This is a genomic window from Paenibacillus sp. 01T47, from assembly GCF_056398245.1.
The window spans coordinates 1-115,343 of sequence record NZ_JBFTPA010000003.1 but is presented as its reverse complement, the minus strand read 5'-3'; the positions used below and the strand labels follow the sequence as shown (position 1 = coordinate 115,343).

Annotated in this window: 112 protein-coding genes, 1 pseudogene and 1 other annotated feature (1 of these 114 running past the window's edge); of the genes and pseudogenes, 26 read left to right on the top strand and 87 right to left on the bottom strand. The window is 45.3% G+C overall.

The window, feature by feature from the left end; translation table 11 throughout:
• The 8 genes from sigI to ilvB all read right to left on the bottom strand — a co-directional run.
• Window positions 1–69: the start of an RNA polymerase sigma factor SigI gene (gene sigI / locus AC1DOV_RS07955; protein ID WP_477549642.1), read on the bottom strand. 747 nt of this gene lie to the left of the window's left edge; only the first 69 of its 816 coding nucleotides appear in the window; the start codon lies at window positions 67–69; the stop codon falls past the left edge of the window.
• A gap of 232 nt (window positions 70–301) precedes the next feature.
• Window positions 302–718: a hypothetical protein gene (locus AC1DOV_RS07950; protein WP_076268004.1), complete on the bottom strand. Its 417-nt coding sequence runs from the start codon at window positions 716–718 to the stop codon at window positions 302–304.
• A gap of 272 nt (window positions 719–990) precedes the next feature.
• Entirely contained in the window at window positions 991–1,539 is a 549-nt protein-coding gene (locus AC1DOV_RS07945; protein ID WP_076268005.1) for a peroxiredoxin, read from the bottom strand.
• Between the two features lie 144 nt (window positions 1,540–1,683).
• A complete protein-coding gene (gene leuB, locus AC1DOV_RS07940) occupies window positions 1,684–2,763 on the bottom strand; it encodes a 3-isopropylmalate dehydrogenase (protein WP_339207563.1) in 1,080 nt (359 codons plus the stop codon).
• A 364-nt stretch (window positions 2,764–3,127) separates the two neighbouring features.
• On the bottom strand, window positions 3,128–4,672 hold the full coding sequence (locus AC1DOV_RS07935; RefSeq protein ID WP_477549641.1) for a 2-isopropylmalate synthase: 1,545 nt from the start codon (window positions 4,670–4,672) through the stop codon (window positions 3,128–3,130).
• Window positions 4,673–4,792: 120 nt separating this feature from the next.
• Window positions 4,793–5,785, bottom strand: coding sequence for a ketol-acid reductoisomerase (ilvC, locus tag AC1DOV_RS07930; protein ID WP_076268008.1), 993 nt, complete (start codon window positions 5,783–5,785; stop codon window positions 4,793–4,795).
• Between the two features lie 123 nt (window positions 5,786–5,908).
• Entirely contained in the window at window positions 5,909–6,394 is a 486-nt protein-coding gene (gene ilvN / locus AC1DOV_RS07925; protein WP_076268009.1) for an acetolactate synthase small subunit, read from the bottom strand.
• Window positions 6,391–8,136, bottom strand: coding sequence for a biosynthetic-type acetolactate synthase large subunit (gene ilvB, locus AC1DOV_RS07920; protein WP_339207561.1), 1,746 nt, complete (start codon window positions 8,134–8,136; stop codon window positions 6,391–6,393). Before ilvB ends, ilvN begins: the two co-directional genes overlap by 4 nt.
• Before the next feature lie 514 nt (window positions 8,137–8,650).
• On the opposite strand from ilvB, the gene AC1DOV_RS07915 reads away from it, so the two are divergent.
• Window positions 8,651–9,151, top strand: a complete 501-nt coding sequence (locus AC1DOV_RS07915; protein ID WP_083681944.1) for a GNAT family N-acetyltransferase — start codon at window positions 8,651–8,653, stop codon at window positions 9,149–9,151.
• Between the two features lie 14 nt (window positions 9,152–9,165).
• On the opposite strand, the gene AC1DOV_RS07910 is transcribed toward AC1DOV_RS07915, so the two are convergent.
• From AC1DOV_RS07910 to AC1DOV_RS07890, 5 genes are all read right to left on the bottom strand, one after another.
• The gene (locus AC1DOV_RS07910; protein ID WP_441879209.1) at window positions 9,166–9,561 is read right to left on the bottom strand and encodes a hypothetical protein; all 396 of its coding nucleotides are present in this window, start codon (window positions 9,559–9,561) and stop codon (window positions 9,166–9,168) included.
• A gap of 185 nt (window positions 9,562–9,746) precedes the next feature.
• Window positions 9,747–10,106 carry a 50S ribosomal protein L20 gene (gene rplT, locus AC1DOV_RS07905; RefSeq protein ID WP_054028358.1) on the bottom strand — a complete coding sequence of 120 codons (360 nt, stop codon included), beginning with the start codon at window positions 10,104–10,106 and terminating at the stop codon, window positions 9,747–9,749.
• Window positions 10,107–10,156: 50 nt separating this feature from the next.
• Window positions 10,157–10,354 carry a 50S ribosomal protein L35 gene (gene rpmI / locus AC1DOV_RS07900; protein ID WP_076268012.1) on the bottom strand — a complete coding sequence of 66 codons (198 nt, stop codon included), beginning with the start codon at window positions 10,352–10,354 and terminating at the stop codon, window positions 10,157–10,159.
• Between the two features lie 34 nt (window positions 10,355–10,388).
• Window positions 10,389–10,886, bottom strand: coding sequence for a translation initiation factor IF-3 (gene infC / locus AC1DOV_RS07895; RefSeq protein ID WP_144376751.1), 498 nt, complete (start codon window positions 10,884–10,886; stop codon window positions 10,389–10,391).
• 56 nt (window positions 10,887–10,942) lie between these two features.
• Window positions 10,943–11,100 (bottom strand) — a sequence feature (ribosomal protein L20 leader region).
• Window positions 11,101–11,166: 66 nt separating this feature from the next.
• Window positions 11,167–12,405 carry a glycosyltransferase family 2 protein gene (locus AC1DOV_RS07890; protein ID WP_076268014.1) on the bottom strand — a complete coding sequence of 413 codons (1,239 nt, stop codon included), beginning with the start codon at window positions 12,403–12,405 and terminating at the stop codon, window positions 11,167–11,169.
• 706 nt (window positions 12,406–13,111) lie between these two features.
• Between AC1DOV_RS07890 and AC1DOV_RS07885 the strand changes: the two genes are divergently transcribed.
• The gene (locus AC1DOV_RS07885) at window positions 13,112–13,684 is read left to right on the top strand and encodes a phosphatase PAP2 family protein (RefSeq protein ID WP_076268015.1); all 573 of its coding nucleotides are present in this window, start codon (window positions 13,112–13,114) and stop codon (window positions 13,682–13,684) included.
• On the opposite strand, the gene trmB is transcribed toward AC1DOV_RS07885, so the two are convergent.
• Window positions 13,681–14,448 carry a tRNA (guanosine(46)-N7)-methyltransferase TrmB gene (trmB, locus tag AC1DOV_RS07880; protein ID WP_076268016.1) on the bottom strand — a complete coding sequence of 256 codons (768 nt, stop codon included), beginning with the start codon at window positions 14,446–14,448 and terminating at the stop codon, window positions 13,681–13,683. The genes AC1DOV_RS07885 and trmB overlap by 4 nt on opposite strands.
• A gap of 153 nt (window positions 14,449–14,601) precedes the next feature.
• On the bottom strand, window positions 14,602–14,811 hold the full coding sequence (locus tag AC1DOV_RS07875) for a hypothetical protein (protein WP_076268017.1): 210 nt from the start codon (window positions 14,809–14,811) through the stop codon (window positions 14,602–14,604).
• 282 nt (window positions 14,812–15,093) lie between these two features.
• Here AC1DOV_RS07875 and mnmL point away from each other — a divergent pair, with 282 nt between their 5' ends.
• The 3 genes from mnmL to AC1DOV_RS07860 all read left to right on the top strand — a co-directional run bounded on the left by mnmL (window position 15,094) and on the right by AC1DOV_RS07860 (window position 17,745).
• A complete protein-coding gene (mnmL, locus tag AC1DOV_RS07870; protein WP_339207558.1) occupies window positions 15,094–16,059 on the top strand; it encodes a tRNA modification radical SAM protein MnmL/YtqA in 966 nt (321 codons plus the stop codon).
• Between the two features lie 6 nt (window positions 16,060–16,065).
• Window positions 16,066–16,659, top strand: a complete 594-nt coding sequence (mnmM, locus tag AC1DOV_RS07865; protein WP_477549640.1) for a tRNA 5-(aminomethyl)-2-thiouridylate-methyltransferase MnmM — start codon at window positions 16,066–16,068, stop codon at window positions 16,657–16,659.
• 105 nt (window positions 16,660–16,764) lie between these two features.
• Complete coding sequence (locus AC1DOV_RS07860; RefSeq protein ID WP_477549639.1) at window positions 16,765–17,745, top strand: type I phosphomannose isomerase catalytic subunit; 981 nt, start codon at window positions 16,765–16,767, stop codon at window positions 17,743–17,745.
• An 83-nt stretch (window positions 17,746–17,828) separates the two neighbouring features.
• Here the strand turns inward: AC1DOV_RS07860 and AC1DOV_RS07855 are convergent, their stop codons facing one another.
• Together AC1DOV_RS07855 and AC1DOV_RS07850 are read right to left on the bottom strand one after the other, a co-directional pair.
• On the bottom strand, window positions 17,829–19,721 hold the full coding sequence (locus tag AC1DOV_RS07855; protein WP_477549638.1) for a B12-binding domain-containing radical SAM protein: 1,893 nt from the start codon (window positions 19,719–19,721) through the stop codon (window positions 17,829–17,831).
• Between the two features lie 157 nt (window positions 19,722–19,878).
• Entirely contained in the window at window positions 19,879–21,429 is a 1,551-nt protein-coding gene (locus tag AC1DOV_RS07850) for a stalk domain-containing protein (protein ID WP_477549637.1), read from the bottom strand.
• Window positions 21,430–21,619: 190 nt separating this feature from the next.
• On the opposite strand from AC1DOV_RS07850, the gene AC1DOV_RS07845 reads away from it, so the two are divergent.
• Window positions 21,620–22,546, top strand: a complete 927-nt coding sequence (locus AC1DOV_RS07845; protein WP_083681946.1) for an RluA family pseudouridine synthase — start codon at window positions 21,620–21,622, stop codon at window positions 22,544–22,546.
• 148 nt (window positions 22,547–22,694) lie between these two features.
• Window positions 22,695–23,030, top strand: a complete 336-nt coding sequence (locus AC1DOV_RS07840; protein WP_477549636.1) for a DUF1904 family protein — start codon at window positions 22,695–22,697, stop codon at window positions 23,028–23,030.
• Window positions 23,031–23,032: 2 nt separating this feature from the next.
• On the opposite strand, the gene AC1DOV_RS07835 is transcribed toward AC1DOV_RS07840, so the two are convergent.
• The 4 genes from AC1DOV_RS07835 to AC1DOV_RS07820 form a co-directional block, all read right to left on the bottom strand.
• Window positions 23,033–23,488, bottom strand: a complete 456-nt coding sequence (locus AC1DOV_RS07835) for a hypothetical protein (RefSeq protein ID WP_477549635.1) — start codon at window positions 23,486–23,488, stop codon at window positions 23,033–23,035.
• Entirely contained in the window at window positions 23,457–25,421 is a 1,965-nt protein-coding gene (locus AC1DOV_RS07830) for a glycosyltransferase family 39 protein (RefSeq protein WP_477549634.1), read from the bottom strand. The genes AC1DOV_RS07835 and AC1DOV_RS07830 overlap by 32 nt, the downstream gene beginning before the upstream one ends.
• Window positions 25,414–26,718 (bottom strand): MFS transporter, encoded by a 1,305-nt coding sequence (locus AC1DOV_RS07825; RefSeq protein ID WP_477549633.1) that lies wholly within the window; start codon window positions 26,716–26,718, stop codon window positions 25,414–25,416. Before AC1DOV_RS07825 ends, AC1DOV_RS07830 begins: the two co-directional genes overlap by 8 nt.
• Before the next feature lie 105 nt (window positions 26,719–26,823).
• Complete coding sequence (locus AC1DOV_RS07820; protein WP_477549632.1) at window positions 26,824–27,384, bottom strand: GNAT family N-acetyltransferase; 561 nt, start codon at window positions 27,382–27,384, stop codon at window positions 26,824–26,826.
• A gap of 69 nt (window positions 27,385–27,453) precedes the next feature.
• Here AC1DOV_RS07820 and AC1DOV_RS07815 point away from each other — a divergent pair, with 69 nt between their 5' ends.
• Both AC1DOV_RS07815 and AC1DOV_RS07810 read left to right on the top strand, forming a co-directional pair.
• A complete protein-coding gene (locus AC1DOV_RS07815; RefSeq protein ID WP_477549631.1) occupies window positions 27,454–29,688 on the top strand; it encodes a UvrD-helicase domain-containing protein in 2,235 nt (744 codons plus the stop codon).
• Window positions 29,689–29,706: 18 nt separating this feature from the next.
• Window positions 29,707–30,693 (top strand): HD-GYP domain-containing protein, encoded by a 987-nt coding sequence (locus AC1DOV_RS07810; protein ID WP_477509448.1) that lies wholly within the window; start codon window positions 29,707–29,709, stop codon window positions 30,691–30,693.
• Between the two features lie 69 nt (window positions 30,694–30,762).
• Here AC1DOV_RS07810 and AC1DOV_RS07805 read toward each other — a convergent pair whose 3' ends face one another.
• The 5 genes from AC1DOV_RS07805 to AC1DOV_RS07785 are packed head-to-tail and all read right to left on the bottom strand — an operon-like array spanning window position 30,763 to window position 34,881.
• Window positions 30,763–31,323, bottom strand: coding sequence for a GNAT family N-acetyltransferase (locus AC1DOV_RS07805; protein WP_477549806.1), 561 nt, complete (start codon window positions 31,321–31,323; stop codon window positions 30,763–30,765).
• 32 nt (window positions 31,324–31,355) lie between these two features.
• The gene (locus tag AC1DOV_RS07800; RefSeq protein ID WP_477549630.1) at window positions 31,356–31,715 is read right to left on the bottom strand and encodes a cupin domain-containing protein; all 360 of its coding nucleotides are present in this window, start codon (window positions 31,713–31,715) and stop codon (window positions 31,356–31,358) included.
• 15 nt (window positions 31,716–31,730) lie between these two features.
• A complete protein-coding gene (sigJ, locus tag AC1DOV_RS07795; protein ID WP_441879239.1) occupies window positions 31,731–32,612 on the bottom strand; it encodes an RNA polymerase sigma factor SigJ in 882 nt (293 codons plus the stop codon).
• Window positions 32,613–32,649: 37 nt separating this feature from the next.
• Window positions 32,650–33,843, bottom strand: a complete 1,194-nt coding sequence (locus tag AC1DOV_RS07790; RefSeq protein WP_441879241.1) for an NAD(P)/FAD-dependent oxidoreductase — start codon at window positions 33,841–33,843, stop codon at window positions 32,650–32,652.
• A gap of 60 nt (window positions 33,844–33,903) precedes the next feature.
• Entirely contained in the window at window positions 33,904–34,881 is a 978-nt protein-coding gene (locus AC1DOV_RS07785) for a phosphotransferase enzyme family protein (RefSeq protein WP_477509451.1), read from the bottom strand.
• Between the two features lie 243 nt (window positions 34,882–35,124).
• On the opposite strand from AC1DOV_RS07785, the gene AC1DOV_RS07780 reads away from it, so the two are divergent.
• Window positions 35,125–36,153 carry a Leu/Phe/Val dehydrogenase gene (locus AC1DOV_RS07780; protein ID WP_477509452.1) on the top strand — a complete coding sequence of 343 codons (1,029 nt, stop codon included), beginning with the start codon at window positions 35,125–35,127 and terminating at the stop codon, window positions 36,151–36,153.
• A 92-nt stretch (window positions 36,154–36,245) separates the two neighbouring features.
• On the opposite strand, the gene AC1DOV_RS07775 is transcribed toward AC1DOV_RS07780, so the two are convergent.
• The 3 genes from AC1DOV_RS07775 to AC1DOV_RS07765 all read right to left on the bottom strand — a co-directional run bounded on the left by AC1DOV_RS07775 (window position 36,246) and on the right by AC1DOV_RS07765 (window position 38,557).
• Window positions 36,246–36,749 carry a ferritin gene (locus AC1DOV_RS07775; protein ID WP_076268034.1) on the bottom strand — a complete coding sequence of 168 codons (504 nt, stop codon included), beginning with the start codon at window positions 36,747–36,749 and terminating at the stop codon, window positions 36,246–36,248.
• A 93-nt stretch (window positions 36,750–36,842) separates the two neighbouring features.
• On the bottom strand, window positions 36,843–37,064 hold the full coding sequence (locus AC1DOV_RS07770) for a DUF1450 domain-containing protein (RefSeq protein WP_076268035.1): 222 nt from the start codon (window positions 37,062–37,064) through the stop codon (window positions 36,843–36,845).
• Between the two features lie 68 nt (window positions 37,065–37,132).
• Entirely contained in the window at window positions 37,133–38,557 is a 1,425-nt protein-coding gene (locus AC1DOV_RS07765) for a S41 family peptidase (protein WP_441879248.1), read from the bottom strand.
• 238 nt (window positions 38,558–38,795) lie between these two features.
• On the opposite strand from AC1DOV_RS07765, the gene AC1DOV_RS07760 reads away from it, so the two are divergent.
• A complete protein-coding gene (locus AC1DOV_RS07760; RefSeq protein WP_076268037.1) occupies window positions 38,796–39,599 on the top strand; it encodes a Cof-type HAD-IIB family hydrolase in 804 nt (267 codons plus the stop codon).
• Between the two features lie 23 nt (window positions 39,600–39,622).
• Window positions 39,623–39,808 (top strand): cysteine-rich CWC family protein, encoded by a 186-nt coding sequence (locus tag AC1DOV_RS07755; RefSeq protein WP_441879250.1) that lies wholly within the window; start codon window positions 39,623–39,625, stop codon window positions 39,806–39,808.
• Between the two features lie 58 nt (window positions 39,809–39,866).
• Here the strand turns inward: AC1DOV_RS07755 and AC1DOV_RS07750 are convergent, their stop codons facing one another.
• Together AC1DOV_RS07750 and fur are read right to left on the bottom strand one after the other, a co-directional pair.
• Window positions 39,867–42,293 carry a bifunctional diguanylate cyclase/phosphodiesterase gene (locus AC1DOV_RS07750; protein ID WP_477527330.1) on the bottom strand — a complete coding sequence of 809 codons (2,427 nt, stop codon included), beginning with the start codon at window positions 42,291–42,293 and terminating at the stop codon, window positions 39,867–39,869.
• A gap of 179 nt (window positions 42,294–42,472) precedes the next feature.
• On the bottom strand, window positions 42,473–42,952 hold the full coding sequence (gene fur, locus AC1DOV_RS07745; RefSeq protein WP_339207536.1) for a ferric iron uptake transcriptional regulator: 480 nt from the start codon (window positions 42,950–42,952) through the stop codon (window positions 42,473–42,475).
• Between the two features lie 227 nt (window positions 42,953–43,179).
• Between fur and AC1DOV_RS07740 the strand changes: the two genes are divergently transcribed.
• A complete protein-coding gene (locus tag AC1DOV_RS07740; protein ID WP_076268041.1) occupies window positions 43,180–43,428 on the top strand; it encodes a type B 50S ribosomal protein L31 in 249 nt (82 codons plus the stop codon).
• Window positions 43,429–43,517: 89 nt separating this feature from the next.
• On the opposite strand, the gene AC1DOV_RS07735 is transcribed toward AC1DOV_RS07740, so the two are convergent.
• The 19 genes from AC1DOV_RS07735 to AC1DOV_RS07645 form a co-directional block, all read right to left on the bottom strand.
• A complete protein-coding gene (locus tag AC1DOV_RS07735; RefSeq protein WP_441879255.1) occupies window positions 43,518–44,300 on the bottom strand; it encodes an SDR family NAD(P)-dependent oxidoreductase in 783 nt (260 codons plus the stop codon).
• Between the two features lie 39 nt (window positions 44,301–44,339).
• Window positions 44,340–44,750, bottom strand: coding sequence for a DUF4265 domain-containing protein (locus AC1DOV_RS07730; protein ID WP_076268043.1), 411 nt, complete (start codon window positions 44,748–44,750; stop codon window positions 44,340–44,342).
• Window positions 44,751–44,789: 39 nt separating this feature from the next.
• Window positions 44,790–45,086, bottom strand: coding sequence for an antibiotic biosynthesis monooxygenase family protein (locus AC1DOV_RS07725; RefSeq protein ID WP_441879258.1), 297 nt, complete (start codon window positions 45,084–45,086; stop codon window positions 44,790–44,792).
• Window positions 45,087–45,429: 343 nt separating this feature from the next.
• Entirely contained in the window at window positions 45,430–45,960 is a 531-nt protein-coding gene (locus AC1DOV_RS07720; protein ID WP_441879260.1) for a DinB family protein, read from the bottom strand.
• Entirely contained in the window at window positions 45,920–46,429 is a 510-nt protein-coding gene (locus AC1DOV_RS07715) for a HugZ family pyridoxamine 5'-phosphate oxidase (protein WP_477509456.1), read from the bottom strand. The genes AC1DOV_RS07720 and AC1DOV_RS07715 overlap by 41 nt, the downstream gene beginning before the upstream one ends.
• Window positions 46,430–46,448: 19 nt before the next feature.
• Complete coding sequence (locus AC1DOV_RS07710; RefSeq protein ID WP_441879262.1) at window positions 46,449–47,228, bottom strand: ABC transporter ATP-binding protein; 780 nt, start codon at window positions 47,226–47,228, stop codon at window positions 46,449–46,451.
• 1 nt (window position 47,229) lies between these two features.
• Window positions 47,230–48,207 (bottom strand): FecCD family ABC transporter permease, encoded by a 978-nt coding sequence (locus AC1DOV_RS07705; RefSeq protein WP_076268081.1) that lies wholly within the window; start codon window positions 48,205–48,207, stop codon window positions 47,230–47,232.
• Window positions 48,208–48,242: 35 nt separating this feature from the next.
• Window positions 48,243–49,238 carry an ABC transporter substrate-binding protein gene (locus tag AC1DOV_RS07700; RefSeq protein WP_477549629.1) on the bottom strand — a complete coding sequence of 332 codons (996 nt, stop codon included), beginning with the start codon at window positions 49,236–49,238 and terminating at the stop codon, window positions 48,243–48,245.
• 382 nt (window positions 49,239–49,620) lie between these two features.
• Entirely contained in the window at window positions 49,621–49,854 is a 234-nt protein-coding gene (locus tag AC1DOV_RS07695; RefSeq protein WP_076268049.1) for a hypothetical protein, read from the bottom strand.
• Between the two features lie 592 nt (window positions 49,855–50,446).
• Complete coding sequence (locus tag AC1DOV_RS07690; protein ID WP_477509458.1) at window positions 50,447–51,148, bottom strand: PIG-L family deacetylase; 702 nt, start codon at window positions 51,146–51,148, stop codon at window positions 50,447–50,449.
• On the bottom strand, window positions 51,145–51,456 hold the full coding sequence (locus AC1DOV_RS07685) for a DUF1806 family protein (protein ID WP_477509459.1): 312 nt from the start codon (window positions 51,454–51,456) through the stop codon (window positions 51,145–51,147). The genes AC1DOV_RS07690 and AC1DOV_RS07685 overlap by 4 nt, the downstream gene beginning before the upstream one ends.
• A gap of 129 nt (window positions 51,457–51,585) precedes the next feature.
• Window positions 51,586–52,041: a DinB family protein gene (locus AC1DOV_RS07680; protein ID WP_477509460.1), complete on the bottom strand. Its 456-nt coding sequence runs from the start codon at window positions 52,039–52,041 to the stop codon at window positions 51,586–51,588.
• Between the two features lie 191 nt (window positions 52,042–52,232).
• Entirely contained in the window at window positions 52,233–54,317 is a 2,085-nt protein-coding gene (locus AC1DOV_RS07675) for a transglycosylase domain-containing protein (protein ID WP_477549628.1), read from the bottom strand.
• 291 nt (window positions 54,318–54,608) lie between these two features.
• A complete protein-coding gene (locus AC1DOV_RS07670) occupies window positions 54,609–55,679 on the bottom strand; it encodes a sulfate ABC transporter substrate-binding protein (protein ID WP_477509462.1) in 1,071 nt (356 codons plus the stop codon).
• 34 nt (window positions 55,680–55,713) lie between these two features.
• Complete coding sequence (locus tag AC1DOV_RS07665; RefSeq protein ID WP_076271051.1) at window positions 55,714–56,778, bottom strand: sulfate/molybdate ABC transporter ATP-binding protein; 1,065 nt, start codon at window positions 56,776–56,778, stop codon at window positions 55,714–55,716.
• 3 nt (window positions 56,779–56,781) lie between these two features.
• A complete protein-coding gene (locus tag AC1DOV_RS07660) occupies window positions 56,782–57,579 on the bottom strand; it encodes a sulfate ABC transporter permease (RefSeq protein WP_441879435.1) in 798 nt (265 codons plus the stop codon).
• Complete coding sequence (cysT, locus tag AC1DOV_RS07655; RefSeq protein WP_430057824.1) at window positions 57,579–58,340, bottom strand: sulfate ABC transporter permease subunit CysT; 762 nt, start codon at window positions 58,338–58,340, stop codon at window positions 57,579–57,581. Before cysT ends, AC1DOV_RS07660 begins: the two co-directional genes overlap by 1 nt.
• A 288-nt stretch (window positions 58,341–58,628) precedes the next feature.
• Entirely contained in the window at window positions 58,629–59,261 is a 633-nt protein-coding gene (locus tag AC1DOV_RS07650; protein WP_477509463.1) for a YigZ family protein, read from the bottom strand.
• Between the two features lie 36 nt (window positions 59,262–59,297).
• The gene (locus AC1DOV_RS07645) at window positions 59,298–60,647 is read right to left on the bottom strand and encodes a glucose-6-phosphate isomerase (RefSeq protein ID WP_076271049.1); all 1,350 of its coding nucleotides are present in this window, start codon (window positions 60,645–60,647) and stop codon (window positions 59,298–59,300) included.
• Between the two features lie 172 nt (window positions 60,648–60,819).
• Here AC1DOV_RS07645 and AC1DOV_RS07640 point away from each other — a divergent pair, with 172 nt between their 5' ends.
• Complete coding sequence (locus AC1DOV_RS07640) at window positions 60,820–61,719, top strand: NAD(P)-dependent oxidoreductase (protein ID WP_477549627.1); 900 nt, start codon at window positions 60,820–60,822, stop codon at window positions 61,717–61,719.
• A gap of 65 nt (window positions 61,720–61,784) precedes the next feature.
• Here AC1DOV_RS07640 and AC1DOV_RS07635 read toward each other — a convergent pair whose 3' ends face one another.
• The 5 genes from AC1DOV_RS07635 to AC1DOV_RS07615 form a co-directional block, all read right to left on the bottom strand.
• Window positions 61,785–62,306: a DUF420 domain-containing protein gene (locus AC1DOV_RS07635; RefSeq protein WP_477509464.1), complete on the bottom strand. Its 522-nt coding sequence runs from the start codon at window positions 62,304–62,306 to the stop codon at window positions 61,785–61,787.
• A 188-nt stretch (window positions 62,307–62,494) separates the two neighbouring features.
• The gene (gene ppnP, locus AC1DOV_RS07630; RefSeq protein WP_477549626.1) at window positions 62,495–62,812 is read right to left on the bottom strand and encodes a pyrimidine/purine nucleoside phosphorylase; all 318 of its coding nucleotides are present in this window, start codon (window positions 62,810–62,812) and stop codon (window positions 62,495–62,497) included.
• Window positions 62,813–62,874: 62 nt separating this feature from the next.
• On the bottom strand, window positions 62,875–64,893 hold the full coding sequence (tkt, locus tag AC1DOV_RS07625) for a transketolase (RefSeq protein ID WP_441879287.1): 2,019 nt from the start codon (window positions 64,891–64,893) through the stop codon (window positions 62,875–62,877).
• Between the two features lie 164 nt (window positions 64,894–65,057).
• Window positions 65,058–65,960: a formyltetrahydrofolate deformylase gene (gene purU / locus AC1DOV_RS07620; protein ID WP_339207517.1), complete on the bottom strand. Its 903-nt coding sequence runs from the start codon at window positions 65,958–65,960 to the stop codon at window positions 65,058–65,060.
• Window positions 65,961–66,012: 52 nt separating this feature from the next.
• A complete protein-coding gene (locus AC1DOV_RS07615) occupies window positions 66,013–67,143 on the bottom strand; it encodes a deoxyribonuclease IV (RefSeq protein WP_339207516.1) in 1,131 nt (376 codons plus the stop codon).
• Between the two features lie 101 nt (window positions 67,144–67,244).
• Here AC1DOV_RS07615 and AC1DOV_RS07610 point away from each other — a divergent pair, with 101 nt between their 5' ends.
• The 3 genes from AC1DOV_RS07610 (at window position 67,245) to AC1DOV_RS07600 (ending at window position 69,270) form a co-directional block, all read left to right on the top strand.
• Window positions 67,245–67,682, top strand: a complete 438-nt coding sequence (locus AC1DOV_RS07610) for a DUF2621 domain-containing protein (protein ID WP_477549625.1) — start codon at window positions 67,245–67,247, stop codon at window positions 67,680–67,682.
• A gap of 156 nt (window positions 67,683–67,838) precedes the next feature.
• Window positions 67,839–68,324, top strand: a complete 486-nt coding sequence (locus AC1DOV_RS07605) for a hypothetical protein (protein ID WP_339207515.1) — start codon at window positions 67,839–67,841, stop codon at window positions 68,322–68,324.
• A gap of 43 nt (window positions 68,325–68,367) precedes the next feature.
• The gene (locus AC1DOV_RS07600) at window positions 68,368–69,270 is read left to right on the top strand and encodes a TIGR01777 family oxidoreductase (protein WP_477511551.1); all 903 of its coding nucleotides are present in this window, start codon (window positions 68,368–68,370) and stop codon (window positions 69,268–69,270) included.
• A 9-nt stretch (window positions 69,271–69,279) separates the two neighbouring features.
• On the opposite strand, the gene AC1DOV_RS07595 is transcribed toward AC1DOV_RS07600, so the two are convergent.
• The 15 genes from AC1DOV_RS07595 to AC1DOV_RS07525 all read right to left on the bottom strand — a co-directional run bounded on the left by AC1DOV_RS07595 (window position 69,280) and on the right by AC1DOV_RS07525 (window position 84,868).
• Window positions 69,280–70,848, bottom strand: a complete 1,569-nt coding sequence (locus AC1DOV_RS07595) for a DUF6382 domain-containing protein (protein ID WP_477511552.1) — start codon at window positions 70,846–70,848, stop codon at window positions 69,280–69,282.
• A gap of 31 nt (window positions 70,849–70,879) precedes the next feature.
• Window positions 70,880–71,392 (bottom strand): A24 family peptidase, encoded by a 513-nt coding sequence (locus tag AC1DOV_RS07590; protein WP_477511553.1) that lies wholly within the window; start codon window positions 71,390–71,392, stop codon window positions 70,880–70,882.
• A 33-nt stretch (window positions 71,393–71,425) separates the two neighbouring features.
• On the bottom strand, window positions 71,426–72,397 hold the full coding sequence (locus AC1DOV_RS07585) for a TadE/TadG family type IV pilus assembly protein (RefSeq protein WP_477511554.1): 972 nt from the start codon (window positions 72,395–72,397) through the stop codon (window positions 71,426–71,428).
• Window positions 72,363–74,627, bottom strand: a complete 2,265-nt coding sequence (locus AC1DOV_RS07580; protein WP_477549624.1) for a hypothetical protein — start codon at window positions 74,625–74,627, stop codon at window positions 72,363–72,365. Before AC1DOV_RS07580 ends, AC1DOV_RS07585 begins: the two co-directional genes overlap by 35 nt.
• A 51-nt stretch (window positions 74,628–74,678) precedes the next feature.
• Window positions 74,679–75,404, bottom strand: a complete 726-nt coding sequence (locus tag AC1DOV_RS07575; RefSeq protein WP_477549623.1) for a TadE/TadG family type IV pilus assembly protein — start codon at window positions 75,402–75,404, stop codon at window positions 74,679–74,681.
• A 12-nt stretch (window positions 75,405–75,416) separates the two neighbouring features.
• Window positions 75,417–75,602: a Flp1 family type IVb pilin gene (locus AC1DOV_RS07570; RefSeq protein WP_441879304.1), complete on the bottom strand. Its 186-nt coding sequence runs from the start codon at window positions 75,600–75,602 to the stop codon at window positions 75,417–75,419.
• A 25-nt stretch (window positions 75,603–75,627) separates the two neighbouring features.
• Window positions 75,628–76,512, bottom strand: coding sequence for a type II secretion system F family protein (locus AC1DOV_RS07565; RefSeq protein ID WP_477549622.1), 885 nt, complete (start codon window positions 76,510–76,512; stop codon window positions 75,628–75,630).
• An 18-nt stretch (window positions 76,513–76,530) separates the two neighbouring features.
• Window positions 76,531–77,403 carry a type II secretion system F family protein gene (locus AC1DOV_RS07560; RefSeq protein WP_477511558.1) on the bottom strand — a complete coding sequence of 291 codons (873 nt, stop codon included), beginning with the start codon at window positions 77,401–77,403 and terminating at the stop codon, window positions 76,531–76,533.
• Window positions 77,400–78,635: a TadA family conjugal transfer-associated ATPase gene (locus AC1DOV_RS07555; RefSeq protein WP_441879437.1), complete on the bottom strand. Its 1,236-nt coding sequence runs from the start codon at window positions 78,633–78,635 to the stop codon at window positions 77,400–77,402. The genes AC1DOV_RS07560 and AC1DOV_RS07555 overlap by 4 nt, the downstream gene beginning before the upstream one ends.
• A complete protein-coding gene (locus tag AC1DOV_RS07550) occupies window positions 78,625–79,800 on the bottom strand; it encodes a P-loop NTPase family protein (RefSeq protein WP_477549621.1) in 1,176 nt (391 codons plus the stop codon). Before AC1DOV_RS07550 ends, AC1DOV_RS07555 begins: the two co-directional genes overlap by 11 nt.
• 181 nt (window positions 79,801–79,981) lie before the next feature.
• Entirely contained in the window at window positions 79,982–80,380 is a 399-nt protein-coding gene (ndk, locus tag AC1DOV_RS07545) for a nucleoside-diphosphate kinase (RefSeq protein WP_076271032.1), read from the bottom strand.
• Window positions 80,381–80,415: 35 nt separating this feature from the next.
• Window positions 80,416–81,216 (bottom strand): pyruvate, water dikinase regulatory protein, encoded by an 801-nt coding sequence (locus AC1DOV_RS07540; RefSeq protein WP_076271031.1) that lies wholly within the window; start codon window positions 81,214–81,216, stop codon window positions 80,416–80,418.
• Window positions 81,213–81,848 carry a CBS domain-containing protein gene (locus tag AC1DOV_RS07535; RefSeq protein ID WP_076271030.1) on the bottom strand — a complete coding sequence of 212 codons (636 nt, stop codon included), beginning with the start codon at window positions 81,846–81,848 and terminating at the stop codon, window positions 81,213–81,215. The genes AC1DOV_RS07540 and AC1DOV_RS07535 overlap by 4 nt, the downstream gene beginning before the upstream one ends.
• Window positions 81,849–81,973: 125 nt before the next feature.
• On the bottom strand, window positions 81,974–82,864 hold the full coding sequence (locus AC1DOV_RS07530) for an NAD(P)-dependent oxidoreductase (RefSeq protein WP_477549620.1): 891 nt from the start codon (window positions 82,862–82,864) through the stop codon (window positions 81,974–81,976).
• 219 nt (window positions 82,865–83,083) lie between these two features.
• Complete coding sequence (locus tag AC1DOV_RS07525) at window positions 83,084–84,868, bottom strand: M3 family oligoendopeptidase (RefSeq protein WP_477511561.1); 1,785 nt, start codon at window positions 84,866–84,868, stop codon at window positions 83,084–83,086.
• Window positions 84,869–84,980: 112 nt separating this feature from the next.
• On the opposite strand from AC1DOV_RS07525, the gene AC1DOV_RS07520 reads away from it, so the two are divergent.
• Together AC1DOV_RS07520 and AC1DOV_RS07515 are read left to right on the top strand one after the other, a co-directional pair.
• Window positions 84,981–85,145, top strand: coding sequence for a YycC family protein (locus AC1DOV_RS07520; protein WP_076271027.1), 165 nt, complete (start codon window positions 84,981–84,983; stop codon window positions 85,143–85,145).
• Complete coding sequence (locus AC1DOV_RS07515) at window positions 85,142–85,384, top strand: hypothetical protein (RefSeq protein ID WP_441879317.1); 243 nt, start codon at window positions 85,142–85,144, stop codon at window positions 85,382–85,384. The genes AC1DOV_RS07520 and AC1DOV_RS07515 overlap by 4 nt, the downstream gene beginning before the upstream one ends.
• Here AC1DOV_RS07515 and AC1DOV_RS07510 read toward each other — a convergent pair.
• Window positions 85,381–86,121 carry a DUF2225 domain-containing protein gene (locus AC1DOV_RS07510; protein WP_477549619.1) on the bottom strand — a complete coding sequence of 247 codons (741 nt, stop codon included), beginning with the start codon at window positions 86,119–86,121 and terminating at the stop codon, window positions 85,381–85,383. The genes AC1DOV_RS07515 and AC1DOV_RS07510 overlap by 4 nt on opposite strands.
• A 4-nt stretch (window positions 86,122–86,125) precedes the next feature.
• Window positions 86,126–86,515, bottom strand: a complete 390-nt coding sequence (locus AC1DOV_RS07505; protein ID WP_076271024.1) for a globin domain-containing protein — start codon at window positions 86,513–86,515, stop codon at window positions 86,126–86,128.
• A gap of 489 nt (window positions 86,516–87,004) precedes the next feature.
• On the opposite strand from AC1DOV_RS07505, the gene ylbJ reads away from it, so the two are divergent.
• Both ylbJ and AC1DOV_RS07495 read left to right on the top strand, forming a co-directional pair.
• Window positions 87,005–88,024, top strand: coding sequence for a sporulation integral membrane protein YlbJ (gene ylbJ, locus AC1DOV_RS07500; RefSeq protein WP_477549618.1), 1,020 nt, complete (start codon window positions 87,005–87,007; stop codon window positions 88,022–88,024).
• A gap of 77 nt (window positions 88,025–88,101) precedes the next feature.
• Entirely contained in the window at window positions 88,102–88,899 is a 798-nt protein-coding gene (locus AC1DOV_RS07495) for an NAD kinase (RefSeq protein ID WP_076271022.1), read from the top strand.
• Between the two features lie 44 nt (window positions 88,900–88,943).
• Here the strand turns inward: AC1DOV_RS07495 and AC1DOV_RS07490 are convergent, their stop codons facing one another.
• Together AC1DOV_RS07490 and lipA are read right to left on the bottom strand one after the other, a co-directional pair.
• Window positions 88,944–89,678, bottom strand: a complete 735-nt coding sequence (locus AC1DOV_RS07490; RefSeq protein WP_477527523.1) for a YutD family protein — start codon at window positions 89,676–89,678, stop codon at window positions 88,944–88,946.
• Between the two features lie 26 nt (window positions 89,679–89,704).
• Window positions 89,705–90,640 carry a lipoyl synthase gene (gene lipA / locus AC1DOV_RS07485; RefSeq protein ID WP_076271021.1) on the bottom strand — a complete coding sequence of 312 codons (936 nt, stop codon included), beginning with the start codon at window positions 90,638–90,640 and terminating at the stop codon, window positions 89,705–89,707.
• A gap of 132 nt (window positions 90,641–90,772) precedes the next feature.
• On the opposite strand from lipA, the gene AC1DOV_RS07480 reads away from it, so the two are divergent.
• A complete protein-coding gene (locus tag AC1DOV_RS07480) occupies window positions 90,773–91,828 on the top strand; it encodes a M23 family metallopeptidase (protein WP_477549617.1) in 1,056 nt (351 codons plus the stop codon).
• A gap of 68 nt (window positions 91,829–91,896) precedes the next feature.
• On the opposite strand, the gene yunB is transcribed toward AC1DOV_RS07480, so the two are convergent.
• Window positions 91,897–93,027: a sporulation protein YunB gene (gene yunB, locus AC1DOV_RS07475; RefSeq protein WP_477549616.1), complete on the bottom strand. Its 1,131-nt coding sequence runs from the start codon at window positions 93,025–93,027 to the stop codon at window positions 91,897–91,899.
• 150 nt (window positions 93,028–93,177) lie between these two features.
• Between yunB and AC1DOV_RS07470 the strand changes: the two genes are divergently transcribed.
• On the top strand, window positions 93,178–93,561 hold the full coding sequence (locus tag AC1DOV_RS07470; RefSeq protein ID WP_477549615.1) for a SpoIIAA family protein: 384 nt from the start codon (window positions 93,178–93,180) through the stop codon (window positions 93,559–93,561).
• A 14-nt stretch (window positions 93,562–93,575) separates the two neighbouring features.
• Here the strand turns inward: AC1DOV_RS07470 and AC1DOV_RS07465 are convergent, their stop codons facing one another.
• Window positions 93,576–94,268 carry a response regulator transcription factor gene (locus AC1DOV_RS07465; protein ID WP_477549614.1) on the bottom strand — a complete coding sequence of 231 codons (693 nt, stop codon included), beginning with the start codon at window positions 94,266–94,268 and terminating at the stop codon, window positions 93,576–93,578.
• A 69-nt stretch (window positions 94,269–94,337) separates the two neighbouring features.
• Window positions 94,338–95,720 (bottom strand): sensor histidine kinase, encoded by a 1,383-nt coding sequence (locus tag AC1DOV_RS07460; RefSeq protein ID WP_477549613.1) that lies wholly within the window; start codon window positions 95,718–95,720, stop codon window positions 94,338–94,340.
• Window positions 95,721–95,876: 156 nt separating this feature from the next.
• Here AC1DOV_RS07460 and AC1DOV_RS07455 point away from each other — a divergent pair, with 156 nt between their 5' ends.
• Window positions 95,877–96,092, top strand: coding sequence for a hypothetical protein (locus tag AC1DOV_RS07455; RefSeq protein ID WP_339207486.1), 216 nt, complete (start codon window positions 95,877–95,879; stop codon window positions 96,090–96,092).
• A 70-nt stretch (window positions 96,093–96,162) separates the two neighbouring features.
• On the opposite strand, the gene AC1DOV_RS07450 is transcribed toward AC1DOV_RS07455, so the two are convergent.
• The 3 genes from AC1DOV_RS07450 to AC1DOV_RS07440 form a co-directional block, all read right to left on the bottom strand.
• Complete coding sequence (locus tag AC1DOV_RS07450; protein ID WP_477549612.1) at window positions 96,163–102,840, bottom strand: S-layer homology domain-containing protein; 6,678 nt, start codon at window positions 102,838–102,840, stop codon at window positions 96,163–96,165.
• Between the two features lie 252 nt (window positions 102,841–103,092).
• Window positions 103,093–104,133 (bottom strand): NAD(P)/FAD-dependent oxidoreductase, encoded by a 1,041-nt coding sequence (locus AC1DOV_RS07445; RefSeq protein WP_076271014.1) that lies wholly within the window; start codon window positions 104,131–104,133, stop codon window positions 103,093–103,095.
• A gap of 167 nt (window positions 104,134–104,300) precedes the next feature.
• Complete coding sequence (locus AC1DOV_RS07440; RefSeq protein ID WP_477549611.1) at window positions 104,301–106,250, bottom strand: AraC family transcriptional regulator; 1,950 nt, start codon at window positions 106,248–106,250, stop codon at window positions 104,301–104,303.
• Window positions 106,251–106,695: 445 nt separating this feature from the next.
• On the opposite strand from AC1DOV_RS07440, the pseudogene AC1DOV_RS07435 reads away from it, so the two are divergent.
• Together AC1DOV_RS07435 and AC1DOV_RS07430 are read left to right on the top strand one after the other, a co-directional pair.
• Window positions 106,696–106,917, top strand: a pseudogene (locus AC1DOV_RS07435) (YiaA/YiaB family inner membrane protein); the annotation flags it as partial.
• Between the two features lie 60 nt (window positions 106,918–106,977).
• Window positions 106,978–107,175, top strand: coding sequence for a YiaA/YiaB family inner membrane protein (locus AC1DOV_RS07430; protein ID WP_256711064.1), 198 nt, complete (start codon window positions 106,978–106,980; stop codon window positions 107,173–107,175).
• Between the two features lie 66 nt (window positions 107,176–107,241).
• Here the strand turns inward: AC1DOV_RS07430 and AC1DOV_RS07425 are convergent, their stop codons facing one another.
• The 7 genes from AC1DOV_RS07425 to AC1DOV_RS07395 form a co-directional block, all read right to left on the bottom strand.
• A complete protein-coding gene (locus AC1DOV_RS07425; protein WP_477549610.1) occupies window positions 107,242–108,699 on the bottom strand; it encodes an ABC transporter substrate-binding protein in 1,458 nt (485 codons plus the stop codon).
• Window positions 108,700–108,810: 111 nt separating this feature from the next.
• On the bottom strand, window positions 108,811–109,683 hold the full coding sequence (locus AC1DOV_RS07420) for a carbohydrate ABC transporter permease (protein ID WP_076271011.1): 873 nt from the start codon (window positions 109,681–109,683) through the stop codon (window positions 108,811–108,813).
• On the bottom strand, window positions 109,683–110,603 hold the full coding sequence (locus AC1DOV_RS07415) for a carbohydrate ABC transporter permease (RefSeq protein ID WP_477511574.1): 921 nt from the start codon (window positions 110,601–110,603) through the stop codon (window positions 109,683–109,685). The genes AC1DOV_RS07420 and AC1DOV_RS07415 overlap by 1 nt, the downstream gene beginning before the upstream one ends.
• A gap of 106 nt (window positions 110,604–110,709) precedes the next feature.
• Window positions 110,710–112,047, bottom strand: coding sequence for a response regulator transcription factor (locus AC1DOV_RS07410; RefSeq protein WP_477549609.1), 1,338 nt, complete (start codon window positions 112,045–112,047; stop codon window positions 110,710–110,712).
• 30 nt (window positions 112,048–112,077) lie between these two features.
• The gene (locus AC1DOV_RS07405) at window positions 112,078–113,880 is read right to left on the bottom strand and encodes a sensor histidine kinase (RefSeq protein WP_339207479.1); all 1,803 of its coding nucleotides are present in this window, start codon (window positions 113,878–113,880) and stop codon (window positions 112,078–112,080) included.
• 175 nt (window positions 113,881–114,055) lie between these two features.
• Entirely contained in the window at window positions 114,056–115,072 is a 1,017-nt protein-coding gene (locus AC1DOV_RS07400) for an HD-GYP domain-containing protein (protein WP_441879355.1), read from the bottom strand.
• 158 nt (window positions 115,073–115,230) lie between these two features.
• A partial coding sequence (locus tag AC1DOV_RS07395) for an IS3 family transposase (RefSeq protein WP_477549805.1) occupies window positions 115,231–115,343 on the bottom strand: 113 nt, incomplete at its 5' end.

The following is a 115,343-nucleotide window of genomic DNA, read 5'->3' as shown; positions in this document are numbered from 1 at the left end:
CTGCTCATCCTCTGCTGCTTTGGCAGAAACAGACTTCCGCAGAAAGCGTTTGAACAAAACAAGTAACAACCGCTCCACCTCACTATTAGTATGATTCGTTTCTGTCTGCCCGGTTTCGGGGGGTACATTCTGAGAAAATCTTAATTTACATTTAAAAGCATCTTTAGTGCCATTTATATCGCCAAAAAACCGTTGATTGAGAAACAAACGAACCTAATAAAATTACAAAATGATACATTTTTATATGATCAAAATAAAGAAAAGCCCCCGTGAAGGAGGCTCACCATTCATGTTTAAAAAACTAAACGGAAGTACGGCGTTGACGGAGCTTATTCCTTCTATTGTTGAGCATCCCTAGACGCTTCTTAAGAACAAGCTGCCATTCCGTATCCTCAATTTGCTTAGCAAAGCTTAGCAAATCAAGCGCCATATCGATTTGACTGTGGACAACATCCATTGGATCCTCATTCTCATGGTTAACACAATTCTCAAGCAGCGCCTTGCCTTCTTGCTCTACGTACTCCTGAAAATCAACTTCAGCAGCACCGTCGCCATGTGCATATTCGGCCAGTATCTCATATTCATTTTCAATTAAATAATGAATATCTACACGGTGACAGACAGGACAAAACATAATGGGCACATTGTGAATATGCGTCCGAATATGCTTAAGTGTACCTTTTGTTCCAATCATACTAGCTCCACAGCAAAAACTCATTGACGACTCCTCCTCAAAGGTTTACGCAGTAAACCTATCTTCGTAAGCATCATCTTAGGTTTGCGTAGCAAACCTATCTTCAAAACCATCATCTAAAGTTTGCGTTAACAAACCTATCATTTTTTATTATCTGTTGCTAAGTATACCATATTCGCTCTGCATGGACGAAATTCCTGCTTTCTCCTCACATTATCCGTATCGCTATGTAGACAAAAACAAAACCCGTACCATTAAATGGCACGGGTTTTGTTAATACTGCTATTCGAAATATATTATTTCGATACCAAAGTTTGTTGACCTGGTTTCCAGTTGATTGGGCAAAGACCACCGGATTGCAAAGCTTGCAATACGCGAAGAGTTTCGTCTACGCTGCGGCCAACGTTGTTGTGGTTAACAACTTGATATTGTACTTCGCCTTCTGGATTGATGATGAATAGACCGCGAAGAGCGATACCTTCTTCTTCAATCAATACACCGTAGTCACGAGCTACGCTTTTCGTAATATCAGCAGCAAGAGGGAATTCTAGTTGACCTAGACCATTATCGTTAACCGGCGTGTTGATCCATGCGCGGTGACTATGTTTGCTATCAATGCTGACACCAAGAATTTCAGTGTTCAAGCTTTTGAATTCAGCTGCAGCCATGCTAAGTGCAGTAATTTCAGTTGGACATACGAATGTGAAATCTAGTGGGTAGAAGAACAATACCAACCATTTTCCTTTATAATCTGCAAGTGATGCTGTACCGAAATCTTTACCGTCACCTGTTGCTGTTTCCATTGAAAAATCAGGGGCCTGACGGCCTACCAAACGCTCTGCCATAATAGAAAACCTCCTTGACCTATCCATAAATTTTATTGTTTATGTCACTTCGTCTGTGTGACTTACCTAGTAAATAGTATCACTAGTTTATAAACAAGTCAATATTATAATTAATATTTATTTATAATAATTACAATCTAGATGCTATTTTCTTAGAGCAGCTACGATCAAATCGCCCATTTCTGTTGTGCCAATTGCTGTGCTCTTATCAACAGCAATATCACCTGTACGGTGGCCTGCATCAAGAACTTCTTTCACCGCTGCTTCAATTGCTGCAGCAGCTTCGTGGTAACCAAATGTAAGGCGGAACATAAGCGCTACGGAAAGGATTGTTGCAATTGGGTTGGAGATGCCTTGACCCGCGATGTCAGGTGCTGAGCCGTGTACCGGCTCATACAAGCCGAAGCTGCCTTCGCCAAGCGATGCAGATGAGAGCATTCCGATTGATCCAGTCAGCATTGCAGCTTCATCACTAAGAATGTCGCCGAACATATTTTCTGTTACGATGACATCAAAGCTCGAAGGACGGCGAAGCAATTGCATTGCACAGTTGTCAACAAGCACGTGCTCTAGCTCTACCTCTGGATATTCAGGAGCGATCCGGTTTACCACTTCGCGCCATAGGCGGGATGTTTCTAGTACGTTTGCTTTATCAACAGAAGCAAGACGTTTGCCGCGAGTCATAGCGATATCGAATGCTTGACGAACGATGCGCTCGATTTCTTGCACGTTGTATACGCATGTATCAACCGCTTCTTCGCCGCCAGCTCCTTCACGACGGAATTTCTCGCCAAAGTAAATACCGCCAGTCAATTCACGAACAACGATGAGATCCGTGCCTTCAAGCACTTCTGGCTTCAAAGTTGAAGCTTCTTTCAAGCAATCGAATACGGTAGCTGGACGAATGTTTGAGAAAAGGCCAAGTGCTTTGCGAATGCCTAGCAAGCCTGTTTCTGGACGAAGCTCCTTGGAGTTGTTGTCCCATTTTGGTCCGCCTACTGCGCCAAGCAATACCGCGTCTGCACCTTTGCAAAGGTCAAGTGTTTCTTGCGGCAATGGTGTGCCTTTCTCGTCGATTGCAATACCGCCGAACAAGCCGTGTTCTGTTTCGAATTTGTAGCCGTAAAGCTCCTCGGTTTTTTTGAGCACTTTAAGAGCTTCGCCAACTACCTCAGGGCCGATACCGTCGCCGGCAATAACTGCAATTTTTTTAACTTCTGACATAATAATGTAACACTCCTCGTTTTGAGTTAAACTTGTCCATTCAACGTTTTCAAAAATATAAGAATTTATAAGTTTGTTAGCTTATAAAGGGCTTATATTTCACCGTCAAAGCTACTTCAGCGTCCAAAGGACGCTAAAGCGTTTTTGCTTGGCGAATCCTGTTGAAAAGTTCAAGTCTACACATTCATTCTCATTCTATTATCATTTGTACCATAAAAACGAGTTGATTACCAAGATATAAAATCTATTTACTCTATAGGCTGTAACTATAGGGTCATTCATTATCCCTTTTTTGAAGCTATATCTATCAAAGAACAAAAAAACAGTCCGCCCAAAGGTTATACTCTGGCGAACTGCTTTTCATTTAGATTAGACTCATCTTATCGCGGCGACCTGGCGTCTTGCGCTTCTCGATCAGTCGATTAAGTGCATCGATGTATGCTCGCGCGCTAGCTTCAAGAATGTCCGTGCTAAGTCCACGTCCTTGAGCAGAAACATCATCCTGCTTTAGTACAACATGAACCTCACCTTGCGCATCCTTGCCTTGCGATACGGATTTGATCGAATAATCTTCAAGCTCCACAACTTCCTGTGTCACCTTATCGATCGCGTTATAGACGGCGTCTACGGAACCGTTGCCGATTGCCGCTTCATCTATGACCTCACCCTCCGCTTTACGAATCCGAACGGATGCGCTTGGCGTAGATTGATTGCCATAACTGACTTGGATCATTTCTAATTTGAATACTTCCGGCGTATCGATGAGCTTCTCTTCAAGCAGAGCAAGAATATCCTCATCACTTACGGTTTTCTTGCGATCTGCCAAATCTTTAAATTTAGCAAAAGCAGCATTAACCGCTTCGTCCTCAAGCTCATAACCTAGGTCGATCAGCTTCTCACGGAACGCATGGCGTCCTGAATGCTTGCCAAGCACCAGCTTGGATTCCTTCAGTCCGATCGTATCCGGTGAAATGATTTCATACGTTGTTTTTTCTTTCAGCATGCCATCCTGATGAATACCAGATTCATGCGCGAATGCATTGGCACCAACAATTGCTTTGTTGCCTGGAACGACCATGCCCGTCAGCTTGCTGACAAGGCGGCTCGTCTTGGCAATTTCTTTCAGGTTCAGCGTCGTTTGAGCTCCGAAGTAGTCCGGACGCGTAGCAAGAGCCATTGCAATCTCTTCGATCGCTGTGTTACCTGCGCGCTCCCCGATACCATTGATCGTACCCTCAACTTGATCTGCACCATTCAAGATCGCTGCTAGCGAATTTGCAGTCGCCATGCCGAGATCATTGTGACAATGTGCGCTCAGCTGAATTTTTTCGATATTCGGCACATTTTCCTTCAACACCTTGAAGATGTTCCCAAATTCTTGCGGATTCATATAACCGACCGTGTCCGGAATGTTTACGACCGTTGCTCCCGCTTTAATGGCCATCTCAACGACCTGACACAGAAAGTCCAGCTCTGTACGTCCTGCATCCTCTGCTGAGAATTCAACTTTGTCAAAATATTGCTTTGCATACCGAATGGCACGCTCTGCCGTTTCAAGCACCTGCTCCTTCTCCATCCGCAGCTTGTGCTTGCGGTGAATCGGACTTGTAGCAAGAAATACGTGAATGCACGGATCCTGTGCGCCGATAAGCGCTTCACGAACAGCATCGATATCCTGCTCACGCGAGCGTGAGAGTCCGATAACTGTAGCATTTTTAACTGCTCGTGCTACCGCATTAACTGCAGCAAGGTCTCCCGGAGAGGCAGCAGGGAAGCCAGCTTCCATGCGGTCCACTCCCAGCCTTTCAAGCTGAAGGGCAATCTCTACCTTTTCCTTCGTGTTCAGGTTAACCCCAGGAGATTGCTCTCCATCACGAAGCGTTGTATCGAAAACATATATTTTCCGCATTTGTGCAATGCACCTCCGTGAACAAAATGATCCCGGTGCGCTCGGACCACATGGCGATACTACGTGCTCATCGTCAAACGATCCGGCGAACCGGGATATTTTCCTACATTCTATCTTTTATTACTTCTTGATCCAGTGCATCAATTCACGAAGCTGTGCGCCTGTTTTTTCAATCGGGTGAGCAGCTTCATTACGGCGAGTAGCTGTAAGCATTGCACGGTTCGATTGGTTTTCCAAGATGAAGTCACGAGCAAAACGACCGGATTGGATATCTTCCAATACACGTTTCATTTCTTTTTTCGTTTCTTCAGTAACAATGCGAGGACCAGTTACATAATCGCCGTATTCAGCTGTGTTGGAGATAGAATCGCGCATGGACGCCATTCCGCCTTCATACATCATATCAACGATCAATTTAAGCTCGTGCAAGCACTCGAAGTAAGCCATTTCTGGAGCGTAGCCAGCTTCAACAAGCGTTTCAAAACCAGCTTTAACTAGTGCAGTAGCACCACCGCAAAGAACGGCTTGCTCACCGAACAAATCTGTTTCTGTTTCTTCTTTGAAAGAAGTTTCGATAACGCCTGCACGAGTACAGCCGATACCTTTAGCATATGCAAGACCGATAGCTTTAGCATTGCCAGTAGCATCTTGCTCAATAGCGATTAGTCCAGGAACGCCAAAGCCTTCTTGGTACGTACGGCGAACCATGTGACCAGGAGATTTTGGAGCTACCAAGAATACATCTGTATCTTTGTTCGGAACGATTTGTCCGTAGTGAATGTTGAAGCCGTGGGAGAACATAAGAGCCGCGCCTTTTTTCAAGTTAGGAGCGATTTCATCATTGTACACTTTCGCTTGTGTTTCATCAGGAAGCAAAATTTGAACAACGTCAGCCACTTTAGTTGCTTCAGCAACTGTAAGTACTTCGAAACCATCTTTTTTAGCAACGTCTGCGGATTTACCAGGACGAAGACCAATAACAACTTTCAAGCCGCTGTCGCGAAGATTTTGTGCTTGAGCGTGACCTTGGCTGCCGTAACCGATAACTGCAATTGTTTTACCTTGTAGTACGCCTTGATCAGCGTCTTTTTCATAGTACATTGTAACTGCCATATTAATAATTGCCTCCTTTAGTTTAACCCTTTTGAGCGGGTGTTTAAGCAGAGAATGACCCTTAAGCAGCGGTTCTCCCCTTAAACTCCCGCTCAAAGCGGGATGTTGAATGATGAACTCTTATTACTTGGAATTGCCTCTGTTTAATGCTGTTACTCCTGTGCGCGACAGTTCACGAATGCCATACGGTTTAAGCAGTTCAACCATAGCATCGATTTTTTCAGTGTCCCCTACTACTTGTACCATAAGCGAATGAGTGCCAATGTCAACAACCGCTGCGCGGAAAGTTTCAACAACACCTAAAATTTCCGGACGAGATGCTGGCTCTGCATTCACTTTAATGAGTGCAAGCTCGCGGCCAACCATCGGATTTGAGCTAAGATCAATGACCTTAATAACGTCAATCAGCTTATATAGCTGCTTCGTTACTTGCTCGAGCGTATGATCATCACCAGAAGTGACGATGACCATACGCGACAAGCCTGCTTCTTCGCTGGAACCAACCGTTATGCTTTCAATGTTGAAGCCGCGGCGTCCGAACAGACCAGATACGCGCTGTAGAACGCCGGGCTGATCGTTAACGATTACTGCGATCGTGTGTTTTTTCATTCCGCATCCCCCATGATCATTTCGTCGATGGTGCTTCCTTGCGCTACCATTGGGTATACGTTCTCTTCTTTGCGAACGACGAACTCAACAACAGCTGGACCAGGATGGCGTAATGCTTCTTCCCATGCGGCACGAGCTTCTTCTTTGTTCGTTGCGCGGAAGCCTTTAACTCCGTAAGCTTCTGACAGCTTCACAAAGTCTGGGCTGCCTGAGAGATCAATATGACTGTAGCGGTTGTCATAGATAAGCTCCTGCCACTGTCTTACCATACCGAGCACCTGATTATTGATAATTACTACCTTAACCGGAATGTTGTTAATTGCGCAAATTGCAAGCTCTTGCGCACACATTTGCATCCCGCCGTCACCATTAATGGAAACGACTACGCGATCCGGATTCGCCATTTGAGCGCCGATAGCAGAAGGGAATCCGAAGCCCATAGTGCCTAGCCCTCCGGAAGTAACCCATGAACGAGGCTTGTTGAACTTGTAATACTGAGCAGCCCACATTTGATGTTGACCAACGTCAGTTGTTACAATCGCATCGCCATTCGTTGTCTCATGGATCAGCTCTACAACCCACTGCGGCTTAAGCTCAACGTCAGAATCCGTATAGCTGAACGGATATTGCTCACATGAAGCTTTGAGCTTCGCACGCCAATCATCCGCTTTGTCTGCACGTTTCGCGAGCTTATTCACAATTTCAAGAACAGTCTTTACATCACCGACAATCGGGATGTCTGTTGGTACGTTTTTGCCGATTTCCGCTGGATCAATATCGATGTGTACGATTTTCGCCAGTGGAGCAAAGCCCGCAAGCTTGCCGGTTACGCGGTCATCGAAGCGAGCGCCAATATTAATTAGCAAGTCTGCGCTTTGAATCGATTTATTAGCCGTATATGTGCCATGCATGCCTGGCATGCCTAGGAATAAATCATTGCCGCTTGGGAAAGCTCCCAAACCAAGCAATGTTGTTGTAATTGGTATTTGCGTTTTAGTAACGAATTCGAACAGCTCTTCATGTCCGCCAGAGTAAACGACTCCGCCGCCTGCTAGTATAAGCGGGCGCTCCGCTTGCTCAATCGCCTTAATCAGTTTATCCACTTGATTCTTGTTAGGCGTGACCGTTGGATTGTAACCACGGATGCTTACTTCTGTTACTGGCTTGAACAATGTCTTAGCCGCTGAGATGTCCTTCGGAATATCGATCAATACTGGACCTTTGCGCCCTGTGTTGGCAATATGGAATGCTTCGTGAATAATACGAGGCAAATCCTCAACGTCGCGAACCAAGTAGCTGTGTTTAGTGATTGGCATTGTGATTCCCGTAATGTCTGCCTCTTGGAAAGCATCGCTGCCAATCAGGCTGGAGATGACATTACCGGTAATAACAACTAGTGGTACGGAATCCATATATGCAGTTGCAATTCCCGTCACGAGGTTTGTTGCACCAGGACCTGATGTAGCGATACATACGCCTACTTTGCCGCTTGCGCGGGCGTAACCGTCTGCCGCGTGAATCGCGCCTTGCTCATGCCGTGTTAGTAAATGATTGAAATCGGGGTTTCCGTGCATCGCGTCATAAATGTACAACACTGCTCCACCTGGATAGCCGAACACACAATCTACACCCTCAAGCAATAGACTTCTTAGCAAAATTTCCGAACCAGAAATAACCTCAGGTTTCGAAATTCTTTCCTTCATTTCCTCTTTTGACTTCAGTGTTGCACCTTGCGTTATCATCAGTCATCCTCCTCTCAGAAAAAACAAAAAAACCTCTCGTTCCTCATGCTCCAATACGAAGCAACGAGGGACGAAAGGTATATCTTCCGTGGTACCACCCAAATTCGTTACACATCTCCCGATGTATAACCTCTACAAGTAAGAACGTCATGCATATACGTTCTACCAATGGCACTGTAACGCTTGCCCTGCGATTCCCCCTAATAGGCAACACATGGTTGCTTTTCAAGGAAACAGCTCCGAGGTGAGCTCGTAGAAAAGGGATTTTGGCGATGGTTGCAGCTAATCCATCCGCTCTCTGTTCAAAAGGGCCCTAAGCACTTCGTCCTCATCAATGCTGATTTTGTATTTACCACATGGTACGAATACCAGTACGTGGTAGATAAGACTTTCCTTATTATATGCCGTGAATCTCCGTTCGTCAAGAACCATAAACAACTCTTGTTGTAAAATGTATTCGGCGCAATCCTTTAGCGCGCTACATATACTAGTTTAGCCCTAATGCGGCAAATTCATGCTGCGTCCCAGATCCATTTGGCGCGGTAGAAATGGAATGATGAGCATGATTCGTATTTATGAGCCTAGGTATGATCAAGCCGAAGTGGTTCGCCTCATTCGCAATGAGCTTATTCCCTTATCCCATACGGTACACCAACATGATGCGCAAACGATTCGAGAGCTCCCTAAGCGTTTCCGTCGCGGTGTTACTTTTGTAGCATCCTTATCTAAAAAAAGCCCTCCAGTCTCCTTCATCCATTTTGAAGTGATGGGTGAGGTGCTTTATTTAGATATGATGGTCACGCATCCTGATCATCGGAATAGACAATGGGGCAGAAAATTAATAGCTCATAGCGAAGCTTACGGCAAAACGCAGAATTGCAAAGTCGCCAGGCTGTTTGTCGATCAGGTTAATGGTAAAGCACATCAACTCTATAGTAAGCTTGGTTACTATACCGTCCAATACTATCCTGAGCTGCGCTGCTACGAATTACTTAAACCGCTCACCCCGCTATGATTACTTAATTGCCATTAAAAACCGTTGTAGCCCTGGTTTCCATAACCGCCGTAGCCAGCATTGCCGTTATAACCAGCATTGCCACCATAGCCACCATAGTTGCCATTGCCGTATTGGTTAAAATTGTTATTGCAGCAGTTGCCGCCGCCGCCGTAGCCACCGCCAAAACCACCACCAAAGCCGCCGCCCCATAAAGGAAGCGTGCCGATGGCAAGAAGGTCAAACAATACGAGAGGCAAAATTGCTTTCGTTTGCACGAGCTTGCCTTTGTCTTTTTCGAGTGGAGCGACGATCAGTTTATTTTGGTGTACCCGAACGAGCTTGCCAGTGACGACAGAGCCGTCAGGACGTACTGCATAAATGGATTTGCCGACCAGTTTCCGTACTTGCTGCTTGGAAACGTTACGCATGCGAAATCCCTCCCTTCCCGTTGTCCTACAGCATATTCGCGGAGGGTGGCATCCGTCTGTTTATTTGTCCTCTGCTCTAATAAATGTGCGCATGTCGGTTCATTTTCGCAAAAAAAAAACGCAAAAAAGGCTGTCCAAAAATCATCGATTAGATGACTTGGACAGCCCTTATATGCGGTCAACGCCTAAGCGTTAATTTTTTCTTTTGCAATGCCAGCAAGCGAGTTGAACGAAGTCATATCGTTAACTGCAAGGTCAGCAAGGATTTTGCGGTTTACTTCTACGCCCGCAAGTTTCAAGCCGTGCATGAATTTGTTGTACGAAAGTCCGTTAATACGAGCTGCCGCGTTAATACGAACGATCCACAGTCTGCGGATGTCACGTTTTTTGTTGCGACGGTCACGGTAAGCGTACATTAGGGACTTACCAACTTGCTCCTTCGCTGTTTTAAACAGACGATGTTTCGAACCGAAATAACCTTTAGCTAGCTTTAGAATTCTTTTGCGACGACGAGTGCGGACAAAACCGCCTTTAACTCTTGCCATGAGTGGAAACCTCCTGTAGGTTGAATTAGCTTATTTGGTGTAGCTTATTATTACAAGTTAGCAAGGCCTTGTTTCAAACGACGAACATCGCCAGCAGCCATAAGCGGTTGGCCAGCAAGTACGCGTTTTTGACGACCGGATTTGTGTGAAAGCAAGTGGTTACGGTAAGCTTTGTAACGTTTTACTTTACCAGTTCCAGTAATTTTAAAGCGGTCTTTCAGACTGCTGTGAGTTTTCATCTTAGGCATATCAGTTATCCTCCTTAAAGTTCTTCATCAGTTGTTAGCTGTTGGTTTTGGGTGCCAAAATCATAATCATGCTCCGGCCTTCCAGCTTAGGAGCGCGCTCAACGCTGCATAATTCGGCAACCTCTTTTGAAAGACGATCCAAAATCTTTTGGCCTAGAGATGCATGTGCAATCTCACGACCGCGGAATCTTACGGATGCTTTCACTTTATCGCCTTCATTGAGAAACTTAACAACGTTACGAAACTTCGTTTGGTAGTCATTTTCATCAATGTTAGCACGGAACCAAACTTCTTTAAGATCAACGATCTTTTGGTTTTTGCGTGCTTCTTTTTCTTTCTTCTGCTGCTCATAACGGAATTTTCCGTAGTCCATGATGCGGCATACCGGCGGTTTAGCCGTCGGTGCGACGTTCACCAGGTCCAAATTCAGCTCGATAGCAAGCTGCATAGCATCGCGAATGGATTTAATACCGATTTGCTCGCCTTCAGCGCCTACTAAACGCACTTCTCTGGCCCGGATTTCATCATTGATTTGATGTTCTCTGCTAATAACGTGCCACCTCCAAAAATGGTTTGTTCATGTCTCCACGCAATAAAAAAATGCGGGTTCGCTCGAACCCGCATCTCATAACCGTACATGTATGTCAGAGCATCACTTCAGTTGAAATGATGGAATGACTAATCGATTATCGCGAACCAGCCAGCCTGAGCCGAAAGGTGAGAAGCGGGTGCTTCTGCTTGTGCGTATTAAGTTAGTTGTAAATGTTACCGTGTTACTATACCATGGCCTACAAAGCCTTGTCAACAAGCGATTACACTTGTTTGCTTTGAACTTCTTCAAGACGGATGACACGTGTATGCTGGGTATGACTCCACTTTTTGTTGTTTTGCGTGAAGAATGCATGCACCGTTATCGGCCACCATGACAAGGTGAACAATAGAAAGGTCGGAATCCGCAAATATAGCTTCCACGAAACTTTAGCCATATACATGGATAAAGGTATTTGCACAAAAATATATGCCATGTACGGAATGCTTAGCCAAATTGGAAGCAGGTTGTACACGGAGGTGACGTTATCTCCGCCTGACAGCAGGATGTCTCCCCAAATGATCGCTGCAATAAAAAATCCAGCCAAATAATTATAAGCATTGAACACATAAAGGGCCGCATCAATCTTCGTCATGCTGCGATCCTTGATTCCCTGCCAAAGCAGAGGAAGCATATGTTTACGAGTAACATCAAAGTGTCCTTGCATCCAGCGAAGCCTTTGGCGAGCTGATGCTTGGAACGTAATCGGCTTCTCGTCGAACACCTTTGCCTCAAAGTTGAACTTCGGATAAATTCCGCGTTTAATGCAGCGGACTGTAAATTCTAAATCTTCAACCAAGCTTGTAGCTCCCCAGCCCATTTCCTGAAGCAGCTTTGAATCAAAGCACATGCCTGTTCCACCTAGAAAGTTGGCAAGGCCAAGATTTGTACGCGGAAGCTGCCAAAGCCGGTTGCAGAACCAGTAGTTAATTGCATTTGCTGAGCTGACCCAAGAATCATTTGGATTTTTTGTATCCAGGTAGCCTTGAATAACTCGGAATCCATTGCTCAAATCATTGTTCATGTACTGCAAGAAATCAGTCGCTACAAGGTTATCGGCATCAAAGATCGCTACGCCGTCGTAGCTCTTTGGCATAGCCCACAACTCTTTAAGCATCCACTCAACTGCAAAGCCCTTGCCGCGTTGATTTGGATTTTCACGAACACATGCATATACTCCATCATAACTATTTACAACATCGACTGTACCATCGGTGCAATTATCGCAAATTACAAAAATATCATAAAGCTCCCGTGGATATTTCATTTTTTGCAAGTTTTCAATCAGTGCGCCAACAACCTGCTCTTCGTTATGAGCTGCTATCAGCAGTGCGAATGTTTTTTTCGGTGCATGAGAAAGATCTTCTTTTTTACGCCGCCATCCGAAAAACGTTAAAAACAGCTGATACACACCTAGCAACGCAAATAGAATTTGAACCACAAACATAATCGTATTGAACATGCGGCATTACCCCTTTAGACCCCATTTTTTTTGCTTTTTTTCAGCATCCACCCGTGGCTGCCGTAAGCTTTTTATTATATATTTTCTCTTTGTATGAGTGTTTCTCTGCAAACACTCTCGGACCTTAATTGATTCTCCACAGAAACAACTTCTTTGTCAAAAGTTGAATTAGTCTTCATTGCGCTTAATCTCGGCAGAAAAACGCTTGCATTGCACACGGATGAATACATTACCTCCTTTTACGACGACTCAGCCTTATTTTCAACCAATTGCTAAGTTTTTAGCACTAACGTCCTTATTTACGTTAAAATGTGTGAAAATGTTTCTTAAATCGAAATAGGTCTATGTGACGAACAAGTGAACGAGAAAGTTCCGTTCCGACATCTTTTGCGGTTTCGACAGACCCTGTCACAACCGCGTGGAATTTGTCCATTACAGTTTTACCATCAAATGCACATTATTAAACAGTAATTTGAAATCAATATTTATTCCCTGTATTTGGAGCGAAAACAGGATACCGATAGACGCATGACAGCGCATTCTCATCAGGCAGCACCCATGGAAAGCAAGTTAGTGCTATAATACTTACTTATCCTTAATATAGGGACAAGAAATAGTTTACGCTCAGCGAACAAAAACATGCTAAAATTAAGTCTGGAATTGATAAATGTTATAGAAGTAAGCCACCGTTAGGAGGATGACAGCGATGGAACGAATGATAGGCTGGCTGAAAACGAGTGAGCAAAGATTATTGATTTGGGCAAACCGGAGACCTTCAGGGAGAAAAAGACATCGAATTCTGGGGAAATGGTTAAGCACGGTCACACATATGGGCGGCGCAACCTTTACGCTCGCAACCGCCCTTCTATATGCACTACTTGCACCTGCTCCTTGGAGCCTTACTGGGTGGCAATGCTTGACTGCGGTCGTCATAAGCCATTTGCCAGTAGCAATTGTAAAGCGTAAATTCAAACGGCTTCGACCTTATCAAGCGCTGCCTGATGTAAATACATGTCATAAGCCGCTTGTCGATTCTTCATTTCCATCCGGACACACAACAGCGATCTTCGCATGGCTAGTCCCTATATTGCTGACTAGCGGGATATGGATGACTCTGCTGGTGCCGCTTGCGTTAATAATTGGACTATCCGTTGGATGGTCAAGAATGTATCTAGGGCTGCATTACCCATCTGATGTTGCAGCTGGCGCACTGATCGGAACGATCACAGCTTTGGCAGTCAATTATTCCTGGGTATCGTCTGCAGTAGGACTAAATTAATTATCCTCATCATCCGAATCATTCGATACGGATTCTGATGCCTCAGCTTCCTCTTTAAGCGACTTCTCATGTTTCGCTTCACGATGCTTCCGAATAGCCTCGGAGCCGATAACGGCTTCAACACGATAAATATTTTGTCCTTTTTCCATAAACTTCATCTCATATTCCGTAAACACAAGGTCCTCTCGAGGGCCTTCTTTGTGTAAATGAAGCGAAATATTGCGCATGATAAGCTCCATTTCCGCGAAGCTGTTCAATGAAAACTCAAACAGAGATTGTGAATCCGTCTTAAAATGGATTTCGCCGCGCTCGTTAAGCAGTTCAATATACTTGGCAACAAGTCTTGGATGCGTTAGTCTTCTGCGCGCATGCTTAGCCTTTGGCCAAGGATCGCTAAAATTCAGATGGACACGTTCAAGCTCACCCGGAGCAAACATCGTCTCAATTCCTTCAATATTAGCGCGAAGCAGCGCAAGATTGGGCGGATGAGACTCCCCTTTTTGCTCCCATACGATGCGTGCCTTCTCGCTTGCGCGGCGAAGAAGCTCATCATACATGTCGACACCAATAAAATTGATGTGCGGGTAGCGAGCACTCATTTGACTAATAAAACGACCCTTGCCCATGCCAAGCTCTACATATATAGGCTGGTCGTTGCCAAAAAACTCACGCCACTTGCCTTTGTGCGGCGCAGCATCGAGCACGACTAGCTCCGGCTGACCCTCTAAACTTTCACGAATACCTTTTCTTCCTCTTAAACGCATATGCAGTGATTCCTCCATTTATCGTAGACGATGCAACGAATAGACTAGTCCTTATTGTGCCCAAGAAATTGAGCAATGTAAAGAGGATAGAAAAAAGCCGCAGCCAATTATCGGCGATGCGGCTTGCTTATCATGTCATTGGATGTATAGTCGTTACAGCAAAAGCTGATACGGAATCGGAGCGTTCTCTTTCTGCTCACGTTCGTATGTTCCCACTAATACTTCATTCAACTTCTTGCGAGCGGAAATTTCTACACCATGATTATTGTGAAAGCGGACGCCTGTAAGCGCCATCAATTCTTTTACAGTTAGCTCAACAGTTACAGTATCGTCGCCGTGCGGGATTTTGGTTACATTATTCATCTCTAATCACCTCATCGATTTATTAGTAAGAGTATTTCCATTTAATCGACGTTTCATGAATGCAGGTGCATATGGGCTATGTTAGGTTTATTTGTTGTTTTGTCGCACTTTTAATATAACACTTCATGTAAGGTTACGCAAGTCTAAAAACACCCATTTCAAAAAATATTTCCAATTAAAGCGTTTTCGGAACATTCAATATCTATTCGCATGACAAACGTGGCTTTTCCACTCGTTTTTCGCTAAAATATAGGGTGTAGGTCTTGAATGAAGGGGAAAACGATGATTAAATTATCAACATCGCAACAGCAGCAGCCACTGCTTTGGGGCGATAAACGATTTCATACATGGAATTATGAAATGCATGAGCAGTTGGGAGGCAAGGTATTCAAGGTTACGCTTGATGCCGGCTTCACTTGCCCAAACCGTGACGGGTCCATTGCAAAGGGCGGCTGTACATTTTGCAGTGCTCGCGGCTCCGGTGATTTCGCGGGCAGCAGGCGGGACGACCTCGTTACACAATTCAATAAAATACGGGACCGTCAGCATCAGAAATGGCAAAATGCGCAGTATATTGGATATTTTCAAGCTTATACAAATACGTATGCGCCCGTTGAAGAGTTGAGGGAATATTATGAAGTCATTTTGCAGCAGCCTGGCGTTGTTGGTTTGTCTATTGCAACACGTCCTGATTGCTTGCCCGATGATGTAGTCGATTATTTGGCTGAGCTGAATGAACGAACCTACCTTTGGGTGGAGATGGGACTTCAAACCGTGCACGAATCTACTTCAGAGCTCATCAACCGGGCACATGATACGGCCTGCTATCTCGATGCCGTAAAGCGTCTTCGGGAACGCGGCATACGCGTATGTGCGCATATCATTTACGGTCTTCCTCAGGAAACGCATGAAATGATGCTTGATACAGGTCGCGCCGTCGCCAAGATGGACGTGCAAGGCATTAAAATTCATTTGCTTCATCTCATGCGCAAGACGCCGATGGTACGTCAGTACGAGGCTGGTCTGCTACAATTTCTTGAGCAGGATGAATATGTGAAATTAATTGTTGATACACTTGAGTTTCTGCCGCCGGAAATGATCGTACATCGCCTTACGGGAGATGCGCCGCGTGACCTGTTGATTGGTCCGATGTGGAGCATGAATAAATGGTCAGTGCTGAATGCCTTCGACGACGAGTTGAAGCGCCGCAATACGTGGCAAGGCAAGTTATGGCAGCAGGAGGTTTAGCGAGATATGGGTTTTCTATCAGTCCTGAGCATGGCTCACAAATGGATCAACGAGCGTACCTCACCGGGTGACATCGTCATTGATGCTACTGCCGGCGGCGGTGTAGATACACTTGCGCTTGCCGAGCTTGTTGGACCTAACGGCATGGTATATGCCTTTGATATCCAGCAAGAGGCGCTTGATCGCACGCAAGAGCGCCTTTCTTCCCTTCAAAATAATAATAAGCATCCCGATATTAAACTTGTGCTGAGAAATCACGCAAGTATGGCTGAGACTGTTGATCCTTCTATTATCGGACAAGTCTCAGCCGTAATGTTCAATCTCGGTTATTTGCCGGGAAGCGATGATCTCACGATCATAACCGAGCCTGCAACAACACTGGCTGCGCTCGATGCAGCTATCATGCTGCTGCGTCCTGGAGGTATCGTGACCTGCGTATTGTATCCAGGGCATCCTGGCGGTGCTGAGGAAGCCGCCTCCGTGGAATCATGGGCAGAGCAGCTGCCTCAAAGCCTAGCGCAGACCGTTATTTACAGGCAGACCCAGCGCAAGGCAGCCCCTTACCTTATAGCGGCCGAGAAACGTCCAACTGCTCGTTAATCTTTGGCAACGCGTTGACCTTACAGCTCTTTAAAGCCAATTGCTCTGAATGTTATTTTTTAGCTGCAGTAGAACGACATACTACCAATATGGGAGAGATAAATAATGACAGTAAAACCTTATCCATTACAATTTAAAGCGGAAATGAAAGAACGTATTTGGGGAGGACGCGCACTAGAAGGTTTTGGCCTTGAAATGCCTGAAGGCTCAATTGGCGAAGGCTGGATGATCAGTGATCACCCTAACGGCATTACAAAAGTAATGAACGGCGAGCTTGCTGGCGTTGGACTTGACCAAATTCGTGAAACTTACGGACCTGTATGGTTTGGCTCACAAGGCTTTTCCGAGAAAAACGGACGTTTCCCGCTCCTTATCAAGCTGCTCGATTGCAATGATGACCTATCCATTCAAGTCCATCCAACGGATGCATATGAAGGGCTGCCTGAAGGCGAGCTTGGCAAAACAGAAATGTGGTACATCCTCGACGCTAAGCCAGGCGCAAAAATCATCTATGGCCTAAAAGACGGCATTGACCGTGCATCAATGGAAGCAGCAATCACTGAAGGCCGCATTATGGACGCGCTTCAAGAAGTAACTGTTGAAGCCGGTGATGCATTTTACATTCCCGCAGGAACCGTTCATGCTCTCTGCTCTGGCGTAGTTGTAGCTGAGATTCAACAAAACTCCGACACTACTTATCGCTTGCATGACTACAATCGCCTTGGGCTTGATGGTCAGCTGCGCGAGCTTCATATCGAAGATTCCCTTAATGTCATTGCCTATGAAGGCGCAGGCGCTGAGCGGATGAAAACAGACAGCGCAGTAGCTGGCCAGTGGCTGACCATCGCTTCTTCTCCTTACTTCATCGTTGAGAAGGGTATCGTAGCCGCGCCTTGGAAGCTGTCCACATCGCTTGATAGCTTCGTTATCCTTGTAGTTGCCGATGGTGAGGGACAAGTGAAATGGGCGGATGGCGAGCAATCCGTTAAAGCAGGCGAGTGCTTCCTCCTTCCCGCTAACCTTGGCGACTATGAGCTCTCCGGCAGCATGACTGTACTTCGCAGCATTGTACCTGCTTCTGTTTAATTTCATATTTTCAAACCAATAACAAAGAACCTCCAAACCCGTTTGCTTCATGGGTTTGGAGGTTCTTTTCATTTCAATCAGGACTACTTAATCATCGCTTCTTGACCAGCTTTAATCTTTAAAGTGAAAGGACGCGGCTTCGGTTTGCTGCTGCCTGCCTCAAGTGCATACAGAACAACGAGCAGCGTATGATGTTCGCGATCAACCTCTCCTGTAGCAAGGAATGCTGCAAGATCAAAGGGCAGCTTCTCAATAACCGCATGTTTGTGAAGCTCCTTCTCGCCAAATCGCAGTGCTGCGAATTCAGGAGATACATCCTCTGGGCGATCCGCTAAGTGGCGCATCCAGCCGCTCCACAGCGACTTGTCCATCGTAAACTCCCACCAAATTTTGCGAGGCTTATAATTATGATTAAGGAAATAATCGTATTTCATTAGCCCCAGCACGACGTCCTTATCTAAGCGTTCGCCTGCAATTGCTAGTATCTCTTCCGGTGAAGCAGAAACTCTCTTCGTATCCTCTTGCAGTGCTGGCACCTGTTCGAAGTTCTTCTCTGCTGAGATAGGCAGCGATCCAAGAAATGCCGAGAGCCGCGAGAACAGATCCTCCAGCTGATGGCCGATCTTTTGCCAGCCGCTTCGTTCCCAGAAATCGCCGAACGCCTGGAAGAAGTCGAATGGCGATGGAAACACACGATCAACCAAATAAAGCAGCGTATGATCCATTCGGTGCGCATTCCAATATTTCTCCAATACATCCTCTACCCGCTTAATGCGAACGATATCGCCAAATGGCATCAGATCATTGCCCAGCATTTCATAAGGCGATCTGTCCATATAAATATAGCCCCATTTATCTGCTTCACGGCGTAGCCCCGTACCGCGCAGCATTTTGAGAAAGCCTAACTGCAGCTCCTCGGGACGCAGCTCGAATACATCATTAAACGTTCCGCGGAACGTATCATAGTTCTCAAGCGGCAGACCGGCAATCAAATCAAGATGCTGATCGATTTTTTGAGAATTTTTCACTTTCATAACGGTACGCACCAGCTTCATCCAGTTCTGACGACGCTGAACCGCTTCATTTGTTGGATCATTCGTAGATTGTACGCCAATTTCAAAGCGGAATATGCCTGGAGGCGCATTTTCAGCCAAATAATCAAGCACCTCAGGTCTCATGATATCTGCTGTTATTTCAAATTGAAAAACACAGCCCTGGTGGTTTTTAATCAAAAACTCAAAAATTTCAAGCGCGTAATCCCGTTTAATATTAAATGTTCGATCGACGAATTTAATAAGCTTGGCGCCTTTTTCGATCAAATACAAAATATCTGCTTTCGTCCGCTCCATATCATAATAACGAACGCCAACCTCGATACTGGATAGGCAAAACTGGCAGCTGAACGGGCAGCCTCGGCTTGTCTCAAAATAAACGACACGGCTTCCCAAATGAGGAATATCCTCCTCAAAGCGATGCGGGGATGGCAGCTCATTCAGATTCAGCTTGGGACGCGGCGGATTAATCAGCACCTCGACGCGATCCTCGCGCTGCTTCCGATACGTAATTCCAAATACCATATGGTATTTGCCATCGCCTTCAATCTCAGTAAGCAAATGATGGAAGGTCTCTTCGCCTTCGCCCACCACGATAAAATCAACCTCTTGCACACGCTCCATCCAATAGTCCATATCATAGCTGACCTCAGGACCGCCTAAAATAATTTTGATTTCAGGCATGATTTTGCGCAGCATATTAATAACCGTAATCGTTTCTTCGATGTTCCAAATGTAGCAGGAGAATCCGACTACATCAGGTTTTCTCGAAAAAATATCGGACACGATGTTCATCACTGGATCTTTGATGGTGTACTCTGCAATTTCAATATCGAATCGATCGCCGCTAAACGCCTTCAAACAGCGCAGCGCCAGTGATGTGTGTATAAACTTGGCATTTAATGTGGACAGTACCACTTTCATAAGTAATAACCTCTCTAACTTAAGCATTTGCCTATAAAGCACGTTCGCTAAAGCCTTCAGCGCTTATAGCAAGATGCCTTCTATTGTACAGAAAAAAATCAAAAAAAAGAAGAGGCATCCCTTGCCGCAGATCGCAGCAGCAGATGCCTCCATTTTTTTACACTCTTACTTTAATATAAAGTTCATTTTTGAGCTGCATATCGATGATTGGATAGCGAACACGCCATTTGTCGCCGCCAAGTGCTGTAACCTCGCCCGATTCAAAGCCGCGCGGCTCGAAACCATAATCGCGCTCGAAGGAAATGAGCACTTGAATTTTCTCATCCGGCAGCATCTTATGGAATTCATTCCCTAGATTAATTGCCCAAAGCCTGAGCTCCTGAGACATCGACGCTCCGTATAACATATAAAACCTAGGATCAATATCTGCTGTCAGAACGAGCCAGCCAGCGGAATCACGTTTGGCTTCCCACTTCGTAAACTTAGCCTCACCTTCTGTAGTAGATACAGAAGAGAATTGATCTTTCAGCACCTTCTCGATATCAGCCAGAGGAGCGCCAACGAGCGTATCCGGCAAGCTTGAAGGTAAAAACTTGGCGTTATTTATTTTCTCCTCTGTCACTTCGCTATTCAAACTAGCAGCATGAATAACGGATACAGCAAAATTCAAATCCGCGCTCGTCCCAGAGTATCCAAGCGTGGTGATACCAATAAGATCTCCGAACTCATTAAACAATGCCCCGCCTGAGCTGCCGTGATCGATCGGAGCACTTGTCTGAATGTATCGGATACCGTCTTCATAGGTGATGTTGCTAATCAGACCGTCTGAAACTGTATTTTGCAGTCCAAGCGGACTTCCAATGGCAACGACTTTGCCGCCTTTATACGAGTTTAACCCGTAACCTAGAACGACCGGCGGAATGTCAATTGATTTTTCTGTTTTAACAATAGCTAGATCTGCTGCCTTATCATAATGAACTACGCCTGTAATCTTCAGCTCATCACCATAAACATCCAACATAGTAGCAGAGGCTGCATCTCCGATAACATGATAATTAGTAAGAATCAGGTTATCACCAATAACGACGCCGCTGCCTTGAGCGCGATTGGTCATAATGAGAACAACACTCTCATCATATTTATCTACGATTTCTTTAGGAGTAAGTCTAGGAATGTTTTTCTGCTGCTCAAGCCATTCGTTGTATTCTGCTTGCTCGGCAGCCTCTTGCGATGTGATTCGAACCGCGTTAGCGGCTTTATCCCATTTCACATTTGCGTTAAGAGCTTCCGAGATGAACCGAACGGGTACAAACGTAACGCCTTTGCGAACGACAGCAGGTGAATCGAGCTTCACTGTTTTACCGTTAATGACCGCTTGCTTCATGCCTACTTTAAGAGAAATAGAACGATTGCCTTTACGTCCAATAATCGTCTCCGTCTTGCCTTCCCAAGTTACGGTAGCGCCCAGTGCTGTAAAAATATCGCGCATCGGAACAAATGTGACGCCTTTCTCTGCATACGCGCCGGCTGATAGAGCTAATTTCTTGCCATCTACAATCACCTGCAGTTGTTGCGTCGATACGGCAACCGTCTTGCTTGCAGCGCTGGCTGCCGCTACAGAATCTACGCTAAGTGTTGACAATGGGGCAAGCAATAACCCGGCAATGAGCATAGGACTTAGCATAGTCTTTATAATTTTTGTTTTCACGCGATCATTTCCTCCAAACTTTTCCTTTTTCACCATTTGGTAAATCTATCATTAATCCTACCACTCCTCTTAACTCTTTGTCTATTAGATCGAGATTCATAGAGCATGGTTAAACTGCTAAACAGAAGATTAGAACTGAAGCCCATACTCATGGTATAGTAGGAGCATTGAATCTAGGAGGTTTTTTGGCATGCACAGGGGAAAAAAGCGCGGAGCTCCTCAATCACAAGCAGATAAGAGCAAGTCCTACCCGGTTAACGAACCGATGGAACTGCTTCCCTTTCTCATAAAAAATATTTCAGGTGCTGGACGCAATGTAGTGAAATCCATATTAGCGAATGGACAAGTATCTGTAGGCGGAAAATCAACGACCGCTTACAACTATCCGCTTCAGCCCGGTCAAACCGTTACGGTAGGCAGAGACCGGCCGCAGGATAAAATACCGCTGGAAGGGCTCGCGATCCTGTTTGAGGATGAGCATATTATCGTTATAAAGAAGGAATCGGGGCTTCTGTCCATATCATCTGATTCTGCACCAGAAAATGAAGTGACCGCCTATCGTCAGCTTATGGCGCATGTACGGGTCGAAAATACGAAAAACCGGATTTACGTTGTGCATCGTCTGGATCGTGATACGTCAGGTGTCATGATGTTTGCAAAAAGCGAGGCGGTTCAGCAGCAGCTGCAAAACAGCTGGCAGGATTCGGTGCAAGAACGCAGCTATATCGCGCTCGTAGAAGGATTGGTTAAGAAGGAGCAAGGTACAATCAGTTCGTGGCTGAAGGAAAGCAAAACGCTCAAAATGTATTCCAGCTCCTATCCGAACGATGGTCTGCACGCCGTTACCCATTACAAGGTGCTTCGTTCCAATAAAAACTTCTCGCTACTCGAAGTGAATCTCGAGACAGGCCGAAAAAATCAAATTCGCGTTCATATGGAAGACATCGGCCATCCCGTTGTTGGCGACAAAAAATACGGCGCACGCACACGCATCATTGGCCGCCTTGGCTTGCATGCCCGCGTATTGTCCTTCACGCATCCGATAACCGGCAAGCTGGTCAAGTTTGAAACTGAAATTCCTAAGCTGTTTCTTAAGCCGTTTCATGTGACGGAGTAAGCAGGAGCAAACAAACAAGCATCAGTCGTTATACAGGAATGCCCACTGATTGTGAATTAGACGGCATTCCCTGGTATAAAGCGGCTGATGCTTTTTTTTGTTATACTACTATGGATATTTAATCTATCTATGCAGGAGGAACAGTGTAATGCCACATTTATTATTCCGCGGAGTACCGTCCGAGCAGTTAAAATCTGTTGCGGCACCGCTTGCTGCTGAGCTTGCCGCTATTTGCGAGTGCGGTACCGATAATTTTACAATGGCTTGTCTAAATACGACCAGCGTTTTTGACAGTGAGGCAGATGATCAAGGGTTTGCATTTATCGAGGTCGGCTGGTTCGAGCGGGGACAGCAAGTAAGAAATCGATTTGCAAAGGCAGTTACCAAATACGTCAGCCAGATTGGCCTATCTGAAATTGAAATCGTGTTTCATGCTTATCGTGAGGACAGCTATTATATTAACGGTGAAGCCGTATCGGAATAATTTCATTCCATGTTTCGTGTGATGGACGTTATTTTCCAGTTATTATTGGAATCTGTATGTAACTCTAACGTGTTGATTTCAATTCGATTTTTATCAGCTTTATCCTTATAAGTAATTTTAACTACGGCTTCTCCTGAAGCACCATCATTCTTGGATGAACTAATTTCAAAAGTTTCTAACGAAACCAAACCATAGTCTTTATTCATGAGAGGCATTGTAACGTAATAATCAACAATGTCCCACTCACCGGAGTCCCAATCCAAAAGGTTTTGAGACTCCTCCATCTTTCCATTAAGCATGTGGTCGTAATACGCGGTGATTGTTTCCTTCATTCCTATTCGCTTATTTGAGCAGCCTATTAAGACAATAACAAATAGAAAAATCAAAATAACCAACATTACTCCAGCTTGCAGAATAATACGGTCACTATTGCTTGCTCCACGCCACATCATCGACATTTAACCAGCCCGCCCCTCCGGTAAAATAGATAGAAACGGTGTCCCCCATGTTCACGGATACAGCAGGCAGCTTAACTTCTACATATTGCTCTTGTGCGTTAATCGCAAGATCTTCAATCTTTGCTCCATTGATGGAAACCCCAATCATTCCACCAGCAGCGATCGTACTCACTTTAGCAGAAAGGATATAGTCACCGTCATCAGCAGCCGAGAAGGTCTGGGAAACGACACGACCGTTGCCTGGGTCAACATACATTAAGTTGGAACCGCTATAAGGACGGTTTGAGCCTATACCCGTGCCGGAAGTAAATGACCAATACTGCAGCCCTTCCTCAAAGCCGCCGTTCTGAAATGATTCATGAACCTTCTGAGCCACCACTGTTCCTGTACCGCTCACGACCGTATAATGTTTAAATTTTTTAATCTTATAGCCTGAATCCTCACCCGGAATAGAGTCGCTATTTTTGAAAATATAAGCCGCTTCCTCATTTGGCCTTAGCTCAGGCTGCCCAAAATGGTATCTGCCGAATGCGCGAACAAACTGAAAGGGCTCACCCGAATTGATATAGTCGACTGTGCTTATAAACTGCTTCGGATCAATTTGTTCATAAAACAATACATAAATATAAGGCATCATCACTTGATCCGTCACATAAATATTGCCTTCCGTTTCATCCGATGCGTACTGTACAGCTTCTCCAAAGGATTCATAGAAAAGCGGGCTTATTTGCTTCGCATAAGTAGTGAAATAGTTAGCACAGAAGAAAACAAAGAAAATGGAGAACGCCGCTATAATTATTGGGAATGAGTATTTAATCCGCTTGTGCAGCCACATAAGGCCTGCAACTGCCAAGTATACCGTCGGATAAAAAATAATATTAATACGATTGATATTCACATCTGTAATCAATGTCATTAGAATTGCCGTTCCGAACCAGATAGCAATGACTGCTGTCTCTATGCGGAAATTATTAATCAGTTTCATCACACCATACAAGATGCCAATTCCGATCAGCGGTAATGCTAACGGATACATATACCCAAATTTAGGCATGGCATTCCACAGCAAACCATCATTTTGAGTCAAATACATTTGCAAAAATGATTTGAAATTGTCCGCAAACGTTGAGAAAAAATGACCGCCAAATGCAGTAGAGATTTGCTCTACACGAGGAACAGTTAGCTTAGGAATAGAAAACAGAAATTGTATGGTCGCCATGCCATATCGATTAATAAGAAGAAACAGTCCGATAGGTGCTGCTAATATAATGAGAACCGCGCAATTCCAAAGCAGAACTCGAAGCTTGAACGTCTTTTTAACAACGAGCAGAGCCAATACGCCTACTCCAAAAACAGGTACAAAAAAATAAGCCGTTCCATAAGCATAAAGCGAAGCGGCTAGTGTTAATGTAAAGCCAATCAGCCATTTCGGCTGCTGCAGCGCTTTGAACAAAAAAAACACGGCGATCAGCACTAGAGTAGGAAAAATATTCGACTCCAGCGCCCATCGTGACATCATAATATGCCAAGGGCATATGACGATAAAAAAAGCTGCAGCCGCAGCTGCATGCTTTCTTTTAAATAGCTGATTTGCAATCCGATAGAATAGCACCATGCTCAGTAGGCCAAATAAGATGCTAACCATTCGAACTGACAGTTCATTTAAACCGAATAAATAGATAAAAGGCATAGACAGGTAAGCATAAAGCGCGTTCTGACCGCTTCCCCATGCAATAAGATGAACCGGCAGCGATATGCCATTGCGATCAATGCCATAATGCAGAATAGAATAAGCCTCATAGCCGATCGATGCCTCATCCTGATTCAAGCCGCCTGGTATGGATCCCGCATATACCACTCTCACCGCAGCCCCGACGAGAAACAGAAGCAGCAATAATGGGTTCTTTTTTACCCAATCTATAAAACTAGTCATTACTATGGGTCACCGCTCCGCTTTTTGTAATCGTATTCGTAGGACGAATAGGGTATAAATAGAAAAATAGAAGAGCTACAAGCAAAGCTATGAACGGGATGAAGCTGAGCATTGAACGAATGCCCCACACTGCCGCATCCGCTTGAACCGCGTCCTTCACATAGCCGGTAGCCTCCAGCACAACACCCAGAACAACAGCCTGCAGTGAAATTCCCCATTTGACGATAAAGCCGTTCATCCCAAAGTACATGCCCTCTCTGCGTACGTTTGTCTGCTTCTCATCCTCATCAATAATCTCGGACAACAGAACATCCAGCAAAACGAGCAAACCCGCTAAACCGATGCCGATCACGACCGCTGCCATGGCCGCAGTTGCAACGCTGGATACGAATAAAAATGGAATCGTTGCTAAGGCGTAAATACTAACGGCAATCATAACGGTCTTGCGCGGGCCCCATCTCTGCAGCAATTTCCCCCATATGTAGACGCACGGGATGGCAGCGACAAAAATAGCACCGAGCAAAATCGTATTGCTGCTATCTTCAGCTCCGAGCACGTATTTGGTGAAGAAAGGGATAGCCGCGGGCAGCATGGCAAAGGTAAACTGGACGAAAAAGCTGCCGATAACGAATAAAACAAACGCCTTATTCGAGAATGTGAATTTCAAGGATTGAACGAAACCAACCTCTTCACGCGAAACAACCATTTTCTCCTTGCTTGCCGATACCATAACAATAAAGAAAATAAGCGCGATCCCGGCAAAAATCGCTCCCATCGGTCCCCAGCCCATATTCGCATAAACGAGGGGAGGAAGAGCCACACCAATAATCATTCCTAAGATGCCGAACATTTGACGCCATGAAGACACCGTTGCCCGTTCTTTCATCGTTGTAAACATTTCAGGGAACAGTGCAGAATAATTCAATACAACCATCACGAACATAATGTCATAGAGCAGCACGATCGTTAAGAAGTACCAGAACAGCGCTGATCCGGTGCCAACTGGAAACCAAATCGCAGTAAACAAGGCCACCAGCGGCACCATGCCAAACAGCATGTACGGAATGCGCCTGCCAAAACTGGAGCTCGTACGGTCGGAAATGTGTCCGAACAATGGGTTTAGCACCGCATTGACGATGCCGTGAATCACCATGGCCAGACTGATTAAAGTCGGTTTTACACCAAGCACATCCACATAATAAAAAACGATGTAAGATGCGAAGGCCTGTGCAATTAAGTTGACTGATAAATTTCCCGAGCTGTAAGCTAATTTCGATTTGAAGCTTGCCATAGCCATAAATAAAACGCCCCCGGTTACGATGAAAGTCTATTATAAATTACATATAACTCTCTCATCTTACCGCACAAACCCTTTTTATTCCATAATTAACTTATTGAACAATTACTTCATTTTCACCATTCGGATATAAGGACTTCCGCTCACTAAAATCGTACCATCCTCAGTAAAACCAAGCTTTTTGTAAATCGCATAAGCTCTCGTATTTTCTGGCTCTACAATCAGTGACAGCCTGCTGCATCCAGCCTCTTCACCCTTCTGTTCAAAAGCGCTAATTAGCGCCTTAGCTATGCCCTGCCCCTGATAACGTTCGGCGACTGCGATGGAATCCAAGTAAAAGTCGCCTTCTTGTGCCTCAACAGCAATCGTTTCATCCGCACGCACACCTTTATCTCGCCCAGGACGTGTAACAAATGGCACATCCAGCTCTGCAGCTCCATCGCCTGAATAGCTAATAAGCATTCCTGCAATGCCATCTTCTCTCCTATCGACAAGAACATGCTTATAGCTAATCCGATTGTCCTCGCGAACATAAAAATCGCCAAGGATGCGCTCTACTTCAGAATCATCCTCAGTTCCTGCCAAGGTGTAGGCAATATGGCCGATCGCAGATAGCAGCAGCGGCATTACTTCTTTTAAGTCTTCTTTCACAGCTTGTTCAATCATGATGTCATCCCTCATTCTTTTAATGTTCTGTTATAATAAGTGAATATTATTCTTAAAGGTGATGAAGTAGTGAGTCATGTCTATTATACATTTCCCATAGGCATTCGGAACAGTCAGGTTCCTTTTGCCGAGCAAGCAGAAGCCGAAACGAGCCTTCAGCTTGTTGATGCAAGCCAGAAGGATGCCGGCTTCTTCCGGTCTTTAGAGCAATTCGGCATATCACTCAATAGGCCTCAAATTGCCGCTGTTCGCCATAACAAAGGAGCAGCACTAACGCTGGCAGGAGCAGGATCGGGCAAGACGTCTGTACTCGTATGCCGAACTGCTTATCTGCTGGCTGTGCAAGGCGTCTTGCCACAGCATATTTTATTAATGACTTTTTCCAAAAAAGCAGCCGATGAAATGCGAAGCCGCATTCGCGCTCTTCCTGTGCTTAATCCGCAAGCAGCAAGCGGCGTAGAGGCTCGTACTTTTCATTCCTTCTGCCTCCAACTGCTGCGAGGACGCGGCTATCGCCAAGGCATTTTGGGTGAAACTGGACAAAAGCATATTTTTTTCAAACGTCTGATGCGGGAGCTTTTGCTGCAAAACGAATATGAGCCCGAAACCATTCTTGCACAGCTCTCCGCCATTAAGCTGCAGATGATCAACATCGAAGACCTTCCCGCTTCTACAACGGAGGAAAGAGAACTAAAGCTGCTTTTCACCCGTTATGAGCAGTGGAAGAAAGAGATGGATAAATTCGACTACGATGATCTGCTGCTTGAAGCGTACAAGCTTCTGAGGGACGACAAGGCGCTGCTTGCTACCCTTCAGCAGCGCTTTCAGTACATCATGATCGATGAATTCCAAGATACGAATCAGGTGCAATACGTGCTCGTCCAAATGCTTGCCGACAAGCATCGCAATCTTATGGTCGTCGGCGATGACGATCAGACGATCTATTCCTTCAACGGTGCAAAAAACGATTATATATTGAACTTCGAGCATCAATATCCAGGTGCAGCAACTTATGTACTGGATATTAACTACCGCTCAACGAGCACAATCGTCGGACTTGGCAATGCTATCATTCAATATAATAAGCTCCGCAAAGAGAAATCGCTCTTTGCTGTCAAGCCCAAAGGAGTTAGCCCCTCCTATGCACGGCTCAAGACGACGCAAGACGAGGCAAAGCTCATTACGGACACAATTAGCATGCTAATTGCTCAAGGCAATCGCTCCTTTGGCGATTTTGCTGTTTTATTCCGTACTGCGAGCAGCAGCAGGGCGCTCGTCGAGCTGCTTCTTACAAAGGAGCTTCCATTTATCGACTTCGGCGACGGCCAGCTCTTTTATGACCAGTGGGCGATAAAGCCGCTAGTTGCCCATCTGAGGCTTGCCATGGATCGCCGCAATTTCGATGCGATGGAAATTTTGCTGCCCTCGCTTTATGTCAATCGGGAACAGGCTATGGCTTTCATATGGAACCAAGACAAGCAGCGTGCTAAGAAATGGCCGCTCATACATCTGCTTGAATTTCCGCAGATCAAAGAATTTCAGAAAGACAAAATCAAAGAACGCATCAAGCTTATTAAAGCGCTGGCCGAATTAAAGCCTGCTGAAGCTATTATGCAGCTTCGCCAATCCTTTTATGACCAATTTCTTGAAACGAGCAAGCGTCATGAAATGACGGAGCATAAGGAAGGTCTAAAGGAAGTGCTTGATGAGTTCGAGTCTGCGGCGAGCACCTATGATACCATCGAAGCTTTTCTGGCCTATATTGATGATATTACAGACAAGCATGCTGCCGTGCAGCAGCTTCAGAAGCATAATCATAACCGCAGTGCGATATCTTTGATGTCCATTCATAGATCCAAAGGACTTGAATTTCCTGTTGTATTCGTCATCGGTGCCTCAGAAGGCATTTTACCGCATAGCTCTGCATTAGCTGCGGATAAGCATAGTGACCGTAGTTCCATTCAAACGGGCGACAACGCACTGACAGAAGCGCTGGAGGAAGAACGAAGACTCGCCTATGTTGCTGTCACTAGAGCCCAAGAGGAGTTGTATATCAGCTCCCCTGCTCTGTACCGGGGAAAACCGGCTGAACTATCAAGGTTCATCCGCTCTGCCTTTATGTCAGGTGAAGAAGAGGACGGTGATACAGAATCTGCTCTTGCATGGTTATGTACTAGCGATTCCTGCGAGGTATGGCAGCGTATTATTACGTACGAGGATTCACAATCAGAGACTCGTGCTTGCCCATTATGCCAGTCTCCAATGGAGCAAGGCACAAAGATATTGCCGAAGAAAAAGAAGTGAGGAGAAACGATTTGCAACATGAATGAACACCTAGTCCATTACCTTAAACTAGCTGATGCTGTGATCATCACAGATATAGAACATCATATTCTTGCAGTCAATCCGTCCTACGAGAAGGTTACGGGCTACTCATCACAAGAAATAGCAGGGAAAAAGGCTGGCATCCTGCGAACATCCTATACGCCAAAGGAAACGCATGATCAGATGAAGCAAGCTCTTAAACAAGGCTTGCCATGGTCAGGCGTACTAACAAATCGGCGAAGAGACAGCAGCATTTGGCATTCCTCCATTACCATAACACCTCTGCAAATCGAAGGGGTAACCTATTATATCGGTATTTTTCGTGAGCTGGAGAAGTTAAAGAGCGGCTTCTATTTACCAGAGGAGCGCATCGGCTCCATTCAAAGCTCGATGCTTAAGGTGCTCGCCATTTCTTGCGAAATTCGTGATCCGGGCATCGAGCAGCATCTCGTCCGTGTGCGGGATTTAACGGAACGGCTCACTCACTTCCATAATGAACGCATGCAATTATGCTGGACGGAGGAAGCCGTGAACCGCATTTCTCATGCGAGCATTTTACACGATATCGGCAAATCAGGAATTCCGGAGGGTATTCTATATAAACCTGGTCCTCTCGCTTATTACGAACGAAATATTGTTGAGATGCACACCCAAATCGGCGTTGATATCATTGATAAAATTTATGCTGAGCTTACAGATGATTTATTTAAACTTGAGCTCGAAATGGGTAAAAATATTATTTTATACCATCATGAAAAATGGGACGGTACCGGCTACCCGCATCAGCTTGCCGGAGAAAACATTCCAATTGAAGCACGTATCGTCAGCGTCGTTGATGTTTATGATGCATTGACCAGCACCCGTCCCTACAAAGAAAAATGGTCCGAAGAACGTGCGCTGGAATATATTAGTGAACAGCGCGGGCTGCATTTTGACCCTGAGCTGGTTGACTCCTTCCTTGCGCTCCATTCTAACGAGATGTAGCTACAAAAAAAGCGCCAATCCCGAACATGGAATGAACCGTGTCCTCGATTGGCGCTTATTTGTTTATTTTTATGCTCCATATAGTGCGTCGAACTCATCCTCTAATATAGACATTGTAATGAGATCATGAAACTTCCCATCCATAAACAAAGCGTCCCTCTCTACTCCCTCGCGATGAAATCCGATCTTCTCATATACATGGATGGCGCGCGGATTAAAAGCGTAAACGCCGAGATGGATTCGATGCAAATTCAACTTTTGAAAGCCGTATCTAAGCATGAGTAGCAGCGCTTCTGTACCATAACCTTTGCCGCGATGCTGCGTCCCTTGAATACCGATACGTATATTCGCGCTGCGATTGATCGTATCCATATCATTTAGTACAACCTCGCCGAGCAGCTCTCCTGTTTCCTTCAATATAATCATGGAATCAAATCGGTCTTCGTTTATGACGTTAATTTTGCGAATCCAAGCTTCGATTTCCTCACGTGTAAAAGCTTTTTGTGACCCTGTCAGCAGGTTCATCTCCGTATCTTGTAAAAAAGTTAAATAAGCCTCTATATCAGACTCCTTGGCTGGTCGCAATAATATCGAATTCCCCTCAATGATGTGTTTTGCAAGTTGTGTCATCACAATAATCTCTCCTATTTTTACTCTCAGCATTAATAAATCAACTCATGATTTTCATGTATATTATTTTGTGCGCAAAAATCCTTATACTTCTGAAGTATAGTGAAAATATCATCTTGTCCGGTAATCTCATCGTTGTCATCGAAGTATTGCAGCGCTCCCCCTAATATAAAGAGCGTCAGCACTTCCTCGTCTTCCGTTATGAGCGTATGAATATCTCCGGGCGGCTCATAAATAAATGTTCCCGTGCTCAGATCAAAGCGTAAAGGTTTGAAATAACAGGTATGATTTTTATCAAAAGGAACCCATGGCAAATCATCTATTTTAAATATGCGTTCAGGCAGTTGAAAGGCTTCTGCTAATTTTACAACGGTCTCGTCAATTAACTTCAAATGAAGACACCTCCCTCATGATGATCCGCCAGTATTCAATTCCAACAGTTTCAGCTTATCTGGATTTCTTACAATGTACAGATGAAGTGCGCCCCCCTGCACCACATGGAAAAGAGTAACCCCCTCGATTCCTTTATCTGATCGTAAAACAAGTCCCGTCTGACCGTTCAGAATTCTAAGCTCGGCTTTCACACTGCCATCAGCAAGTGGTCCTTTTTGAACCAAACCGAATAGAAACCGAGAAACGTTTTCGCGTGTTTTAATAGGATGAATAGCAGCAGACACTTTGCCTCCGCCATCTGAAAGGAGAACAACCTCCTCTGCAAGCAGAGAAAGGACCTCCTTCACATTGCCCTCCGCAAGCTCCAATACAAAACGACGAACCCATTCTTCACCTGCAGGCTGCGCATAAACAGGCTCAGCCTCGGAAATCCCCATTTTGTCTCGCGCACGGCTCAGCAGCTTTCGACAATTGACTTCGCTTTTTTCTATTAGCTTTGCAATATCCGAATATTCGAAGCCCAGCGCTTCACGAAGCACAAATACGGCACGCTCCGAGGGGGTTAACCTTTCAAGCAAAACCAGCATTGCATAAGACAACAAATCGTGGTGAATAACGGCATCCAGTGCATCCGTCTCTTCTGTGATAATGGGTTCTGGGAGCCACGGCCCAACGTACCGCTCTCGCTGCTTTCGGGCAGACTTTAGCAAATCCAAGCTGCGGTTTGTCGCCATTTTGCACAAATAAGCCTTCGGCTCGGCTATGCTTTCTGGATCTATATCATATGCCTTCACGAAAACATCCTGTACGATATCTTCAGCGTCAGCAGCCGAACCCGTAAGCTGGTATGCAATTTTGAACAAAAGCGCTTTATATTGCAGGTAAAGCTCTTTCATTTCACCATCCCTCGTTTCATAACAAATGCTGCTTTTATCATTTTATGAGACTCGCATAATCCCAAGTCATTTTCCGTACCTTCCATCCAAGCTTCCCCGTTATGACAATGTCGAGCCCCCATTGCCTTGTCCATACCATTCCCCGCTCTGGCCCGAGACCAAAACAGAAAAAATCAATATAGCTCTTGTGAACAGGTGCAGAATGACCCATTACATCAGCCGTTATGACCTTCCCCAGCCTATCTGCTTGTGCAGTCGCTTCCTTGCATGTCATCCCATCCGTTAGCCCGCTCACAGGGTCAACAATTTGAGCACAGTCGCCAATGCTGTATATCCCAGGTGCTTCTTTCACACGGTAATTAGCGTCCACAATGACTCGACCATCTGCGGTAAGCGGCAGCCCCATGCTTCTGAGCATCGGATTAGGCAGCAATCCAAGCGTCCAAATACATAAGCCGACCTTTAAAATCTCACCATCCGATAAGAGAAGTTCCCCTTCCCTCTCACGAATAGCTTTGCGTCCATGCAGAACGGTCACTCCGCTGCCCTTAAGCAAGCGCTCCAGCTTCATGCCAACCTTTGCCGGTCCCTCCTGAAATAATCTATCCTGCGCATTTAGCAAGTAGAGAATCACCTCTGACGGATCAAGTCCGAGTGCACTTGCTTCCTTACGCAAAGCATAGACAAGCTCAGCAGATGATTCGATTCCGCTAATCCCCGCCCCTGCAACGGCAACAGTCATCCATCTTTGACGCTCAGCACGGCTTGTTTCCTTTACCGCTTTTCTCAAGTTTTCATGCCAAAGCTCTCGAATATGAGCTGCGCTTGCGAGCCCAGTCAAGGCAATACCGCCCTGATCGGCATCGGGCTGACGAATAACGCTTCCAGCTGCCAAAATGAGAATATCGTATTTTAAATGCTGCTCCTGCCCGCTCTCATCTTTATACAATAACCGCTTATCCCTTTTTTCTATGGTCATTACCATTCCTTGAATAAATTCCACGCCATCCGGAAACATGCTGCCAAAAGGAACAACAATATTATCATCATTGACAGCCGGCTTGAACAGCAATACCTTCCGAAGATGGTATGGCTGCTTATCAATCAGAATTACACGGAGCTTCCCAGCTCCTAATTCCGGCTGCAATGTTTTTCGTATTGCCTTGAGGGCGTTAATGCCTGCATAACCGCCGCCAATAATGATACATGTTATTTCCTTTTTCTCTTTCATCTCCATCAGCTCCTGTGCATGTTTGCACATATAACGATAAGATGAGTTTTTTTGTGACATCTACTCTAAATTTCTAAAATACTCCATCTTGCTGTCGATAAATCCGTCATCAAAATCAGCTGCTCCGATTAACTCAGATTCACTGAAGCATAAGCTAAAGAGCCAAAGCTGTCTAAGCGCTACGAATATCGGAACCGCTTGAATATCATTTTCGCCTATAGATCTGATTTCTCTGTATCCGCAAATAAATGCATCCCAAAGACGTTCAACCTCTTCTTTATCGTGCCTGCTATGAATTTCTCTTGCCAGTCTAAACTCCGCAATGTCATAAGCTCGCCAGCCATAACCGCAAATATCAAAATCATAATGCGTCAATGTCCCATTTTCCGTAAAAGCGACATTCGTATTGCCATGCAAATCCCCATGACAAATTCCAAAGTCCAGTCCTGCTTTCAGATGGATGTTAAGCTGATCTTTTAAGCGCATAACCAGCTCATATAGAAATTGATAATCCTCTTTCCGATTTTCCATATGTTGCTTAATTATGCGAAGCGGATTGTCTATCAAATGCTCCAAATCGAGCTCTCCCCTTGTGTGTTCAGAGGTGAAATCGTCGGCAGCTTGATGAATTTGAGCAACGGATGCGCCAAATAGACGACTGTCTTCTGGATGCTGCATTCGCTTTTCTTGACCATCAGCAAAACTAAACATTACTCCAAACTTTACACCCTCAGGGACCAAAAACTCATTAATAAATGTGCCGTCATTTTTCTCAATCGGTACGGACACGCTTATCCCTTTTGCATGAAGATCGTTTAATAAATCTAACTCAAAAGCAATCTCTGATTGGTTTCTCCGGTCCGCTCGGTACACTCTAAATATGTATTTGCCTTGCTCCGTCTCTAAAATATAAGTATCGTTCATCCCTCTCAGAAAATAGTGCAGACGAGCGGGTTCATGAATGCCATAGTGGACTTTAATATGCGACAATAACGCTTCGGTTGATAATAGCGAGTATGCTACAGGAAATAAATGCAAGGGTACCTCATCCTTTTTCATTATCTATTTTATATCGTGAATTCATCCTAGCTGTTTGCAAATGATGAATCTATTCCATTCCACTATAACAAATTATTTGTGCCCGATCTGGTAGAGAATTACTATGATTAATTTTGCCCGCTTTATTGATGCGGCTGGGACACATGAAGTAGCTCATAATAGCAGCAATGAATACACTACATACAAGAAGCGCGACAGGCAGACCTCAAAGGAGGAATCCACTTGGATGTATGGAATCAAAGCTATGAGCAGCTCATCTTCCTCCAGGATCGTTCTATTGGTTTAAAGGCAATTATTGCAATAGACAGCACAAAGCTTGGTCCTTCCCTCGGCGGTTGCCGGTTTTGGCAATATGCCAGCGATGAAGCTGCTGTCCTCGATGCGCTGCGGCTAGCGCAGGGAATGACCTATAAATCAGCGATCTCAGGTTTGCCATTTGGCGGCGGCAAAGCTGTCATTCTAAGCCAACCCGGTCAAAGCTCGCGGGAAATATTGTTTCGGGCGCTAGGCCAGCATATTCAAAACCTGCAAGGAAGCTATATTACCGGTATGGATCTGGGTACAGATGTATCGGATATGGACTGGGTTCGCCTCGAGACACCCTATGTGACTGATGTATCAGGTTCGCTCGGAGCAGTAAATGATTTTACAGCTAAAATGACCGCATACGGCGTTTTCCTTGGCATTCAGGCCTCTCTCAAAACGGTTTACGGTTCCGAAAATATGCAGCAAAAAATCATTGCCGTTCAAGGATTAGGCAAAGTAGGTTATCAGCTATGCCGCTATTTAAAGCATGCGGGCGCAGAGCTCGTTGTAACGGACGTTGATTCAAAACGAGTGAAGAAGGTTGTCGAGGAGTTTGGGGCAATGCCTTGCAAGCCAAACGTCATTATGCGCATACCTTGTGATGTCTTCTCGCCATGTGCCTTAGGTGGCATCCTAAATGATTTTACATTAGGCCAGCTAGACTGCAGCATTGTTGCTGGGGCAGCGAACAATCAATTAGCCGAAAGCTGCCATGGCGAGAAGCTTCATGAGCTTGGCATTTTGTATGCACCGGATTATGTGATTAACGCAGGCGGCATCATCGTAACCTCTGTTGAGCTTATTGGCGGGGATGCTGCGACAGCACAGCAAAAGGTTGAGAAAATAAATGGTACACTGATGAACGTATTTCAAGCAGCTGACGAACATGGAATTTCAACCGCAGCAGCAGCCAATCGAATTGTGGAGCAATTGCTTAAGGGCTGAATAACCACTCGATCGAAAAAAGGGGATGTATCGAAAGTAGATTTCTCTACTTCCGGCACATCCCCTTATTATTCATTATTGCGGTGTCCAGCTTAAACTGCTGGAGGAGTGAAGGAACGTCCAGCGAACTCAGCATCAAGCATATAGAATGCATTGCTATCCTTGTCGATGCGTTTCAGCTTATGGATAATGTTATCAAACAACGCCTCTTCTTCAACCTGCTCATCGATAAACCATTTGAGGAAGTTGATCGTTGCATGCTCGCGATCGTTGATCGCAAGGTCAGATAAATTATAGAAACGTTTTGTATTTTGCTGCTCATGTCCGTAGCCTTGCTCGAAAGTGTCCAAAATGGAAGAGTATTCGTTATTCGGCTCTCCAAGAGCAGACAGCGTAGCACGACGACCACGGTCATTCAGAAACTTGTATATTTTCATTGCATGAAACCGTTCTTCCTCAGCCTGTACAATGAAGAAGTTAGCGAAACCATCAAGACTTTCACCTGAACAGTAAGCCGCCATTGCCAGATACACATGCGCTGAATAAAATTCAAAATTCATCTGTTCATTTAATGCTTCTGCTAATCCATCATTCATGCTTATGCACCTCAGCTTTCCTAGATTGTACTTATTCTAACATAAAAATAAAGAACGGCAAATGCCGTTCTTGTTAATTTATTGAAATTTAAGCTACCCGATCATTTTTTTCAATCGCTTATAGAGCTTCTCTGCGGACGGCGCGCTAACCGTCTTCGACTTGACCACGACGAAGCACTCTAGCTTGCAGGTTTTGCAATCGCCAAGGCAATCACTTTTTTTCTGCTTAATATCCGGATATCGATTTTTCATCGCCTTATAAACCGGCTCCAAACCGTTCTTGAGATTCCGTTTGCAATACTTAATCTTCTTCATAAGATACACCCCGCAGCGCAACGAAGGATTTGCTTCCTATTTGATGATAATGATTATCATCCCCGTTGTCAACTGCCGTTTTTGAGAACCTCTAACCCTTTAATCAGCTGACTGTCCTCGCGTCCAAGCTTCTCGCGTAGACGCTCCAGCAGCTTATACCCCGTTTTGTCATTGAAACTGCCCGTAGCCTCCAGCTTCTCGGCTTTTTGGAACTTAGTTAATGCTGCTGCTGTTTGTTTATCGAACATGCCTTCTTGTCCTGTAGGAGAATAACCGAGCTCCTTCAGCATCATCTGCAGCGTCTTTACATCCTCGCCATAGCTGCCTATCTTCATATGTGTACCAATCGCAAGCGGTCTTAGTTTCGTATATTCGGGAAGGGCTACTGCAAAATCCGGTGAAACGCCTGTTTTGTTAATCCAAGTGCCGCCCGGCGTCTTCCACTGCGCTTCCGTTAAGCTTAAGACAGAACCGTCCTTAAACTGATTAAAAGCTTGTACAACACCTTTGCCATACGTTTTTTCACCGACAACTGTTGCTCCCGCTGATTCCTTTAACGCAGCCGTCAGCACCTCGCTCGCGCTTGCAGATTGTCCATTCACGAGTACTACAATCGGCACTTTCCATTCCTTCTTCTGATCAGACTTATACGAAATCGTTTGCCGCTCATTTTTGTACACGACATTCAAAATAACCTTGTTTTTCGGTATAAGCTTGCTCGCAATCTTAATGGTTGGCTGCAGCAATCCCCCTGGATTGGATCGCATATCCAGCAACAATCCCTTAAGAGGCTGCTTCGCCTGCAGCTCCGTAATTGCAGCTTCGAATTCATCCGCAGTTTTCTCAGCGAAACGGCTAATCGTAACATGCCCGATACCGCCTTCAAGAAGCTCAGACGTTACCGTATGTACTGGAATAGCTTCCCGCTTCAGCTTTAATGTTATCGGCTCAACTTGATTCGGGCGCTGAATCTGCAGCGAGACTGATGTTCCTTCCTTGCCTCTAACAAGGCCAAGCAGCTCCTCAAACGTCTTTCCAGCCAGCTTCTGATTATCTACCGAGAGAATGATATCGCCCGTCAGTAAGCCGCCTCGCTCGGCTGGAGCTCCCTTCGTGAGCCCGGTAATGATGAACATGCCTTCCTCTTCGCGCAATTCAGCACCAATTCCATATATTTCTCCCTCATAGGACTGGGTATAGGCACTGCCCTTTTCCTCAGCCAAATACCGGGAATACGGGTCCTCAAGCGAGCCAACCATGCCTGCAATTGCTCCATTAATCAGCTTCTTCGGCTCAGCACCGTTTAAGTAGTCATTCATAATTTTGTTGTATGAAACCGTAAATTGCTTAAAGGTCGGCTCCTTGATCATCGGATACTGATTCCCCATCCAGAAAAACCCTATTGCAAAGCCAAGAGCAGTAAATAATACAGCTCCCATGACGCAGAGAGTCAGAAATCTTTGTTTTGCTGCCGCTGATGTAAAATAGTTCATCTGTTCATCTCCTCAAAAGTTTTACGAAGTAAAACTTACTTCGTAAGCATAAGCCTAGTCTTGAATGTCTGGATCATTTTAGCTACAATCAACCTAATCAAAGCGTAAACGGCTATCGCCGACCTTGGCGGCGTATGCAATCGTTTCGCTGCGAAATATAAGCCTAGTTATACATTTGAAACTTATAACTTCTTATATTTTTAAATATAGAGAGCTGGAGAGGAGCTTCACCGCTAGTATGTATAAACTTATCGCGATTGATGTTGACGACACGTTATTAACGGATGACCTAACCGTAACGGAAGGCACGAAGCGTGCCATGGAAGCTGCTATTGCCCAAGGTGTAACGGTTACACTGGCAACAGGCCGCATGTTTGCTTCCGCTCAAAAAATTGCTAAGCAAATTGAACTCAATGTTCCTATTATTACCTATCAAGGGGCACTCGTCAAAACACTGCTTGATGGACAAGTCCTGTATGAAAGAAACGTACCGATTGATGCGGCTAAAGAGCTTCACGCTTTCGCTGAAGAGAACGGCTTGCACCTGCAGCTTTACGTTGACGATGAGCTTTACAGCACTCATGACAATGACAAAATCAAAGCTTATTCTAAGCTTGCCAATATCCCTTACAAAATAGAGCCTGACTTCAACAAATTGCTCGACTTTCCGATGAACAAAATGCTTATTATCGATGATCCGGCTCGCCTCGATGAAATCGCTGAGCAGCTTAAGCCTCTAATCGGTGATCGCGTGCATATTACTAAATCCAAAGCGCACTATTTAGAGTTCATGCATAAGGAAGGCACTAAAGGACATGCACTGAAATTTATGGCCGAGCATCTTGGCTGTACAATGGACCAAACAATCGCCCTTGGCGATGCATGGAATGATAATGAAATGATTATCGCTGCCGGACTTGGTGTAGCAATGGGCAACGCCATTCAATCTCTGAAGGACATTGCAGACTATGTAACGTTGTCGAATAACGAGGAAGGCGTTCGCCACGTTATTGAGAAATTTGTGCTTAACGTCACTGAATAACAAGCAAGGAGGCGACTGCATTTATGAATTGTCCCCTTTGCAATGGGCCAAACGATTGTGCTATGGAAGAAAACAATGCAGCGAAAGATTGCTGGTGCTTCCAGAAATCATTTCCCAGCACGCTTTTAGAGGCCGTTCCTGAGGAGCTCAAAAACAAAGCCTGCATCTGCCGAAATTGCTTAAGCAAAGCAGCGGAAGAACAAAATTAAGAAGCTGTCTCTGGAAGGTAATTACCTTTTAGAAACAGCTTCTTTTTTTAAAGCTTGCTTATCGCGCTGGCACAAAAAAACGTTCTTCCACAGCACTTGCAGACAACGGCTTGCTAAAATAATAGCCCTGAATCTTTCTGCACGAATTGTCTGTTAAAATATCCAGCTGATCCTTCGTTTCAATTCCCTCCGCAATAACTTCCATATTCAAATGCATAGCCATCGCAATGATCGTTGAAACGATGGCTCTATCATCGCTGTTATTTGTAATATCACGGATGAAGGAGCGATCTATTTTAACTTTTTGAATCGGGAACATTTTCAAATAACTGAGCGAGCTGTAGCCTGTCCCAAAATCATCTAAGCTAATGCGAATACCATATTCATTCAACTGATTCAAAATACTGCTGGACAATGCAGCGTCCATCATCATGCTCTCTGTTATTTCCAGCTCTAAATATTTCGGCTCCAATCCCGTTTCCTGCAGTATAGCCATAATATAATCCGCAAGTTTAGGCTGATGGAATTGTTGCGAAGATAAGTTGACGGATATAGGGATAAGCGGCCCTCCCTGTACATGCCACATCCGCATTTGTTTGCAGGCTTCGCGCAGTACCCATGTTCCCATTTCATAAATGAGACCGGTCTCCTCGGCAAGCGGTATAAAGACGCCTGGACTTAGTAGCCCCCTAGTTGGATGCTGCCAGCGTACAAGCGCCTCCATACCAATCATCGCACGATCCTCTGTTCGGATTTGCGGCTGGTAATGGAGCAGCAGTTCCCCTCGTTCGATCGCTTTTCGAAGATCGCCCTCTAATTCGATTTTTTCTTGCAGCACTCGGTCGAGCTCGCCAGTGAAAAATTGATAATCGTTTTTACCTTTTTTCTTCACCTCATACATCGCTGTATCGGCATTTTTGAGCAGCTGTACAGCATCCAGTCCATGGCTAGGGAACAGGGCAATTCCGATACTTGCGGACACATAAAAATCACTGTCCTTTAATCGATACGGTGCTTGGATGCAGCTGATGATCTGTTCCGCTAACCGCTTAATCGTGTCTTGCGTTTCATAATTGCGGCACAGCAGCGTAAACTCGTCTCCGCCCATGCGAGCAAGCATAACGTCTTGCCCTGCGATAGCTTGTTGAATGCGTCCGCTAACTTCCTGCAAAAACTGATCGCCGACCATATGCCCGAGTGAATCATTTATGATTTTAAAACGGTCGATATCAAGCACCATTACAGCAAAATGTGAATCGCTTGTACTGCTCAGTTCTATGGTCTCTGCAATCGCTTGATTAAATTTGCGACGATTCGGCAAACCTGTCAATTCATCATGAAAGGCTAAATGATTGACTTTCAGCTGTGCCCGCTTCTCAGCGGTTATATCTTTAAAAATAATATAGCTGCCTACGACTTCACCATCCACAACAACCGGTACATTAGCTACGTTGAGCTCAATTCTCATACCGTCAGCACGGATGATGGCGGTTTCGTGATTCAAAGTCTCCCCCTTAAAGGATCTTTGAAACATCTGTTTCACACGTTCTTGATCTTCATGCACAATAATCCCGCTTAACGAGGATATCGATTGATGCATAACCTGCTTGCTGCTGAAACCTGTTATCTTCAAAGCATTCGTATTATGGCTAGTCACACGGTACTGCAAATCAACAGACACGATGCCATCCTGGCTATTTTCGTATAAGGACTTGTACCATTTTTCATTTTGTTCAATTTCTGAGTCCTTATGGGCAAATCGCTTCGATATATAGATCCCAAACAAAGATAATCCAAGTGTAAAAAATATACCTAACGCAATAATGTAGGCCAGCCACGTTTGGTCCAAAATAACGCCAAGAAACAAAGCAGTCTTATTGCTGGTATGAAAATTAGCTGCGATCATTCCCGTATAATGCATGCCAACTATCGCAGCCCCCATAATAGCGCCGCTTCCAAGCTTTTTCCACCATTGTCCTTTCTGTCTATCCTTACGGAAATAAAACGATAGCCAAAGAGCTGCAATGGATGCGACAAACGCAATAAGAATAGAGAGCATAACGATAATCGGATTATAGGTTATATGTATAAGCATTGCAGACATGCCAACATAGTGCATGATCGTAATGCCTGTGGCAAGCAATAATCCGCCAGCTAGCAATTGCGATCTCGAAAGCTCACTTCGGCCGACAACATACAGCGCAGTAAAAGCCGCTCCAATCGCTGCAATTACCGAAATAAGCACGATAACCAAATCATATTTTATAGGGAAAGGAAGCTTTAACGCGAGCATGCCGACAAAATGCATCGACCAGATTCCCATCCCCATAGAAGCCGCTCCAAACATCAGCCAGCTTAGCTTTGTGCTTCCTTTGGAGGTGCTCACTCTTCCTGCAAGATCCAGTGCTGTATATGAAGCCATGACTGCTATAATATAAGAGAAAATAACTAATAAACTATCATAGGTTCCATGAACATGCTCCATTAAATCCCCTCTATTCTATGTAAGATGTTTATCTGCGAGAGCATTCTTATATTATACAATAATGTTTTGAAACATTTTTGAAAATTTCGATGATGGCTAGACATGCAACGACCGCATAACTAAACAAAAAAGAGCCTCTCCCACATAGTGGAGAAGCCCTTCTTATAACCTTTATGAAGTTAAGATACAGCTTTATTTCTCCGTTTGCATTGGCCCTTGCTGCATGACTTATAGTTGCCTGTAAAATCAAGCCGATGATCCGTCACTTTAAAGCCATACTCCCGTTCAATTCGCTGCTCAAGCTCGAGCAGCCAATCCTCTTTAATTTCTGTCAGTGAGCCGCATTCATCGCATATTAGATGATGATGCATATGCTCATGATCCTCACCGCGAAGATCATAGCGGGCTACACCATCCCCGAAATTCATTTTCTCAACAACATGAAGCTCAGCGAGCAGTTCGAGTGTCCGATATACAGTCGCTAGACCGATATCAGAGTTTTTCTGCTTTACGAGCATGAAGACACCTTCTGCACTCAAGTGATCCATTTCGTTCTCAAGCAGCACTCGCAATATAATCTCACGCTGAGTTGTCAGTTTATATCCGTTCGCCATCAAATGTCGATTTATTCGATCCGTTTCTGCTGTGATGTTTAACATGCAAAGCTACCTCCTTTTATTGAAAAGCCAGTACATGAATGCATTTCACTTTATGTAAAGGCTTACTTTTAGAATGATTATAATTTAATGGTAGTATACTTTTGCGAAATTAGCAAATACCATATATTAATAAGTGTTTAACCATACTCCTTGACATAAAAATCGTATTTCGAGTATGATACAAAAATAGTTATTCGTAACAATTACAAATAAAAGGAGAGAACAAAATGAAAAGTGGCATACATCCCGTTTACCATCAAGTATTGTTTTTTGATGTGAGCAGCGGCTACAAATTTTTGACGGGCTCAACCAAATCGTCCAATGAAAAAATGGAATGGGAAGACGGGAATAGCTACCCAGTCATTCGCGTAGATACAAGCTCCGCTTCGCATCCTTTTTATACAGGCAAACAACGCAATACCGATAAAGGCGGACGAGTTGACCGCTTCAACCAACGATTCCAACAAAAGAAATAAAAAGCAAGTAATAATAATAGCTCCAAACAGAACCGTTCAATGCGGCAATCTGTAAGGAGCTTCTTTCGTTTCTTATTACAGCAGACAGACTACAGCACCGTAGAAATGCCACCATCAATATTTACAGACGTACCCGTTACGAAAGATGCGGCTTCCGAAACGAGAAAACCGATAACATTTGCTGCTTCCGACGCCCTGCCAATTCGACCCAAAGGTATCCCATGGCGCTTGTCCGCTGAGAATTCATCCCAGCTAAGCTCAGGGCTCGCAGCTTGCCACATCCGCTCGATTTGTGCGCTGCGAATCAGCCCGATGCAAACTGCATTTACACGAATTTGATCCACAGCCAGATCCTTGCTCATCGCTTTGGTCAGTGCAAGGCCTGCGGCGCGGCTAACGGAGGTTGGGAGAGAGGAAGCACCCGGCGTTTTCCCGCCTATAGCTGTCACGTTGACGATAGCTCCTCCACCTGCTTTACGCATATATGGAAGTACCGCACGCGCAAAATGAACTGCTCCGAGCAGCTTCAAATCGAGGTCCGCTGTCCATGCATCAGTCTCCACCTTCTCAAAAGGCTGCGCCGCAGAAACTCCTGCGTTATTCACAAGAATGTTGACACCGCCAAAGTGTGCTGCCGTTTGCTCAACCGCTCTTGCGGCATCTTCCGGCCGACTTACATCCGCGCTGATTGCCAACGCTTCTTTGCCTGTTCGTTCCTTTATAAGTGCTGCCGCGCTGCGCAGAGACTCCTCCTCCCGTGCAACAATGGCTACCTCAGCACCTTCCTCTGCCAGCAGCAATGCTGTTGCTAGTCCAATTCCTTTGCTCCCGCCTGTAATGAGTGCGATTTTTCCTTTTAGCCCAAGCTCCATCTATAACTCCTCCTTCTCTGCTGCTTTATCGTTTAAACTTTACTTCCCAACTGCTTTGATTACCTTTTGTACCTCATGGTTTATATCAATTTCTGAATGAGCAGGCAAATTTACAATAAAAATACCGCCAAACACTTGCTGCGACTTGCCTTGGCACTCTCGAATTTTATTTTTTAATAGTTTAAGCTCTAATGAATAGATAACTTCTTTGCTTAGCAGCCAATTATGCCTGGTGAACGTTGATTTCTCTATCGTTTCTATGTACATGGATACATCCTTGAATGCTCTTACGCGAATAACGTCTCCAAAGGCAACATTTTCAGTAAATACAGGATTCTCCTCAATGCGATACAGGTCATCACCCAGTTGTACAACGTCCAGTATCTCGACCTCTTGACCTACACCATCGAAGCAAAGATGTAACGGAATAAAATCTTGAATGCTTCTCACCTCTATATTTATTTTCAGTGATGGCTCTTACCATTCACTCTAGCTAATATCCACATTCGTATAATGCTCCACCGATGGAAATGGATCATAGAAATGATGCAGCAGACTTTTCCACTCCAAATATTCCGCCGATCCGCGAAAGCCAACGGTATGATCCTCCAGCGTTTCCCATCTTACAAGCAATATATATTTATTATTCTCTTCTAAGCATTTCTGAAGTTCATGACTGACATAACCGTTCATGCTAGAGATAATTTTTGATGCGGCTTTGAAATTGCTTTCAAATTGTTCGGACAGCCCTGCCTTAACCTGCAATGAAGCAACCTCTAATATCATGACAGCAACTCCTTGTTTTATATCTAGTTTTAGCAATAGCCTTGCAATCCTAATTATGATGTTATGTATATATTATAAGTGGTACTGCAAATAAGGCAAAGAGTAAATCAAATGATAGAATATCTTGTTTTCCAAACTGTCTAATCGCTCCATGTGTCCATAATTTTCAGAGCGAGTTCAATTTAATCGATTCTTCCCCTACAAATTGCGGCATCATTTACCGAAATCACCTGCGACCTTTACTCTTAATCCGTATTTTCCGTCATGATCCGACATTTGTATTTGACTATTATTTCATAAAAAAAAGCCCCAGAGAGTGGTCTCTGAGACTTCAATCGTATCCCTAAGTAGCTGGCTCCTCTTTAGGAGCGCATTTTTGAATAAGCGAGATTTGGCCTGCATGGATGCCGGTATGGTACATTAAACGGCCAACAGCCTCAAGCGGCGTTGAGGGGCCGATCGGACAGTCCACGATTTGATGCCATTTCTCCTCTGGAAGCTCTTTCATTGCATCCATAAGATGATTGTTGGAGGATTCAAGCAGCTCAATAAGCTCCTGTAAATTATCGTAGGTTGCTTTGCTCCCAGCAGCACCTCTGCTTGTAGAGATCTGCAATCCCTCCGGCATGCCTTTCCCGAAGAACCAGTCTGCGAACATATATTCAACCTCAGCGTTATGTCGAAGCATATAGCCAATGGAGGATGCTCCAAGCTGTAAAGACAAATCCTGCTCCGGCAATGCTTTGACCGTTTTGTGGAATCTTTCTTGAATAGCACGCCAAATAGGCAGTACTGTTGTGATCGTCATAATAGCGTCCGCTCCTCTGCTCTTATTAAGCTTTCTTCGCTTGTGCATGCCCATCTCTTGCAACATGCTCAAATTTCTCGCCTGACAAGTCGATATCGTAAGCCTGACCGAAGCCTGCTACATAACGACCTTCCGAAGCCATCAGCTCAAACAAAGAGAAATCGAGGCCGCGAAGCATGCCTATCATGTTTTTGCCGAAGGTTTGCTCAAACCGTTCAAATATCTCAATATGCCCTTCATTGCCGATATTAACCGCATTACAAACGAAGCGAGCACGCTGCCTAGCAAATAAATTTGTAGTCTGCGACTCATCCTCCAGCAGCATAACGTCCACTGATGGATTGGCTTCCATGTACCGGAAATGATGAGCGATTCTGCTAATATAAATGTAGAGCTTTCCGTTGAACTTCACAAAGGGAGCATAGGAAACAAAAGGTTTTCCCTCATCGTCGATTGTACCGAGCACGACAGATTTCAAGCTTTCCGTAAAATTCAAATAATTCACCTTAATCATTTCAATATCCATCGCCTTCATTCGTCATCCCTCGCTTTTTTTATAAAACTTTTTTTAATACGTGAATTCGTGGACTAGCGCTTTCCGGCATTTGTTGAATTTCTGTTTCCACACCGTAGACACTGCGAATCAGCTCCATCGTAAAAACATCCTTCGGCTTGCCAAATACATGTTTATCCCCATTCTTAATCACACAAACTCTATCGCTATAAGCGGATGCATGGTTCAAATCATGCAGCACCATTATAACCGTCAGCTTCAATTCACGATTTAGTCTTCGCACAAGTTCGAGCACTTCCAGTTGATGTGCGATGTCCAAATAAGTAGTGGGCTCATCGAGTAGAAGCACCTTAGGTCTTTGAGCGAGCGCCATAGCAAGCCATGCCTTCTGTGCTTCTCCACCAGAGAGGGATACGATGAGTCTGTCTTTAAACTCCAGCATGCCCGTCTGTTCAAGCGCCCAATGTACGACCTTATAATCTTCGGCATCCAGACGCTCATACCATTTCTTATGAGGAATTCGCCCATAACCAACCAATTCCTCTACTGTCATGTCAGACGGACTGACGTTCTTCTGACAAAGCATGCACAGCATTTGCGATACTTGCTTCGTACTAAGCGAGCGAATCTCTTGATCGGCAATACAGACGCGTCCGCTTTCGCAAGGAATCATTCGAGATACAGCCTTCAAAATAGTCGACTTTCCCGAGCCGTTTGGTCCAATAATGGATACCACTTCTCCCTCATTCACATCGAGAGAAAAGTCGCTCACTATTGTACGATCCGCGTAACGAATATTCAACGATTGGACCTTTAACAACTTAGACCCCTCCTTTTCGCATCAAATAGAGGAAGTACGGACCTCCTGCCAATGCCATGACGATACCTGCAGGCACTCCTACAGAGCCGAAGGCAGTCCGCCCAATTGTATCTGCCACTAAGAGAAGCAGTGCCCCAAGTATTAAGCTAAGCGGCAACGTGTGGCGATAATTTGTGCCAATTAATAAACGAGCCATATGTGGCACAATTAAACCAATAAACCCAACAAGACCTACTGTCGACACTGAAACAGCGGCTAAGTACACCGCCACAAAAGACAAAATCAAGCGGCTTCGATTAAGGTTTTGCCCCAAGTTATGTGCTACTTGCTCGCCTAAACGTAATATATTCGCTTGCCGAATACATAGAATCGCGGCAATCCATCCAATAATCGAATAGGGCAATATCATGAGCACATCGCCCATTCCTTTGCCTGCCAAACTTCCGTTCATCCATGCAAGTGCACCAGGCAGCTTATCGCTGTATTTGATAGAGAGCAGGCCGATCATTCCTCCAAATACCGCATTTACGGCGACACCCGAAAGAATGATGCGTACAGGTGTAAAACCTGTTTGCTTGTTCCATGCCCAAGTATAAACCATTCCGGCAGCAATACCGCCGCCAATTATTGCAGCTAACGGAATAAACGATGAATAGCTAGGCATGACTAGCATAATAAATAATACGGTAACCGCTGCCCCGGACGAAACACCAGTTAGCCCCGGGTCTGCCAGTGGATTTAACATAACTGCTTGCAGCAAAGCTCCCGATGCAGCAAGGTTCGCGCCGATTATCAAAGCAAGAAATACTCTAGGGATTCGAATATCCCAAAGCACAGAATTTGCCGCTTCATTCCCATTGCCTAGTATCGCTTGAAAAGTAGAAGCTAGATCAAATCTTGCACTACCAAGCGCAACTGAGAATAAAATAGCCACAATCAGCAACAAAAATGAGAGAGCTAGAAGCGTGGTCGTTCTCATTTTTTTATTATCCGTCACCTCTAAGCTCCCTTTCATTAGTTATACAAAATTTTCGCCATATCTTGGTATGCATTTGGTGCATTTACTAACGAAGCTACTCCATATAAGCTATAATCAAGTGCAATCAGCTTGCCGTTTTTGAATGCGTTCAGCTTCTCCCAAGCTCCGTTCTTCTTCACATCATCTTCAAGCTGCTTCGTAACAGCAGAAGGATCACCATGAGCAACTAGCAAAATAATATCTGGATTAGCCGTTACGATGCTTTCCATATCAAGTGGTACATAAGCATCTTCTTTTTTCAATACTTCTGATAATACGTTTTTTGCTCCTAGCTTCTTCGCCAAGCTGCCTACAAAAGTACTATCGTTCATGAACATTAATGATTCAGCAGAACCGAATAGAACCATTACGCTTGGAGCATCTTTGCCTTCGGAAAGCTTAACAGCTTCCGCCTCTTGTTCGCTCAGCTTCTGCAATACTTCATTCGCTTTATCTTCTTTCCCGTACACTCGACCTAGAACTACCGTGCTGAGTTTCAACTCGTCTAAGGAGTCCGCAGGCAAATAAGCTGTAGGTAAATTCGCTGGTTTAAAGGATTTATCCAAACTATCCTTAATGGAGCTTGGTCCAAGAATGACACCAGGCTGCAGCTTTGCAATTTGCTCTAGATCCGGCTGATGAGATGAGCCGATGCGAGGCAGGTTAACGAAAGCTTCTGGCAATTTGTTCTTCGTCGTTGGAACACCGGCTGTCTCAATTCCAAGCTCATTTAGAAGCTCAGCAATAGCTACTGATATGGTTACCGTTGATGATGGAACTTGGTTATTGAACTGTGCAATCAGTTCCGCTGCTTTTGTTTCATCTACTTCTATTTTAGAATCAGACACAGGAGCTTCCGTTGCAGCCGAGCTTGGCTGCTCTGTTGCTGTGTTTCCAGTCACCTGTTCTGGCTTATTTACATTGTTTCCGCATGCTACCGTAGTCGCTAATAATAAAGTCATAATACCAATCTTCAATCCTGCTCGTTTCACTTTATTTCCTCCTGTATGATAATGATAATTAGTATCATTATATTGATACCGTTTCTCATTATACAGCGAATGAAAATCATTTTCAATTAATATTTTCGCTAAACTTTTATTTATTTAATTGTGTGGTTATTTCCCCATCTCCCTTCAGACATCCTCTTTGATTCCCATGCTAAAGATAAAAATATCGAAAAAAACCCTATGTACATTCGTCTCATCATACGCTAATCAAAATAAAAAAATGCCAAGGGCAGCTGCTCGCTCCTTGGCATCCTTTTGACTCCTAATCTCAGATCTAATTATTAATTCCCCTTAGCCTAGCTGCAACCATGCAGCTCTTCCGAACCATGCATGTCCATGTTATTGACATCCTTGCTCTATTTGATTACGCCTGCATGACAGATTGAGATGCTTTCCCATACGGCTCCGCCAAAAAATAAGTGAAATCCTCGCGTTTATTCAAAAACTGCTCATATTGCACCAAAGCGATCTCATCATCCGGGTTTGTCTCCAAGTAGATTTCCAATTCCGCAATCGTTTCCTCAATTTCAAGTAGGATGTCCCTGTGGCTATGGCTCATCTGTGTACTTAGCTGTAAAGGCTTCCTTGCTTCGTTCAACTTATATGCCTCCTGTTGCCCTATTCTATTGTTTTGCAAAATAAAGGTGTACCTGCAACAATAGGGCTTCGTTAACTAAGATATTCAGACCTTCGTAAAAAAGAACCTCAATTCTCAAAAAAAGGGATAAACCCTTTTTACTCGCTGCAAAAAAAGAAAAGCTATTTCCGTTATTATCCATCTTCCTCATGACAGATTCAATGGTACAAAATGATTAGGTTACCATTTACCTATCTCGACTATTTCCCAAGAAATGATCGAAAAACATCGATATATAAACGATTTTCTGTACTCCATTGATTCATCATTACCCCAGAAGGGTATTCAATATTATCAAACTCACTAAGGGAGTGATTCAAATGACGACAAGGCAACAAAATTTAGAGATTGAAGAAAGACATGTTGAAAAAAAATCAGATTCAAGTTTAGTGGCGTCTACATTCATCAAATATGCTGCCTACATTATTATCTTCTTCGGGGCTCTCTACTTTCTTGTTCGATATGTATTTCCAATGTTTTAAACAAAATAAAAACAGGCAGTCTTTCAGCAGATTAAGCTGCTTGAAGACTGCCTGTTTCGTATGTACGTTTTTTAAAAAAGATCATCCGCAGTTTTTGGGATCATTGTTTGATTTCCTTTTATAAAATACTCAAACTTGCCAAAATGCGCCAATGCTGCGCTGTCTGCTTCCCATACCCATTCGTCCATTTCGGTTTGACAGCGATGCGCACGAAACGCAGCAAGCTTAGCTTCTAACTGATGACGAACATCAATTTTGACAATGCCCTGCTTCGTGTAACCAAATCGTTCCGGAGCATTCATCATATCGCCGAAACTGATGAAATAGAGCGCACCCGGCTGCTTGCTACGGTGGAAAGCGGTAGTTGTTGCTTTACCAATTGCACAGTGATCAGGATGTCCGCCTAAAATTTCATGAAAAGTAAGGACTACATCCGGATTGATCTCATCCATGAGTACGCCTATTTTTGAGATGAGGCTCTCTGAATCGTAAAATTCAACCATCTTGTCACGGATATCAAAAAAAATAAGATTTTGAATGCCAAGTGCCTCGCAAGCGTTTCGCAGCTCTTTTTCCCGAATATCAGGCATAGTCTCTCGATTCACATAAGGCGGGTTTCCCATTCGACGTCCCATTTCGCCTTTTGTCGCACTTACAAGAGTAATTTCAACTCCCATGCTTGCATACTTTGCCAATGTTCCTCCGCAAATAAAAGACTCATCATCAGGATGCGCAAACACAGCTAATAGCTTTTTAACTGCTTTTTCACTCATTCCGGAAACGGCTCCTTTCCAAGCTGCAGAGCAACGTTCATTCTGCCTTTATCATCGTAACCCGCCAGTAATAGCTTCTCATCCACCGTTACTTCAAAATGGGTGAGTGCTTCTGTTCGCAGCCAGCCAAGCTCATCAAAGCGAAGAGCTATCCGGTATGAACCCTCACCAGCAATATGGGCTTCAGTGAGGCTAACCTTGAAGTTTCGGACAAAGACGAAAGAGGTCGCTTCACTATGAATATAAACTTCCTTGCCAATAAATGCTTGAAAAGCAGCGTTCAATTCTGAACTGTTTATTTTGATCATCGTCTCTTCATTCCTATTCTATAAATTTGATAGGAGTTGCCAAGTAGGAGGAGTTAATAAAAAGGAGGAGTTGCTTCATGAGACCAAAGGCCTGATGTATGAACTCCTCCCCTTATAATACAATTCCTATTATCTGCTTACGAAAAACGGCAATGTTTCGATGCCCAGCAAACGCAGATAAATGAACAATTGACCTTTGTGATGAATTTCATGATCCTTGCCATTCTCGAGCAAAACGATTCCAGCCATTTTCATGCCATGGAAGTCGATCTCTTTTTCCAATTGCTCATCCGATAAAGATTCAAGCAATGTTTTCGTTGAAGCGGTATCCGCTGCTACGATCGCTTTCAGCTCTTCAATCGTTTCAGCTTGTTTAGCTGTTGAAGGTGGCGTGAACACGCCGTTTTTTACCGTTTGTGCGAACATGTCCATTGATCCATTGATATGGAGAACAAGAGTTGACAACGACATTGCCTTTTCCCAAGGCTTATATTGGAGGTTTTCATTTTGTACAGTATCAAGCATAGCAAGCAATACTTTACGATGATTCAACCAGTTTGTAACAAATACATTCATTGTTGACATAGGATAATACTCCCCTTTTTCATTCGAAAATTAATTAACCATAGAAAAAATAGTTAATAGCCTATTCATTATACAATGGTTGTCCGACAATTGCATTTTTCCTGAATAAACTTCTATTATTAATAACTTGATCCTCCCTAGTTGGTGTTATTATTCCATCAATTCCCTTTTACATTATCACGCCCTATTCCTCAGTTTTTATCCTTATCCTTATCTTTATCCTTGTGCCTCTCTTTCTTTCTCTCTTTTTCTTTTTCTTTTTCTTTTTCCTTCTGTTTTTTTCTTTCTTCCCTTTCCTTTTTCCAATCTCGTTTCTTATCAGAATCATCATCTTTGTTCGATATATTATTTTTTTCTTTTTCCTTATCCTTCTTCTTCGGCAAAAAGTCTGGTGCCTTAGGAAACGGTATAACCGGCTCATCCTTTAATGCATCTGCGAATATAGCTTGAAAGACAACAGCCGCAGCCTTTGAGCTCGTCGACAAATAATGGCTGCTGTCGCTTTGATCGTACCCAAGCCACACCGCGCCTACAAGCTGCGGAGTGTAGCCAACGAACCAATTGTCCTTTGCGCCGTAGCCTGTCGTGCCTAGCATTTGTGTCGTTCCAGATTTCCCTGCAACTGGGCGGCCTTCAAGCATTGCAGCAGTACCCGTCCCATCCTTTATGACTCCCTCTAACATAGCTGTCATCGTTCGGGCAATTTCTGGCTCCGTTACTTTCACTCTGCCTTCACTCTGCTTGAATTCAGCCAGTACGCTGCCGTCTGCCGATTCGATGCGAGTAATGGTATGCGCATGATTACGAACACCGTCACTTGCGAATACGCCAAAAGCTTCGGCCATCTGAAGCGGCGATACACCCTCATGAAGACCGCCGAGCGCAAGCCCCAGCGAGCGATCCTCATCTGTCAGAGGAATGCCGAAACGCGCCGCCGCATCCATTCCTTTTTCAATACCCATTTCGTTAAGCAGCTTCACAGCAGGTATGTTGTAAGAGTTAATAAGCGCTTCATAAAGTGACACTCTGCCATGAAAGGAGCCGTCTGCGTTTTTTGGCTCATAGCCGTTAATATTGATCGGTTCATCAACTAGATCATCGCTTGGCTTATAGCCAAGCTCCAGCGCAGGCGTGTATACAGCGATGGGCTTGATCGTTGAGCCTGGTTGACGGCTTAGCTGCGTCGCTCGGTTAAAGCCGCGAAATGGCTGCTCTCCTCTGCCGCCAACCATCGCCCGAATTCCGCCGTCACGCGGATCAATCAGAACAGCACCGCTTTGAATGAGCTGGTCTGCAGCACTATTTGGGAATAGAGATTCCTTCGCATACACCTGTTCCGCCGACTGCTGCATTTTCGTATCCAATGCGGTATAGATTCGAAGTCCGCCCTGCAGCACTTCATTTTCCGATAACCCATATTGCGTCATCGCCTCACGAATGATCTGGTCCACATAATAAGGATGGTTGATATCATCTACTCGATTAGGCTTTGCGCTCAGTAATTTCACAGGCTCATGAATGGCCTTATTGTATATATCCTCGCTAATTAGCGCTTGATCCTTCATAAGCTGAAGAACCACATTTCTTCGATCAATCGCTTTTTCTAGATGTTTATAAGGAGTTAGGGCGGATGGCGCCTTGATTAGACCAGCTAGCAGCGCTGCCTCCGCTACGCTAAGCTGATTTGGCTGCTTGCCAAAATACGTATGCGCCGCTCTATCGATTCCCCATGCTCCATCACCATAGTAGATCTGGTTGAGGTACTTCTCCATAATATCCTCTTTGCTGTAGCTTTCCTCAATCTTTTTCGCCAAAAGCAGCTCATCCCACTTCCGCGACCAGGTTCTCTCCTGCGACAAAAAGACATTTTTCGCGAGCTGCTGTGTTATCGTGCTTCCGCCCTGTACTGTCCCGCCTGATGTTATATTTGTCCAAATCGCTCGGCTAATTGCCCGCATATCCATTCCTTCGTGCTCGAAGTAACGTCTGTCCTCTACCGCAACAACGGCATCAACCATATGTTTTGGTATGTCTTCATAGGCAATCTCATCAATTTTATTGAAAGAAATACGGGTGGCTTCCGTACCGTGCTGATCATACAAAATCGTAGCTGCCGGCAGCGGCACCTCAAGCTGTCCAATATCCTGCTTGCCGATCAGGTAACGAAATGTCCCCCATCCGCCCAAAGCAACGATGATCAACAAAGCTATACTTATGATCAAAAAGTATTTAATCCTTTTCTTTTTCTTGTTCAATGTTTGAGTATTTTTCATCATTTCTCCCCCTTGCCCTTGCTTCTCTCGTTTCTACATCATTCGCAGCGGAGTAGCATTTTTAGTACGTTCGGCCCATGAAGTGCCTTTACGCACAAAAAAAGCCCGGAAACTTTGCCTGCTCCCCAGCATCTTTTAGACTTATTTTAACAATCGTAAACAAATCGCTCATATTTCGTTTAGTCGATGGCAGCATCATGCTTTCATCAAAAAAACCTCTGTGCTTTATGTCTCTCGTTTAAACGAGAGACATAAAGCACAGAGGTTTATTAAGAACTTTCCTCACACATCGTATTAAAGATCAGCGAGTACTTGATACCAGACACCTTTTTTGGAATAAAGGTTTTCTCTAACCTCAGACCAGCCGCCTAAGTAAGAAATGTCAAACAATCCTTCCGGCACCACATAACGGTCTTTCGTACCCTCAGCTACCTTCTTGTCTACGGAGCGGAATCCATGATCCACGAAAAGCCGCTGTGCCTGCTCCGTTTGCAAAAAGGCAATAAAAGCCTCGGCTACCTTGCGAACGCCATGCTTATCCGCATTTTTATCCACGATCGCTGCTGGATTCTCGATTAATATCGTGTCTTTTGGGACAACGATGTCATAATTGACGCCTTTCTTAATTCGAGCGAGCAGCTCATTCTCGTAAGTGACGATGACATCGCCTACACCATATTCGAAGGCTGCCATCGATGCGCGACCGCTCTTATCAAGCGATTCCACATTGGCATGGACTGCTTTTAGAAAATGCTTCGCATATTCGGCATCCTTTGTACCCGTCTGCTCCTCTGACTGCTTAAGGCCAGCGCCATATATGGCGTTAATGTCCCACTGAGCGCCGCCGGAAGTTTTCGGATTCGGATACAGCACCTTCACACCCTCGCGTGTTAAGTCATTCCAATCCTTAATTCCGAGCGGATTGCCGGTACGAGTCCCCAATACAACGATGGAGTTCGTGATCATGCCATTATTGCTCTGTGCCTTCCAGTCATGCGTAATGAAACCCGCCTTCGCTATTTTGTCGAGATCACCTTCCATAGCTAACACGGCAACGTCGGCTTCAAAACCTCCAGCGATCGCCCTGGCTTGCGTGCCTGAAGCCTCATACGATTCCTGAAATACGACCTTTTGCCCGGTTTCCTGCAGCCAATACTTTTGGAATGCAGGCAGCAAATCCGCGAAAGCATCCTTCACTACCGAATACGCACCGATTACAAGTGTAACATCGCCGTCCTGTACGGTAGACCCAGCCGCATGGTTACTCGTCTGCTCCTCTTTACTGCAGCCTGCCGATACGATCAGCATAACCGCAGCAAGCAGCAGCACGAGCATGCGCTGACTTGTTACCAGATTGATTTTCATATTCGCATACAACTCTTTCTACGTAGCATATTGGTTAAATATGAATAGGCATGGGGTCAACCTTCAGCTTATTTTCCGCAATCCAGCTTTCGTTGTCATTGAATAAATAAGCCCGATGGACGAGTACCCTTACCTCATCTCCGGGATGAAGCACTTCTTGCTCCAGCGAACGGTACGTAATCAGCTTCGTATCGCCAACAAGCAGCTCAACCATCCACTCGCTGCCGCGGAAATGCAGCTGTTTTACTTTACCGGCAAGCGTAGCTGAAGCCAGCTTGATCTCGCCCGGTTTGCCAATCTCAATATATTCAGGCCGGATAAGTGCTTTAGTGCCCGGACGGCTCGCTGCATCCTCAAAACCTTTAAGCTCCGCGATATTGTCTACAATAGTAGATTCGCCAATAAAGCTTGCTACAAACGGTGTCTCTGGATTTTTGTAAATGTCCCATGGGCTGCCTTTTTGCTCTAACTTGCCTTTGCTTATAATCATGATCTCATCGGCAACTTCAATCGCTTCCTCTTGATCATGCGTAACGAAAATCGATGTGATGCCGACACGCTCAATCATTTCTTTAAGCCATGTGCGAAGCTCGGTCCGGATCTTCGCATCGATAGCAGCAAACGGCTCATCGAGGAGCAGCAGCTGCGGCTCAGGCGCGAGCGCTCTAGCGAAAGCAACACGTTGGCGTTGGCCTCCTGACAGCTGATGGGCGTAACGATGCTCGAAACCTTTTAGCCCCGTAAGCTCTACCAAGTACATAACGCGCTCGCGAATTTGCTCCTTCGATTGCTTCTTCACCTTTAAGCCAAATGCGATATTGTCATATACGGTCATATGCTTGAAGAGCGCATAGTTTTGAAATACGAAACCGATGCCGCGCTCCTGCGGCGGAAGATCATTCACACGTTTGCCGTGGAACAGAATATCGCCTGAGGAAGGAGACTCGAGCCCCGCCAGCATTCGAAGTATGGACGTTTTACCACCGCCGCTCGGTCCGAGCAAGCCGATCAGATGACCTTTTTCGATTTCAAAGCTTACATCCTTCACTGCATGAAAATCGCCAAAGTTTTTATTCAAGTTCCGTACTTCAATATGCATGGCTTAATGCACTTCCTTTCGTTTTTTCGCCCATTCCATTAGCAGCAGCAGTCCAACTGAAAATGCCGCAAGAACTAGAGCCACGCCATTGGCGGCAACAACGTTAAAATTTTCAACATCTTGATAAACGAGTGTAGTGGCTGTTTGTGTTTTATTCATAATATTGCCGGAGACGACGAGTACAGCTCCGAATTCTCCCAGTGACCGTGCAACAGTCAATACTACGCCGTAGATAACACCCCACCGAATCGATGGCCAAGTTACTTTCCAGAACGTGTACCAGGAATAAGCGCCGAGCGTTGATGCCGCTTCCTCCTGCTGTGCTCCAATCTCCTGCAGCACGGGCATAACCTCGCGTACCATTAGCGGGAATGTGACGAACAATGTCGCTAAGATCATCCCTGGCAGCGCATAGACGATTTTGAAGCCCGCATCCTCAAACAATGCACCGATAATTGTATTAGGTCCCAAAATAAGAACGATCATCAAACCGCCGATAACTGGTGATACCGCAAAGGGCAAATCGACTAAGCTGTTAAGCAGCCGCTTCATCCTTTTCCCAATCCATTCGGCCCGGACGAGATACATTGCTAGCATAATGCCAAACAACGTATTTAAGGCTGTAACGACAACAACGATAATTCCCGTCATCATAAGAGCATGCAGCGACTGCGGCCTAGTAATGCCTTCTATAAAGCCGCTCCAGCCATCTGCCCAAGAGCCTGTAAAGATTTTGATCAATGGCGCGATGAGCAGCAATCCAAAAATAATATAAGTTAATGTAATCCACAATCTTCTCATCATAGGTCGCCCCTCCTGCCTTGAATGAGGTTGACCGTCCATAAGATGAGGAAGGATAGCGTGAGCAGCAGCACCGATACAGCGGCGGCTCCCTGCGGATTACTGCTTTCAATTTCTCCAAAAATATAAACGGAGGCAATTAACGTCTTGCCTGGAATATTGCCTGCAACGAGCACAACTGCGCCAAACTCCGCAATTCCGCGGGAGAAAGCCAGCATAGCGCCGCTCAAAATTCCTGGCAGCATCGTAGGAAAAATAACGCTAAAAAACGTTTTCGCGCGCGTTGCGCCTAGCGTATAGGCTGCTTCTTCCTCTGATTTATCCATTTCCTCAAGTAAAGGCTGAATGGCACGAATAACAAAAGGAAAGGTAACGAACAGCATAGCGACAACAATTGCCGGCTCATGGAACACGATTTCGATGCCAATCTTTTGGGCTAGGCCGCCTACTAAACTATTAGGCCCTAGCAGAAGCAAGATCATAAGTCCGCCTACTGCTGTAGGTAATGCAAACGGCAAGTCAACTAGACTGTTGAGCAAACGACGTCCGGGAAAACGGTAACGAATAAGCACCCATCCGATCATCGTCCCCAAAAACATATTGAGTATCGTTGCGATAACAGCCAACTTTACTGTAAGCAGCACCGCTTTCCAAGCCAGTGGATCGGATACGCTTTCCCAGAAAGGGGTCCATCCAAGCGAAAATGATTGCGTGTAAATGCCAACGATTGGTAAAATAATTAAGATGACAAAATAAAGCATTATGGTGCTTCGAAAACCAAAACTCCACCCTTTACCACGAAACAAAGCATTCACTGTGACTTTACCTCCAGACCATCGGCTCGTGCCGTAGGTGTAACAAAACAATTAAAAACATAATTCCTATTAAGATACTAGGTATTGATAATGTAGCATCCAAACTGGGATTAAGTCAATAATAAATTTGGAAATTCTTATTGCTTTTATAGCTTTTTCTTATGATTGTTTATTATACAAGCCTCTGAGTACAAAGAAGAGGAGTATCAGCCTAAGCCGATACTCCTCTTCTTCTTATTCGCCTTCAATATAATAGACCTTTTCTCCTTCAGAGAGGATCGCTTGTCCTTGTGTCAGATCGGTTACCCAAGCGATAAAAGTATCTGCTTCAGGCTCTTCCGGCAGGCAGCGCACGTTGACTCGATCGGTGAAATCCGTCCCGCCAACGCGTGTTCCCTTCGTATGAAGCTCATTTTCCAGCTTGCCATACCAAGTGTAGTCCACATCAACAAATACTTCGCGGTGAAGCACATTGACGATTTCATCTGCTGCTTCAATGCCAGCTACAGCACCATCCGTATAAGCTCTAACGAGTCCGCCTGCTCCGAGCATAATGCCTCCAAAATATCGCGTCACAACGACAGCGACATTTTTAAGCCCCTTATGCTTGATAACCTCGAGAATCGGCTTGCCCGCTGTACCGCTTGGCTCACCATCATCCGATGCCTTCTGAAACTGGTCTCGCTCACCCACCATATAAGCCGAGCAGTTATGGGTCGCCTGCTTATGCAGCTGCTTAATCTCATTGATGAATGCAACGGCTTCCTCTTCGGTTTCCACTGGCTTCGCATACCCGATGAAACGCGACTTTTTGATGACGATCTCTGCGCTAGCCTGCGACCTGACTGTTCTATACTTCTCAAGCATAGGCTATGACTCCCGTATACCGTTCAAGCCGGTTGATTACAGCCTTGCTTCCAGCTCGGCTTTTTCTTTCTCGAAGCCCGGTTTGCCAAGCAAAGCGAACATGTTCTTTTTGTATGCTTCAACACCCGGTTGGTCAAATGGATTAACACCCATCAGGTAACCGCTGATTCCGCATGCTTTTTCGAAGAAATACACAAGATAGCCGAATGTGTATGGCGTCATGTCTTTGATGTTGACGATAAAGTTCGGAACTTGTCCATCCGTATGAGCAAGAAGCGTTCCTTCAAAAGCCTTCTTATTAACGAAATCCATTGTTTTTCCAGTCAAGAAGTTGAGGCCATCAAGATCCGCTGCATCGTGTTCGATAGCGATATGCTCAGACACTTCTTGAACTTGAATAACAGTTTCAAAAATATTGCGGTTACCCTCTTGGATAAACTGGCCCATCGAGTGCAGGTCTGTTGAGAAATCTACAGCTGCTGGGAAGATTCCTTTGAAGTCTTTGCCTTCGCTTTCGCCAAACAGCTGTTTCCACCACTCGGAAACGAAGTGAAGCGATGGCTCGTAGTTAACGAGAATTTCAGTCACTTTACCTTTGCGGTACAGCGCGTTGCGTGCTGCTGCATATTGGTAAGCTTCGTTTTCTGCAAGATTAGGGTTGCTGTATTCTTTGGATGCGTCTGCTGCACCTTGCATAATGGATTCGATATTGATGCCTGCAGCTGCAATTGGCAGCAAGCCTACTGCTGTAAGCACGGAGTAGCGACCGCCAACATCGTCAGGAATAATAAACGATTCATAACCTTCCTCAGAGGAAAGCTTCTTCAGTGCGCCCTTCTCGCTGTCTGTCGTTGCGTAAATGCGTTTGCGCGCTTCTTCTTTGCCGTATTGTTTCTCAAGTGCAGCACGGAATACGCGGAATGCAATCGCAGGCTCAGTTGTCGTGCCTGACTTCGAAATTACATTAATCGACCAGTCGCGGCCTTCAACCAATTGCAAAAGGTGAGTCACATAAGTCGAGCTAATGTTGTTGCCGGCAAACAAAACTTGCGGTGTTTTACGTTGTTCTTTTGGCAAAATATTGTAGAACGAGTGCGACAGCGCCTCAATAGCTGCACGTGCACCAAGGTAAGATCCACCGATACCGATAACGATTAGAACTTCGGAATCCGATTTGATCTTCTCAGCAGCCTTTTGAATGCGAGCGAACTCTTCTTTATCGTAGTTAGTCGGAAGATCGATCCAACCAAGGTAATCTGATCCTGTACCTGTTCCGTTATGTAATTGCTCGTGTGCGAGACGAACGGATTCTGTCAAATAATCGATTTCATGCTGGCCAACGAATGCTAAAGCCTTGCTGTAGTCAAACTGAACTGTTTTGCTCATGTAAATGGAAACCTCCTAGAATGTTGTAAACCAATGTGGCTTCTACACCTGAAAATGCTTTTCAACTTAGCATCTACAATATCGGATTTGCCTTATAAAAACAAGCAACAAACGATGAAAAATTAATGAAGTGTCTGTATAATTAAACAAAAATCGATTCAAAGTGGAGGATATGATTATGAAGAAGATCGGATTTATCGGGTTAGGCGTAATGGGAATGGGAATGGCTGCTAATTTATTGCGCAAAGGATTTGAAGTTGTCGTTTATAATCGAACTCCTGGCAAAGCAGAGTCCTTGCTCGCCTTAGGTGCCTCCGAGCTTGAATCACCGGCTGACGTTGCGCGTGCTGCACAAATCGTCATTACAATGATTAGTAATGATGCTGCAATCCGTGAAGTTTACTTTGGCGAAAACGGTATTTTTGCAGGTGCTCGCGCAGGCATTACGCTAATTGACAGCAGCACGATATCTCCAACGCTTGCTAAGGAGCTTGCCGCAGCGGCGGATACTATTGGATCAGTATTCCTAGATGCGCCGGTTACAGGCAGCAAGCCAGCCGCTGAAGGCGGTACACTCGTATTTATGGCTGGCGGCGATGCAGGCAAGATTGAAGAAGTCCAAGACGTTTTGCTCGCTATGGGACGTAAAGTCATTCCAATGGGCCCAAGCGGCAGCGGCTCCATTGCCAAGCTCGCCCACAATACGATTGTTGGCATCAACGTTGTGGCACTTGCAGAAGGCATGGCGATAGCAGCAAGCGGTGGCATTGACGGCAGCTCGTTCGTCGAGCTCGTTCAATCTGGCGGTGCAGCAAGCAGGGCAGCTGAAATGAAGGGACCAAAGCTGCTTGAAGGCAATTACGACGTTCAATTTTCTCTCGAGCTGATGTTAAAGGATTTAAGGTTATCCTCTGCCCTCTCGGACAGTCTGCATGTGCCGACTCCTCTGCTGGAAGCAACGAAGAACCTATTCCAAATTGGTGATGCAATGGGACTAAGCCAGCTTGATATGTCGAGCGTAGGCCAAGCTTACGAGCAATGGATCGGCCGCAAGCTTAGCGGACTGGATTAATTTAAAAAGGGGTTGTCCGCGTGTATGAATCACTGTGGACAACCCCTTTTTCATTGAAATACTGCTTAATAATATGGCGAGATCATTAAGTAAACAATTACGCCAGTAAGACTTACATACAGCCAAATCGGCATCGTCCATCTAGCAATTTTTCGATGCTTCTCCACTTTCATCTGCAGCCCGCGTACAACCGATATTAGGGCTAGAGGAACGACAACAATCGCTAGCAGGATGTGTGTAATGAGGATGAAGAAATAAATCGAGCGAAGAATGCCTTCTCCTCCGTATTTCGTTGATTCCGTTAGATAATGATACGCTACATAGGAAATTAGGAACAACGTTGTGGAGACAAATGCAGCGCTGATGAACGCACGGTGCATCCGAACATTTTTTTTCATAATCGCCGTTAGCGCTATGCAGAGTGCAATAAAAGTAAAGCAGTTAAAAATCGCATTCAGCAATGGCAAAATCGTTACGTCAAAGTGAATTTCTCCCTCGTACGCCGGCAGAAAAAACAAAACAGCTATCAGCCCGACAAGGACGATTGTTAAGATCGATATGAGCGGTGTATAGTTTCTTTCCTTCATCCAAAAAATCCTCCAGTCATGGAATACGGTGCATATAAATTAACTTTATCCGATTCTACACCTCAAAACAATTCGCTTTGAACAAGTTTTGTCACGAATTAACGAATATTATAAGTCAATGCTGCGAACGAACAAAAAAAAGGGCTTCTTCGCCGAAGCGAAGAAGCCTTTTTTTCAATATTTAGTGCTTACTCGTAAATATACGAGCAGCAATAATCCGAAACTTCAGCAACCTGAAGCTTGAATTTTGTGTTCGCAGGCACAGTGAATTCGCCTTCGCCTTGAATGTGCAGCCACTCGGTTTCACCAGGCATTAGCACCTTCAAATCGCCAGCCAAAATTTCCATGATTTCAACGCAGTCTGTTCCAAACTCATAGTCACCTGGCAGCATGATGCCGAGTGTTTTTTTGGTGCCGTCAGCGAACAGTACAGCGCGGCTTGTTACTTTACCGTCGAAGTAAACATTTGCCTTCTTGACGATCGATACATTTTCGAATTGAGACATCGTAGACGTAATCTCCCTTATATATCGGATGCTAAAGCTTTGATGATCTATTGAACAAGCTATTACAGCAATGCTTTCACTTTGCTAACAACGTTTTCGACCGTAAAGCCATACTCTTTGATTACGCGATCGCCAGGTGCTGATGCGCCGAAACGGTCGATAGCAAGAATATCGCCTTGATCTCCTGTGTAACGCTCCCAGCCAAATGGATGAGCCATTTCAATCGCAAGGCGGGCTTTAACTTCAGGAAGAATGACGGAATTTTTGTATTCCTTCGATTGCTTCTCGAACAAATCCCAGCTTGGCATGCTGACAACACGTACTTGAATGCCCTCTTCTGCAAGAGCTTTTTGAGCTGCAACAGCAAGTTGAACCTCGGAGCCCGTTGCAAGAATTTGTGCTTGCGGCTTGCCATTTGCTGCATCAGATACAACGTATGCGCCGCGGCGCAGGTTTTCATGAACACCGTTCACTGTGCCTTCAAGAATCGGCAAGTTTTGGCGAGTAAGCACAAGCGCTACTGGATTGCCAGTGTTCTCTACAGCATAAGCCCATGCAGCGGAAGTCTCGTTGCCATCAGCTGGACGGATAACCGTTAGATCAGGAATGATGCGAATCGAAGCAAGCTGTTCAATCGGCTCATGTGTAGGACCGTCTTCGCCAACTGCGATACTGTCATGCGTCAATACATAAACGACAGGCAGCTTCATCAATGCAGCAAGACGAACAGCAGGACGAAGGTAATCTGTGAATACGAAGAACGTACCGCCGAATACTTTCAAACCACTGTGAAGAGCAATACCGTTCATGGCAGCAGCCATACCGAATTCACGTACGCCGTAATAAAGATTGCGGCCATCGTAGCTGCCTGGTTTGAACTGCGTCAAACCTTTCAGATGAGTCATTGTCGAGCTCTCAAGGTCAGCCGATCCGCCGAAAATAGTCGGAACGTTTTTCGCAAGACCGTTAAGTGCATTTCCTGAAGCTACACGAGTTGAAACCGCGTTGTCCGCAGTTGTGTATACAGGAAGGTCAGCATCCCAGCCCTCAGGCATTGCGCCAGAGATAGCAAGCTCGAACTGAGCTGCAAGCTCAGGGAAAGCTTCTTTATAAGCTGCGAAGCTTGCATCCCATTGTGCATTTGCTTGCTCGCCGCTGCTTTTCACATCTGCAAAGTGAGCGCGAACTTCGTCAGGCACGTGGAACTGAAGCTCTTCAGACCAACCGTAAGCTTGTTTCGTCAATTTTGTCTCATCAGCACCAAGCGGTGATCCGTGAGGACCAGCATGTCCGCCTTTTCCGCCTTTGTTCGGGCTGCCATAGCCGATTACTGTTTTTACTTCGATCAAAGTTGGTTTGGATAGATCTGCTTGCGCCTCAGCAACGGCTTTGGACAAAGCATCTAGATCGTTTCCATCTTCTACGCGAAGCACTTGCCAGCCGTAGCCTTCAAAACGTTTTTGAACGCTCTCGGAATAAGAAAGGCTCAATTCGCCATCAAGCGAAATATCGTTGGAATCATATAGAACGACCAATTTGCCGAGCTGCAGGTGGCCTGCGAAGGATGCAGCCTCATGAGAGACGCCTTCCATCAAGTCGCCGTCGCCGCAAATGGAGTATGTGAAGTGGTTAATAAGCTCGTGGCCTTCTTTATTGTAAGTAGCGCCCAGCTGTGCTTCCGCAATTGCCATACCAACCGCCATAGCGATACCTTGTCCAAGTGGACCCGTTGTTGCATCAACGCCAGCCGTGTGGCCAAACTCAGGGTGTCCTGGTGTTAGGGAGCCCCATTGACGGAAGTTTTTCAATTCTTCCATCGGCAAATCATAACCGGAGAGGTGAAGCAAGCTGTAAAGCAGCATAGAGCCATGACCCGCAGACAAAACAAAACGATCACGGTTTACCCAAGTAGGGTTCGATGGATTATGCTTCATGTTTTTTGCAAATAATTGATAGCCCATTGGAGCAGCGCCCATTGGCATACCAGGGTGACCTGATTTCGCTTTCTCGATGGAATCGATCGCAAGTGTACGGATCGTATCGATAGAAAGCTGTTCAACCGACTTTTGTGTGACTGACATTACAATTTCCTCCTATGGTCTAAGCTTGTCTAATTTCATCTCGTTATATGGTTTCTAAAAACAACGATACAGCGTCATACCAGTACGCAATAACTTTGAATATTGTATCACTCTGCATGCTCGTTTTCCATCAAAAAAAATAGATAATTCGCATAAAAATACAGTTAGTTGAATACAACAGTTTTATTATTATGCACGATTACACGATCTTCAATATGCCATTTCACAGCTCTTGCGAGAACGACCCTTTCAATTGTCCGACCGATTCTTTTCAAATCATCGACGTTGTCACGGTGGCTGACGCGTTGAACATCCTGCTCGATAATCGGCCCGCCGTCTAATTCTTCTGTTACATAATGCGCTGTCGCGCCGATAATTTTTACGCCACGTGTATAAGCCTGCGCATAAGGCTTGCCCCCAACGAAAGCGGGTAGGAATGAGTGGTGAATATTAATGATCCGATTTGGAAATTGTTCAATGAACTTTGGCGATATGATTTGCATATAACGCGCCAATACAATGATATCCGCTTTATCTGCAACAACTTCCATTTGCTTGCGCTCAGCTTCTTCTTTTGTAGTCGCTGTAACCGGGATATGGTAATAAGGAATGCCAAAAGATTCGACCAGTTCACGCATATCAGGGTGGTTGCTTATAACCATTGAAATATCGGCATCAAGATCCCCTGCCTTCCACTGCCAAAGCAGCTCTAGCAAGCAGTGATCCTCTTTCGACACGAATACAGCAAGACGTTTCTTGCGGCTGGCACGGAATGTATGCCATTTCATATCAAACCGATCGGCTACTCTGGTGAAGTCCTCCATGAGAAGTGGAAGCTCCTTGTCCAGATCAACTAGATCAAATTCAAAACGGATGAAAAACATTCCGCCTTCCGGGTCCATCGTATATTGATCCGATTGAACGATGTTAGCCCCGTGCTCATATAAGAAATGAGAAACAGCAGCTACGATGCCCGGGCGGTCCGGACAAGAAATAAGCATGCGCGCACGCCCGCTCTTTCCACCTGCTTCAACGGTTATTTCAGATGGGGTGGATGGTGATGACATGGACTTCAAACTTCCTTTCGCAATGATCTATATGAATTAATGTTAACTTTAATTAAAGTCTAGCAAGCAGCTCTTTGCCGCCAAACCAAGCCGTAATACGCTGATTGATTTGTTCTTCTGTTAGTCCTGCTGGCAATGCTTCGCCTGCCATTACAAGATCGAACAGACGCTCCATCGGCTCGCGCGGGTCTGCTTTTTTTGCTTTTGCATCATTTTTTAGCAAATCCCAAGTAGAGAGTACAAAACCTCTGGAATCAATTTCTTGCTTGCCGAAGAAATGATGCAGGCGCTCCACATCTTCAAAGAAGCTTTCACCTAAGCGAGCTCTGCCATTGCCGCTCAGCAAAGCGATCTCCGCTTCATACATCGGACGTTCAGTCTTGTCTTCCTTGCCAATCCAAGGCGTTTCCAGTATAAATGGACGCCCCTTAAGGCCCTCATGTTCAACGATTCTTTGAATGGCATCGTGACCAAGCCAGCCTGCGCCAACTGGAGCATGTCTGTCTTTACCAGCACCGCGTGAGTTCTTGCTATCGTTCACGTGAACAACGGCAACGCGGTTTAATCCAACAACACGATCGAACTGCTCAAGAACGCCGTCCAGATCATGAACAAGGTCGTAACCAGCATCATGCATGTGGCAAGTATCCATACATACAGTTAACCGTTCGTTATCCTGAACTTTGTCAATAATCGCCGCAAGCTCTTCGAAGCTGCGGCCAATTTCTGTGCCTTTGCCTGCCATCGTCTCAAGAGCGATGTTAACATTCGTTTCTTTTGTGCCTGCAAGCACTTCATTCAAGCCTTCAGCTATACGAGCGATGCCATATTCTGCATCCTTGTCCGTATAGGCACCTGGATGAAGAACAATATTACGTACACCGATGTAATCGGTACGGCGAATTTCTTCTTGTAAAAAAGAAACCGCAAGCTCGTACGTAGAATCCTTATACGAGCCAAGATTCACAATATAAGGCGCGTGAACCACGATCTCATTAATACCGGATTGCTCCATAAGCGCTTTTCCTTCTTCAATATATAACGAATCGATCGGCTTCCTTCTTGTATTCTGAGGTGCGCCGGTGTAGATCATAAATGTACTTGAGCCATACGATACTGCTTCTTGTGCTGCAGTGAGCAGCCCCTTGTCCGAAAATGATACATGGGAACCTATTTTCAACATAAATATTACGCCCCTTTCGGTTGATCAAACCTTATTTTACAAGGAATGTCGAAATAAATCTAGGAATACGGTATAATTCATTATTGAGGTGAAAGACACGTATGAAAGTTGCCCCCGACTGGTTTATGTATTTTATCGTTTTTTGGGCGGTCGTCATGGTTGCGGCTATGTCGATTGGCGGATTTTTCATGTTTCGAAAATTTCTCAAGGTGCTTCCGATGCGAGACGGCAAGTCTAAGCTCGATTGGCAAAACTACTGGGTAGATCGCAGTCGCAGCATGTGGAATGATGATTCCAAAAGTTTGCTGGACGAGCTTGTTTCCCCAGTGCCAAGCGCTTTTCGTGATATAGCTAAACATTCTATCGCAGCCAAGATTGGTCAAGTGGCGATTGAACATGGCGCATCATCCGTTACGCGCGAGCATTGTATCGAAGGTTACATACGAGCAACTCCTAAACGTGATTACCGTAGTCTTGTTACTTTTCTTGACCGTCAAGGAATCGACTATACTCCCTATATGCATCTACTTAATAAATAAGTTTAAGCCGCATCAGTGCGGCTTAAACTTATTTATATTTAATCATCAATTAATGCCCCCCTTATATACATGCTTCATACTCGTATTTTATGGTTATATATAAAAATGTAACCTAATACTCATCTATTTCGTTATTAATTACAGGAGGTGGTTCTCATGATGAACTCATCGAAGCGAAGAAGAAACAAAAAAGCAGCTACAGCAGGAGCCGTTCTTCTCGCTGTTATGCTCGCAACATCCGCATGTGGCGGTGGCAATACTAATGCAGGAAACGAACAGCAAGGCAGTCCAACCGACGGACCAGTTATTACTCAGTTGCCAGAAGATAATGGTGTCATTGATCCTGATCTTTCTTCACCGGAACCGACAGATACTGCAACAAACAATAACGGTACGATCGAGGATCCAGCAGCGCCAAACAAAGTGAATGAAGGTATTTATAGCGGTCTAAGCGACTCGCACTCTATAGAAATAGAAACAGCTGCCGGTGCAATTGCACTTCAAGTAACAGATGACCAAAAAAGCACGTTAGAAGCATTACCGGACGATGCTAAAGTGAAATTTGAGTATTCGGAAAAAGCCATTGAAGGTGAAGCGACCCTCAAACAAAATTGGTTAGTTAAAATTGAAGAAATAAAGTAATCAATGAACTGAAGTAATGGGTGAATTGAAGGAGCGAACGAGGATGCGGGTTGCAATAGCTGGAGGAACTGGGTTTATCGGAAGTGCGCTTACCAAGGCTTTGCTTGAGAGAAATGATGAGGTATGGATTATTTCCAGAACTAGTTCTAAAAATCAATCCAATCGCACTGGGTTTAACCAATTAACTTGGGATGAACTCGAAGTTGCTCCTGCTTTGCTGGAAGGCATAGATGCCATAGTCAATCTCACAGGTGAATCCATTAATCAAAGATGGAATCAAGCTGCCAAGAAGCGTGTCATGGACTCAAGACTAACAGCAGCCGCCCGCATCTCAAAGCTTGTACAATCGCTCGAGCACAAGCCGCCGCTTGTCATTAATGCATCCGGCATTTCTGCGTATGGCATATCAGCAGACGGTATTTTTGATGAATCAAGCCCGACTAAAGTTACCGATTTTTTATCCGAAGTCGTTCAGAAATGGGAACAGGCCGCAGACAGCATACCAGCTGAGCGGCTTGTTAAGCTTCGTGTGGGCGTTGTTCTAGACAAAAAGGAAGGCGCTTTTCCTTTAATGGCTATGCCTTATCGCTTGTTCGGCGGAGGTAAGATCGGCAGCGGCAAACAATGGCTGTCTTGGATTCATCTCGAGGATATGATTCGGCTAATCCTATTTATTTTGGACAACAACTTTATTGATGGACCCATCAATGCTTCTTCACCTGAACCTGTAACAAATGATTCATTTGGTCGAGCCATTGGCAAAGCAATGGGCCGGCCTCATTGGTTCCCGGTTCCAGCTTTTGTGATGCGAACTTTATTTGGTGAAATGTCCACACTTCTATTAGACGGACAGCGAGCTTTGCCAAGCAGAGCGCTTGAAAACGGGTTTGTGTTCCGCTATCCAACGGTAAATAGTGCAATGGAAGAACTTGTAGGACAAGGTTAGCTTCATTTCTTATTCCGATTTCAGCACATACGCTGGTCCTTGCTCGCCTGCAAGATGGATGACATCTCCTATCGATAGCTTATAGCTTTTATAAGGGATCATCATTTGTCCATTTAGCAGGCTTCCATTCCGGGAACCTAAGTCTTTCGCTTTATATTCACCCTCTAAGATTTCAATTTCCAAATGAAGCCGCGATATACCGCTTGCCCCCTCTGCATAACTTACCTGCTCTCCCGAACGCCCAATTTTAAAGCTTCCTTCTTGTAATTCTATCCTGTTCTCCTGACTCTTCCACCTCCTTTGGAGCCATACTGACGATTCACCTAAACCCTCCAATGACTGATTATTTCCTAGCAATACTGTTGGTTCTGCTATATGAGAAACGGGATTTGCTGCAACAACATGCAGCGAGGCCGCCGACTGAGACTCGAATAATTCGCTCTGATCCTCTGGCGGTTTAATAGCTGGCGCCTCGACAGAATCATCATTTGCATGAGCACGATTAAGCCCTGGAAATAGTCCAGAGTGGAACGATGACTCTTCTATCATTTTTTCCGATTCGTCGTAGTCTGCTTCGTCATTTGTTTTCTTTTTCCAAACTAGCATAACGGCTGCTAATAACAGCAAGGAAATGCCCGAGCTGATCAATAAGCTCTGCCTACCAGCAGCTTCAAAATAAACAAATCGCCAAACACATGCAAGTGCTACGACAATAATTGCTGTTCCGATCCATTTTTTCTTTGTTTCCGGTTCATCGTCTTCCCTATCCAAAGGGTCAGCATACTGTTTTGAAAATAATTCATGATCCTTAAACTCTTCCATTATCGGGGCGGAGTATGAACGCAATGAAGGGTTTGGTATTTGAACCCGCCCTTTTTCATCGCTATTCGTCAACTCAGATCGCTGCTGCCAATCTAATAGTGGATTTTTTTGCGTTGGAGCAGGTTTTGCTGCTTGCTGCATCTCCGGCTTCTCTATTGCCTCGTATCGCTGGTTCGATGAAGATGAAGCTTCCCCTATGAGTTCCAACAGCGTCGCCCGCAGCTCTTCAAGAGGCCATCTCTTGCCGAAATGCTGAAGCACACGCTTTAATCCTTCCCCATCAATGCGGTCTACATAAGAGGTGAAACGCACAATTAACGCCAAGAGATCGCCCGCTCCTTTTGTTTGTTCAGCAGTCCCCTCCATTATTGGAATATAAGCAAGCCGTATATCATGAAGCTTTTCTCCAATAAAAATATATTGTTCATCAAGCAGACAGCCCTCTGGCCGCAGCATATAATGCCTGCATTCGAATAACGCATCCGCAACGCCTAATATTAGCATGTAGTATTGCTCCATCGAGAGCTGCTGTTGCTGCAGCCTGTGCAAAAGCATTCTCATTCCTGAAAGCTTGTATCGGAATGTAACCTTGCTATCCAGCTCGAACCAATCAATAGGCAGCAGATAGGGAATTCGTTCGCTATGAAGCATATGAAGCTCAATTTCATCAAGTTCGCTTCTATACAAGCCACTCTCTCGATCAATAATCATCTCATGCGACTGATCCATAGCAAAATCAATCCGAAAGCTTTTCATTTCTCAAATTCCCCCCTTGTAACATGAAAACTTAGCTGAAAATGGACCATACGGTAACAGCAGCGGGTGCAACCGCCAACATAAACGGAAATTTTTTGCCTGATTCCGCCCATTGCAGCCACTGAAGCTTCCTATACCCTGCCACTGGCACGACAAATGCGGTTACATCAGCAGCCATTCTTTTCCCGAATGCACGATTTACAATGACAAGAAACACGCCAATTGCACCAGCATATAAGATGGCATAAAACATCATCTGCAACACCAACCATACTCCCACCCAAGCTCCCAATGCGCCAAACAGCTTTACGTCGCCAGCACCTATTCCTCGGGCAAGATGAAGCAGCAGCAAAGGAATAAATCCGGTTAAAGCGCCAACTGCTGCAATTGCAGCTCCTTCCAAACCGCTGATAGCAGTATGATAAATAAATGCAGCGGAGAAAAAAGTCACAGTCAGCCAATTCGGTATAATTTGAGCCTTTAAATCCGTATAGAGAGCAATCATTAAAAACACTGCAACAACAGCTATTACAATAAACTCCATGGCGACTCCCCTCCAAGGCGGCTAAGTCTTTCCTTACTTTCTATCGCTGCTCTTCTCAACGACAAAATGCATCGACACTTGATTGTTTTCCTTATTCACCTCTGAAGCTTTAAGCTCCCATGTGCCAGGAGTTGTATTTCCGGATACATGCCAGGTCCATTTGATATAGCCATCTGGATCGGCAACTGCTTCACCAAGATGTTTCGCTTTGCTTGAGCCGCTTTTATAAGTAACACCCAAAGAAATCGCAGCACCCGGCAGCGTTTTCACTGTAACGGCAGCTTTCTTGCCAGGTCGGAGCGGATTTGGCTCAATAGAAACGATTTGTATCGGAATGTTTTCTTGATCATTTTTGTTTTCACCATATCTTGCTGGTGCGGCGTCACTTATCCAAACACGTTCGGAGGCTTGCTCTTTAAGGACAATCGGTTTACCGTAAAAAGGCAGCTTTAACGGAAAGTCATATTCCACCTCGATAGCTAGATTCGGCTCATGCTCTTTATTTAGATCCGGAAGCGATAACCAGCTCAGCCTTATCTTCTGGGGATCAATAATGGCTGCATCAGAAAGTTCACTTATTAACGGCTGAATAACAGATCTGCCTATTTCAGTAGCGGCCATATTTTGAATCGGACGAAAATCTCCTCGCAATGTAGATGAAACCAAAGCTCCTGCGGGTGAAGGCAGCCATTCAGCCGCTTCTGCGGCAATCTCACTCCATGAAGATAAAGGAATATTTCCTTTGGAAGGCAGCGGAACGACGGCTGATGCCTGCTGCCAAGCAAGTTCTACTGGATAGATATGTGCCGCCATTTGCCTTACGGTCTGAGAAGCAGCAGAATGCAGTGCCAACTGTACCGCACATAAACGAATGAGCATGACGAAGACTAGCAGCACAACAATAACCATAGGCATAACTAATGCAGCTTCTACGACTATCGAACCTTGTTCCTGCTTAAGGCGTCGACATTTAATAAGACCAGCCCATCGTTTGTGTCGTTTCATAACGGTTGCCTACAACCTTTCCTTCCAGAAGTCCGACTGCTCCCAGCGTCCGAATTAATCCGGGTATGAACCAAAGCTCCATCGAAACGGCTGCTTCTCCTGTCACTCCGCTCGGGACTGCAGAGAGAATCGTCCCACTGTTTAGTTCGATGGCTGCAATCATCCGGGCCAGACTTGCCCCATCATCGGCACCATGCATCAGTATAAAAAGACGTAAATAATCCGTATATGAAAGCTCTACTTTTATGTATTTGGAAAGTGGGGCAGACCCTCGTTCAGTGAAAGCAAGCATATCCTCGATCGATTTCTCTAATCCATAAATAAGCGCAGCTGATAAGATAAGCAATGGATGGCCTAATGATTTGCTTTCAAGCAGCCCCTCCATCGTTCTCACAGCCAGTCGAGCCGCAAATAATTCACCATATGCAGCAGCTATATTCCCTACTGGATTGTTGAAGCCATAAATAATATATTCCGCTTCCTGATTATGAAATGAAATGGCATGTGACAACTCTGATATTTCTCCTCCAGTCATCATCGAACGTAAATGCTGAGGAGCAAAAGAAGTGAAGCGTTGAATAACGTATTCACCAAAGTATAATGAATCTCTCGTTTTCTCTAGCATCCCGGCCATACCTGAGAACAATCCACCCATAAGCGTATTAGACTGCTCTGCTGCCATATGCGCATCACTTGCCTTCTCCATGTCGACAGTCTCTATTGCTACATCAGTCTGCTCATTGAATAATAGGTTATCGTTATAACGAAGCTGTACCTGTTCGAACACCTTTTGATGTTCTTCCATTTGCGGGATACTTGTCAGTCCATGCAGCAAGCTGCGTGCCTGATTCCAGAGAGAACCGGCTTGCTCCTTTTGCTGTTTAAGCTGTTTCGATATCTGACCCTGATCGAGTGCTTTCTGTCGATCAACGATGATACTAGCAGGTCGAATATATTTCTGTTCATATGCCCCATAAGCAAGACGCAGGCTTGTGACGCTTTCAAGCAATGTATCAGCAGTTATGCTCTTAACAGGCTTAACTATAGAGGCAAGGCTGCTGGACTGATATGCCCCTGCTTCCATATCGATTGAAGCAGCAGACGAGCCCTGCGCCTCCACCTCCTGACGGTACTCCGTGAACCATCCATCCGTCTTTACAAGCTCATCCGCAGCTTTCCTTACCTGCTCAATGTCGGAAGCAGCATCAGCGGGAACCTGATGCTGTTCAGTATTTGTTGCCTTATGCTTGGACACCGTATCATATCCACTATGCTGAGGCTGTTGATTAGCTTGTTGAACAATTCTCAGCATATCGTCATTAAATGCTCTTGCAGCTTCCAGCTCCTGTATTGCTTCTCCCTGAAGCTTCACATGCTGTCTATGTATTTCATCACTCACTTTGCGCAGCTCCATAGCAAAAGCTCTCACTTTCTCCTCGTATGCTTCTATTTCAGCTGTATACATTATTTTCTGCCCGGCAGTTAACGATTGATTATATATAACTTTGGCTGCATATGAGCTGTATTCCCCCGCAATGCTCAGAGCAGAATTCCCCTCTATTGCTACTACATCTGGCTGGACAGAAATTAACATAGAAATACTGCTTCCACTTATCGTCGAAGCCATCTGCTTTTGCAATTGAAGTACATTCGCTAGATGAATTTCCCGTTTCTCATAAAGCTTCCGCATACTCTCTAGCAAACTTATTGCAATCGATGCCTCCTTCATTGCACCTGCCATAGGTACAAACCTTGCTGCGAGATCCAATGTAAAATCTACTGGCGCCTTATACTTCATTTCTTCGAGCACCTGTCTTGAGAATACATTATGGCTGCCTAGAAACGTCGCTGCGTGCAGTGCGGCAGCATCTGACTTAGCGCGAACCAGCTTCATCCCTGATCGACCCGAGTCATCTGCTGTTTCTGTATTCGCCGTCATCATTTCCTCGAATATGATTTGACCGTCTGTACCACCACGGCCGAATAAACCATATCGCTCATATAGAACAGCATCATAAGCAGAGAGTACAGATCTTACGCTTGACCTTACAGCATCCTCTGTTAACTTATGCAGAGCCGCAATTCGGGCATAATCAATAAGCAAAGAGAAAAACAAAAGCAGCGAGGATAAAACAATAACCGAAAACACGGTCACTGCCCCATTTTCTCGAAAGAAAAGTTTGCAAATATACTGCCGATAACGATGCTTCAAATCTTTTTTTATGCTCACTGCTGCCTGCACCTCCATCGGAACCTTTCAAGCCTTATCTGTTCCGCTACATTATGGCTTTGTCGCCTTCCCCTTACCTTTATAAGTATCCAGCACTTGACCAGCCTGAGACTTTGCTTGCCCCGCTCCTCCAGCCCGATTTGCAAACCTTGATGAATAATAGCGTACGAGATCAACACTCCGAATAAACTCAGTTGGATCAACAACCGTGGAAGAGGCTGCACTTTTGGGTTCACGCTTCAACCAGCTTTTCTCAATGGATTCAGCCGATAAAGGCTCCTTCAGTTTGACTTTGATCACTCTTCTCAGAATGCTGCTTGAATAGCTGATTTCTCCTTCGTATGTTAGGCCTGCTTGTCCCAACCATCTAGCAGACTGCTCTATTTTCCGAATAGCTAAAGCATTCTTTTCTCCATCACCCGTCTCTGCAAGTGGGAGCACGACTTTCGCTGCATCATTTTCTCCTCTCAGTCCAAACAAGCTGCTGAGCACGCCATCCTCGCCAATACGCCAATATAAACCATCATAACTTGGCTCATTGAGCATGCCACTTCTTGCATCTCGATTACTGTTATCCCAGCTGAAAGCCGCACGCTCTGCTGTTGAAGACGCTGCATAATAGACAATGACCTTCTCGTACATGTACATTCCAAATAAAATAAACAACAATATAAGCCCGAACAGCATTGGAAATACGATCGTAGACTCCAGCGTAAAGCTGCCTTGCTCCTTCTTAAGCAAGCGAAGCAGCCCTGCATTTATTCGCAATCTGTTCAAAAGCCTCACCCGCTAACTGAAAATTTTGTCCGCCTCGTCATCTGCTTTGCCCATCAAGCGCTCAATCAGCTCAATAATCCAGTCTTTAAACAACAGTGCAATAATGATGACAACCGCAATAATCAAAATAATTTCAAGCGTCCCTAAACCATCCTCCTCTTTCCAAAATGAACGTAGCGATTGGCTTATTTTTCTCATCCTTCATCTTCCTCCCTAATTTAAGTTAAGACATGAGCAGTACTGCGGGTGCAGCTACCAAAATCATGAGTACTAACAAAATACCTACAAGCGGAAATACAAGCTTTGAGGAGGCTTGCTCCCCGCGCGATCTAGCGATTGCCTTGCGCTTCTCCCATAAAGTGTAAGAGAGCTCTCGCAATGCAAGAATAAAATGCTCTCCACCGCGGCGATAATTCAATAAGAGCACCGTTGTAAAGATCGAAACCTCCTGCACCGCACATCTTCTATTAAACCGCTCCATTACCGTACTGAACGATTGACCGTTGCGAAGCATAGATACCGTCTCTCCCCATTCCTTGTAGAGAGGATGCTGGGTAGCCTCCTTTCCCTCCAAGCATCTTGCTAGCGCTTGCTGTACTGTCTCACCGGCACCGACCAGCAGCATTAACTTGCTGAGCATAACGGGGAGCTCCATAATGATTTGCTGCTTTCGTTCCTCAACTTGCCGCCTTGCATCTACGAAAGGGCGTATCGTTAGCACGATGCCGAACACTACCCCCATGACTAACAGTGTAGGCTCCTGTCCAAGTAAACTCATCCAAGCACAACCTGTTAAAGCAGCATATCCCGTACCTAGAGCAGCAGTTGCTTCACCTTTTGTCCGCTCGATTGACCAGCTGCTATCCTTCAATAAGAGGAGCTTCATATGGTAGCTGCCCATAGGCAGATGCAGCGTATCAAAAAGCTTGAACCGTTCTAGCACACGCATAAAAGGGTCAATCAAACTTAGCTGCATAAGCTGCTGCCGCGTTTGGTCATTCGTTTGTTTTCTACCCATTAGCTGACGCCATATGGCATACAATGCTCCTTTTCCTACCAAGTACACCCAAATCACCGTTAAAGTAACCGGTGCAATTGCCGCGAGCATGCTTTGTCCCCTTTCATCTTACATTCGGATACTCATCATCTTTGCCATCAACCAAAAGCAGAGAAGCAAAAGCAGCAGCGCTCCCGTCAATAGCAAATATCCGATTCCTCCATATAAAGGAGCCATATAGTCGGGTGCAGCTAAGCTTAAAAACGCTAAAAAAACAAAAGGCACCGCCATCATAATTCGACCTTCGAATTTTTTTTGAGCAACCATAACTGCAATTTCCTGCTCAATTTCTAGTTTCTCTCCAATGATGATCGAGGTTTGTTTCATCACCTCAAGCAAATCTCCTCCAGAGCGCTTGCAAGCAGCTAATGCATCAACGAACTGAGTAATCTCATCAATTCCTGCACGATTAGCAAAGTTGCGCAGCGCATATTCTAAGGGCTCGCCGTTATCTAGACGAAAGTGAATGATTTGAAACTCCAGCAGCAGCTCCGTTCGAGCATCAGGGTAAATTAGCTTCAAATCATCGTGAGTAGATAAAAATGCATTTTCAAGAGAGCGCCCTGCTGCAAGCGAGGATGTCAGTGAAAATAAAGCTTCTTTAAATTGCAGCTTCAGTCTCTCCTTGCGCTGTTCCAGAAGAAATTTTCGTCTAATTCTAGGAGCGAGTATACCGAAGCTTGCCGCTGCAAATGAAAGGAACACAGAATGATAGAATAAAAAGACAGCACCATAGAAAATCACAGCTGCGATTAAGGACGTAGTGATAAACTGGTTTCGTTTAAGTGGGTATTGTTCATAATTGGTAAGGGTTCGGCCAGCTCGAAGATTCGCTAGCGTCGCATCGCTTTCCCAGCCGCACCATAAGAGCATTCTCTCTATCCGTCCCCCATGCTGACGATGAAGGCTGCTGCTTTTATTCACGCCGCTTGAATTGTTCATATCGCCACTCCTTCGACCGTTCTTTTCCCAGCAAGCGTCAATTTGTCCATTCTCATTACCGGATTCGCTGTACGTTTTAGCCCGCCAAGCACTCTGCCATTCCGCTCTCCCTCCTCCTCAAAAATAAACAGTGGATTAAGCAATATTTCTCCATCTTCAACGCCAATGACCTCGCATATCTCCGTCACTTTGCGGGTGCGATCACGGAATCTTGATAGATGGATAACAATATCGATGGCTGAGGCGATTTGCTGGCGAATAACGATCACTGGCAATTCTGCTGCACTTAGCACCATCGACTCCAGCCTTGCCATCATATCCTTCGCGCCATTACTATGGCCCGTTGACATGCTTCCGGCGTGGCCGGTATTTAATGCCTGCAGCATATCAAGAGCCTCTCCTCCCCGCACCTCACCGACGATAATGCGATTAGGACGCATCCGAAGCGAGGCACGGATGAGGTCGCGAATCGTAATCTCCCCTTTCCCCTCTGTATTCGCATTGCGCGTTTCCATCGCTACTAGGTTAGGAATGGAGCGAATTTGCAGCTCAGCAGAATCCTCGATCGTAACAATCCGCTCATCCGGCTGGATAAACTGCGACAATGCATTTAAAAAAGTTGTTTTGCCTGTTCCTGTTCCGCCGCTTATAAACATATTGTATTGAGCCCCGACAAGCTCTTTCAAAAACGATGCCGCTTCCTGCGAGAGCGAGTGGAATGCTACTAGCTCCTCCATCGTGAGAGGCTGATCAGGAAACTTCCGAATGGTCATGCATGGTCCTTTGAGCGCAACCGGCGGCAATACGACATGCACCCTAGAGCCATCTTTCAGACGGGCGTCAACAATCGGCGTAGACTCGTTAACGACACGATTCACACTCGCAACAACGGTCTGGATTAGATCCTCGAGCCGCTCTCTACTTTCGAAAGAAACCGGCAAAAGTGTCATTCTCCCTCTTCGCTCCACAAATATTTCTGCATGATGATTGATCATAATTTCACTAATGGAGGCATCCTCCATTAGCGGCTGCAAAATATCAAGACCTCTAAACGAATGAAACAGCCTCCGTACAAGCTTCACTTTCTCGGTTGCGGTAAGAGGATGAAGATCGCACCATTCGAAGACGATCTCTTCTGCTATTCTCATCAGGCTTTCATCTGACAGTGATCCGCTAAAATCAATTTTGGCTCGTACCTTGTTGCGCAGCTCAAGCACCGTTTCATCGCTCAGCAATCGATCCGCCTCCTTCCAAATAAAGCTGCTTGAATAATTGATCTGCAGCTGCTCGATATAACGGCGAAGACAGCAGAGCAACATGGCTTGCTCCTCGCCATTCTGGAATTTCCGGCAGCCCCACCTTGGCGCATGCCATGCCATCAATCTCGTTATGAACGGTATGCTTCGGATTAACCATATGGTTCTTTACGCATTTGAATTTATTGGACAAAGAGCTAAAGCGATCACTCCACTTTTGCGCTCCATAACGCAGGGCCATTTTTTGTTTATCCCTCACAGACGGATTATCGCTTGCAACCCAAAGCACATGATTTGATCGTTCAAAAATAGCAAGGTGCAGCTCATCCAGACCGCTCTCCAAATCAACGACAATCAGGTCATAATGCCCGCTTCGAGCAACCGTACTCACTATTCCGGCCGCATCTTCCTCATTAAGCGTCAATCGATCCTCCAAATTGGTGCACGGGGCTAAATAATCACCCTTAAGCTGCGAATCCCGTTTTCGATGCTCCATAAGCCAATTGACCGACTGCTCCGGCTGTGCCTTGAGTCCATAAAGCAGTTCTGACAAACCCTCCTCTCTCACCCCTCCTTCACTGAGGCCATCTGTATATTGCTGGTTGCGCAGCCAAGCTTCAGAAGAGTTCCACCGCTCAAGGTTCAGATAAAAGGTACGACATTGATGCACACTTGCAGCATGTACCAAATGAAGCGCCAAAGCCGTCTTCCCAACTCCCCCCGACGCCGAATAAACAGATATAATATTCATGCCAGACGGCCTCTCGTAAGCGCCTGACGAAGAGGCAGCATGTCCTATCGCTTGGGAATGAATCTCCGAAAAACGCTTCAGCAGCTGGGGAATGGGTTGATATTGCAAAAGCTCATGCTTCTCCTTGCTCTCTCCCAGCTGTAGCACTAGAGCAATTACAGGAATACCCGCTTGCTCTGCATCCATTTCTGCAAGCAGCTCAGGCTGAGCAGCCAATAAGTCAATCTTGTAGCCTTGCTTCACATAGAGCTTCCAAGAATCTGCGTGCGTGAACGCGATAATCTGCCATTGCTCGCCAAGCTTGCTGCCTTGCATATAATCAGCCAGCCGCTTCAAGTATTCCGGCTCCCTTACCGCCACAGCAAGTTGATATTTGTTCAGCCCTTTCACCTTCCTTCCGCTTAGAAAACACAAAAAAAGCACCGTAGAAGGCGCAGATATCTGCGTCCTTATACGGTGCTTCCGTGTTTGATCATTAACTTTGTTTAAAATTTACCATACCCATATTCCATTCGTCAACTAAGGAATTTTCTGCTGTTTATCTTATTTCTTTAACTTACAATTCCGTTGACTATTGGAAAAAGTTTTTGATCTCGCGCTCTGCGCTTTCGATAGAGTCAGATCCATGAATAATATTGCTAGCTACATCGATTGCAAAATCTCCACGGATTGTACCTGCAAGGGCTTCAGATGGATTCGTTGCGCCAATAAGACTCCTTGCGTTTTTAATAGCGTCTTTGCCTTCCCATATCATAGCAAATACAGGCCCCGAAACGATAAAATCGACCAACTCGTCAAAAAACACCTTTGAGCGCAAATGCTCATAATGTGTCTCGGCTTGCTCTCTTGAAAGGCGCATTACCCTTGCATCTACTAGTTTAAAGCCCTTCTCTTCAAATCGAGCAACAATACGACCTACTAAACCACGCGCGTAACCATCTGGCTTTACCATTACAAACGTTTTATCCATGTTGAATCCCCCTTTGTCTCTATCGGTATAGCCATTTATTTGTTAAGCCATTCAGTAATAATACCTGCAGTCTCTTCAATAGCACGATTTGTAACATCTATAACAGGACAATTCAATGATTTCATGACGGACTCTGCATAATCAAGTTCTTCTTGAATGCGCTCGGTTGTCGCATACTGCGCAGATGCCGGAAGTCCCAGCGTCTTAAGCCGTTCAGAGCGGATCTCCAGAAGATGCTCAGCTTGCATCGTTAAACCTATAATGAGCCTGCCAGGTGCAGGCTTCAATTCTTCGGGAGGATTAACCTCGGGCATTAACGGCAGGTTAGCCGTCTTAATTCCTTTATGGGACAAAAAGATGCTCAGCGGCGTCTTCGACGTTCGAGATACGCCAATCAGGACGACCTGCGCTTGTACAAATCCTCGAGCATCCTTGCCGTCATCATATTTCACAGCGAACTCAATAGCATCCATCCGGCGATGGTAAGCATCGTCAATGGAGTGCAGCAGCCCCGGCTCACGCTTCGGGAAACTCCCAAACGTATCAACGTATGCTTGCATCATCGGTCCCATGACATCAACAGCTCTAACTCCAGCTCTAAAAGCCTCTTCCTTCATTTGCTCCCGAAGCTCCGGCTGGACGAGCGTGTAGCTTATAAAACCGCCAGTACTAGCGGCCTCAGCCACGATACGAATAATTTCATCCTCGGATTTAATATGGCCGTAACGCTTTATTTTCACTTGTTCTGAGGAGAATTGACGTAAAGTCGCCTTTGCAACTGCTTCCGCCGTTTCTCCAACAGCATCGGAGCATACATAAATGATCTGCTGTTTCATAACTCTGGCTCCCCCAATTTCCCATCCATCGCGATGTCCGCCATAAGACGTATAATGTTCGACTTCGATACCCAGCCAGTAACCTCTGGATCAGTCACCTGATCCTCGCGCGGAATGATAACTGGTAAACAATCTACTTGATGAAGCGACATTTTGCGAATCGCTTCCATCACAGATTCGTCGGGCATTAGCGTCACAATATTAGGATAACGGGTCATCACCATACTGATAGGAATAGATGCAGCACCAGCGTTGCCAAGCGTTATTTTCAGCAAATCCTTCGGTGTTACGATTCCAACAAAACGTTTCTGCTCATTAACGATCAGAAGAGTATCTGCATTTTCAGTAAATAACGTAATAACAGCGTCATGCACGGACAACGAGTCCGGAACATTAACGGGAACACCTTGTACTTCTCTCACCTTCATATTGTTCAATTGCTGCAAAGGCTCGCTGCTTGAGCGATAGGTGTTGCCTAGAAAATAACCAACTTTGGGCTTCGCATCAAGCAATCCAAGCATGACGAGAAGTGATAAGTCCGAGCGTAGTGTGGGCCTGCTGACACCTAGAGATTCTGCCAACTGCTCACCTGTAATCGGCGCATGCCTCTTCACAAGCTCAAGAAGCTCCAATTGCCGCGAAGATAATTGAATCGCACTCTCCCCCGTCCTATATATGAGTCATACTTGTATTATATAGTACTATTATTTAAAAATAATATATCATATTAATAATTAATGTACAATATATGGTCGTCCTACTCGTTAAAAATAACTTTATATAACGCTTGTGTACCGCTATTTTCTTCACCAAGTGAAATAAGTTGCTCATATAAAGAACGAGCTAACGCTAGTCCTGGCAAAGGAAGACCCATCTCATCAGCTGACTCGATGGCGATTTTAATATCTTTCACAAAATGTTTTACGTAAAAGCCCGGAGCAAAATCTCCATTGATAATGCGTTGTCCTAGATTGGACAAGGACCAGCTTCCCGCAGCACCGGCTTCAATGCTTTTCAATACTTTGCTAGGTTCGAGCCCCGCTTTTTTGGCATAGGCAAGAGCTTCGCTCACGCCAATCATATTGGATGCAATCGCGATTTGATTACACATCTTAGTGAATTGACCCGCTCCTGCTTCACCTTGATGAACGATGTTTTTACCTATGAGCATAAATAATGGCAATATCGCATCATAGGCTTGCTCCGAGCCTCCAACCATGATTGACAGTCTAGCCTCCTTCGCGCCTACATCGCCGCCAGAGACTGGGGCATCCAGCGCCATAAGCCCTCTTGTGCCAGCCTCTGCTTCTATGCGTTTGGCAAGAGCAGGACTTGAGGTAGTCATATCAATAAGCACTGCACTGGACCTAGCATTTTGCAATAAACCATCAGCTCCAAAATAAACCTCTTCCACGTCGGCCGGATAACCTAGCATCGTAATAATAATATCCGATTGCTCCGCAACCAACTTCGGCGAATCCTGCCAAACAGCCCCCTTTGATACCAAGAGGTCTGCTCTTGATTTCGTTCGGTTAAACACATTCACTTCATATCCGTGATCAAGCAAATGGCCCGCCATGCTTGCGCCCATAATACCCGTTCCAATAAATCCGACAACTTTTTTGTTTGCTTGCTCTTTCAATTTCATTCCGCCTCTCTGTGTTTCTCAATAATCGAACATAATCTTATTATAATATAATCTGCCTCGCTTCCCGCAAATCAAAGAAATGCACTCCTGTTTTACAGAAGTTTTTGCAGTAGCTAGAATACTATCCATCCCAATTCCATATAAAAAAAGCCGTAGACCAATGGTTTCCCATGCCTACGGCTACTGCTAATGCTACTACAGCACTTCTGAAGAAGCGCTTTACTTGTTTGTCATTTCGATGAACTGATCTACATCAACAGCTGTCAATGCAACCGCCTCGCGCCAGAAGTCCATCTCTTCCACATTTACGCCAAGATGCTCTTTTGCAAGCTGCTCTACGGTCATGCGGCCAGTGTCACGAAGCAATGCAACATACTTGTCTTTGAAATCTGAACCTTCCTTCAGTGCCCTTGCATAAATACCCGCGCTGAATAGATAGCCGAATGTATAAGGGAAGTTGTAGAAAGGAACATCCGTTAAGTAAAAATGTAGCTTCGATGCCCAGAAATGAGGATGCACCTCACCTAGCGTATCGCAATAAGCTTCCCGCTGTGCATCTTCCATTAAGGAATTAAGCTCTTCAACGGATACTAAACCTTCGCTGCGACGCGCATAGAAACGAGTCTCGAATAAAAAGCGCGCATGAATGTTCATAAAAAATGCAACAGACCGCTGAATTTTATCTTCAAGCAATCCAAGCTTCTCCTCGTCCTCCGTTGCTGTTTTAAGTGCTTGATCCGAAACGATCAGCTCTGCAAACGTCGAAGCGGTCTCAGCTACATTCATCGCATATTCTTGCGACAACGCTGGCAGATCGTTCATGACATGCTGATGGTAAGCATGACCCAGCTCATGCGCAAGCGTCGAAATATTCGAAGCCGTACCTGAATACGTCATGAATACACGAGTTTGACCACTCTTTGGAAAAGCGGTGCAGAAGCCGCCTGGACGCTTCCCTGGACGATCCTCAGCCTCAATCCAGCCATCTTTGAAGGCAAGCTCCGAGAATTCCGCCAGATCGGGACTAAACGTCTTGAACTGCTCGATTATAAAAGCTGCCGCTTCGTCATAAGGAATTGTTTTTGTCGCAGCTCCGATTGGCGCTTCTACATCATGCCAGTCCAGCTTCTCCACACCAAGCAGCTTCGCTTTACGATCTAAATAACGAACTAGCACCTGTTTGCTTTCTTGGATTGCAGACCACATCGCTTGCAGTGTAGCTTCGCTCATCCGGTTCATTTGCAGCGGCTCCTGCAGCACCGAATCCCAGCCGCGCTTGTCGTACAGCTTTAAACGAAAGCCTGAAATTCGGTTTAACGTCTCTGCACATAAATCCGCCTGCTCTGCCCATTCCCTCTCCCACTCTGTGAATGCAGCCTTCCGAACATTGCGGTCTCCATCGGATAAGCGGTTATGCATTTGACCAGCGGATAAAACTTTTTTCTCCCCGTCTTTTCCTACATCGTTAAATTTCGCTCTGGATACAATGACGTTGTAATAATCGCCCCAGCCATGGTAACCGTCTACCGCTAAATCTCCAGCCAACGCTTCCAGCTCAGGAGCCATTTTCTGCTTTGCAAGCTCGCGGCGTTCAGTTAGGCTGAACGCTACCTCAGCGAGCTGTGGGTGCGTCAGCAGCTTTTCCCATTCACTATCATCAAGACCTCGCAGTACGTTGTCAAAGCGGGTAAGCACCCCTAGAAACTTCGCAGCAAGCGTCTTTACGCGATCGCTTTGTGAGTTCGCGGCTGTGTCTCGCATATTCTGAGCCAACAAGCATGAAACAAACGACTCTGTTTCACGCAGCCTAATGATGATGCTTTGCAGCAGCTCCGTCATCGCCGCAATTTCAGAAGCTCCAATGCTTGCTTCCGTTAAAAGTGCGGCATCGAGCTTCTCAATGTCCTCATCCATGCCCTTCAGCTCCTGCAAGAACGCTGCTGAGCTTGAGCCACCCTCATAAAAAACTTCTAAATCCCAACTTTGCGGATATCCCGTATTCATTGCTCTCATCCTCTCTTCCATAAAAAAAGCCAAGATGCGGCCGCGTTTTTATTTGCGCAAACCTTCTCGGCAGTGTATAACTTAATTATATCCAGATTGGAGGAATTACACCATGTCTAAACCGTTGCAGATTTCTGCTGATACAGCTGTTAAGCTTTCCGAGCAGCTTGGCGTCCCAATAGAGCACTTAATGCATATGCCGCGCCATATATTATTGCAAAAGCTCGCCGAGCTTGCTAAGCCTAACGCTGCACCTGAGAGCGAAAACAAATCATGATTCCGTTCGAAAAAGCATGGCCTTATGACATTATTATGGGCGACCTTTATGTATCGAGCTGTCCCTTCTGCCATGCAGAAAACGTGCTGCTTCCAATAAAACCAGAAGAGCTCCAAGACATACAAGACGGTACGAAACGATTGCTCGTTTTCCCTTGCTGCCATAATAAAGTGACTATTGTTGATGCAGACCGCGATTATTTGCTGACAAACCGTGTTCTAAAAAAGGCGCTCCGCTAAGCGGAAGAAGAGACCGACTGCTTCAATAAATCTGTGCCATCGTCAGGAGAAGTGTTGCCGGATGCATGTTTCGATCTGGCTTCCATCTCCTCGCGTATAAGCTGCCACTGTTCGCGGCTCGCACGAATCATTGCAGCATCCACGATTTTTTTATCATTCACCACGCGGGAAAACCAACGTACTGCATCGTTTAATTCTCCGATACGACGATTCAGCTCCCCTATTAAAAACATTAACTTCGCATTGTTAAGCGCAACACCCTCTGCCTCATATACACGAATATAGGCTTGAAGTGCAAACGTAAGAAACCGTTTCTCGTCTTTCTGATTGTCCTCATAACGATACAGCCAAGCAATGTGATGCAAAATACCAGCAAGCACGCGATCCTTCTCGTCAATGGCTTGGGCTGATAAAAGCGCTAGCTTGTAGCTGGCCATCGCCTTCTTCAGATCGCGCTCCCCGCCATAATCTTGATTGTTCCAATTCATTCCGATTTCATCATGATAGTTCTTTTTTTGCCGATCATTCAACCGCTCCATCCCGTTCTCAGTTGAGGCAAAACCGCAATTAGGACAAACCCGTACAACATAATAATCAGGGTTTACGTCCGTTTTATAATATCCGCAAAAGTCAGAGTCCATTCTAGCTGCTCTTTTGAAGCTTGGTCTAACGCGCGAAGTCATAAAAGTCTTTTCACAGCAAATGCATATGATTTTGGATAGGTAGAGCGGTTCCATACAATCACGTCTCCTCTTCAGATGTGTTTACAAAGTGGTGTGCAGGTCCGGATAGTCTGTTGATAACGATCTCTTGCAGCTCGTCATTTATGCCTACCTCTTGCAATGCTCTTTGCATGCAGTCAAGCCATGCGCCAGCATGTTCAGGGGTTATTGGAAAATGCATATGTCTTGCTCTCATCATTGGATGTCCATATTCATCAGAATATAAAGAAGGCCCGCCAAAAAATTGCGTCAAAAATAAATATTGTTTTTCTATAACAGGATCAATATCTTGCGGGAACAAAGGCCCAATTAACGGATGGGCTTGTACCTTAGGATAAAAAGAGTTAACAATCAGCCTTAAAGTCTCAGATCCACCTAAAGCCTCATAAAGGCTTATATTCCTATTCATCGTCAAATTCATCTCCATTGTGTAGGTATTTAGTATTATATCACAAATAAAAGTACGGACTTAACAAAAAAAAGCCCGCGGGATGCTTATCCGGGGCTCATCATATAGTGCGTATTACCCATCAACCTTCATAGTCCTCTTCCCCTGGTGCTGTAAGAGATTCTCGAATGACATAGACGAAAGCACAGACCAAGATGCCAGCGATTATACTCATACCCATCACTCCAACCGTTTCAAAGGTAATTCCATTGTACCATAAAAAAAACAGGAATCCAGCGTTTTGCAAGCGTTTTCTTTGTCAAACTTATTTATTTTTAAAGCATATCCAGTGATGGATATCCTTATTCCTACATATACGTTTAGGAGGGGTTGTACAGCATCTTATGGCATCTGCTCGGCTCCCCTTTCTAATTATTTGAGGAGGCGGTCTATCTGCTGCGAACGATCATTCATCCCTTATCTATAACCGCGCTTGGCGCAATTATAATCATGCTTTTAATGACTGTCTTTCCTACAGAAACCCTTCACTCCTCGCTCCGTGGGCTATCTATTTGGTGGGAGGTGCTTTTTCCAGCGTTGTTCCCTTTCTTCGTCATATCGGAATTGCTGCTCGGCTTCGGTATTGTACATTTTTTCGGCAAGCTGCTTGATCCGCTCATGAGACCTATATTTCGGCTTCCCGGCATCGGGGGTTTTGTCGTGACAATGGGTTACATTTCCGGTTATCCGGTAGGCGCAAAGCTAACAGCACAGCTCTTTGAGCAGCGGCTCGTTAACCGAGCAGAGGGTGAGCGGCTTGTTGCCTTTACGACTACTTCTGATCCTATTTTCCTAATTGGTGCCGTGTCCGTTGGTTTCTTCCAAAATGTAGCGATTGCTCCTATACTCGCTGCTGCGCACTACGGAGGCGGTCTTCTTATCGGTCTTCTCATGCGCTTTCACGATAGACATGCCCCTTCATCTGGAACCAAAAAAACGGCGATTGCAAGGGAGGGGTTCAGAAAACGACGGCCCTCTCGCATCTCCGAAGCACTCAAGGCGATGCATGAGGCTCGATTGCTGGATGGGCGCGGACTAGGACGGCTGCTGCAGGATTCAATTCAATCGGCGCTGCGGCTAATGATCGTCGTTGGCGGACTCGTCGTTTTTTTCTCCGTCGTGATGGAGATGCTGACGCATGCAGGCATCATTGAGGCGATGGCTGAAGCTCTGCGATTTTTGTTTGGTTTAATCGGCCTGCCTAAGCCGCTTGCAGACGCTGGGATATTCGGATTGTTCGAGGTCACATTAGGCTCTCGTTCGGCAGGTACAGCTGGTACTGGACTCATGCATCAAGCTGCAATCGCTGCTTGGGTGCTCTCTTGGGGCGGCTTATCAGTCCATGCCCAAGTAGCAAGCCTGCTCAGCAAAACAGATTTGCGCTATCGTCCTTTTTTTATAGCTAGAATGGTTCATGGTTTAATTGCAATGACTCTCGTTTACTTGTTATGGGGGTGGCTTGGGCCATGATTAGAGCCGCTCATTGAATTTAAACACAATTTCCTTTATCATCTTAAGTACTATGGAGATCGGAAGGAGATTTACTTTTGAAGTATGCGGTAATTGATCGAGGCGATGATCTATCTAAATCGTTAGCAGAAAAATTTCATAAACTAGCCGGGGAGCGAGGCTTCACTCGGAATGATGAATCACCAGAAATCGTTATATCCATCGGAGGCGACGGAACACTGCTCCTCGCTTTTCATAAATATGTAGATCAAATTACGAATGTTGCATTTGTCGGCATTCACACCGGCCATCTTGGATTTTATGCCGACTGGAAGGCAGACGAGCTTGAAGATCTCGTCGCAATGATGGCAGAGGAAACACCACGAATCGTTAGGTATCCACTTGCCGAGATTGAAGTTGAGACACCAAGCGAGACCCGTCATTACTTATCATTAAATGAATTCACATTAAAAGGCGTTGACGGAACGCTCGTCGCCCAAATCAATATAAATGATGAGATGTTTGAAATGTTCCGCGGTGACGGCATTGTCATTTCGACCCCTTCGGGAAGCACCGCGTATAACAAAAGCTTAGGTGGAGCGATTGTCCATCCATCGATAGAATCGCTGCAAATTGCGGAAATCGCTTCGATCAATAATCGTGTATATCGTACACTTGGATCATCCGTGCTGCTGCCGCAGCATCATCACTGCGATATTATCTCTAAGAAAGAGCAGCGGCTGCAGCTCGCAATTGATCACATCAGCATCATGAGCAGCGATATTCGTTCCATCCGCTGCAGTGTATCCAGCCGTAAAGTAAGCTTTGCACGATATCGGCCGTTTCCTTTCTGGAACCGAGTACGTGAAGCATTCCTTGGTTACGACGTCCGATAAGATTTGTTACCATCATTTAAAACCAAAAAAAGACACAGAGCGTATTATACGCGCTCTGTGTCTTTTTTGTTTGGTCGATTCGTTTCTGCAGATGAAGCCGCGGTTTCATTGGCTGCAAGGCGGAACGGTTTCTTGGAGCGGTTATCGTTATTGCCTTTATAGCCGCCTTTACGCTGCTGTTGCTGCTCACGTTTCCCACTGCCCTGCTGCTGCTCGCTGCTATTTTTACCTTCGCCAGCACTATTCGCGCTGTCGTTGCCTTTATCCGCGTCGTTTTTATTGCGATTGGAGCTTCTATGGCGATTTTCCCTTGTGTGATTGCGAGTATGCCTTTCATGTGTTGGAGCGGCGCTTTCTTCCTTTGCACTCGCAACCTCATCATGTTCAAGACCTTCAGAAATATCCACAAAACCGGCAGCTGCTGCAAGAAGATCAGCTGCTTCTATACGCGGACGCTCTTCGTCTGCATCCAAGTCATAGTCGTCTGGCTCACGAACGGTACTGTTTGTTTTTTCTAAAATAAAATAAGCGCAGCCAAAGTTGCAATACTCATTGATGTAATCCGGCATGCCAGATAGATTGCTTTCCTTCGTGGCTTTCTGATGGCTGTCACGAAAAAAACCTTTCAGCCGCAGCTGACTATAGCCCCAGTCGCCGACAATATAATCGTAGCGCTCAAGTACTTCGCTGTATCGATCACGAAATGCTTCAGGATTCCAGCCATTCCTATTTTCAAGCACAATTTCATAAGATTTTCCGCCGATATGAATCAAAGCCATATTTTCCACCTCATCTTGAGCGTCAGTTACAAGCTGCTCGAGCAAGCACCGGAAGAAATCTCACGGCTCGCTTCGGCTTCCGCTGCCATTGCTGCGTGTGCCGAATCGGTCTGCTCATGTGCATGATAAGAGCTGCGTACTAATGGTGCGGATTCTACATGCCTAAAACCGCGCTTCAGCCCTTCTTCTTTTAGTTTTGCAAATTCGTCTGGGTGGACATAACGTACGACCTTTAAATGTTTCGGCGTTGGCTGCAAGTATTGACCTAATGTCAAAATATTTACGTCGTTGGCGCGAAGATCATCCATCGTCTGCAAAATTTCATCCCATTCCTCACCTACGCCAAGCATAATGCTCGATTTGGTTGGAATCTTAGGCTTCATTTCTTTGGCGCGCTTCAACAGCTCCATCGTACGGCTGTATTTGGCTTTGGCACGAACACGATCCGAAAGCCGCTCCACCGTCTCGACGTTATGATTTAGAATATCCGGATTTGCATCCATTACAATTTGAAGCGCATCTTTATTTCCCAAGAAGTCAGGAATAAGCACTTCAACTCGGCAAAACGGCATACGTTTGCGAATCGCATGTACAGTAGCTGCAAATATGGATGCGCCGCCATCCTTAAGATCATCGCGGGCAACCGATGTTACAACACAGTGCTGAAGATTCATTTGCTCTGCTGCCTCTGCTACCCGTTCTGGTTCGTCCAAATCCAGTTCAGTCGGCATACCTGTCTTAACCGCACAAAAACGGCAAGCGCGCGTGCAAATATCACCCAAAATCATAAATGTGGCTGTTCGATTCGACCAGCATTCATAAATGTTTGGGCAACGTGCTTCCTCACAAACCGTATGTAGCGTTTTTGAGCGCATCATATTTTTAATTTCGGCAAAGTTACCGTCTGTCGCTAATTTTATTCGAAGCCAATCAGGCTTTTTGAGTGTTTCTTGTTGTTTCATTAGGGATTACCTGCTTTCAAGTTCATTTATAATTCCTAAACTCATGCGTTTATTATAACATGTTTCGTATAAAAACCAATGATTTGCAAAACATAACGTTATAACCGTCATGCTTTTGGAAGGGTGAGACGTTTGAAACTGACTATTCCTATTGTTGCAGCAATAACCGCAGCTTCTCTGTTCATTGTCACGCCCGTCAGTTCTGTAAGAGCAGCTCCTGCTGTCAAACAAAAAACTGATAAGGCCCATGAGCAAACCGTCGATGCTGAGACCGATCCCTTTTCAGTTAGAAGAGGCTTGTATGACAAATTAAGCTTATTTACCGAAGTGCCTTGGTTCTGGATTGCAGCCATTGATCAGTATGAGCGATCCATGTCTAAAGCACGTCCAAAGGCTCGTCCAATGCTTGGGAACACCGTTGGCGTGTTTATCGACCAGGAACGCTGGGTCGGCCCGCTCAATCCGAATACGGATGACAGCTCGCCGGTATCGATCAACTTTTTTAACGGGATTGGCCGCGATGGTGACGGGAATGGACAAGCGGAACGAACAAGCGACATCGATCTTCTCTATTCACTTGTTAGCCGCGTTGCCGCGTACGGTATCTCCAATGATGATTTCGCAATCGGACTTTGGGAGTATTATCAAAATAATCGTTCAGTGCAGCGCATCCAGCAGTTCGCCCGAATCTATGAAGCATTTGGCCAGCTTGATTTGTTCGAGCATACATTCCCGCTGCCTATCAGCACTCATTATGCCTATAACAGCACCTGGGGAACCGGGCGAAGCTGGGGCGGCAGGCGTACCCATGAAGGTACTGACATTTTCGTAAGGCATGGTGTCCCTGTTCGAAGCACCTGTTATGGCATTGTTGAGGTGCAGGGCTGGAATCCCTACGGCGGCTGGAGAATTGGCATTCGTGATCTAAACAATTTTTACCACTATTACGCACATTTGTCCGGCTTTGACAAAACCGTTAATATAGGCGATGTCGTAAAGCCTGGACAGGTCGTTGGATGGGTAGGAAGCTCTGGTTACGGCAAACCGGGGACGCAGGGAAAGTTTCCTCCTCACCTGCATTATGGCGTATACAGCGACCGCGGTTTAATTGAATGGTCGTTTGATCCATATCCGATGCTGCGCCGCTGGGAGCAAGCCGAGCGTAAACGATTGCGTTCCGGAAATTAAAGCAAAAAATATAAAACGACTTTATCGTCCTCTTTGCTGAAGACAATAAAGTCGTTTTTATATGTATGCTATTCAGAAGATGAATTGCCCGAACTATTTGATCCTTGGTTAGAACCTTTAGAATGATTAGAGCCTTCGTTCGTTGCTTCTGTTGACGGTCCTGTATTAGTTGCTCCAGTGCCTGAAGACTCTCCATTATTGTTATTTTGCGGACTGGATGTAACTCCACCTCCCGTACCTTCGCCGAGCGGAACCGAGATGTTTGGCGCCTGCGCAGCCGACTCGCCTACAGGTTTGCCCGTATTGTCGTAATAGTACATCGGCACGTCGCCGACTACTAGCAAATATGAAATCGGGATATCCGTTTCCACCAGCTCCGGCTCGGTGTCAAACGGAATAATGATCGTAACCTCCGCTATTATGCGAATGTAAACCTCGACCAAAATCATATTGATGCCGGCATCCTTCTGACGCGTGCTAAGATCTACCTTAACAGCCCCAACCGGCTCGAATTTGACGGGTACTCTAGGTCCGTATGAGGAAATGATTGCACTACCCAGCGCATGCCCGATCGGAATATGCTCCGGTATATCCTTCATTTCATTTAATGTATTTTGTACGGTGTTTATCGTTTGCGAGGTAATTTTCATATGCTCCGCGTAATTAAGCATGAAGCCAGATATTTTCCCATTGCTGTTCATCTTCCAGTCAATAAGGTTGCTGCTGTCCGATCGGCTCGCTACCTGCTCGGTTATCGCTTTATTGATAGCCTGCGTGGCGATTTGCTTTACTCTGATTTTCGCTATATTCATCAGCGGCGGCCGCAAATTTTTCTCAATATAGACAAAGGATTGGATCGAAAAAACCATAAAGACAAGCAGTGCTATAATAAAGATTGTGCGTCGCCTTATACGAGGCTTCGCAGGGCGAGAGCCCCAAATGCCGCCTGATCCGCCATTGCCGCTGCTTCGGCTGCTGCTGTATTTTACAGCTGGACGCCTAATGCCCCATTTTCCGCTGCTTGCACTTGAACGAGCTCCCGTACCCCATTTCTTTGGTGCTGGCCTTGATGAAGCTGAGCTCCCACGACTGCCCCAAGTGACTGATTTTACTTTAGAGAATGGACGGCCAGACCAAAGCTGCATACGGCTGCCGCCAAATCCTCGAAAATGCCAGCCTCGCCTTCCCCATTTCGCCAATCCGATCCCCTCCCGCACCAAGCTGCACACTCTTTATTACCCATACTTATGCAGAACTTGTTCAAAAAAGAAGACGACCTCAGCAAGTTGCAGCCATATTGACATTATGGAAACGTTATACATAATTGTAACTAAGGGAGATGAATCTAGTTGAGTGAACGCAATATTAGCACAACCGTTTCAGGAGATTTAATTGTTACTCGTCTAATTGGAAAAATAAGCACAGATGACGTTAATGACTGGTTTAATGGTTTCGAGCAGGTGTGTCAGCCATTCATGGCAGAGGGGCGAAAATACCGTTTGTTAGTGGATCGAAAAGGCTATACACCCGACCATTTTTCGGTTCAAAAAGCATGGAAAGATAAATTTTTTAATGAAAGCATTTTGAGTCATAGCAAAGCCATCGCATTCCTCTTGGAAGATGGTGAAATTCTGAATCACTTGCAGCAAACCAATACCAAACCGTCTGTACAATTTTTTAGTGATGCTGAACAAGCCTTCCACTGGTTAAATAACTATAGCGTACCGGAATAGTCTATTTAATCCGTCTAAATCGTGAGCCGATACCCTGCGCCCCAAATGGTTTCAATATATTGCGGATTCGAAGGATCCGCTTCTATTTTTTCTCTTAACCTGCGAATATGAACGGTTACCGTCGCAATCTCGCCAAGCGAATCCATCCCCCACAGCTGCTCAAACAGCTCTTGCTTGCTGAATACATGATTGGGGTTCAATACTAGAAAGGAGAGCAGATCAAATTCCTTTGTCGTGAACTGCACCTCGTGGTCGTTGACGTACACGCGCCGGGAGGAGGTATCAATCTGCAAGCCGCGTATTTGGATCTTATTTGAGGCTTTGGTATCGCGGTTTCCCATCAATCGCTTGTAGCGCTGCAAATGTGCTTTCGCCCGGGCGACCAGCTCACTTGGACTAAACGGCTTCGTTATATAATCATCCGCCCCTAAGCTTAACCCGCGAATTTTATCGATCTCTTCTTTTTTGGCAGATACGATAAGGATAGGAACCTCCTTTACCGCACGGATCTGACGACAAATCCCATACCCATCCATGCCTGGCAGCTGCAAATCTAGTACGATCAAATCATATTCACCTTCTACAGCAGCGCGGAGCCCCTCTGTTCCTGTTAAGCATATGTCCGCAGAAAAACCATGCAGCTCAAAATAATCCTTTTCCACCTCAGCTATCGACACTTCATCTTCAATAATGAGAATTCTCGTCATGTTCGTCCTCCTATGCTCCTCGCGAGCGGCAGCTTGATGATCATACTAGTTCCTGCTCCAAGCTTGCTCTCAGCCTTCGATAATTTGTTTCGTAATCGCAAGTCCTAGGCCGCTTCCACCCGTTTGCTGGCTGCGTGAGAGATCCTCGCGGAAAAAACGTTCAAAAATAAACGGGAGAGCTTCCTCCGATATTCCTGAGCCGCTGTCGCTAATCATTAATCTAACAAAATCAGTCTCCACACTAAGCGATATCGCTATTTGCTTTGGCTCGTCCAACATAAATTTCATGGCGTTGTCCATAATGTTGGTTAGTACCCGCTTCAGCTTATCTCGGTCGGCAAGCACATTGGTAGATTCCGAATGAACAATGTCCCACGTCAGCGTAACGCCTTTGTCTTGCAAATCAAATTGCAAATCCTCGGCATAGTCCTCTATGAATTGCCCCAAGCTGATTTCCTCGAATGTAAATGGCAGCTGCTTCAAATCAAGCTTAGAGTAAAGAAACAGCTCGTCAATCAGTTGATCCATATGCTCGGCCTTCGTCAAAATCGTATTCACATAACGCTCCATCTTTTGCTTCGTATCCGGTACACCGTCCCGAATGCCTTCAATGCTTGCTTTAATTGAAGTAATCGGCGTTTTCAGATCATGCGTAATGTTCGCGACAAGCTCCTTGCGATTTTGCTCATATTGCAGCTGCTTCTCTACCGATTGCTTCAGCTTCATTCTCATATCTTCAAAGGCTTCGCTTAACCTTGCAATCTCATCGCTGCCTACCGCTTGCAGCTCAAACTCCAAATCGCCTTCCTTAATACGCTCTGTCGACTTCCGAAGCAGATCAAGCGGTTTAATAATACTGCGCGTCAAAAAATAATAAAGCAGCATATTCATGAGTAAAAGCACGATAAACAACACGCCTAATATAATAGGCAAAAGTGTACGAACAACCTCTGCAAACGGACTGCGCTCCCTTACAACGAGCACGCTTCCCTTGGATTGATCTGGAAAACGAAAATCAAATTTCGCATAAGCATAAAAATGGTCCCCTATTTGCAGGGTGTTGCGGATTGCATTGTTTTCCATCTCATAGTCAGGCAAAAACGTGATGAATTGGGGCTGTTTTACGGACAAGGATGAATAAATCGCCTCGTCGCCTTTTCTTATAACCAGCTCCGCTTGTACCGAACGAAGCTTGTAATTATATTGATCGAGCAGTGTAGGATCAAGAAGCGAGTCGGGTTCATTTTTCGCCAAATACTTTAGATCAAGGAAAATCGTTTCCTCCTGCTCAGACAATGGATTAACGGAATAATGAATATTGTAAAAGTCCTTTACGCTTCGCACATCGCCTGTTATCGCTACTACAAAGAGCAGAGCAGCGGCAAGAAACAATACGATCGTAACGATAAGAATACAGCTGTAGGACAATAGCAGCCGAACGCGAATGGACATACTCGTATCTCCTTCTCCTTTTGACAATTCGTTTTTCGTGAATACAATGTAACATAGGTTGCCCTGAGGGGACAAAGAGAAACAAAGACAACTTTGCAACACGATCTAACATGGGATAGACTATAAGAAATCATTTTCCGTATTAAAGGAGTATATATGGCCATTAATCGACGACTCAGCACCGATCAGGACTTTGAAGAGGTTATCGAACTGCAGCAGCGCATTCGCGTGTTTCAAGACAATCAGCTCATCGATGCCAGCTCGCTGGTTGTGCGGTTTGATGATAGCACGATTGTGACCCAATCGGGGGTTAGCGATATTGCCTATCATAACCGAAAAGAATGCGAGTTTTTTCTACTTAGAAAACGCTAGGTTATACAAAAAAAACGGTGTCGCCCTGTTAGCCCTCGCGGGACAGGTAGACACCGTTTTTCATTGCATATTACTTATCCAGCAGCTCTACGAACTGCAATAACCGTGTGATCATCGTTGCCGCTTCGGCGCGGCTTGCTAGATCTAGAGGTAGGAATGATTGATTTCCTTTGCCCTCTAAAATACCTGCTGCTGCAACCTGAGCAACCGCATCAAGCGCCCAGCCATGTATAGCTGCTTCGTCTTTAAAGCTGGCAGCCTCATTAACTGTTTTCTTGACGTTAGCTCCTGCTGCTTCCGCAAATTTTAATGCGCTTGCTGCCATTACTGCCATTTGCTCGCGCGTAATGGTCGTATTCGGACGGAAGGTTCCGTCCTCGAAGCCTTTAATCAGTTCAAATCTTGCAGCTGTTGCAATCGCATCCGCATACCAAGCGCCCGGCGCAGCATCGCTGAACGCCGACGCCTGCTTGCCTCCACTATTTTGCAGGCCAAGCGCTCTTACAAGCATTGACGCAAACTCGGCGCGCGTAACTGTACGGTTAGGAGCAAAGCTCGACGCCGTTGTACCGCTCACAATTTGTTTGGAAGCGAGCAGCTCAATATTCGATTTTGCCCAGTGGCTGCTAATGTCTGCAAAAGTTTTGGGATTTAAAGCGACTACGTAGCTGCTGTTGCTAGTACTCAAAATGGTGACAGTTGTTTTCCCTTCAGCTGATCGGAACAAAGCCGGAACGTAACGGAAAGCTCCCGTTGCCGGATCAAATACGAGCGCTGTTGCTGTTTTGGCATCCAGTTCACGGTCTACTGTCATCGTACGCTTCACATATTTGCCGCCAAGGCTGTGTACTTCTGCTGATGTGCTTCCATCCGAGACGGAAATAATAAAATCAACAGGATCACCAGCAAGCTCTAAACCTGCTGCTTTAGCTTTCGCCCTAATGTTATCAAGCACTAGTTGACTAACAGGCTTGATTGAGAAAGTTACAATTAGCTTACCGTTATTCGCAAGCTTTGCCTCCTCCAGAACCCCGTTTACAAGCTCCAGCGGGAATTCATACGACGCTGTACCCTGCTCCATGACGACAATCGCTTTTGGACTGCTCTTAAGCGCGTCAAGAAGAGCTTGTGCGGAGAAGGACAGATCTCCATTTGATGTTAACATACCTTTGGCGAAGATGATCCGCTCAAGCTTGCTTGCGGCATCTGTCTTCAGCTTGCTGTCATTTTGCGCTGTATTAATCGCACCGCCGATTTGTCCTGAACCTGAACCGCCAGTGCTGCCTTCATTTCCTTCCTCTGGCACAACGACCGCCTTCACTTCCACCGTATAGACTCTGCTTTGCGAACCATGAGTCACAGTAAATGTCGTCTGGCCGATCTTTAGCGCACTAAGCTGTTTATCTTCACTAATTGCTGCAATGTCTGATTGGGCCATCGTTATGATCGCATCCGCTGTGACATCGACGCTTGCTTGATCAAACACCTTTATGGCTTTTGTATCACCCACAGTCAACGACAGCGGTCCTCTATCGCCATTCTCAAGAGCTATGCGGAATGGCTTCGGACGATTGGCAAAACCTTCATTTTGCTCGGTGAACGATACTTGATCATTTGAGCTTGCTAGCGTCGCTATCCGCTCACCACGCACAATGACATTGTCCACCTGAATATTGCCCGACACCCCGCTTGTCACGTCAATTCCGTTTGTTCCCATTCCGTCGAGCACGATATTTTGCAGCTTCACATGATCAATGCTGAATCCGCCGCCGTGTACAATTAAACCGGCATACGTACTGTCGAGCGCGACGTTGTCCCGTACAATGACCTCGCCGTTCAAATCCTTCTCGCCAGCAAAAATCCAGATCGCACCTAGATTAATGTTGTACGCAGAGTCGGCGCTGCCCGTACGAACCAGTGTATTGCGCTCCACTACCGTTGTGCCGCTGAATGCCACAGGATTAAAGCGTGTCGATACGGCAATGCCCGCTCCGTTCGTAATTGTATCTGTACCGATGTTATCTTGAAGCTTATTGTCTTGCCCGCCAAAAATAACGAAGTTATCGGCCAGCCAAGGCAAAGCCACCGTATTAAAACGCGCTGTATTGTTAATGCTTGCGCGTCCTTCTGCCGACCACATCGCCAAACCATCGTCGCCTGGATATCTGATATCCGATTGCTCCATCACACTATTGCTCGTGCCTACGGAGAAGTTGATGCCGTCGGCCATCAAATTGCGCAAACGAAGGCCAACCATATGCAGGCCATCCGTTATTTCGTCGCTGCCCCTTACCTTGGACAGCCATAGCCCTGTTTTTGAATGTTCGACCCAAACATTCTGAATGACCGAGCCTTTGCCGAAGCCGCCATAAAAAGCATGGGTCAACGCTTCATCATCACGGATATTCAGGTCACCGTCGATGAGTAGATCATATACGCCAATATTAGCGCCTTTGCCAATAAACCTCGCACCGATCAGCGATGTATACCACATCCCTGCACCGCGAATCGTGATTTGATCCAATTCAATCACATCAGTCTTAAGCTCAAATACCCCTTGAGGGAACCAAACGCCTCTCCCTTGTTCTTTCGCTGCATTCATTGCAGAATGGAACGCTGCCGAATCATCAATGCCGTCGCCAGGTACAGCTCCATATTCGGCAACTGATAGGAATCCATCAGGCTTTGCAAACGGACCTTCCACCTGCTCCATATCGACAAGATCAATGACATAATAATCTGCCGCATTCTCCGCATCCTTCTGCAGACGGATCGTAGCTCCTGCGGGTATATCACCGATCAAAGCATGTATTTCATCGAAGAAACGATGTGCATTGCCCTGCTTTGGATCATTAGACCATGGATAGCTGCCGTACTCCCAGCCATGTTTTGAGCTAAGCTCTAAATTTTGCTTAAATTCTCCGTTTACGTACAGGCCCAACGTTTCGTTTCGTCCAGCCCCGTCTGCACTGTCTGGGATGACATAACGCAGCACAAGTGAATTAGCCGCCTTTGCTAATGTAAATTGTACATAATCACCTTCATCTACCAGCTTAACCGCCTGCCTGCCCGATGCCTCAGAAGCGATTTCGCGATAGCTGCGCGACGGTCCAATCAGCTCACCGTTCGTTAACCCATGTTCCGCTTCATAGGTAATGTATGGAACTGTCGCTCCGCGGTAAGCAATGCCGATGCTTTGTCTGACTAGAAGGCTACCCAGCCATACTTGCCCTGAATCCGCTGAATCCTTTTGCAGCGTAATCGTATTAATTCCGCTGCGCAGCTGCATTTCAATAACCGCTTCGGACCAGCTTTGTTTTTCTCCTGCTGCATTAAACGCCACTTGTTTGATCCGTAAGCCATTCACATACAGGCTAAGCTGGCTTGACGCATCGGAGACATTCAAGTAACGAAGCTCCGTTAAATAGCTGCCTGCTGCCCCAGCATGAACGGTAAAGCTGATTTTATCTCCCGTTGCAGTGAAGTTCCCAGCGTACCCTGCACCTTTAAAGCCTGTTAACTCCTTACTTACCTTAATGCCGCCTGACATAAAAGCGTTCTCTGCTTCATATCGCTGATTGGAGGCAACGGGCTCAAACTGCCAAAGTGCCTCATCCGCTTGACTCGGCGTACCGTATTGCAGCTTGCCAGCCGTTAGCAGCAGCAATCCGTCTTTCTGCGTAGCATTTATAATCCGTTTATAGCCAGCACGATCCTCAATCGTCCATTGTGCCGCATCAATGCCTCTAGCCTCACCCGCAATTGCCGCCAGGCCATCTGCTTGTAGCGTCAATAGATGTCCGGTAGCTTTGTTTTTCAACAGCCTCCGGCCGTTGAAATCCTGAAGCAGCCATTGGGAGCTCGCGTTATCTGCCCTTACCGAGCCGCTAAGCACCTTGCCGCTGTTTTCATATAAATAGCCTGTGCCTGACTTTTCTTTAATACGAATATAGTTCGTATCGTCAAATGTTGGGGTAGCCGTGTCATTCGTCTTCTCCTCGCCCATTGGCGGCGTCTCGAATTGCTCCGTTGCATTCTCAAACGTCCACTGCACCGATCCAAATGATGCTGGGTACAATCCACGTTCTGCGTAGCCTGCATTATTTTGAACATGAATGAGCTCATCATCGTATTTCCCATTCAAGCTGCGAATCATATATTCCGCACCGCTCGGAGTGCTTTCAACTGCCCACTCTAAGAACGCATCGCCTTGAATGGCTTGCTTGCTCTCAATAAAGGCATAATCCCCGGTCATTGTCATGTAATGTCCTGTAGCACGGTTTTTCAACCTTTGTTTCCCGCCCTCTGACTCTATAATCCAATGACTGTAGCCGTTGTTCTCTGCCAAGTTGCCGTAAAGGACAATTCCACCATTGTTTTCATATAAAAATTGGCCGTTTGCCTTATTTTTTATACGAATAGGGGCCTCTGGCAAAGGTTTCGGAGGAAGTACTAGCGGCTCAACTGCATATTGTGCGCTATCCGAATCAGCAACAAGCTTACTCACTTTCGTATATCCCTCACCATCTGAATATAGAAAATGACGAGCCCAACCACTCCGCAGCACTACAAATTTTTCAGAAGATCCAGGCTCCATGTTCCACTTCACGCTGCCCCAGCTCTCGTGAATGCCGCCTTGTGCAATAATTTGCTGAGTCGGGGCATCCTTTTCAACATCCCCGCCTACGTGCTCCATTGACACATAGTGGCCAGTCTTGAGGTTTTTCAGCCGCACCGAGGTCGGTCCATCGCCCGTGCGCTCCAAAAACCAAACTGAGCTAAGATCCGTTTCTGGAAGCTCACCATACTTAACCTTGCCTTGATCATCACCTTCAGCGGTCACTTCATACAAATAACTGCCGGTTTGCTTGTTCTTAAGTCTTACATTCGTTAACGCCGCGTCTGTCACAGGTATAAACTTCCATTTAGGGCTTCCCCATCCTGGATTAATTACGCCATATTCCGCGTATTTCGTCAGATTTTGCAAGCTAATGTACTTTTGTTGTCCAATAACATCATTAGCATCCTGCAAGCTGTGAATGAGCTTTGAGCCGCCGGCATCTTCGATGACCCAAATCGCACTCGTCCAGTCATCAGCCACCTCAGACACATCCATGCGTCCATCCTTCATATTTTGCAAATTAATGTAGTGGCCTGTTGCTCTATTCTGGATGCGTTTGCGACCGTTAAAACGTTCAACTAACCATTGTCCCTTATAATCGCCTTCAGAGACATTGCCGTATTTCAGCTGTCCTGCTGCATCCTCATATAAGAAGAAATTTTGCCATTCATTCTGAATTCGAATATATTGCGGCGAGCCATCCCCGCTAAATGCCGGGTCTTCAAACAACCATTGCGCCGCATTCTCATTTGGCTGAATTGCACTTGCTTGGGCTGCGCCCGTATTGTCTTGAATATGCAAATATTCGCCTTGACCAACATAGCTCTGAATGCTTTGATAGTCATCATAAATGGCTGATTTGCTAAAGGACCATTGATCCTCTGCAGAGCTTTCCGTTAGTGAAGATACCTTAAGCGGATCACTGATCTCATTAACTCCTGCACGTGTAACATAATGACCAGTTGCTAGGTTGCGCAGCCGTTTTTTGCCGTTAAAATCTTCCCTTACCCACTGATAAAATGACTTCTGGCCTGCTTGTGTTGTCAGCGCGCCAACCTTTGCCAGCCCAGCATCTTCATACAAATAAGCAGTACCTACCTTCTCATTTGTAAAATTCACGATACGGTATGGCTGCGTATCCGGCGCCAGCTCTATTCGCCAGTGTGCATTGTCTCGATCCAGAACGGACCAACTGTTCGAGCGTACATGTTTGTCATCAGGAAACTGCGTATTCAATACGTAAATGGTCGAAGGAACCTCCAGATAAGCTGCAACGTTCTGAAAGGTGATAAAATCTCCACCCGCTGTGTCAGCTACCAGCCACTCGCTTTTATTCGTATTGTCCAGCCCTATCGCTTTAATAGGCTCTTTGTCTATTCCTTGCGTAATGTAATGACCAGTTGCACGGTTTTTAATTCGATAGGAATCCGGCGTTGCTCCCGGGACAAGCACCCAATGAGATTTGCGATCCGCAGCAGGCACCTCGCCAAAGTCAACGAAACCATTAGCTCCCTCGTACAAATATTGTCCTGCTCGGAACTTGTTGGCAAGACGAATTGGAGCAGCAGACTCCACTGGCTCGAGCGCCCACTGCGGACTCTCGAACGTTATATTGATGTCATTGCTTACTTCTGCAAAGCCGAGCAAATCCTCTTGATGAATAACGAGATTGGCATTCTCCGGCACAGTTGCACTTTTAATGACCACATAACCCTCGCGGCTGGACGCATGAATGGTCCATTGGTCTGCAAGCGTACTCTCCGTTATCTCGCGGCTGGTCAGTGCATCGCGCCGCTTCCCAACCTCTGAGACCGTAATGTAATGTCCGGTTGCACGATTTTGAATTCGCTTATTGCCAGCATGCTCCTCGATGAGCCATTGCGAGGACTCATCTTCATAGCTTGGAAAACCGTACCTCACGATACCATTTTCATCCTCGTACAAATAATTGCTTTGCCATTTGTTCTGGATGCGAACGTAGGTTGATTCCGTAACGGATGACACTGCCGCCTCGGGCTGGCCCCCGCCTTCCGATACTACTGCCGTCTCATCCGCATAGACCGGTACCGCCATAAGCATAAGCAGCAGCGCCAGCATGAATGCCAGTATAGACCTTGCACGTTTCATTGCACAAACCTCCCCAAAGGTATCCAAGTGCAAACGTATCCCGAAAGCACTTGCTTATGTAAATCTTTCATTCTCTTTCATCATAATTTGGAATCGCTTACATATCGATGTGCATTTCTAGAAATAATAGGTGTTATATTACGAAGTGTATAGGCATGCAAAAACCCCTCTGTCTTAGACAGAGGGGTTCTATACTTATATGGGTAACCTGCTGATGGCTGTGAAGCTCATGCTTTCTGATTAAACGGTATACTATTCTTCTTCTACTACGCCAAGCTCCCGATTTTTCTCCTTAAAACGCTCGTTATGAGAAGAAACATAAGCCATCTCTGGAGCTTCCGGATCCATATACAGCTTCGCGCTGTTGAGTGCCAAGACGCCGTCCGTAAACGTTCCTGCAATAAGCCCAACCTTGCTGCCGAAGCTCGCGAAATCGCCTGCGCCGAAGATGCCCGGAATATTAGTAGCCATCCGCTCCCCAACGTTCGCATTCCATACTCCCATATCAAGACCCCAATCACGGATGGGTCCAAAATCACTTTTCATTCCATGATTGACGATGACAGCATCGACTTCAATCTGCTTGCTTTCCTCCGTTTCCATATGTGCAATTGTTACCTTCTCGATACTTTCCCCATTACTGCTATGAAGCGCAAGCACTTGATATGGCGTAAGAACATTTACAGAGGATTGTTTCATCCTGGAAACATTTCTCTCGTGCCCGCCGAAGCTGTCGCGGCGATGCACGACCGTTACGCTGGCTGCAATGGATTCCAGCTCATTAGCCCAGTCTACTGCGGAATCGCCGCCGCCAGAAATGAGCACTCGCTTATCGCGGAATTTTTCCAGCTCCTGTACAGTATAGTACAAGTTCGTTACTTCATAGCGGTCAGCCCCTTCAATCTCCAGCTTCGCTAATTTTTTTATTCCGTAACCGATTGCCATAATGACCGTTCTTGTATGATGCTTCTCCCCAGTTAATGAAGTTAGCATAAAAGTTCCGTCAGCCAATCGTTCATAGTCCGTAATTTGCTGTCCGAGCACGATCGTCGGGTCAAAGGTTTTGGCTTGTTGAATCAATTGCGCAATTAATTGTTCGCAGCGAATCGGTGTTACCCCGCCTACATCCCAAATAATTTTCTCAGGATAAGTGAGCATTCGCCCGCCGAGTTGATCCTGCGCTTCAATTAATTTCGTTTTTAAATCGCGCATGCCGCTATAGAAAGTGGTATATAACCCACCTGGGCCACCACCAATTATCGTTACATCATAGAGTTCCAATTGTTCGTTCATCGTTTGCCTCCAAACGTCAGTCATGATCAATTTATTTTTGATATTGATTATCACTATCACTTATTAAAGTTTAGGATACCATCCTCATTGTGACAATGGACAAAAGTCACCATTTTTTTGTACAAAACTGACTTTTGTTATCTCTATCAATGCTTTCAACGATTCGTTTATTTCGCACCTGCGAGCCAATTAGCTAGTTCCTCTGTCTGTGATAGCGTAGCAATCGGATCAAAATACCATGAGCGTTCCTTACTCCAAATATAGACGCGATCATTTTTAACTGCATCAATCAGCTTCCAAATCGGCTCGGTTTTCAAATCTGCAAGCGTTAGCGTATCAGACGTTAATATAATATAATCGCCAGCAAAGTCAGACAGCTTCTCTCCAGAAACCTCAACAATTTGCTCCTTCATCAGCTGCACCGCTACTTTAGCTGGCGGCTTAAGTCCAAGTGCTTGATAGACTGCTTGTCCGCCCCTGCCGAAATTATCGCCGAATACGCCCGTATTCCCTCCCCAATCCTGCATGACAGAAAACACAGCATCGCTTGGAATGGCACTTTCAACCTTTGCTTTGGCTGCTGCAATACGCTGGTCGTAATCAGCTAACCATGCTTCCGCTTCTGCCTCTTTCCCTAACAATTTGCCGAAGTAGGTCAATTCTTCATGCGTATTTTTTAGTTCGCCATAAGGAACAACGATCGTCGGTGCAATTTTGCTATACTGCTCATAAGCTGCTTCATTACCTGTAACGATCATATCCGGCTGCAAATCTATTATTTTCTCTAGCGATACACTCTCGTATTCTCCAATATTCTCCACACCTGCAAGCGCGTCTGAAAAATACGGATTTTTCAAATTCAATTCTGGCGTACCGATTGGTTTGACATTAAGTGCAATAAAGCTGCCCAAGTACAGATCAACAACGATCCGTTCGGGATGCGAAGGAATTTCGATATCACCTTTTATCGTTGTGATTACTCTAGTCTGAGCCTCCGTTTGAGGCTTGTTGGAGGGAGCTGCTTCCCCCTTCGTCGTTAATTTTGATTCCACGGTTGTCGTATTTGTATTTAACGTCCCCGTAGAACAAGCACTCATAAATAAAGCAAAACAAAACAACAGGGTTGCCGCCATTGATAATTTCAATCCTTTGTACATGGGCAATTGATTCTCTCCTTTGTATTGATAATGATTATCATAACGATACACATTGTAACGCCGGAGCCTCCCTGGAACAATGGACGATCGGCTCGATCTATATAGACGATCTGCGCCGCTTCTAGTATTTTTCAAACGGTCCTTATACCTGCCTGGCGAAACGCCAGCAACCTTTTTGAATATCCGTGTGAAATATAAGCGATCGGAATAACCAACGCTTTCCGCAATTTCCTGAATGGTTGCGCATGTATTTTTCATTAGCTCCTTCGCATGATCAATTCTCACCTGAATGACATAATCAATGAGACTATGCCCTGTTTCCTTTTTAAACACCTTGGACAAGTTTTTGGCGCTATAGCTTAAGGTCTGCGCCAACTGCTCGAGCGTAATCGGCTCCATATAATGATCATGAATATAACGAAGCGCTTGAGCTGCTAGGTCAGGCTTCGATAGAGATACATCTTGCTTTTGCAGCTGAATGAATACCTCATAAACAAATTGATGAAATAACGTATTGACATGAAATCTCTCCAAAGAATGCGATATTTGCCACTCCTGTACCATTACGTTAACAATTCGAAACAGTGGGATCGGGTATTGCGGGGCGAAGCCATATTGCATATGGAACGGGTTGTTATTTTCAATAAGAGATAAAATCTCTTGCCTGCAAGGATGCGGGATAAGTGCTTTATAGAAGATTAAGTAATAATCAAAATCCTCCTCCAGCCTGTCTATATCCAAGCACATTCCTTTGCCCCCATGCAGCACATGAAATCGCTCCGCCTTATATAGATGACCGTCCAAACATACATTTGCGCTGCCAATTGTCGTATATAAAAATCCGCTTGCTGGAAGACGGTAGGATTGCAGCCTATCGCCAAGTTTCATCCTATGGTGACGAACATCCAACACCTTAATTGAGGCGTGGTTCCAAAGCCTAATAAGATCATTCCACTCCACTTTCCGAGTTCAGCTCCTCTAGCGTTTACTTTGTGCTGCTCATAGATCGACCGAAGAAAAAGCCGACTACTTGATCATGATGGTTCAGCCTTTTATGTATGGTTCCTTGCAGAGCATATTAACAAGCATTCTAATGATAACCATTCTCATTGTCAATTCCTTTCTTACTAGGGCATGTCTGAGAACTCTGAAGACAGCAAATTTTGCTGAATTTTCGTTCCATGCAAGGCGCGTTTGTGAAGGCGTACCGGGGTACGTCAAGCAGACGGAACGAAGCAGGGGGCGAAAAGGCGGTGAAAGGTGCCACTGAACGGGTTTTCAGTCACGCCCTAGTACCTGGTACTACAATAAGTTGGTACTTTTGCGTTTTGGCATATGATGTAAACTAAAGACATGAACAACAAATCGATTCGGGAGGCTTTCTCAAATGGAAAAAATGGAAATGATGCAAGTACGCAAACCAGCAAATTTTTATCGCCGCCGCAATACCCCAACGTATACCTTCATGGCTTGGGCAGCTTTTCTTATAGCATGTGGCTTCGAATTCATCGGTATTTACACGCTTAAACAGCCAATGTCTGTGCAAGGGTATTACGCTGTAACCGGCATACTTTTAATTATCACTTCATTTCTTCTGCAGAAGGTTGCGCGCGACAATGACGAGGATAAGTTTCTCAAAGACTACAACCCAGGCTACAGAAGCCGCAATACCTCCGCCTTTTCGTTCATGGCTTGGGCCGGCTTTATCATTGCCATTCTTGCTCAGTATATAGGTATTTACACGCTAGAGGAGCCGCTTTACGTAAAAGGCTACTACGCGATTGCCGGTGCTTTCTTAATCGTTTCTTGCCTCGTTTTGCAAAAGACCATTCGGGATAATGAAGAAGACAGCGTGCATACGAAAACAGAAGATTTAGAAAGCTAGAAAATAATAAAAAGCCTCCCCTTTAAAGATGAATTGGGGAGGCTTTCTTTCGATCAATCCGTTTAGCTATTCGACTTTAATAGAATCAAAAAATTTCTCTTGCACGACCTTGGCAGACTTGTCGAGCAAGCCTTGAAGATCTGAACCTTTTTTGGAGAAAACCTCTTGCAGCACATTCGTTACTTCGCCATAGTAATCCTGCGTGTTGTATTGTGCTTCAGGTTTGCCGTCAAGCAAAGAATCGGATTCTGCGTTATATTTGTAGACGTTATCGTATTTATCAAATATAGCCTGTGCTTTTTGACCGTATTCCGATGAAGGGCTGTAGTAGTTCATTTGCGGCGGAATATAGTATTTGCCTTCTGTTTGGCGTTTTTGGATATCGGTTTCAAGCGACTCTAGACCTTTATCCGTAAAGTAATCGAATGTAATATAGCGGAAAGCAATTTCTTGTTCGTCCTTCGTTGCATTTGGATTGATCACGAGGTAATCGCCGCCAAGTACGCCTGTATGCTTGCCGCCTTTCTCCGCTGCCGGCATCGGGAATGTCAGTACATCCTCTGGCTTCAAGCCGCCTTGGTTGAGTGCTTGCTCAAGTACACCCTCAGCTCCCGCTATAACCATAGCCGTACGGCTTTGTCCGAAAGCGCCGACAGCATCGCCCCATCCAAGTGCCCAGTCCTGCGGAATTGCATTTGCTTCCCATCTAAGCTTGTTGTAAAACTCTAGCGCCTTCAAGCCAGCGGCAGAATTAAAGGCTGCTGTTACTTTGCCGTCAGCGATCGTCTGAACATCGCCGCCTGCCTCAAACAAGAAGTTGGTCCAGTTCCAGCCTGCTTCTGTACCTTTGCCCATCGGTGCAATACCTGCAATACCTTTCTTCGGATCAGCTACTGCTTTCGCAGTGTTGTACATATCGTCCCATGTCCAGTCATACGATGGAATCGGTACACCTTTCTCGTCAAGCAGCTTCTTGTTAACAACCGTAGTTGTAACATAGGCTTTCTGGGATACCCCGAACACCTTGCCGTCAATGATAAATTGGCTTTGCAGCACGGGATTGATTTGATCCTTGAATGGATAACTGTCCCACAGCTCCGTAATATCGGCTACCCAGCCGCGCTCCTGCAAAAACTTAGCTTCTGTTGCCCAAGTGTTGAAAAATGTCGGCGCTTCGTTTGCTGCCATTTTGATGCCGATTTCGCTTGGGTTGTAGTGCCAGTCGCTTTTTACGATTTCCACGTTAGGATAAACCTCGTTAAAACGTTTGATTTTGTCATCTTCCAGCTTGCGGTTCTCAACCTGATCCGGCAATGGATAATAAATGCTGATCGTAATTTTTTTGTCTTTAATATCTTCCTTCGGAGGATCTGTTTCCTTGCTGCCTGCATTGTTTGTCGCTGCATTCGTTGGTTTATCGGTTTCTTTTGGATCGTTGGTCTCCTTGTTGCCACCGCTGCAAGCTGCAAGAATTGAGCATATCATGACCAAACAAATCAACACTGCCACGTTTTTCTTTAGCATCGATATTCCCCTTCACCATTCGTATTTTCACTACATCCTCATCATAAAGGAGACGTTTTCATTTGGGCGAGGTGTATTCTTATTCCGATCATGTGTATGTCTACGAACTGCTTATCCCTTAACCCCGCCAAGATGAAGTCCGCGCATAATGAACTTTTGGAACGCCAGAAACACGAGAATCGGCGGCAGCATCACCATCGTAAGGATGGCGAATCGAATGTTCAGATTGAGCCTTTGCGCACTGATGACGTATTTATATACGGCTGTCGCAAGCGGATATTTCTTATCGCTGTGCATCACAAGCGATGGCCAGAACCAATCGTTCCATGCCGTTGAGAAAACAAATATTGCGAGCGTGGAGAAAATAGGAATGGAAAGCGGAATCGCGATAAGGCTGAAGCATTTCCAGTCTGACGCACCGTCGATTCGAGCCGCTTCAATCATTTCATGATGGATACCATCGAAGAAATTTTTAAGCAGCAGCAGATAGAATGCACTCGCACTGGCAGGCAGCCAGAAAGCCGCATACGTATTAAGCAAACCAAGATCCTTCAGATTAAGAAAGTTCGGAATGATATAAGTGCTCGGCGGTATGAAAAGTGTAATCATGAAAAAAAAGTAGATACCCTTCTGATACGGAACATTAAGCTTGGATAGGCTAAAGGCTGCTAAACCAAGCACGACGATGGTCATAATCATGTTGCCGCCAAAAATCATAAGCGTGTTTTTCAAAAACTGCGGCAGATTAATAAAATTCCAGCCTGTTCGGTAGTTGTCGAAATGCCATTCCGAAGGCAAAAAGTGCGGCGGAAACGAGTTCACTTCGGTGTTTGCTTTCAAACCGTTAAACAATGCAGTAGCAATGGGATAAAGCATCGAGGCAACCATTGCAATAATGACAAGGATAATAAGCAGAAAACCTACCTTGTTTTTATTTCTGCGCAAATCGTGACTGGATAATATCCCTCTGTCTAAGCTCTTCATCACTTGCTCGCCCCCCTGTTGTTCAGCCTGAATTGTAAAAGTGCCAATCCGCCAAGGACGACGAACATAAGTACACCCAGCGCAGAGGCTACCCCATAATCAAGCTTCGTAAATGCATATTTGACGATAAACAGCGAGTAAGTGAGCGTTGCTTTGTTCGGACCGCCGTCAAGCAAGGCCAGCTGAGATTGGAAACCTTGCGTCGTTGCAATCAACTGCAAGAGGAACAGAAGCAGAATCAATCCGCGAATCGACGGAAGCGTAATATGCCAGATACGGCGGAATATGCCTGCGCCATCAATTTCTGCTGCCTCATACCAGTCACGCGGGATACTAAGAACAGCAGCCAAATAAATGAGCATGCCTGAACCGAACTGCTGCCATGTTTCCATGACAACAAGCGAAATCATTGACCAGCTTTTATTCGTTAGGAAGGCTATTTGGTCAAGCCCCGCTTCCGTCAGCAATCCGTTAATCGGACCTACCGGATCATAGAACCATCTCCATAAGCCGTATAACACAACAGCAGGCACGACGTTCGGCAAATATGCCGCCACGCGAACGAAGCCTTGAAAGCGACGCAGCTCTGATATCGCGATTGCAAACAGAATAGGAACCCAAAAGCCGATAACCATACATAAAAACATGTAGTACAGCGTATTTTTGACACCAATCCATACATCAGGATCGTTAAAAATCGTTTTGTAGTTATCAAACCCCACGAACGTATTTCCCTTTACAAAATCGATCGTGTAAAAGCTGTAAATAATGCCTTTCGTGATCGGCACCCACAAAAATAAAATAAAAATAATAGCTGCGGGCAGCAGAAACAAATAGCCCGAAATATGTCTTTTCCACCTGCCAGCCTTCCTCTGCACCTTGCTATCGAGCGGCTCGCCTACTACAACGGATTGTTCCATCTGAGTTTCCCTCATTTCTTTTCTATTGCTCTATACCATTCTAGAAGCAAGGCGGCTAACTGGTAATGTGCAAATCTAAGACAATGATAGCTATTTTTACTTCATCTTATTTCTTGTCGTCCTTCTTAAGCTCGCTTGGGCTCATCCCATAATATTTTTTAAATATTTTGCTAAAATGCTCAGGAGATTCGTAGCCGACGCGCTCCGAAATCTCGTATCTTCGCAAATCGGTATACAAAATAAGCTTCCGACTCTCCTCCATTCGAAGCTTTATTACATACTCCCATAAGTTATAGCCTGTATCCTTCTTGAACAAATAGCTTAAGTAATTCGGGCTGACATGATTTTTTTGGGCGACCTCATGCAGCGTCAGTCCCTTCTGAGCAAAGTTGCGATCGATATATGCCTTCGACTTCTCTACAATGAGGCTATTCTGTTCGCTTAGCTCTTCGGCAGTAGGGTCCTGCGTATAGGTGCTCCAATTAAAATCACCGTAATAAAAAACATAATGATCACGATGCTCACGGTTCCACAAGATCGCTTTGCGCGCTTGTTCGCTGAGCATGCCCACGAAACCAATGCCCCGCACAATTTGACTAATGCCTATGACACAGTGCAGCCCGATAAATTTATGAATGTTGTAATAGAGGCTGCGCCCGATCATATCCAATTGATTAATTTTGTTGACACTAGCTTCTCCAAACTCGTTCTCGTCCCATTGAATAAGTACACTAATCTCCTGATTGGGGGAATAGAAGGCCACATGATTCCATTCCTTATCCAGCAGCTCGTTCGCAATGTTCAATGCAGCATATTGCAGCAGCAGTGCATCCCTACTTTGGATCTGCCGATCCTTATCCGATAAATTCAGGCGCAGCTTAATGACCGCATAATAAGGCCCGTTCAGCTTGATTGCGTAGCGCTCATACAACTTCTTCGCTATTTCCTCGGGTGTCTCCTCGGAACTTGACAGCAGCTGATTAAACAGCTCCGTTCGCTTCGGGAGCGGCTCCTCCATATGGAAATGCTCATGCAGCTTGGATAAGAACTGATCCTCCGTTGCCGCAGGCTTATTCATTTTGAGCAGCACATTTCGGACGGAATCCAGAAATTGATCGTTATTAAGCGGTTTAATCATATAATCCTTTGCACCGAGTCGAATCGCCATTTGAGCATATTGAAACGTTTCATAAGCGGAAATGATGATCGTCTGAACCCATGGCTTCAGCAGCTTAGCCTGATGCATTAGCTCAATTCCATTCATCGAACCCATTTGAATATCTGTGATCAGCAGGTCAATTTCTTCAATTCTCAAATAATCGAGCGCTTCATATCCGCTGTGTGCCATATAAACATTTGCTAAACTAATGCCGGAAGCAGACAATAAACTGCATAAACCCTCACATATTAAAGGCTCGTCATCTACGATCAATATATTGTACATTTATAATCCTCCCCGTCCGCATCCCAATGCTCACTTTGTCTCATCATAGCTCGTTGGCAAAATAATCGTCACCGTCGTGCCTCCGTTGTCACCGCGCTTGTAGCTCATTCCATATCCATTGCCAAAATGAAGCTGAATTCGTTGTTGGATGTTACGAATCCCATAACCTAAACTATGATCCGACTTGTCATTGCTTAATAAACGCTCAATTGAGGCATAATCAACTTCCTTATGTCCGTTGTCCTCCACCTTGATCGTAACCCGCTCGCCCTCAACTACGGCCGAAATTTGGATTTCGCCATCCTCGCCCATAAATTTAACGCCATGGATAATCGCATTTTCGATAAGCGGCTGCAGCGATATTTTCGGAATCATAATCATTCTTGCGGCATCGGAAATGTTCCAGTGCACTTGAAACTCATATTTGTATCGCTTCTGCTGCAAGCTGACATAAGCGGATGCATGCTCAAGCTCCTCGTCCAGCGGAATGAGCTCTCTTCCTCTGCTTAGGCCAATTTTCATCAGCTTCGATAAGTCCTTAATCATTTCTGCGGATTCCGTATTTCCTTCAAGCGAGCTCTTCCAGTAAATACTCTCAAGCGTGTTGTACAGTAGATGTGGATTAATTTGCTGGTAAAGCAGCTGAAGCTGCGACTCCTTCTGCTTGATGTCCATATGATATTTATAATGAATAAGCACATTTAGCCTGCGGGCCATATCATACAAAGCGGCAAAGAGTACGCCGACCTCGTCATTCCGGCCTTTTCCCGGCGTCTCCGGCACTAGCCTGCCTGGCTCATAGGTGCGAACAAATTGCGCCAGCTTCTGAAGCGGCGTCATAAGCGAGCGCCAGAAATAAACAACAACGACGCAGCCGAACAATATATAAGCAATAGAAATGAGCTGGATGACATGCTTGAGCTCGCTTTGCTGCTTTAATAACGAGCTGATCGGAATTTGATAGACTAGTTTATTGTTCAAGTTGCGGTTATAATTGACCACATAGATGTAATCAGAGGTCATGACATCAAAAGTGCCCACCGCTTCCATCCCATCCTTAATCTCTGTTGCAGGCGGCAGTACATACGTCTTCCCCATCAGACTTGAATCAGTCGCTGCGAGCACGCGGTTCGACCAATCCATAAACATGATCTTGCCGTCTGGCAGTGAAACGGATTTCAGCGATTCGCTAATTTTCATATCCATCTTTGTTGCGACCAAAACGCCAATGATACCGTTTCCAATAGATACATTGCTAACGGCACGAATATAAGCAAGCGTGCTGATCTGCGATAACCCTACATTTGAATCAATAATTTCCATGTAACCTTTGCTCTTATAACTGACCGCATCATCGTACCAGCTCGGTTTCTCTGCATCGGAGAAAAAATAAACCCCGGTTTGTGTCAACTGACGCTTCGGCGCAAAAAAATAGTAATCATTCGGGTCATAAATATACAGCGAATAATATACGGCTTCTCCTCCATTAAGAGGAATCGAATTACTCGCAAGCAGCTTGTCGACCTTATCGTATTTCCGTACTCTCTCAATAACCGTCTCAGCCCCAGTAGGGACAAGCTGCTGCGTAATTGGATTTTGAATAATCGTCGTCGTTATTTTGCTGATCGTATCCATGTCACGATTAATGACGGTATCGTTTTGTTTAATGAGCTCCACATATGCGCTCGTCACATGGTTTTTGAGCAAATGCTCTGCTTTCATATTGCCGTACCAATGCAGTAGAAAAATCGGACTCACCATCACGAGAAACAAAAGTATCAATTGCTGCTTTATGTTCAATTTTGTCAAAGGATTGCTAAGACCCGATCGCATGCAGGCACCTCCGGTTAATAATTGTACTATAGCAAAAAAAACAGCCAAACAGAGTGGCTAGATCTACCCTTTTCAAAAGCGGCAATAGAGCATAATCGTAGAAATACACATACTTCATACAAAAAAATGCTGCTAGTCAACAGATGTTGGTTAGCAGCACTTAGGATGGTATATTTTAAGCGATAATAGATTTGATATGTATATTTCTCTCCTGGCTTAAATCCAAGAAATAATCTGCCAGCTTGATAAGAGGCGTCTCAATATTGTGCGGATTGATGTACACGACCTCACCTTCTCGGCCATCCGTCAGAAGCACTTGTTTGCCGACTAATCGCTTCATCAGGTTTTCAATAAATACCGAGATAATTTGCGGGTTAAGAACGCCAAACTTCCCATCTGTCATCTGATTTACAATTTCATGAAAGGATAATGGCTCGTGATAAGGACGCTTGGAGGACATCGCATGAAAAATATCCGCAACTGCTACGATAGAGCTGAATAAATCGATATTTTCCTTTTTCAGTCCGAGTGGATAGCCGTTCCCGTCCTCGCGTTCATGATGCTGAAGCGCAACACGAGCGATTCGCAGGCTTAAGCCCGTCGTACCCTTGAGCAGCTCATAACCGTAAATGGTATGCTTCTTAATTAATTGGAATTCAACCTCATTCAGCTTGCCCGGCTTGTTTAAAACCTCTAGCGGAAGCTTTACTTTGCCAACATCATGTAGGGTAGCAGCAAGCGACAAAATCGAAAGCTCTGAATTGTCCAGATTCATCCATCTTCCGATAAGCGTCGATATGACGCCCACACCTACGTTATGCTCATATACATAATCATCCTTGGCTTTCACCGCTTCGAATAATTCGAAAATATCCTGATTTTTGGATAGCTGCAAAATAGCTGGCAGCACCTCATTGCGAATCTCCATTAACGGGACCTTACGTGATACTAAGATCGATTCAAACAGCTCTTTTGAGATATTAACCGTTTGCTGAACAAGCTCACCAATTTGAATGCTTGATTGCTGAATCGGCTTATGCTCATAAGCAAGGGCAATCGATGATAAATCTATCCGATGGTTTATTAATATTTGTAATGATTCACTAGTCAGAACAGAGTCAGCTGGTACAATCGTAACGCCATATGCGTTCAAAATATCATATTTCATTTTTTTCCCGATCAACTGTTCCATGACTTCACTCCCTCGGAATTGACGTTTCCAACATTTAGTTTACCATATCTTATTTAGGAAGGGTCTATTAAAATTAGAAAGATGAGAATACATAGAAAAGGCCAACGGATTAGAAAGGCTAATTGAAGTGACCCCAAAAAGTTAGACAGGTTATTTTATTAGGCGATATTCTGGGAATGAGTCCGGTACAGTACCGGACTCATTCCTTTTAATTTTGTCCTAATACGCTTGTGATTGTAATAATCGATATATTTTGATAGCTCATGCTTAA

Bases quoted from the DNA above. Each gene is read 5' to 3' on its own strand.
- AC1DOV_RS07950 (WP_076268004.1), bottom strand. From the start codon at position 718: ATGAGTTTTTGCTGTGGAGCTAGTATGATTGGAACAAAAGGTACACTT.
- AC1DOV_RS07945 (WP_076268005.1), bottom strand. From the start codon at position 1,539: ATGGCAGAGCGTTTGGTAGGCCGTCAGGCCCCTGATTTTTCAATGGAA.
- leuB (WP_339207563.1), bottom strand. From the start codon at position 2,763: ATGTCAGAAGTTAAAAAAATTGCAGTTATTGCCGGCGACGGTATCGGC.
- AC1DOV_RS07935 (WP_477549641.1), bottom strand. From the start codon at position 4,672: ATGCGGAAAATATATGTTTTCGATACAACGCTTCGTGATGGAGAGCAA.
- ilvC (WP_076268008.1), bottom strand. From the start codon at position 5,785: ATGGCAGTTACAATGTACTATGAAAAAGACGCTGATCAAGGCGTACTA.
- ilvN (WP_076268009.1), bottom strand. From the start codon at position 6,394: ATGAAAAAACACACGATCGCAGTAATCGTTAACGATCAGCCCGGCGTT.
- ilvB (WP_339207561.1), bottom strand. From the start codon at position 8,136: ATGATAACGCAAGGTGCAACACTGAAGTCAAAAGAGGAAATGAAGGAA.
- AC1DOV_RS07915 (WP_083681944.1), top strand. From the start codon at position 8,651: ATGCTGCGTCCCAGATCCATTTGGCGCGGTAGAAATGGAATGATGAGC.
- AC1DOV_RS07910 (WP_441879209.1), bottom strand. From the start codon at position 9,561: ATGCGTAACGTTTCCAAGCAGCAAGTACGGAAACTGGTCGGCAAATCC.
- rplT (WP_054028358.1), bottom strand. From the start codon at position 10,106: ATGGCAAGAGTTAAAGGCGGTTTTGTCCGCACTCGTCGTCGCAAAAGA.
- rpmI (WP_076268012.1), bottom strand. From the start codon at position 10,354: ATGCCTAAGATGAAAACTCACAGCAGTCTGAAAGACCGCTTTAAAATT.
- AC1DOV_RS07890 (WP_076268014.1), bottom strand. From the start codon at position 12,405: ATGTTCAATACGATTATGTTTGTGGTTCAAATTCTATTTGCGTTGCTA.
- AC1DOV_RS07885 (WP_076268015.1), top strand. From the start codon at position 13,112: ATGGAACGAATGATAGGCTGGCTGAAAACGAGTGAGCAAAGATTATTG.
- trmB (WP_076268016.1), bottom strand. From the start codon at position 14,448: ATGCGTTTAAGAGGAAGAAAAGGTATTCGTGAAAGTTTAGAGGGTCAG.
- AC1DOV_RS07875 (WP_076268017.1), bottom strand. From the start codon at position 14,811: ATGAATAATGTAACCAAAATCCCGCACGGCGACGATACTGTAACTGTT.
- mnmL (WP_339207558.1), top strand. From the start codon at position 15,094: ATGATTAAATTATCAACATCGCAACAGCAGCAGCCACTGCTTTGGGGC.
- mnmM (WP_477549640.1), top strand. From the start codon at position 16,066: ATGGGTTTTCTATCAGTCCTGAGCATGGCTCACAAATGGATCAACGAG.
- AC1DOV_RS07860 (WP_477549639.1), top strand. From the start codon at position 16,765: ATGACAGTAAAACCTTATCCATTACAATTTAAAGCGGAAATGAAAGAA.
- AC1DOV_RS07855 (WP_477549638.1), bottom strand. From the start codon at position 19,721: ATGAAAGTGGTACTGTCCACATTAAATGCCAAGTTTATACACACATCA.
- AC1DOV_RS07845 (WP_083681946.1), top strand. From the start codon at position 21,620: ATGCACAGGGGAAAAAAGCGCGGAGCTCCTCAATCACAAGCAGATAAG.
- AC1DOV_RS07840 (WP_477549636.1), top strand. From the start codon at position 22,695: ATGCCACATTTATTATTCCGCGGAGTACCGTCCGAGCAGTTAAAATCT.
- AC1DOV_RS07835 (WP_477549635.1), bottom strand. From the start codon at position 23,488: ATGTCGATGATGTGGCGTGGAGCAAGCAATAGTGACCGTATTATTCTG.
- AC1DOV_RS07830 (WP_477549634.1), bottom strand. From the start codon at position 25,421: ATGACTAGTTTTATAGATTGGGTAAAAAAGAACCCATTATTGCTGCTT.
- AC1DOV_RS07825 (WP_477549633.1), bottom strand. From the start codon at position 26,718: ATGGCTATGGCAAGCTTCAAATCGAAATTAGCTTACAGCTCGGGAAAT.
- AC1DOV_RS07820 (WP_477549632.1), bottom strand. From the start codon at position 27,384: ATGATTGAACAAGCTGTGAAAGAAGACTTAAAAGAAGTAATGCCGCTG.
- AC1DOV_RS07810 (WP_477509448.1), top strand. From the start codon at position 29,707: ATGAATGAACACCTAGTCCATTACCTTAAACTAGCTGATGCTGTGATC.
- AC1DOV_RS07805 (WP_477549806.1), bottom strand. From the start codon at position 31,323: ATGACACAACTTGCAAAACACATCATTGAGGGGAATTCGATATTATTG.
- sigJ (WP_441879239.1), bottom strand. From the start codon at position 32,612: ATGAAAGAGCTTTACCTGCAATATAAAGCGCTTTTGTTCAAAATTGCA.
- AC1DOV_RS07790 (WP_441879241.1), bottom strand. From the start codon at position 33,843: ATGAAAGAGAAAAAGGAAATAACATGTATCATTATTGGCGGCGGTTAT.
- AC1DOV_RS07775 (WP_076268034.1), bottom strand. From the start codon at position 36,749: ATGAATGATGGATTAGCAGAAGCATTAAATGAACAGATGAATTTTGAA.
- AC1DOV_RS07770 (WP_076268035.1), bottom strand. From the start codon at position 37,064: ATGAAGAAGATTAAGTATTGCAAACGGAATCTCAAGAACGGTTTGGAG.
- AC1DOV_RS07765 (WP_441879248.1), bottom strand. From the start codon at position 38,557: ATGAACTATTTTACATCAGCGGCAGCAAAACAAAGATTTCTGACTCTC.
- AC1DOV_RS07760 (WP_076268037.1), top strand. From the start codon at position 38,796: ATGTATAAACTTATCGCGATTGATGTTGACGACACGTTATTAACGGAT.
- AC1DOV_RS07755 (WP_441879250.1), top strand. From the start codon at position 39,623: ATGAATTGTCCCCTTTGCAATGGGCCAAACGATTGTGCTATGGAAGAA.
- AC1DOV_RS07750 (WP_477527330.1), bottom strand. From the start codon at position 42,293: ATGGAGCATGTTCATGGAACCTATGATAGTTTATTAGTTATTTTCTCT.
- fur (WP_339207536.1), bottom strand. From the start codon at position 42,952: ATGTTAAACATCACAGCAGAAACGGATCGAATAAATCGACATTTGATG.
- AC1DOV_RS07740 (WP_076268041.1), top strand. From the start codon at position 43,180: ATGAAAAGTGGCATACATCCCGTTTACCATCAAGTATTGTTTTTTGAT.
- AC1DOV_RS07735 (WP_441879255.1), bottom strand. From the start codon at position 44,300: ATGGAGCTTGGGCTAAAAGGAAAAATCGCACTCATTACAGGCGGGAGC.
- AC1DOV_RS07725 (WP_441879258.1), bottom strand. From the start codon at position 45,086: ATGATATTAGAGGTTGCTTCATTGCAGGTTAAGGCAGGGCTGTCCGAA.
- AC1DOV_RS07720 (WP_441879260.1), bottom strand. From the start codon at position 45,960: ATGTTGCAAGAGATGGGCATGCACAAGCGAAGAAAGCTTAATAAGAGC.
- AC1DOV_RS07715 (WP_477509456.1), bottom strand. From the start codon at position 46,429: ATGAAGGCGATGGATATTGAAATGATTAAGGTGAATTATTTGAATTTT.
- AC1DOV_RS07705 (WP_076268081.1), bottom strand. From the start codon at position 48,207: ATGAGAACGACCACGCTTCTAGCTCTCTCATTTTTGTTGCTGATTGTG.
- AC1DOV_RS07690 (WP_477509458.1), bottom strand. From the start codon at position 51,148: ATGAGTGAAAAAGCAGTTAAAAAGCTATTAGCTGTGTTTGCGCATCCT.
- AC1DOV_RS07685 (WP_477509459.1), bottom strand. From the start codon at position 51,456: ATGATCAAAATAAACAGTTCAGAATTGAACGCTGCTTTTCAAGCATTT.
- AC1DOV_RS07680 (WP_477509460.1), bottom strand. From the start codon at position 52,041: ATGTCAACAATGAATGTATTTGTTACAAACTGGTTGAATCATCGTAAA.
- AC1DOV_RS07675 (WP_477549628.1), bottom strand. From the start codon at position 54,317: ATGATGAAAAATACTCAAACATTGAACAAGAAAAAGAAAAGGATTAAA.
- AC1DOV_RS07670 (WP_477509462.1), bottom strand. From the start codon at position 55,679: ATGAAAATCAATCTGGTAACAAGTCAGCGCATGCTCGTGCTGCTGCTT.
- AC1DOV_RS07665 (WP_076271051.1), bottom strand. From the start codon at position 56,778: ATGCATATTGAAGTACGGAACTTGAATAAAAACTTTGGCGATTTTCAT.
- AC1DOV_RS07660 (WP_441879435.1), bottom strand. From the start codon at position 57,579: ATGAGAAGATTGTGGATTACATTAACTTATATTATTTTTGGATTGCTG.
- cysT (WP_430057824.1), bottom strand. From the start codon at position 58,340: ATGCTTTATTTTGTCATCTTAATTATTTTACCAATCGTTGGCATTTAC.
- AC1DOV_RS07650 (WP_477509463.1), bottom strand. From the start codon at position 59,261: ATGCTTGAGAAGTATAGAACAGTCAGGTCGCAGGCTAGCGCAGAGATC.
- AC1DOV_RS07645 (WP_076271049.1), bottom strand. From the start codon at position 60,647: ATGAGCAAAACAGTTCAGTTTGACTACAGCAAGGCTTTAGCATTCGTT.
- AC1DOV_RS07640 (WP_477549627.1), top strand. From the start codon at position 60,820: ATGATTATGAAGAAGATCGGATTTATCGGGTTAGGCGTAATGGGAATG.
- AC1DOV_RS07635 (WP_477509464.1), bottom strand. From the start codon at position 62,306: ATGAAGGAAAGAAACTATACACCGCTCATATCGATCTTAACAATCGTC.
- ppnP (WP_477549626.1), bottom strand. From the start codon at position 62,812: ATGTCTCAATTCGAAAATGTATCGATCGTCAAGAAGGCAAATGTTTAC.
- tkt (WP_441879287.1), bottom strand. From the start codon at position 64,893: ATGTCAGTCACACAAAAGTCGGTTGAACAGCTTTCTATCGATACGATC.
- purU (WP_339207517.1), bottom strand. From the start codon at position 65,960: ATGTCATCACCATCCACCCCATCTGAAATAACCGTTGAAGCAGGTGGA.
- AC1DOV_RS07615 (WP_339207516.1), bottom strand. From the start codon at position 67,143: ATGTTGAAAATAGGTTCCCATGTATCATTTTCGGACAAGGGGCTGCTC.
- AC1DOV_RS07610 (WP_477549625.1), top strand. From the start codon at position 67,245: ATGAAAGTTGCCCCCGACTGGTTTATGTATTTTATCGTTTTTTGGGCG.
- AC1DOV_RS07605 (WP_339207515.1), top strand. From the start codon at position 67,839: ATGATGAACTCATCGAAGCGAAGAAGAAACAAAAAAGCAGCTACAGCA.
- AC1DOV_RS07600 (WP_477511551.1), top strand. From the start codon at position 68,368: ATGCGGGTTGCAATAGCTGGAGGAACTGGGTTTATCGGAAGTGCGCTT.
- AC1DOV_RS07595 (WP_477511552.1), bottom strand. From the start codon at position 70,848: ATGAAAAGCTTTCGGATTGATTTTGCTATGGATCAGTCGCATGAGATG.
- AC1DOV_RS07590 (WP_477511553.1), bottom strand. From the start codon at position 71,392: ATGGAGTTTATTGTAATAGCTGTTGTTGCAGTGTTTTTAATGATTGCT.
- AC1DOV_RS07585 (WP_477511554.1), bottom strand. From the start codon at position 72,397: ATGAAACGACACAAACGATGGGCTGGTCTTATTAAATGTCGACGCCTT.
- AC1DOV_RS07570 (WP_441879304.1), bottom strand. From the start codon at position 75,602: ATGAGAAAAATAAGCCAATCGCTACGTTCATTTTGGAAAGAGGAGGAT.
- AC1DOV_RS07565 (WP_477549622.1), bottom strand. From the start codon at position 76,512: ATGCTCGCGGCAATTGCACCGGTTACTTTAACGGTGATTTGGGTGTAC.
- AC1DOV_RS07560 (WP_477511558.1), bottom strand. From the start codon at position 77,403: ATGAACAATTCAAGCGGCGTGAATAAAAGCAGCAGCCTTCATCGTCAG.
- ndk (WP_076271032.1), bottom strand. From the start codon at position 80,380: ATGGATAAAACGTTTGTAATGGTAAAGCCAGATGGTTACGCGCGTGGT.
- AC1DOV_RS07540 (WP_076271031.1), bottom strand. From the start codon at position 81,216: ATGAAACAGCAGATCATTTATGTATGCTCCGATGCTGTTGGAGAAACG.
- AC1DOV_RS07530 (WP_477549620.1), bottom strand. From the start codon at position 82,864: ATGAAATTGAAAGAGCAAGCAAACAAAAAAGTTGTCGGATTTATTGGA.
- AC1DOV_RS07525 (WP_477511561.1), bottom strand. From the start codon at position 84,868: ATGAATACGGGATATCCGCAAAGTTGGGATTTAGAAGTTTTTTATGAG.
- AC1DOV_RS07520 (WP_076271027.1), top strand. From the start codon at position 84,981: ATGTCTAAACCGTTGCAGATTTCTGCTGATACAGCTGTTAAGCTTTCC.
- AC1DOV_RS07515 (WP_441879317.1), top strand. From the start codon at position 85,142: ATGATTCCGTTCGAAAAAGCATGGCCTTATGACATTATTATGGGCGAC.
- AC1DOV_RS07510 (WP_477549619.1), bottom strand. From the start codon at position 86,121: ATGGAACCGCTCTACCTATCCAAAATCATATGCATTTGCTGTGAAAAG.
- AC1DOV_RS07505 (WP_076271024.1), bottom strand. From the start codon at position 86,515: ATGAATAGGAATATAAGCCTTTATGAGGCTTTAGGTGGATCTGAGACT.
- ylbJ (WP_477549618.1), top strand. From the start codon at position 87,005: ATGCTTTTAATGACTGTCTTTCCTACAGAAACCCTTCACTCCTCGCTC.
- AC1DOV_RS07490 (WP_477527523.1), bottom strand. From the start codon at position 89,678: ATGGCTTTGATTCATATCGGCGGAAAATCTTATGAAATTGTGCTTGAA.
- lipA (WP_076271021.1), bottom strand. From the start codon at position 90,640: ATGAAACAACAAGAAACACTCAAAAAGCCTGATTGGCTTCGAATAAAA.
- AC1DOV_RS07465 (WP_477549614.1), bottom strand. From the start codon at position 94,268: ATGACGAGAATTCTCATTATTGAAGATGAAGTGTCGATAGCTGAGGTG.
- AC1DOV_RS07460 (WP_477549613.1), bottom strand. From the start codon at position 95,720: ATGTCCATTCGCGTTCGGCTGCTATTGTCCTACAGCTGTATTCTTATC.
- AC1DOV_RS07455 (WP_339207486.1), top strand. From the start codon at position 95,877: ATGGCCATTAATCGACGACTCAGCACCGATCAGGACTTTGAAGAGGTT.
- AC1DOV_RS07450 (WP_477549612.1), bottom strand. From the start codon at position 102,840: ATGAAACGTGCAAGGTCTATACTGGCATTCATGCTGGCGCTGCTGCTT.
- AC1DOV_RS07445 (WP_076271014.1), bottom strand. From the start codon at position 104,133: ATGAACGAACAATTGGAACTCTATGATGTAACGATAATTGGTGGTGGC.
- AC1DOV_RS07430 (WP_256711064.1), top strand. From the start codon at position 106,978: ATGGCTTGGGCCGGCTTTATCATTGCCATTCTTGCTCAGTATATAGGT.
- AC1DOV_RS07425 (WP_477549610.1), bottom strand. From the start codon at position 108,699: ATGCTAAAGAAAAACGTGGCAGTGTTGATTTGTTTGGTCATGATATGC.
- AC1DOV_RS07420 (WP_076271011.1), bottom strand. From the start codon at position 109,683: ATGAAGAGCTTAGACAGAGGGATATTATCCAGTCACGATTTGCGCAGA.
- AC1DOV_RS07415 (WP_477511574.1), bottom strand. From the start codon at position 110,603: ATGGAACAATCCGTTGTAGTAGGCGAGCCGCTCGATAGCAAGGTGCAG.
- AC1DOV_RS07410 (WP_477549609.1), bottom strand. From the start codon at position 112,047: ATGTACAATATATTGATCGTAGATGACGAGCCTTTAATATGTGAGGGT.
- AC1DOV_RS07405 (WP_339207479.1), bottom strand. From the start codon at position 113,880: ATGCGATCGGGTCTTAGCAATCCTTTGACAAAATTGAACATAAAGCAG.
- AC1DOV_RS07400 (WP_441879355.1), bottom strand. From the start codon at position 115,072: ATGGAACAGTTGATCGGGAAAAAAATGAAATATGATATTTTGAACGCA.